The following is a 112,682-nucleotide window of genomic DNA, read 5'->3' on the forward strand; positions in this document are numbered from 1 at the left end:
CCTTGCACCTGCGGCAGGCGCGCAGGTCGTCGCCCCTGCGGCCGGCCGAGTGGCCTTTGCCGGCGACTACCGAGGCTTTGGACGGATCGTCATCATCGACCATGAGGGCGGCTGGACCTCGCTCATCACCAACCTCGGGCGGCTGGACGTCGCCGTTGCGGCCAAAGTGCTGCAGGGATCCCCGCTAGGCCTTGCGGGGCCCGGCCGGCCGACAGTGACGATCGAACTGCGCAAGGATGGTGCGCCGGTCAATCCGCTCGCCCTGATCGAGCGCTGATTGCCCTTTCTGCATGGCGCCGGCCCATCTGGCGTTAATCGTCGTGGCTCTATAGAAGCAGGCCAAGGCTCTGCACTCTTTGCCGAAAGACGATCATGGCGTTCAAGTTTGTTCCCTTGCTGCGTGCCGCTGCGCTTGTCAGCGCCGTCGCGCTTATTCCGGCGACCACTGCCGGGCTTGCCGCTGTCGACGCGCGCTCCGGGCCTGAGTTCAGCAAGCTCATGGCGGTCTACGAGCGGATCAAGACGAGTTACGTCGAGCCTGTTGATGATGACAAGCTGATCAAGGGCGCGATCAATGGGATGCTGGCGGCACTCGATCCGCACAGTTCCTACCTTGATGCGCGCGATTTCGAGAACCTGCGCACCCAGACCGATGGTTCCTACGGAGGCCTTGGGCTATCGGTCACCATGGATGACGGAGCGGTCAAGGTGATCGCGCCCACCAAGGGCAGCCCGGCCGATGCCGCTGGCGTCAAGGCGGGCGATTTTATCACCCACATCAATGGGAAGCTGATCTACGGCGGTACGCTCGACGAAGCGGTCGACCAGATGCGGGGGCCTCCGGGTACCTCCATCAGCCTGACCTTGTTCCGCACTGGTCGGGACGAGCCGATCGAGGTCAAGATCACGCGCCAGATCATCGAACTGAAGCCGGTCGACTTCAAGGTCGAGGGCAATGTCGGCGTGATCTCGGTCTCAAGCTTCAGTGCCAATGTCGGCGGCGAAGTGCTCGATGCGTTCAAGCAGATCAAGGCCAAGACCAACGGACGGGTGACCGGGCTGGTGCTCGACCTGCGCGGCAATCCGGGTGGCCTGCTCGATCAGGCGGTCGCGCTTTCCGACCTGTTCCTTGATCGCGGCGTGATCGTTTCCCAGCGTGGCCGCTATGCGCGCGACAATGAGACCTACAATGCCGAATCAATGACCCCGGGCGATATTGCCAAGGGCATTCCGATGGTCGTGCTGATCAACGAAGGCTCTGCCTCTGCGTCTGAAATCGTCGCTGGTGCCTTGCAGGATCAGCACCGCGCCGTCCTCATGGGTCAGCGCAGTTTCGGCAAGGGCAGCGTGCAAACGTTGATGCCGCTTACGCGTGATACCGCACTGAAGCTGACCACGGCGCGATACTACACGCCGTCTGGCCGCTCGGTACAGGAAGGCGGCATCGACCCCGATATCGCAGTGCCGCAGATCTCCGACCCCGATCTGCGCAAGCGCGCGCTCCGCTTCTACCGCGAGAGCGATCTGCGGGGGCATTTGATCAACGAAATCAAGGATGACAAGGACCTCGAGCGCGACAAGGTTCAGGATCCGCGCTTCAAGATGACGCCCGAAGAACTAAAGGCCAAGGGCATAGACGACTTCCAGCTCTACTATGCGCTGCAGACGCTGGGGCGGACTGCCCCGCAGACGCTGGCTGCGCGCAAGCGGTGATCCTGTGGTGACGTCTGCCAAAAGCGCTGCTCAGCGCGCTTATCTGCTCGCACTGGCGGTGCCCACTGCGCTGATCGCGGCTGTATATGTTGCGCAATACGGGTTCGGCCTCGCGCCATGCGAAATGTGCTGGTGGCAGCGCTATCCTCATTTTGCCGCGATCGCCTTCGCGCTGGGCGGGCTTGCCAGCCGGGGAACGCGCCTCGGCAGAGCGCTGGTTGTGCTGGCCGCCCTGGCGATCGGGATCAGCGGGGCGCTCGGCGCCTTTCACGCGGGTGTGGAGTACGGCTGGTGGCAGGGGCCGACAGCGTGCTCGTCGACCAGCCTCGGCAACGATCCACTCGCGTCCATCATGAATGCTCCGCTGATCCGGTGCGATACACCTGCATGGACCATGTTCGGTATCAGCCTTGCGGGCTTCAATTTCCTGATTTCGGGCGCCAGCGCCGTGCTGATCCTCGTGCTTATCGGCCGCCGCAGCAAGGGACTTTCACGATGACTGAAACGCGCGAAGTGATGCTGCGGGTCAACCAGGCCGGTGAATTCGGCGCGATCCGCATCTACGCCGGGCAACTGGCGGTGATGGGAGACCGCACGCCGATCTCGGGTGAGATCGCGGCGATGGCGCAGCAGGAAGCCCTGCACCGCGAACGCTTCGATGCCCTGCTGGTCAAGCGCGGCGTGCGCCCCACAGCGTTGCAACCGCTCTGGTCCGCTGCCGGCTTTGCGCTTGGCGCAGCCACCGCGCTGATTGGCCCCGAAGCCGCGATGGCCTGCACCGCCGCGATCGAAACCGAGATCGACCGTCATTACACCGAGCAGCTTGAACAACTTGGTGAAGATGATCCGGAGCTTTCCGGGATGATCCGCGAGTTTCGTGATGACGAGCGCGAGCATCGCGATACGGCGCTGGCATCCGGCGCAGAGCGGGCGCCGGCCTATCCGCTGCTGTTCAATGCAATCCGCATGGGTTGCCGCGTGGCCATCGCCGTCTCGAAACGTATCTGACCGCGCAAGGCTTGATCCACCGCAAGGCACGGACTTCAGCTATCGTTCACGCGGTAGAGGCCCTATATCGACCGGCATGACCCCCCAAGCTGGAGCTTACCCGCGATGAAGCGCCGTTCTGCCGCCGCCCTTGCCCCCGCCTTGGCTCTCGTCGCGCTTCTTGGAGCGCCGTTGCCTGCTGCCGCGCAGGCGCAGGACAATCCGACCGAGAAGATCAACCAGCTGATCGTCTATGGCGACGATCCTTGCCCGGCTTCGTCCGATGGCTCGATCACGGTCTGTGCCCGCAAGGATGAATCCGAGCGGTTCCGCATTCCCAAGCCGCTGCGCGATAATCCCAATGATTCGGTCAATCAGGGCTGGACCCAGCGCGTGAAGGCCTACGAAACCGTGGGTGCCTTCGGCACCAATTCCTGTTCACCGGTCGGCGCAGGCGGTGCCACGGGCTGCATGTCGCAGCTCATCAACAGCGCCTACGCCGAAAAGAAGCAGAGCAGCGATGTTCAGTTCGGCAAGCTCATCGAAGAGGAGCGCGCAAAGCGGCTCAAAACGATCGATGCCGACACTGCGGCAGAGCAAGCCCGCGTTGAAGTGCTCGAGAAGGAGTACGAGGCAAAGCTAAAGCGCGAGCGCGACGGTGAGACGAAGCCAGCCGCACCGGCGGCGCCTTCGCCTGCCACGCCATTGACAACTCCGCCCCAGCCCTGATGATCTACGGGCGTCCGTCAGCCCAGCGCGATATCCGGTGCATCTTCCTGCTTCATGCCGACGGTGTGATAACCCGAATCGACATGATGCACTTCGCCCGTCACGCCTGACGAGAGGTCGGACAGCAAGTACAGGCCGGCTCCGCCAACATCGTCGATCGTGACATTGCGCCGCAGCGGCGAATTGAGCTCGTTCCACTTCAGAATATAGCGGAAATCGCCGATTCCGCTTGCCGCGAGCGTCTTGATCGGACCGGCAGACAGCGCGTTGACGCGGATGCCCTGCGGGCCGCAGTCGTTGGCGAGGTAGCGCACGCTGGCCTCAAGCGCGGCCTTGGCGACACCCATCACATTGTAGTGCGGAACAACCTTTTCGGCGCCGTAGTAGGTCAGCGTCAGGATGGAGCCTCCACCGCTTACCACGCCGTTCCCGTCTTCTACTTGCGGCATCATCGCCGCCGCGCGCCGGGTCACGGCGACCATGCTGTAGACCGAGATGTTCATGGTCATCAGGAAGTTGTCGAGCGAGGTGTCCATGAACTTGCCCCGCAACTCGGTCTTGTCCGAAAAGCCGATCGCGTGGACGAGGAAGTCGATCGTGGGCCAGCGTGCGGCCAGCGTGTCGAACGCAGTATCAAGCGCGGCCATGTCGGAAACATCGCATTCGATCAGGAGATCGCTGCCAAGGCTTGCGGCCAGCGGACGTACCCGCTTTTCCAGCGCTTCCCCCTGATAGGAGAAAGCGAGCTCGGCGCCTTGCTCGTGCAGCTTGCGGGCAATCCCCCATGCGAGCGACTTGTCATTGGCGAGGCCCATGATCAGGCCACGCTTTCCTTCCATAAGTCCTGTCATGCGACCCCTTGCTTCACTCATCCTGTTGCGTCTGGACGGTCGCACCTGCTTTCGCGGCGCGAGCCCGGTTGTCGGACTGCCCAACAAGGTCCTGCTCTTCCGGCGCTTCGGCCAGAGCAGCGTTGAGTTCGGCTCCTATGACCATCCCTAGGCCAATCAGCCAAAAAAAGAAAAGCGTGATCATCACCCCGGCAAGGCTGCCGTAGGTCAGATCGTAGACGAACATGTGCCGCAGCAGCTTGGGCAAGATCGTGGTGACGGCCAGCCACCAGAGCGTGACGAAAAGCGCACCCGGCCACTTTGGATAGATCCGGGCGCTGTAGGCCCCCGGAGTCAACGAGATGAAGAGCAGCCAAAGCGAACCGAACAGCACCAGCGCAGGGATCACGCGGTAGAGCGCCAGCGTGTCGATCAGGTCTGTCGCCCTGGGCAGAAAGGTCGTCACCGTCTCCATCACAGTGCCGATCAGCACCTGCGCGGCAATCGAAACGAGAATTAGCACCACCGACGCGATGATCAGCCCGGTCGACATCAGCCGGTAGCGCCAGAACGCATGAACCAGTCCGGTACCGTAGGCTCGTCGCAGGATTTCCCGGATCGTCTCGACAAGACTGCCAACCGTCCACAAGCCGATAAGGCCGCCAATCCACAGCAAGCCGCCAGTCCGCGCCTCGATCACGGCATGGGCGACGGGCGAGAGCACGTTTGCAACCACTGGCGGCATGGCCATCAGCACGGTGTTCACCGCCGCCGTCCGGTCGTTTGCTTCGCCCACCAGCGAGAACATCGCAGCGCCGGTGATGAAGAACGGAAACAGCGCGATAAGCACCATGTAGGCGAAGTTGCCCGCATGGATCGTGCCGTCGTAGATCACCCCTGCCCACATCCTGCGGAGGACTTCGAGCGCGCGGACACGAAGCGAGCGGGGGCTGCTCCTGCCCGCGAGGTCCGGACGCTGCGCCAGCGCCGCACGGCGCCGCGCTTCGGGCGAGAGGTCTGCTACCGGCTGGCTTGTCGCGGCTGTGCCGGGGGGCGGCGGCACAGCGGCGTCGCCATCCATGGCGCTAAACCGCAAACCTGGCGCGCAAGTCGCGGCTGTCGTGCCATCCCTCCAGGCGGGCCTTGAGGTCGGGATCGTCGGCCGGGATGTCGATCAGCAGCGTTACCAACTGGTCCCCGCGCTCGCCGTTCTTGCGCGTGAAGCCGCGGCCCTTGAGCCGGAGCGTCTTGCCGCTGGTGCTGCCCGGCGCGACGGTCATCATCACCGGTCCTTCAACCGTCGGGATCCTCACCTTCGCGCCTTCGATCGCCTCAGCGAGACTGATCGGCACTTCGAGCAGGATATTGTCGCCATCTCGCTCGAAATGGGGGCTGGGCTGGATCTCGATCGTTACGATGGCATCGCCGAACCCGCCGGGCCCCTGTTCGCCCTTGCCGCCGAGGCGGACCTGCTGCCCATCGATCAGGCCGGGTGGCAGCTTGAGGTCGATGGTCTTGCCATCCGCCAGCGTGACTCGCTGCGGTTCGCGGCGCGCTGCGTCATTGAAAGGAACCTTGAGCGTGTAGGTGACGTTCGCGCCGCGCGGGGCCGGGCGGCGCCGCGCGCCTGCGCCGGGGCCAGCCCCCATCCCGCCGCGCCCACCGAACAGGCCTTCGAAGATGTCGCCAAGATCGATGCCCTCGCTGCTGCTGCTGCCGCCGCCAAACCCTTCAAAGCCATCATGGCGATAGCCGCGCTGTGCCCCGGCAAAGCCGCCGCCCGCGCTGCCACCGAAGCCGAAGGGACCGGCCGGATTTCCGTCCGCATCGATCTCCCCCCGATCGAACCGGGCACGTTTGTCCTTGTCGGAAAGCAGGTCGTACGCCTGAGTCACTTCTGCGAAGCGCTCCGCAGCGTTCGGCTTTCCTGCATTGCGATCGGGGTGCAGTTCCTTCGCCAGCGTGCGATACGCGGACTTGATGTCCTTCTCGCTCGCTGTGCGCGGCACGCCAAGAATGGAATAAGGATCAGCCATACCCTCTAGCTAGGGTCACGGCTGCCTACCCGCAAGGCTCGCTTTGCACTAAGGCTCGGCTAAGCTAGGGCGAACGCATCTGAATGACCGTTATCTGGAATGGACAGGACCCAAGCCGTGCCCACCGATATGAACGACGATGCCATTCCCGGGTCTGATCCCTTCGCGATTTTCGAGGCGTGGTTTACCGAAGCGAAGGCGAGCGAGCCCAACGATCCGAATGCCATGGCGCTGGCGACGGCAACGCCGGGCGCGGCCCCTTCGGTGCGCATGGTTCTGCTCAAGGGCCACGGATCTGACGGCTTTGTCTTCTACACCAATTTCGAAAGCCGCAAGGGCGGGGAACTGGCAGCCAATCCCCAGGTCGCGCTCCTTTTCCACTGGAAGAGTCTGCGCCGGCAGGTGCGGATCGAAGGGACGATCAAGGAAGTCACGCCGGCCGAAGCGGACGCCTACTTCGCCAGCCGCCATCCCGAATCGCGGCTTGGCTCGGCGGCGTCCGATCAGTCCCGTCCATTGCCTTCGCGCGAAGTTTACATGGCGCGGGTTGAAGCATTGCGGGCCGAGTATCCTGATGGATCGGTGCCGCGCCCGGCGCATTGGTCCGGCTACCGCGTGACGCCCCATGCGATCGAATTCTGGCAAGACCGTGCCTTCCGCCTCCACGAACGCCGCCGTTTCACCCGTCTCGACGGGAACCAGTGGGCCAGTTCGCTGCTTTATCCGTGAGAGACAGCACGATTTCAGGATGGACATGACCCGCAGCCCCGATCACGGCGAGCTCAATCGCCGTGCTGCTTATGCCAGTATCGCTGTTGCGGCTATGCTGCTGGCGTTGAAGGGCTATGCGGCGGTCACCACTGGCTCCACGGCCATGCTCGGCAGCCTTGCCGATACCGGGCTCGATCTGGTCGCCAGCCTGGCGACGCTGCTCGGTGTCTGGATTGGCGCGCAGCCTGCCGACGCAAACCACCGGTTCGGTCATGGCAAAGCCGAGGCTCTAACGGCCATGTTCCAAGTTGTGCTGATCTCGCTTTCGGCACTTGGCCTTGCATGGCGTGCCGTCGAAGAGTTTCTCGGCGGCGGACGCCCCGCCGATGCGGAAGCCGGCATGCTGGTTTCCCTCGTTGCGATTGCGGCTACGTTCTTCCTGCTTGGCTATCAGCGCCGCGTGATCCGGGCGACGGGCAGCCTCGCCATTGCGACGGACAATCTCCATTATTCATCGGATCTGGTGCTGAACATCGCGGTGATTGCCGCACTGGCACTCGATCACTGGCTGGGCCTTGCCGGTGCGGATGCCGTGTTTGCGTTCGGCATTGCGCTGTGGCTGGGCTGGGGCGCATGGGGGGCATCGCAGGCCGCGATCGAGCAGCTGATGGATCACGAATGGCCGCTCGAAAAGCGCGAGCGGTTTCTTGCGGTCGTTGCCCAGCATCCGGAGCTCAAGGGCTTGCACGATCTTCGCACACGCACCAGCGGCAACCGCGATTTCGTGCAGTTTCACGTCTGGGTCGATGGACGCATGACCGTGACCGAAGCGCACCGGGTCATGGACGAGATCGAGGCAAAACTGCTCGAAGCATTCCCGGGTGTCGAGATCCTGATCCATCCCGATCCCGATGGCCATGTCGATGAGGCAGCGCTCGGTGCGCAGGATTTGCTTGCGTCGCCGCCCGATGGAACCAGCCCGGCGCTGCTGGCCCAGGGCGCGCCTGCCCGGCGCTGAAGGGGCCTACCGGCTTCGCGGAAACAGCGCGACAAGCGCTCCTAGCCGTGCGGTTACCGGATCGAGCTGGTCTTCCTGTGTCTTCCCGAGCCGGACGACGACGAGCTGGCGTGACGGCGAGACCAGCACAAACTGGCCAAGGTGACCAAGACAGGCGAACAGGTCGCGCGGGCCGCGTTCCGGGAACAGGGCAGGTTTGCCCGTCGTAGGCGTGCGGTTGAGCCAGATCTGCGCGCCGTACTGCGCTTCGCGCGGAGACGGGGTGACCATGAAATCGATCCATTGGCGGGGGACAAGCTGGGCACCCGCCACGGCGCCGCGATTGCGCAGGAATTCGCCGAAGCGCGCCCAATCGCGCGCCGTGCCGTGAATCAGGCTGCCGCCAATCAGGGTGCCTGATGCGTCGAACTCCGGCACCATCGAGCGCATGCCGACCGGGTCGAACAAGCGCGTCCTCAGGTACTCCGCAACCGCACGGCGGCGGCTTTCGGGGTCAGGCGCCGGCGAGAGCACGCGCGCGGCGAGATCGGCGAGAATGACGCTTGTCGCAGTCGAGTAGACCCACTTGCGGCCCGGCTCATATTGCAGCGGCTGGTCCTCTGCATAGCGCGCCATCGCATCGCGCCCATCGAGGAACAGCATGCGCACTTCATCGGATTTCCACGGCGGGGCAACGGCTTCGGCATGGCGCAGGCCGGAGCGCATCTGGAGCAGCTGGCGCAGCGTGATCTCGCCGCGCGGATCTCCCGGGCGCTGCCAGGCGGGAATGGGTGCCGGCTCGTCCAGCCGCAACCGGCCATCTGAAACCAGCATTCCGATCATGACGCCGGTGATCGACTTCGCCATCGACCAGCTCACGAAACGGGTGTTTTCGTGATAGCCCGGCGCATAGCGCTCGGCGATGACGCGCCCGCCTTGCATCACGATCACGGAGCGTGTTTCGGCCGCGTCAGACTCGCTGAACAGCGCATCTACCCGGCGCGCCAGTTCTTCGCGCGGTACGCCGGGATTGGCCGAGACCGCCTTGAGCGCTTCCGCAGAAACCGGGGGCGGCGCAGGGGGTGTAGCAGGGCTGCAACCGAACAGGGCTGGCACAAGCGCAAGCGGGGCGATAAAGGCAAGGGTGCGTCGGGCCATAAGGTGGCCAGCTTTTCTCCAGATCGACCCCGCATGGCAATGGCCAAACCAGCTGCTTCCCCCAAACCGGTCTCTTCCTCTACGCAGCCGCGCCGGCGGCGCTTGCGCTGGGCCTTGCTTGCGCTTGCTCTCCTTGGTGGCGGGGGAGCCTTCGTGTGGCCAAAGCTGCATGGCTATGCGGTCACGGGCGCGGCCTATGGCGCGCGCGTTGCGTGTTCCTGCCGCTTTGTCGGGGGCAGACCGCTCGGCGATTGCCGCAAGGATTTCGAACCGGGGATGGACCTCATCACCTTGACCGAGGATACCGCCGCACGCAGCGTAACTGCGCGGTTTCCGCTGATCGCACGGCAGACCGCAACCTATCGGGAAGGCTGGGGCTGCGTCATGGAGCCTTGGGGGAACTGACAGGGCGCTACGCGCTTTCGGCCCAGGGCGAGGTTTCATCGATCCAGCCACCGCCGATTACGCGGTCGCCGTCATAGAGCACGGCCGCTTGGCCCGGCGCCACACCGAATTCGGGCTGCTGGAAGCGGATAAGGCAAGTGGCGCCTTCACCCAGCTCGCCCTCGATTGAAACCGGCACCGGCTTTGCGAGCGAGCGCACCTTGGCGGTGAGCGAAGCGGCTGCGGGCGGCATCGCGCCGATGCGGTTGGTTTCACCCAGCCGCGCCGAGCCGACGGCCAGCATGGCCTTGGGCCCCACCATCACCCGCCGCGCCGGTGCGTCCAACGCCGTCACATAGAGCGGTTCGCTCTGTCCGCCGATCTCGAGACCGCGCCGCTGGCCTACTGTATAGTGGATGACGCCGCGATGCGTGCCCAGCACGGCCCCGGTCGCGGCGTGAACAATCTCGCCCGGCGCGGAACCTTGCGGCCGCATCTTCGTGACGATCGCCGCGTAGTCGCCATCCGGCACGAAGCAGATATCCTGGCTGTCGGGCTTGCTCGCGACACCAAGGCCGAGAGCGGCGGCCATCGCGCGAACCTCTGACTTTGGCAGACCGCCAAGAGGGAAGCGGAGGAACGCCAGCTGTTCCTCGGTGGTGCCATAGAGGAAGTAGGACTGATCGCGTGCAGGATCGATGGCGCGATGCAATTCCGGCCCTTGTGCGCCCGCGATGCGCCGCACGTAGTGCCCCGTGGCGAGGCAGTCCGCTCCAAGGTCGCGCGCCATGGTGAGAAGGTCAGTGAACTTGGGCCCCATGTTGCAGCGAATGCAGGGGATCGGCGTTCGCCCACTGAGGTAGTCGTCGGCAAATCGCTCGACCACATCCTCGCGAAAGCGCGACTCATGGTCAAACACGTAGTGCGCTATGCCGAGCCGGTCGGCGACGGCGCGGGCGTCGCGGATATCATCGCCTGCGCAGCAGGCGCCTTTGCGACCGGTCGCAGCGCCATAGTCATAGAGTTGCAGCGTCACGCCGATCACTTCGGCGCCGCTTGCAGCCGCCAGCCCGGCGACCACCGAACTATCGACACCACCCGACATGGCAACAACGATTCGCCGCGGCCCATTTCCTTGCGGAAGTGAAAAAAGTTCTGCGGCCTCGCTCTCGCTCAGCGGAAGCGTGGCCGCCGCAGGAGACTCGCATTCGGTCTCTACAGAGGTTCCGTTTGTGCCCAACTTGCTTTGCATTCCGGCCCCATAGGCCCTTTCGGAGGCGAGCGGCAGGTCAAAAAAGCCCCTTGGCGGGGGCGACGCACTCATCGCAAAACCTAACTCTTGGTGAAGGGGCGGTTTACCCTCCTTTATTGGACGGTGGGCTAGAGACCCGCTCATGGAGATGAGATTTTCCGATTCATGGCAACAGCCACCGGGCGATTCGGGCCTCGGGTTGCGCCCGCTCGGTTGGAGCGAGCTCTGCGCGCGGCTCGTGGCGGCGCACGATACGCGCGGCGTGCTTCCCGGGGCCGGGTCAGGATTGGTGATCTCCCGCAGCTCAGGTTCGGACAGCGGCGCATCCGGACCCCACGGCGGAAAGGGTTTCAGTTTCCATGAATCGGCTGCGGTGTTGCTCCGGAGCGTTGAAATGGAAACTGAAGGGCCTGTTAACCCCGCCTCTTCAGCGAATGGAAATGACGTGAACGGCAAAGAAGGGTCAGCTCCCGAAGTCGCCCCGCAACGTCGACCAGACGAGAATTGACATGATTGAGAATCAGAAAATCAAGCCGTCGCAAGTTATTGGCCCCCTTGGCGAGCCGCTGACGCTGGACAGCCTTCCGCCGCCATCGACCACGCGTTGGGTTGTTCGCCGCAAGGCCGAGGTCGTCGCAGCCGTTAATGGTGGTCTCCTCACGATCGATGAGGTGTGCGAGCGCTACAGCCTCACGCTCGAGGAATTCGCATCCTGGCAACGTGCGGTTGATCGCTCGGGCATGCAGGGCCTGCGCGTGACGCGCATCCAGCACTACCGCGATCTTTACGAGCGCCAACTCAAGTTCTGATTCGCTGGCATCGGTCAGACAAGCGCTCTGATGCATGCAATGGCCGTCCCGATCATCGGGGCGGCCATTTGCCGTGGGCTTGTTGCTTTGGGCTGATTGACTGGGATTGCCCTCAAGGGTTGGGTTCAAAGCACGATTGCGGTTGCATCATCACCACTCTCGAAACATTTGTTCATGCGCTTCGTCGAGCCGCAATTGTCACTCGTCGGATGCAGCGCTAAGACTACGTCCGCGTGCGGCACAGCGTCGCGACCCGCGCTTGCGGGAAGTGATATAGTCATATAACACACTTCCGTCAGGATGGGGATCGGCCCCTATCCTCGGCTGTTCGGCGCCCGACCGGGACTAAGGCACGTGAACGACATGAATTATGAAACGAAAATCAGATCCGGGCTGCAGCCCGCCATTGATCCAACAGCGGGCGATGGTGATTTCGGTTCGACGGGCGGTGGACAGCGCCGCCTTGTGATCGTTGCGGTCCTGATCGCAGTTGCGCTCGGCTTCGGCTGGTATTTCATGCATAAGTCGCCGGCACCGACAGACGCGGCATCGGCCCGCAATGCCCAGGCTCAGTCGGTCAGCGTCATTACCCCGGGCCGCACCAGCGTGACAGGATCGATCACGGCCAGTGGCACCATCGCCGCACGGCGCGAGATGCCGGTCGGGATTGCCGGTGAAGGTGGACGCGTCATCAGCGTGCTGGTCGATGCGGGCGACTGGGTGCGTGCCGGGCAGGTTCTCGCCGTGGTCGATCGCTCCGTGCAGGCGCAGCAGATCGCCGGACAGGCAGCAAATATCGAAGTGCAGCGTGCCAACGCACGGATCGCGCAAGCCAATCTTGACCGTGCGCTCAAGCTGGTCGAGCGCGGTTTCATCTCCAAGGCCGATGTTGATCGGCTCACCGCGACCCGCGATGCGGCGGTTGCGCAGGTCAGCGTCGCATCAGCCGAACTCGGCCAGCTTCGCGCGAGCAGCGCACGCCTGAATATTGTGGCGCCGGCGGCGGGCCTCGTGCTTACCCGCGGCGTCGAGCCGGGCCAGATCGTCAGCCCCGGCAGCGGTGTTCTGTTCCGGGTTGCCAAGGATGGCCAATTCGAGATGCAGGCGCGGCTCGCTGAAAACGATCTCGCTCGGCTTGCTGTGGGCCAGTCGGCCGAAGTGACCCCCGTTGGTACCGATAAACCGTATGTCGGCCAGATCTGGCAGCTTTCACCGACGATCGATGCGCAGACGCGAGAGGGGATCGCGCGCATTGCACTGGCATATGATCGGGCCTTGCGCCCTGGCGGGTTCGCAAGCGCGCAGATTCGCAGTGGTTCGGTCACGGCGCCGATGCTTCCGGAATCGGCCATTCTCTCAGACCAGCAAGGTTCGTTCGTCTACGTGGTGGATAAGGGCAACAAGGTCCTGCGCCGCAGTGTGAAAACCGGTGACGTGACCGCGCAAGGCATTGTTGTGACCGACGGTCTTGCGGGCGACGAGCGGATCGTGCTGCGTGCGGGCGGCTTCCTCAACCCCGGGGATGTCGTTCGCCCCGTCACCGCAAACGCTACCGCTCCCGCTGCCCGGCCCGGCTCGTAAGCAGGGACGGCCACCATGAACTTCCGCAACATCTCCGCCTGGTCCATCCGCAACCCGGTGGTGCCGATCGTCCTGTTCCTCGGCCTCACTCTGGCCGGGATCATGGCCTTCATGAGCATGAAGGTGCAGGACCAGCCGGACATCGAGTTTCCGCTAGTCATTGTCACCATCTCCCAGCCGGGTGCAGCGCCGACCGAGATCGAGAACCAGATCACCCAGCGGATCGAATCCGCGGTGCGGACGATCGCGGGGGTGGACACGCTGAGCTCGACGGCCACCGAAGGCTCCAGCCAGACGATGGTCCAGTTCGCCATCGGCACGGACATCAATGCTGCGGTGAACGAGGTCAAGAACGCGGTCGATCAGGTGCGCGGCGATCTGCCCGAGGGCATCCTCGAACCACAGGTGGTCAAGGCGCAGACCTCATCCGACGCGATCGCGTACTTCGCCGTTTCTGCCGACGACATGACCATCGAACAGCTTTCGTGGTTCATCGACGATACGGTGCGCAAGCGGCTGCTTTCGGTGCCCGGCATGGCCGAGGTCGAGCGCAACGGCGGGGTGAACCGCGAAATCGCGGTAACCCTCGATCCGATGCGCATGAAGGCCCAAGGCGTCACCGCCACGCAGATCAATGCGGCGCTGCGTCAGGTCAATCTGAATGCTGCGGGTGGGCGTGCGGAAGTTGCCGGCTCGCGCCAGGCCGTGCGCGTGCTCGGCAATGCGGCGAGCGCTTTCGAACTCTCCCGCACCCAAGTCGGCATTTCGAACGGCCGCACCGTTCGCCTCTCCGACGTAGCCGACGTGCGCGACAGCTTCAGCGAGATCACCTCGATCGCCAAGAGCAACGGCAAGCCGGTGGTGACCTTCAGCATCGCCCGCGCGCGCGGCGAATCCGATGTCAGCGTGTTCGACGACACGGTCAAGGAGCTGGGCAAGATCGAGAAAGAGCAGGGCGGCCGCGTCCACTTCATCCAGCTGTTCTCGAGCGTGGGCTACACCAAGGATCAGTACAAGTCGTCGACGTCGGCGATGGTCGAAGGTGCCGTTCTCGCGGTGATCGTGGTGTTCTTCTTCCTGCGCGATTGGCGCGCAACGATCGTTTCGGCGATCGCCATTCCGCTCTCGTCGATCCCCACGTTCTGGCTGATGAGCCTGATCGGCTTCACGCTCAACACGATGTCGCTGCTTGCCCTCGGTCTTGTTGCGGGCGTTCTCGTGGACGATGCGATCGTGGAGATCGAGAATATCGTCCGACACATGCGGATGGGCAAATCCGCCTATCAGGCGTCAATCGACGCGGCGGACGAGATCGGCCTCGCGGTGGTGGCGACGACTTTCTCGATCGTGGCGGTGTTCCTGCCGGTTGCGCTGATGCCCGGCGTCTCGGGCCAGTTCTTCAAGAACTTCGGCCTCACCGTAGTTATCGCGGTGCTGTTCTCGCTGCTGGTCGCCCGAATGATCACTCCGATGATCGCGGCCTATTTCCTCAAGGCCCACGGTCAGGCGGAACATGGCAACGGGCCGTGGATGCAGCGCTATATGCGCGTGCTCGAATGGTCGCTCGATACCCGCGGCGTAGCCGTCTATCGCGAGCGCTTTCCGCGGCGCTGGTTCCGCGCGCGGCTGCGCGATCACCGCTTGTGGATGATGGGCGTTGCAGTGGGCGCCTTGGCCTTCACAGTGGTGCTGTTCATGGCCATTCCATCGCAGTTTTTCCCGGAGACCGACGGCGATTTCAGCCGCATCACGATCGAGATGGTGCCGGGAACCACGATCGAGCAGACCGAGCGCAAGGTCGACGAAGTGCTGTCGCTCGTGAAGGACGAACCCGAGATCGATGTTGCGTTGGAGCGCATCAACGAAGGCAGTGGCCGCGTGTTCCTGGAACTGAAGCGTGATCGCAAGCGGTCCAGCATTGAGTTCGAGCGCGCTCTCACGCCGCGGCTTCAGAAGGTCGCCGATGCGCGCGTCAGCTTCATGAACCAGAACGGCGGCGGTCCCGGCGGCGGTTCGGGGCGCGCTATCAGCGTCATGTTGTCCGGATCCGATCCCGATCTCCTGCAGAAGACCGCACAAACACTTGTCGAACAGATGAGCCAGCTCAAGGCAGTTGTGGCTCCGCGCATCAGCGCCGATTTGCGCCGCCCGGAAATCGTGATCACGCCGCACCTCGATTTGGCCGCTTCGCTTGGGGTGACGACCCAGCAACTGAGCCAGGTCATCCGCATAGCGACACAGGGTGAGATCGACCAGAACAGCGCGAAGTTTTCACTTTCGGATCGCCAGGTGCCGATCCGGGTAAAGCTGCCGGTCGCGTCGCGTCGCGATCTTTCCACGCTGGAAAATCTCCCGGTGCCGACCATCTCCGGCGGATCGGTCCCGCTTTCGCGCGTGGCGACGATCGGCTTCGGCTCAGGCCCGACCAGCATCCAGCGCTATAACCAGAACCGCCGCGTGTTCGTCGGTGCGGATTTGCCGCCGGGCGTTGTCAAGGGCACAGCGGATGCCGCGATCAAGGCGCTGCCGATCATGCGGAATCTGCCCCAGGGTGTCTCGAATGCTCCTGCCGGTGAAGATCGCTGGCAGGAGGAAATGCTCTATAACTTCATGGTCGCACTGGCGGCAGGCGTGCTGCTGGTCTTCTCCGTGCTGGTGCTGCTCTATCGCCGCTTCATCTCGCCACTCGTCAACATGGGCTCGCTGTTCCTCGCGCCGCTGGGCGGACTACTGCTGCTGCTGGCGACGGGTCAGGCGCTTTCGCTGCCTGTGTTTATCGGTGTCCTCATGCTGTTCGGGATTGTTGCGAAGAACTCGATCCTGCTCATCGACTTCGCGATCGAGGAAATGGCCAAGGGTACTCCCAAGCTCGACGCGATCATCGAAGCCGGGCACAAGCGCGCCCAGCCGATCGTGATGACCACCGTGGCGATGATTGCGGGCATGGTGCCTACGGCTGTTTCGCTTGGCGGCGACGCTGGCTGGCGTGCACCGATGGGCATTGTCGTGATCGGCGGCCTTGCGCTTTCGACGCTGCTTACGCTGCTGCTTGTTCCGGCAGGGTTCAGCCTTGCTGACGGCCTCGAGAAGCGGGTCGGTCCGTGGATCGGACGCAGGGTGCTCTCATACGATCCGCGAGAGGCAGCGCATGACCAGCACCGGCACGCGGCAGGCGAGGCCTTCCCGGCGGAGTGATCGCGACGCCAGGGGGACCTTCCGCCAGCTCTGCGCCAGAATCATCGGCTCACATGCGTCCGATGGCTGATCCTGTGCGCCGCATGCGGCTTTTCGCGACCGCGCTGCTTCTGCTGATGGCCGCGCTGTTCCTCGCGGCAAGGCAGCTAGAGGCACACTATGCCGGCTGGGGTTTCCTGCGCGCCTTTGCCGAGGCGGCCATGGTCGGCGGCCTCGCGGACTGGTTCGCGGTCACCGCTCTGTTCCGCCATCCGCTTGGCCTGCCCATTCCGCACACCGCGATCATACCGGAGAACAAGGATCGCATTGCCGATTCGATGGCGGCCTTTCTCCGGGCAAACTTCCTCACCCCGCCGGTTGTCGCGCGCCGGCTGCGTAGCCTGAATGCGGCCAGCGCTGCCGGCCAGTATCTCGCCAACCCGCGCCCCGGCGAAGGCCGGCTTGGGGCGGGTGCTGCAAGCCTCATTGCCGATGTGCTGGAATCGCTCGATCAGGAAAAGCTTGGCGGGATGGCCAAGGCCGCGCTGCGCAACCGGATCGAGCGGCTCGCGCTTTCGCCGCTGCTGGGCAACCTGCTTTCCGCCATGATCGCGGAAGGCCGCCACATGCCCTTGATCGAAGCCCTGATCCGTCGGTCAGCCGAAGCTCTGGAAGCCAACGAGGATCTCGTGCGCCGCATGATCCACGACAAGGCGAATACGGTGATGCGCTGGACGGGTCTCGACGAGCGTCTGGCAAACGGCATTCTCGACGGTCTCTACAAGCTTCTCGCCGAAACCGTGGTTATCGAGGATCATCCGCTGCGGTTGAAAATCGAGGAGAGCCTGCATGCGCTGGCAGACGCTCTTGTGAACGATCCTGCCATGCACGCGCGGGTGGAAGCGATGAAACGGGATGTCCTCACCAACCCGGCGTTCGCGGCATGGCTCGATGGTCTGTGGGAGCGCGGGCGAGCTCAGCTGCTGCGCGCAGTCCGCTCTGGCGGCAGCGGGGCGCCGGACGGGGGTGACCGCATCGGTGCCTCGCTGGCCGAGCTGGGCCGCGCCTTGCAGCATGACACGCGCCTGCAGATCCTCGTCAACCGCTTTGCGCGTCGAACCTTGGTCGGTGTCGCCACGCGCTATGGCGGGGAGATTGTCCGGCTGGTTTCCGAAACCGTGCGCCGCTGGGATGCACGAACCGTGACGGCTCGCATCGAGGGTGCTGTCGGCCGGGACCTCCAGTTTATTCGCATCAACGGCACGCTGGTCGGCGGACTTGTCGGGGTGGCGATCCACGCAGTAGATGTAGCACTATGACTGGACCAGAACTCTCGACCGCCCGCCTCGACTTGTGGCGACCTGCGCCGCGCGATCACGCCGCCATGATCGATCTGCTGGCTGACGACGAGGTCCGCCGCCATCTCGGCAGCAGGCCGACCGGCGCTGTCGAGGAGTTCAATCGGCTTTGCCGCAACGCGGGTTCGTGGGCGCTTTACGGCCATGGCATTTTCACTTGCCGCGCGCGCGGATCGGACGAGGTGCTGGGCATCTGCGGCGTGTTCCATTCTTGGCGCGGGTTCGCACACGGCCTCGATGATACGCCGGAGATCGGTTGGATCTTCGCCCGCAAGACATGGGGGCAAGGGGTGGCGAGCGAGGCTGCGCGCGCCTCGCTCGGCTGGTTCGATGCGGCATTCCCGCACCGCAGGGTTGCCTGCATGATCAACGACACCAACCTGCCATCCCTGGCCGTGGCCGACAAACTTGGCTTCGTCCGCTATAATGCGCACGAAGATGAAGGCGGCACGTTGATCCTGCTGGAGCGACTGCCCTAACCGACGAAGGCGCGCTCGATCACGTACTCGCCGGGATGCGAATTCGCACCCTCGGTAAACCCGAAGCCTTCGAGCATGGCGGCGACTTCCTTGATCATCGTCATCGAACCGCAGAGCATGACCCGGTCGTGCACGGGGTCGAAGTTCTTGGGCTCGCCCAGCGAACCCTGAAACAGAGTGCCATCGAGCATCAGGCCTTCGATGCGCTTGTTGGTATGGAAGGGCTCGCGCGTGACGGTGGGGATGTAGGTCAGCCGTTCCGCCGCCATCTCACCCACCAGCGGATCATCGGCCAGCCGGGCTTCCAGTGTCTCGCGATAGGCGAGATCGGATACACCGCGCACCGAGTGGACCACCGCGATCTGCTCGAACCGGTCGTAGATATCGGGATCGCGGATCAGCGACATCCATGGCGCGAGGCCGGTGCCGGTGCCCAGCAGGAACAGACGGCGGCCCGGGAGCAGCGCATCAGCCACCAGCGTGCCGGTCGGCTTGCGGCCGAGATAGATGTGATCGCCCTCCTTGATCTTCTGCAGGCGCGACGTGAGCGGACCGTCCGGCACCTTGATCGAAAGGAATTCCAGCACCTCGTCATAGGCGGGCGAGGCCATCGAATAAGCGCGCAGCAGCGGGCGGCCGTTGTCGCCCATCAGCCCGATCATCACGAACTCGCCAGACCGAAAGCGGAAGCTCGGCGGACGGGTGATCGTGAAGGAAAACAGGAAGTCATTCCAGTGGCGGACCGAAACGACTGTCTCGACCGAAAGGCTGGGGGTGGGCTCAAGGGGAAACTGGTCGGGCAAGAGGCGGCCCTCCATGGCTTGCAGCGGCGCTGCCGGATGGGTGACAATCAGTCCTTACAGATAGACTGTCAAATTGATTTCACACTTGCCGGATGGGGCCGTGTGAGGCGGCTGGGAATGTCAGTGGCCCGCCGGATCGGGCATGAAGGCCGGAGGCGCGGCCTCGCTGGCGAAACGCCAGGCGGAGAGATAGGCCAGCTTCACGATCTTCGTCATCTTCACGTAGTTGATCCGGTCGGCGGTGTCGGTGGTGTGGTGGTAATCGGGATGAAAGCCGGTGTTGAACCACATCGCCGGTACATCCTTCAGAACGAAGGGAAACTGGTCGCTGCGGAAAAACACGTTGAGCGCGTTCTCGTGATCGAACCGGTCATCGAGATCAAGCCCGACGCTGCGATTGGCGGACTGCACGGTGCGGTTGAAATCGGGACTGTAGGTGGCGCCGATCAGGTTCAGCCGGTTGGTCGTGTCCTTGGGGATCTCGATCAACCCGGTGGTCTGGTCGCTCGGCTCCTCGTTGCGGCCGATCATATCGAAGTTGATCATCGCCCGGGTGGTGGCCAGCGGGCGCAGCGGGTGCATCGCCATGTAGTAGCTGCCGAGCAGACCGCGCTCCTCCGCCGCGAAAACAGCAAAGAGAATCGAGCGCTTCGGCTTCACCGGATTGGCCATGAAGGCCCGCGCCAGCGCCACCACGCCGACGGTGCCAGAGCCGTTGTCGTCTGCACCGTGCCAGATCTCCTGGCCCCCATTGCCAGTGGTGCTGCCATCATGATCGTGGTGGGCGCTGATGATCACGGTTTCGGGCGCAAGCGTGGGGTCCGAGCCCGGCAGCAGGCCGACCACGTTGGCCGAAACGCCGCGGCTGCGCGCGGTGTTTTCGAGATGGAGCGCGACGGTGGTATCGGCAAGCGGGCGCGACTGCGGGGTGAGGCCGCCATCAATCGCCGCCTGCAGCGCCGGCGGGGTCATCCCGGCCTTGGCCAGCAAGGCTGCTCCGACCGCATCGGAAACGGTGAGCACGGGAATGCGCAGCTCGTCATCCGGCAGCGCCTGGCCGGGCAGCGGGGGGACGCGCTTTGCGCTGCCGCCGATGCGGTTGACACGCTCGAGATTGGAGGGGTGCTTGCGGTTTGGTTCGGCCACGACAAGCAGGGCCAGCGCGCCGTGGGCTTGCGCGTTCAGGGCCTTGACGCGGTTGGTTGCGTGGCGGGTGTTGCCGGTGCCGTTGAAGCGCGAGGCCGGATCGTTTTCCTGCGGTTCGTGCTCGAACACGAGGACGACCTTTCCGCGTACGTCGAGGCCCTTGTAATCGTCGTAGCCGACGCCGGGCGCGCTGATGCCATAGCCGGCGAAGGCGAGCGGGGCGGCAATATCGATATCATCGCGAAAGCCGCCGAGCATATCGGGTGCTTTCCAGCTTTGTTCGGTGGTGCCGAGGCGCAGGGTGAGGGAATTGGCGGCGGGGTTGGGACGGTACTCGACCAGAGGCACGTTCTGGTACCAGCTCGGCGCGCCCTTCGCATCGGCCGCGGCGGGCTGGAGGCCGGCCTTGGCGAATTCGGCGGCGATCCACTGGACCGCGGCGTCATCGCCGGGCTGGAGCGACATACGGCCGAGCAGCGCATCGGAGGCGATGAACGTGAGATCGGCGCGCAGGTCCGCCTCGCGGATCTGTTCGTAGCCCGGGGCCTGGGCGGCTGGCACGGGAGCGAGCTTCGCCCCTTCGGCGTGGGCTGCGCTGGACCACGCCAGTATTCCAAGGGCTGCGCCCCACGCTGCCTTGACCATCGCCATTCCCCCTGCCCAACTGATCCGAGGGCCTAGGGGCCGCCCAGCCAACTTGTCCATTGGTACTTGGGGGAGTCCCGCCGAATCCAGGTCAGGTTGACACAGTTGACACAGTCCAGAGCGAAAACTCCGGCCACCGGTTTCGCGAAGGAAAACAGGCAGGCGATCGGCGGAGGAGGGCGTGGCGGACATGCCCCGAGTCCTACCCCGCCGGGCTGCCTGTAGGACAGGATGAAATCGCGGCCTGATCAATTGCCCGCGTCGATCAGCGCCTGAATCTTCTGGTAGAACGCTTCGCGGGCATCGCCTTCCGGGCCCTTGGTGGCGCGGGTCCAGTCAGCATTGCTGGCGATCACCAGCCGGCGCTTGGGATCGATGAAGATGCCCTGCCCGAAGATGCCCTGCGCGGCGACCGAGCCATCATCGTAGGTCCACCACTGGTAGCCATAGCCCTTGCCCGGCTCGCCGATGTCCTTCTGCTTGTGGATCGCCGCCGAAAACCAGTCCGGTGGCACGATCTGCTGGCCCGCAGCGTTGCCATTCGCGAGGACGAACAGGCCCATGCGCGCAAAATCACGCGTTGCGGCTTGCAGGCAGCAGCCGGCGATCTCATGCCCGGTCTTGCCGAGCAGCCAGGTGGCCTTGGCTTCCATGCCGACGGGCTTCCAGATCTTCTCTTCAAGATACTGCGAGAGCGGCTTCTTCGTGGCAGAGGACACGAGCACGCCGATCAGGTTGGTCTCGCCGGTGTTGTAGTGCCACACCGTGCCCGGCGGATGCGCGCGGGGGAGCTTGCGCATGTAGCTCACCGTCGCGTCCATGCCCTTCTCGGGCTCGGCATTGTTGAACAGGGCGACGTCGGCCTTGGGGTCCTCGTAGTCCTCGTTCCAGCGCACGCCCGAACTCATGGTGAGGAGCTGCGCCACGCTCACATCGTCATAGGCCGAGCCCTTGAGGTCCGGGATGTATTGGCTGACCTTGTCATCGAGGCTCTTGATATAGCCGTCCTTGATCGCCGCGCCGACCAGCGTGGAGGTAAAGGATTTCGCCACCGAGAAGCTGGTCCATCGGCCCTTGGCATCGAACCCCAACCCGTAGCGTTCCAGCCGGACCTTGCCGTCCTGCACGATCACCAGCCCGGCAGCACGCTGGCTGGCCATGTAGTCGTCGATCCCCGGCACAGTGAGCGGCTTGCCGGCTTGCAGCGGCAAAGGGTGATCCGAGGCGGCGATTTCGTGTGCTTCGGCGAGCACGGGCAATCGGTCCATGGCGCGGAAGGCGGCATCGCGCTGCGGGACCGTCCACATCAGCACATCGCGGTTGGTCGGCATGGCCGCGAGCAGGCCGCGCGTTTCGGCATCAAGGCTGCCATACCAGCCGAGGCCGCCGAGCACGGCAAGTGCTGCCAATCCCAGAGCGATTGTCCTCTTGCGCATGCCGTTCCCCCTCTTGTCCCATGATTTGAGAGGGAAACTAGCGAACCGGGGGCGGCTGTCCAGTGGAGGGCCGCCATCGCCGGTCGCTTTGCGCAGTCGCCGTCAGTCAGCGATCCAGTTGCCGTGGAAACCCGGCGGGATGCGGCAGGGGATATGGACGGTGGCGACCGGCTCGCCAGCGATGTCCTGCGCATCGAGGATGACGAGATCCGTCGTCCCGCTCGCGCCATCGATCACATAGCCCATCAGCCAGCCGTGGCCTTCGGGGGCATCGGCGCTCTGCGGCACGAACACGAATTCTCCCGGCACCTTGGCCGGTCCGAAGTCGCGAACCGTGCGCTCGCCCGTGTGCAGATCGAACGCGAAGATCGGGGCATGGCCGATGAAGTTTGCCGGATCATCGGTGGCGAGACCCATGGACCACGCATAGCGATAGGGCTGGCCAAAGAAGCGTTCGTCCGGGCGCGGGAATTCCTGCGGCGTGGCGTCGATCGTCTTGCGGCTGACCGCGCGGGCGGCGGGATCGATGACCCAACGCTCAAGGCCGAGCGGCTTGCCGACGGGCCCGTCCACCCCGCCGCTGCCCGCAGGCTCGAACATCGTCTCATAGGCGCAGAGATCGACCACGACCGTGCCATCTTCGGCATCGAAGCTGTTGCTGACATGGAAGACGTAGAGCGGATCGACCTCACACCAGATGATCTCGTCCGCGCCGCCTTCGCGCGGGAGAAGGCCGACGCGCGCCTTGTGATCGGGATTCCACCTGTAGGGGAACGTCGCGCCGCCGATGACCGCGCTCATCGAGAAGGTCACCGGCAGATCGAAGATCAGTACGTAGCGCGCGGTCAGGCTGGATTCGTGGATCGACGGGCCGTGTTCGACAGGGATGGTCACTTCGCGCGTTACCGAGCCTTCGGGCGATACCCGGACATACCAGACCTTGTCGTGCGTGGTGCCGTTGTAAGTGATGGCGTGGAGTTCGCCGGTCTGCGGATCCTCGTGCGGGTGGGCGGTGAAGGGCACGCGCAAGGTGCCTTCCAGATCGGTGTAGGCCACGCTTTCGAGATCGTGCGAAAGTTCGACCGGGAAGCTGCCCGCCTCGACCAGCGCCCAGGTCTTGCCGCCGTGGCCGATCACGTTGGTGTTGACCGTATCGAAGTCTGCCGAAAGACGCGGCCCGGGTGCTGCGGACGGACCGCCCTGCGCCTCAAGCTTGCGCGAGCGGATGTAGCGGTTCCGATACCACTCGGCCTTTCCGCCCTTGAGGTAGACGCCGTGGACCATGCCATCGCCGACGAACCAGTGATGCCCGCGCGGATCGGGCTTGAACGGGTTGGGGCCGATGCGGACATAGCGGCCGGACAGGTCCGCCGGGATCGTGCCAGTGACGGTGAGATCGGTGATCGTCCGCTCCTCGCTCACCGGGGTGTGAAGGCCCGAAAGGAACGCGTGCTGGCGGTCTCTGCGCTGGCGCTTGCGATTGATGCCAGCGACCGTTTCCACGCCCTTGGTCACGACAGTGCGAATGGTGGTCTCGACGATGCTTGCCACAGCACAGAACTCCCCGTAGATGTTTATGCTGTAAACATAGAGGCAATGCTAACAGTGTCAACATCAATTGCGGAGCAGCGCGCCTATCACCATGGCGATTTGCGGGCAGCCTTGGTGTCGGCTGGCCTGCAGGCCCTGGAAAGCACGGATATTTCAGAGATTTCGCTGCGTGGGTTGGCCCGCGAAGTGGGTGTTTCCGCGACGGCGGTCTATCGGCATTTCCCCGACAAGCGGGCGCTGCTCACGGCCATGGCCATGGAAGGGCTGGCCAGGCTTGGCCAATTGCAGCAGCGCGCAGCGGAAGATGCGGGGGATCAGGCCTTCTCCGCAACTGGCCGTGCCTATGTGCGATTCGCGCTGGCGAACCCGGGGCTGTTCCGCCTTGTCTTCACGCATTGCGACATGCGCAGCGATGGCTTGCCAGAGGGCAATCTTGCGGCGGACATGCTGCTGGGGAGCGCGGCGAAGGTTACCGGTGGTGACAAGGCAGCCGCCCGCCGCTTTGCCCTGCAGGCCTGGGCGCTGGTCCATGGCCTTGCGATGCTGATGCTGGACGGCCAGCTCCCCGCCGATGAAGGCTTGATCGATCAGGTGATCGACGGTCCTTCGATGTGGCCGCAACGTTTGTGACAAGCGCATTCTGGCGGCACAGAAAAAGGGCCGGAAGGTTTCCCCTCCGGCCCCGATTCTTGTCGGCTTGAACGGCGCAGGACTTAGAAGTCCATGCCGCCCATACCGCCCATGCCGCCACCCATCGGGGGCATCGCGGGCTTGTCTTCCGGACGCTCGATGATCGCGGCTTCGGTCGTGATCAGCAGACCGGCAACCGAGGCGGCGTCCTGAAGCGCGGTGCGCACGACCTTGGTGGGGTCGATCACGCCGGCGGCCTTCAGGTTTTCGTAGGTGTCGGTGGCAGCGTTGAAGCCCTGGGTCTCATCGCCTTCGCGCAGCAGGTTGCCCGAAACGACCGCACCATCGTGGCCGGCGTTCGTGGCGATCTGCCGGATCGGCGCGAGGATCGCTCGGCGGACGATGTCGATGCCCTTGGTCTGGTCATCGTTGGCGCCCTTGAGGCCGACGAGGGCCTTGGTTGCGTAGAGCAGAGCCGTACCGCCGCCGGGGACGATGCCTTCTTCGACCGCAGCGCGGGTCGCGTGGAGGGCGTCGTCGACGCGGTCCTTGCGCTCCTTGACTTCGACTTCCGATGCGCCGCCGACCTTGATCACGGCCACACCGCCGGCCAGCTTGGCCAGACGTTCCTGCAGCTTCTCGCGGTCGTAATCGCTGGTGGTGACTTCGATCTGCGCGCGGATCTGCTCGACGCGGGCCTTGATCTCGTCAGCCGAACCTGCACCATCGACGATCGTGGTGTTGTCCTTGTCGATCGTGACCTTCTTGGCCTGGCCGAGCATCGCGAGCGTGACGCTCTCGAGCTTGATGCCGAGGTCTTCGGAGATCATCTCGCCGGCGGTCAGCGTGGCGATATCGCCCAGCATGGCCTTGCGGCGATCACCGAAGCCCGGAGCCTTGACGGCTGCGACCTTAAGGCCGCCGCGCAGCTTGTTGACCACGAGGGTCGCGAGCGCTTCGCCTTCGATGTCCTCGGCGATGATGAGGAGCGGACGACCGGTCTGCACCACGGCCTCGAGAACCGGAAGCATCGCCTGGAGCGACGAGAGCTTCTTCTCGTGGATAAGGATGTAGGGGCTGTCGAGCTCGACCGTCATCTTGTCGGGGTTGGTGATGAAGTAGGGCGAGAGGTAGCCGCGGTCGAACTGCATGCCTTCGACGACATCGAGTTCGAATTCGAGGCCCTTGGCCTCTTCCACGGTGATCACGCCTTCCTTGCCGACCTTGTCCATCGCCTCGGCGATCTTCTGGCCGACTTCGACGTCGCCATTGGCCGAGATGATGCCGACCTGCGCGATTTCGGCGGTGCCGGCGACCGGGGTCGAGCGGGCCTTGAGGTCATCGACAACCTTGCTGACGGCGAGATCGATGCCGCGCTTCAGGTCCATCGGGTTCATGCCGGCGGCGACCGAGGTCATGCCTTCGCGCACGATCGCCTGGGCCAGCACGGTGGCGGTGGTGGTGCCGTCACCGGCGAGGTCGTTGGTCTTCGAGGCGACTTCGCGCAGCATCTGCGCGCCCATGTTCTCGAACTTGTCCTTGAGCTCGATTTCCTTGGCGACGGTGACGCCGTCCTTGGTGATGCGGGGCGCGCCGAAGCTCTTGTCGATCACGACGTTGCGGCCCTTGGGGCCCAGCGTGACCTTGACGGCATCTGCGAGGATGTCGACGCCGCGCAGAATGCGCTCACGAGCGTCGCGGCCGAACTTTACGTCCTTGGCAGCCATGATGTTTTCCTTTGAATGAAAAGAGTTGGTTCAGGAAATCCGGGTGATCAGCCGATCACGCCAAGGATGTCCGATTCCTTCATGATCAGCAGGTCTTCGCCGCCGACCTTGACTTCGGTGCCCGACCACTTGCCGAACAGCACGCGGTCACCGACCTTGACGTCGAGCGGGGTGATCGTGCCGTTTTCGGCGCGGGCGCCCGAACCGATCGCCACGACTTCGCCCTCGGCGGGCTTTTCCTTGGCGCTATCGGGAATGATGATGCCGCCGGCGGTCTTTTCCTCGGCTTCGACACGGCGCACGAGCACGCGGTCGTGCAGCGGACGGAAGGTCATGGGTATCTCCCTTGTTCCATGATACAGAAATGGCACTTGGCACTCTCAGGTGGAGAGTGCCAGCACGGCGCATATGGGTGGGGGGCGCAGGGAGGTCAACCTCCTGCGCCCAAGTTTTTTAGGCCCAAGTTCTTTAGGCGGGGAGGAGTCCCAGCTTCTCACGCCGGTTCCAGCGCCAGAGCAGCAGTGCGGCCACGACGATAAGGCCGACGGCGAGCCCGATCCACACGCCGAGGCCCTGCAGCGGAGTCATCAGGCCGAGCCACAGCGCGGTGCCAATGCCCGGAATCCAGTAGCCGAACAGCGCGATGCCCATCGGCACGCGGGTATCCTGCAGCCCACGCAGGAGAGCAGCACCGACCGCTTGCGCACCGTCGAAGATCTGGAAGGCGGCCGCAACGACCATGTACTGCGTGGCAAGCTGGACCAGCCGCGCGTTGGCGGGGTCTGCCGGGTCGATATAGGCGGCGAGGATGAGGTTCGGGAAGACCAGCATCAACGTGGCCATCAGCGCCATGAAGCCGATGCCGAGAACCATGGCAACCTGCCCGGACCGCGTGATCGCCGCCTTGTCCCGCCCGCCATAGGCAAGGCCGACGCGGATCGTGGCAGCCTGGGCAATGCCGAAGGGCACCTGGAAGGTGAAGGCAGCGAACTGCAACGCAACGGTGTGCGCGGCCAGTTCGACCTCGCCGATGCGGCCCATGAGAAAGGCCGCGCCGTTGAACATGCCCGCCTCGGCGATGATCGTGGCGGTGATCGGCAGGCCGATCCGCATCACGTCGGCAAAGCGCGTCCAGTCCGGCCGCCACCAGCGCCCGCCGAAGCGATAGCGGCGCAGGCGCCGGTCGCTGCGGATGACGATGGCATAGGCGGCCAGCATGAACATGCTGGTGACGATGCTCGACAGGGCGGACCCGGTGAGCCCGAGCGCCGGCGCACCGAAATGGCCGAAGACGAACGTGTAGTTGCCAAGCGCGTTGACCGCGACGGCGAGGCCGTTGATCGCCGTGCCGATGAGCGGGCGGCCGAGCGTCGAGACCACGGTGCGCAGCAGCGAAGCGAACACGGCGGGAACACAGGCCCACATCAGCACGTTGAGGAACGGAACCGCGAGTGCGATCACATCCTCGCTCTGACCGGTGATGCGCATCAGCGGACCGCCGAGGAGGCACACGCCCATCGCGCCGACGCCCGCGATGACGCCCGCCCAGCCGGCCATGCGCACGGTGCGGCGCACTTCGCGCACGGCGTGGCGGCGCGCGCCGATTTCGGCAGCGATCAGCGGCGAAGCGGCGCCGACAAGGCCGGTGAGGCTCCAGATGAGGAGGCCGAACAGCGAGACCGAGAGCGCGGAAGCCGCCAGCGCCGCGGGGCCGAGCCGCGCGACGAAGATCACGTCGACCGCCCACACCGCCATCTGCAGCAGATTCGCGCCCACGAGCGGCGCGGCAAGGCGCAGCGTCGCGCGCCATTCATCGCTCCAGCGGGTGGGTGCGGCTTCAAACATGGAGCGGGGCATAGGGACGGCGCGGCGGCTTGGAAAGGGCGCGCGGGGGCACATGCGGGCACTGCAAGCAAAAAGGGCAGGCCTTGCGGCCCGCCCTTTCCGTACCGCGGGCGCTTCAAGACACCCGCGAAAGCCGTGAAGCTTACTTGATCTCGACGGTGCCGCCGGCAGCTTCGATCTTGGCCTTGATGTCCTCGGCCTCGGCCTTATTGACACCTTCCTTGATCGCCTTCGGAGCGGCTTCGACGAGGGCCTTGGCTTCGGTCAGGCCGAGCGCGGTGATGGCGCGCACTTCCTTGATGACCTGGATCTTCTTGCCGCCGTCGCCGGTCAGGATGACGTCGAATTCGGTCTTCTCTTCGACCGCGGCAGCGGCTTCGCCGCCACCAGCGGGCGCAGCAACGGCAACGGCAGCAGCGGCGCTGACGCCCCATGCTTCTTCGAGAGCCTTGGCGAGGTCAGCGGCTTCGAGAACGGTGAGCTTCGAAAGTTCTGCAACGAGATTGGCGATATCGGCCATGATGATAACTCCTCAATGTGGTTTGCCCAAATGCAAATGATCTTGGGCGAATGATCTGAAAAACAGGTCTGAGATTGCTTGTCGCTTACGCGGCATCCTTCTCGGCGTAGGCAGCAAAGACGCGGGCCAGCTTGGCCGCCGGAGCGGTCGTGAGCTGGGCGATCTTGGTCGCCGGAGCCTGAATGAGGCCGATGAGCTTGGCGCGCATCTCGTCGAGCGAGGGCATCGTGGCGAGTGCCTTGATCCCATCGGCGTCGAGAACGACCGTGCCCATTGCACCGCCAACGATTTCGAGCTTGTCGTTGGTCTTGGCGAAATCGACGACGACCTTGGCGGCCGCCACCGGATCCGCCGAAGCGGCGATGCCGGTAGGACCGGTGAAGAGGTCACTCATGCCCTCGTACGCGGTGCCCTTGGCGGCAATCTTGGCCAGACTGTTCTTCGCAACCTTGAACGAAGCGCCCGCCTCGCGGACCTTGATGCGCAGGGCGGTGGACTGGGCCACCGACAAGCCGAGGTTGCGGGTGACGACCACCACGCCTGCCTCGTTGAACACCTCGGTCAGGAAGGCGACCGATTCGGCTTTCTGCGAACGATCCATGCCATACTCCTTCACATGTGGCCGAAGGGGGCACGCCCCCGACGACCGGCTACATTTGTCCATGGCACACTTGGCACCACGGGCGAGTCCGCTGAGGGGGGAAGGAGCGCGCGGAAAACCGCACGAATGGCTGGCGTTCCGCATGAGAGCGGACCAACAGGCCGTGGGCGCTTGCGGCGCCCTGAAACTCTTTTCCCCGTCTAGGCTGGAGATTAAGCAGGAAGCCTGCACCAGCTGTCTCGGACGGATGACCTTCAGGGCCGGGGCCCGTCTGGTCGATGGGCGCATTGGCGCAAGTGCGGCGAAGAGTCAAGCAATGCGGGGCTCGGGGCGGTACGGAGGGGCGGCGCCGGTTGACAAACTACCGGGCTGCGCCTAACTCGCGGCGCTTGCCCACTGTTTCGAGCAAGGCGGTCCCATACGCGGGGGACGGCCCAGGAAGGAAGCGGTTCGGGTTTCGTCTGACGCGATGATGCCATTTGCCACCGGGAATCCAGCTGGAATCCATGGGTGGTGCTTGGCGTTTCGCCTTTCAGGCACCACACGCCGCGTGTGGTTTTTGCCGGATTTCCAGCCTTCCGGGCTGCGGCCGGCACGAGTGACAAACAAGAGGCTGAACCTTTCATGGCTACCAAGGCATCCCCCTCGGCCAAGCCGGCACGCGCCGGTTTCAAGAAGCGTATCCGCAAGATCTTCGGCGACATCCACGAAGTGGTGCAGATGCCGAACCTGATCGAGGTTCAGCGCGAAAGCTACGAGCAGTTCCTGCGCTCCGATCCGGCCACGGGCTATGTCTCGGGTCTGGAAAAGACGCTGCGCTCGGTCTTCCCGATCCAGGACTTCGCCGGCACCGCCAGCCTCGATATCAAGGAGCGCGACGGCTATGTGCTCGAGGCGCCGAAGTACGACGTAAACGAATGCCGCCAGCGCGGGATCACCTACGCTGCGCCGATGAAGGTGACGCTCAAGCTCGCGACCTTCGAGGTCGATAGCGAGACCGAGACCAAGAGCCTCATCGATATCAAGGAGCAGGACGTCTACATGGGCGATATCCCGCTCATGACCGATAACGGCACCTTCATCATCAACGGGACCGAGCGCGTCATCGTCAGCCAGATGCACCGGTCGCCGGGCGTGCTGTTCGACCATGACCGCGGCAAGACGCACTCCTCGGGCAAGTACCTGTTTGCCGCGCGCGTCATTCCCTATCGCGGTTCGTGGCTCGATTTCGAATTCGACGCCAAGGACATCGTCAACGTCCGCATCGACCGCAAGCGCAAGCTGCCGGTGACAGCGCTGCTCTATGCGCTCGGGCTCAACGGCGAGCAGATCCTCGACTTCTTCTACTCCAAGGTCGTGTGGGCGCGTGCCGAGGGCGGCTGGAAGGTGCCCTTCGTGCTCGACCAGTGGCGCGGCACGAAGCCGGCATTCGATATCGTCGATGCCGCCTCGGGTGAAGTCGTGTTCCCCGCCGGCACCAAGATCAGCCCGCGTGCGGCCAACAAGGCGGCCAAGGACGGCTTGCAGAACCTGCTGATTCCGACCGAGGAAATCTTCGGCCGCTATGCCGCCAAGGACATGATCGACGAGAGCACCGGCCGCATCTGGATCGAGGCGGGCGATGAAGTCTCGCCCGAAAACCTCGAAGTGCTCGACAAGGCCGGCGTCGACGTACTCGAACTGCTCGACATCGACCACGTGAACACGGGTCCGTGGATCCGCAACACGATGAAGGCCGACAAGGCCGAGGACCGCGATCAGGCGCTTTCGGACATCTACCGCGTGATGCGCCCCGGCGAGCCGCCGACGCGCGAGACCGCAGAAGCGCTGTTCGACGGCCTGTTCTTCGATCCGGATCGCTACGACCTTTCGGCCGTGGGCCGCGTCAAGCTCAACATGCGTCTCAGCCTCGATTGCCCGGACACCGTCACCACGCTGCGCACCGACGATATCCTGGCGGTGGTCAAGGAACTGGTGAACCTCAAGGACGGCAAGGGCGAGGTTGACGATATCGACAACCTCGGCAACCGCCGCGTCCGTTCGGTGGGCGAGCTGCTGGAAAACCAGTACCGCGTCGGCCTGCTGCGCATGGAACGCGCGGTGAAGGAGCGCATGAGCTCGGTCGACGTATCGACCGTGATGCCGAACGACCTCATCAACGCGAAGCCCGCCGTGGCTGCGGTGCGCGAGTTCTTCGGTTCCTCGCAGCTCTCGCAGTTCATGGACCAGACCAACCCGCTTTCGGAAGTCACCCACAAGCGCCGCGTTTCGGCGCTCGGGCCGGGTGGTCTGACCCGCGAGCGCGCCGGCTTTGAAGTGCGCGACGTTCACCCGACGCACTATGGCCGCATCTGCCCGATCGAAACGCCGGAAGGCCCGAACATCGGTCTGATCAACTCGCTCTCCACCTTCGCCCGCGTCAACAAGTACGGCTTCATCGAGACGCCGTACCGCAAGGTCGTGGACCAGAAGGTCACCGGCGACGTGGTCTATCTCTCGGCGATGGAAGAGCAGAAGCACACCGTGGCGCAGGCCTCGGCCGGGCTGAACCCGGACGGTTCGTTCGCGGAAGAGCTCGTCTCAGCGCGGCAGAACGGCGAATTCGTGATGAGCCCGCGCGAGAACGTGACGCTCATGGACGTCAGCCCCAAGCAGCTGGTGTCGGTCGCGGCTTCGCTCATTCCGTTCCTCGAAAACGACGACGCCAACCGCGCGCTGATGGGCTCGAACATGCAGCGCCAGGCGGTGCCGCTGGTCAAGGCCGACGCACCGTTCGTGGGCACCGGCATGGAAGAGACCGTGGCGCGCGATTCGGGCGCCGCGATTTCGGCGCTGCGTTCGGGTGTGGTCGATCAGGTCGACGCGACCCGTATCGTGATCCGCGCTTCGGGCGATATCGAACCCGGCCAGTCGGGCGTCGACATCTACCGCCTGCAGAAGTTCGAACGCTCGAACCAGTCGACCTGCATCAACCAGCGTCCGCTGGTGAAGGTGGGTGATCTGATCGAGAAGGGCATGATCATCGCCGACGGTCCCTCGACCGAATTCGGTGAGCTGGCGCTCGGCCGGAACGTGCTCGTCGCGTTCATGCCGTGGAATGGCTACAACTACGAAGACTCGATCCTGATCAGCGAACGCATCGTGAAGGAAGACGTCTTCACCTCGATCCACATCGAGGAGTTCGAAGTCATGGCCCGCGACACCAAGCTCGGGCCCGAAGACATCACCCGCGACATCCCGAACGTCGGTGAGGAAGCCCTGCGCAACCTCGATGAGGCGGGCATCGTCTACATCGGCGCCGAAGTGCACCCCGGTGACATTCTCGTCGGCAAGATCACGCCCAAGGGCGAGAGCCCGATGACGCCGGAAGAGAAGCTGCTCCGCGCGATCTTCGGCGAAAAGGCCAGCGACGTGCGCGACACTTCGCTGCGTCTGCCACCGGGCGTTTCGGGCACGATCGTCGATGTGCGCGTGTTCAACCGTCACGGCATCGAGATCGATGACCGTACCCGCGCGATCCAGAACGAGGAAATCGAACGCCTCGCCAAGGACCGCGAGGACGAGCGCGCGATCCTCAACCGGGCGACCTTCAACCGCCTCAGGGAAATGCTGGTCGGCCAGGTTTCGGCCGCAGCGCCCAAGGGTGTGAAGAAGGGCGAAGAGATCACCGAGCAGGTGCTCGCCGATGTCGAGCGCCACGAGTGGTGGAAGTTCGCCCTCGCCGACGATGCGCGCCAGCAGCAGCTGGAAGCGGTCAAGGCGCAGTACGACACCGCCGTCCGCGCGATCCAGGAGAAGTTCGAGGATCGCAAGGAGAAGCTCGAGCGCGGTGACGAACTGGCGCCGGGCGTGCTCAAGATGGTCAAGGTCTTCGTCGCGGTGAAGCGCAAGCTGCAGCCGGGCGACAAGATGGCCGGCCGTCACGGCAACAAGGGTATCATCAGCCGCATCCTGCCGCAGGAAGACATGCCGTTCCTCGAGGACGGTACGCCGGTCGATTTCGTGCTCAACCCGCTGGGCGTGCCGTCGCGCATGAACGTCGGGCAGATCTTCGAAACGCACCTTGGCTGGGCTGCGCGCGGCCTTGGCAAGCGGATCGGTGCGGCGCTCGACGCGTGGCGCGAAGCCAACCCGAACCCCGAAGCCGGCGCTCCGCCGGAAGCGGTGCGCGAACTGCTGACGGAGATCTACGGCGACAACTACAGCGCCGAGATTGCCGCACGCAGCGACGAGCAGATCGTCGATCTTGCCCAGTCGGTTCGCCAGGGCGTGCCGATGGGTTCGCCGGTCTTCGACGGTGCGGTCGAGAAGGACGTGACCGACATGCTGCGTCTCGCCGGGCTCGATGAATCGGGCCAGGTGACGCTCTATGACGGCCGCACCGGCGAGGCGTTCGACCGCAAGGTCACGGTGGGCATGAAGTACGTGCTCAAGCTCCACCACCTTGTCGACGACAAGATCCACGCGCGTTCGATCGGGCCCTACAGCCTCGTCACCCAGCAGCCGCTGGGCGGCAAGGCCCAGTTCGGCGGCCAGCGCTTCGGCGAAATGGAGGTCTGGGCGCTGCAGGCCTATGGCGCGGCCTACACGCTGCAGGAAATGCTCACGGTGAAGTCCGACGACGTGGTCGGCCGCACCAAGGTCTACGAAGCGATCGTCAAGGGTGACGACACCTTCGAGGCCGGCATTCCCGAGAGCTTCAACGTGCTCGTCAAGGAAATGCGCAGCCTGGGTCTCAACGTCGAACTTTCGTCGGTGGATGTCGACGAAGACGGCGTGGCGATCGCGGCGGAGTAAGCAGTCAGGGCCGGTGTGGCACATGCCCGCCGGCCAACCGACTGATCGCGCTTAGAGTTTCCCTCCAAGTGAGGAATGAAGAATGAACGACCTTACCAAGTTCACCAACCAGATCGCCAAGCCCGAGACTTTCGACCAGATCCAGATCGGTCTGGCGAGCCCCGAGCGCATCCGCAGCTGGTCCTTCGGCGAGATCAAGAAGCCGGAAACGATCAACTACCGTACGTTCAAGCCCGAGCGTGACGGCCTGTTCTGCGCGCGCATCTTCGGTCCGGTGAAGGACTACGAGTGCCTGTGCGGCAAGTACAAGCGCATGAAGTACAAGGGCGTCGTCTGCGAAAAGTGCGGCGTCGAAGTCACCGTCACCAAGGTGCGCCGCGAGCGCATGGGCCACATCGAGCTGGCCGCGCCGGTCGCGCACATCTGGTTCCTGAAGTCGCTGCCCTCGCGCATCGGCCTGCTGCTCGACATGCAGCTCAAGCAGCTTGAGCGCATTCTTTACTTCGAGAGCTATGTCGTGATCGAGCCGGGCATCACCGCGCTCGAGCGCTACCAGTTGCTCACCGAAGACGAACTGCTCGACGCGCAGGACGAATATGGCGAAGACGCATTCTCCGCCGGGATCGGCGCCGAGGCGGTCAAGCAGATGCTCATGGACCTCGACCTCGAGCAGGAACGCAAGGACCTGCTGGAGGAGCTCGCCACCACCAAGAGCGAGCTGAAGCCCAAGAAGATCATCAAGCGGCTCAAGGTCGTCGAATCGTTCATCGATTCGGGCAACCGTCCGGAGTGGATGATCCTCGACGTGATCCCGGTCATTCCGCCCGAACTGCGCCCGCTGGTGCCGCTCGATGGTGGCCGCTTCGCGACCTCGGATCTCAACGATCTCTATCGCCGCGTCATCAACCGCAACAACCGCCTGAAGCGCCTGATCGAACTGCGCGCGCCGGACATCATCGTGCGCAACGAAAAGCGCATGCTGCAGGAAGCGGTTGACGCACTGTTCGACAACGGTCGCCGCGGCCGCATCATCACTGGCGCCAACAAGCGTCCGCTGAAGTCGCTGTCCGACATGCTCAAGGGCAAGCAGGGCCGCTTCCGCCAGAACCTGCTGGGCAAGCGCGTCGACTATTCGGGCCGCTCGGTGATCGTGACCGGTCCCGAGCTCAAGCTGCACCAGTGCGGCCTGCCCAAGAAGATGGCGCTCGAACTGTTCAAGCCGTTCATCTACGCCCGCCTTGATGCCAAGGGTCTCTCGATGACCCTGAAGCAGGCCAAGAAGTGGGTCGAGAAGGAGCGCAAGGAAGTCTGGGACATCCTGGATGAAGTGATCCGCGAGCACCCGGTGATGCTGAACCGCGCGCCGACGCTCCACCGTCTCGGCATTCAGGCGTTCGAGCCCGTGCTGATCGAAGGTAAGGCGATCCAGCTGCACCCGCTGGTCTGCTCGGCATTCAACGCCGACTTCGATGGTGACCAGATGGCCGTCCACGTCCCGCTTTCGCTGGAAGCCCAGCTTGAAGCGCGCGTGCTGATGATGTCGACCAACAACATCCTCTCGCCCGCCAACGGCAAGCCGATCATCGTGCCTTCGCAGGACATGGTGCTGGGCCTCTATTATCTGTCGATGGACCGTCAGGGCGAGCCGGGCGAAGGCATGATGATGGCCGATATGGCCGAAGTGCATCAGGCGCTGTTCGCCGGTGCCGTCACCATGCACACCAAGATCGTGGCGCGCGTCCCGCAGACCGACGAGAACGGCAAGCAGTACCTCAAGCGTTACAACACGACGCCGGGCCGCATGCTCATCGGCGAATGCCTGCCCAAGAGCAGCACGGTTCCCTTCGAGCTGGTCAACCGCCTGCTCACCAAGAAGGAAATCGCCGACGTCATCGATCAGGTCTATCGTCACACCGGCCAGAAGGACACGGTGCTGTTCGCCGACGCGATCATGGCGCTGGGCTTCCGCAACGCGTTCAAGGCGGGCATCTCGTTCGGCAAGGACGACATGATCATCCCCGACAGCAAGGACGCGCTGGTGGGTGAGACCAAGGAACTGGTCGCCGACTACGAGCAGCAGTACCAGGACGGCCTGATCACCCAGCAGGAAAAGTACAACAAGGTGATCGACGCCTGGAGCCGTTGCGGCGATCAGGTGGCCGCGGCCATGATGGAAGAGATCAAGGCCACTCCGCTGGATGATCAGGGCCGTGAGGCGCAGGTCAACTCGATCTACATGATGAGCCACTCCGGCGCGCGTGGTTCGCCGACGCAGATGAAGCAGCTCGCCGGTATGCGCGGCCTGATGGCCAAGCCTTCGGGCGAGATCATCGAGACGCCGATCATCTCGAACTTCAAGGAAGGCCTGACCGTCCTTGAGTACTTCAACTCGACCCACGGCGCTCGCAAGGGCCTCGCGGACACCGCGCTGAAGACCGCCAACTCGGGTTACCTCACGCGCCGTCTGGTCGACGTTTCGCAGGACTGCGTCGTCACCATCGACGATTGCGGCACCGAGCGGGCGCTCGAGATGCGCGCGATCGTTCAGGGTGGTGCGACGATCGCATCGCTTGGCGAACGTATCCTGGGCCGCACGCTGGCCGAGGACATGATCGAGGCGAAGACCGGCGAAGTGCTGATGCCCAAGGGCACGCTGCTGGATGAGGCTGCGATCGCGAAGATCGAGGCTGCGGGCTCGCAGTCCGCGCGCATCCGTTCGCCGCTGATCTGCGCGGCGCAGGTCGGTGTTTGCGGCACCTGCTACGGCCGCGACCTTGCGCGCGGTACGCCGGTGAACATCGGTGAAGCCGTTGGCGTCATCGCGGCGCAGTCGATCGGCGAGCCGGGCACGCAGCTCACCATGCGTACGTTCCACATCGGTGGTGCGGCGCAGGTGAACGAGCAGTCGAACCTCGAATCGCTGTGCGATGGTACCGTGGTCTACCGCGACATCCCGACCATCACCGACTCGCGTGGTCGCCGCCTCAGCCTTGCCCGCAACGGCGAGATTGTGGTGCTCGACAACGAGGGCCGCGAGCGCGCCATGCACCGCGTGCCTTATGGTACGCACCTGATCCACGAGAACGGGGCTACGGTGAAGCTGGGTGAACGCCTGGCTGAATGGGATCCGTTCACCCTGCCGGTGATTACCGACAAGCCGGGTGTGGTGCGCTATCAGGACCTGATCGACGGCCGCACGCTGACCGAACTGGTCGACGAAGCAACCGGCATTGCCCAGCGCGTCGTGACCGAGAACCGCGCCGGCGGGCGGGCCAAGAAGGAAGACCTCCGTCCGCGCCTGACCCTGCTTGACGAGAATTCGGGTGAAACCGCGCGCTATCTGATGGCGCCGGGTACCACGCTTTCGGTCGAGGATGGCCAGACGGTTCAGGCGGGTGACGTGCTGGCGCGTGCCAGCCGCGAAGCTGCCAAGACCCGCGACATCACCGGCGGTCTGCCGCGCGTGGCCGAGCTGTTCGAAGCGCGCATCCCGAAGGACAACGCGATCATCGCGAAGATCTCGGGCCGCATCGAATTCGTTCGCGACTACAAGGCCAAGCGCAAGATCGCGATCATCCCCGAGGAAGGCGATCCGGTCGAGTACCTGATCCCCAAGTCGAAGGTGATCGACGTTCAGGAAGGCGACTGGGTCAAGAAGGGCGACAACCTCATCAGCGGTTCGCCCAACCCGCACGACATTCTGGAAGTCATGGGCGTCGAAGCTCTGGCCGAATACCTCGTGGCGGAAATCCAGGAAGTCTATCGTCTGCAGGGCGTTAAGATCAACGACAAGCACATCGAGGTGATCGTCCGCCAGATGCTGCAGAAGGTCGAGATCACCGATGGTGGCGACACCACGCTGCTGGCAGGCGAGCAGATCGACCTTGAGGAAATGAACGAATACAACGTCAAGCTCGCGCCGGGCATGCGCCCGGCCGAAGGCAAGCCGGTGCTGCTGGGCATCACCAAGGCTTCGCTGCAGACGCGTTCGTTCATCTCGGCGGCTTCGTTCCAGGAAACCACCCGCGTGCTCACGCAGGCGGCGGTCGAGGGCAAGCGGGACTCGCTGATCGGCCTCAAGGAGAACGTGATCGTGGGCCGCCTGATCCCGGCGGGCACGGGCGCGGGCATGAACCGCCTGCGCGTTGCGGCCACCAGCCGCGATGCCGCGCTGCGCGCTTCGTATCGCAAGCTCCAGGAATCGCTCATCGCCCCCAATTCGGCGGCCGAAGAGCATGCCGCCGAGCTGGCCCAGGGCCCCGAAGCGGCGATCGGCAACGATCCGCTGGCAGCGGTCGAGGGTGAGACCCACGGTCTCGACGCCGATGCGGGTGACTACCTGATCAAGGATGGCGAGGCCTGATCGGCTGACCTGACCTGACTGACCAAGTTGAAAACCCCGTCGGCCCCGGCCGGCGGGGTTTTTGATTTGTTGTCCGAGGCCTACGTATTCAAATCGGTCCGGAATGGGGGTAGTCGCAAGGGCTTGGCCAGTAGGAACCGCGTGACGGACGCCCACTCCGGCGATCTGCTACAGGAGTCCTCTGGCATGCTCAGCGGCATCAAGCTCAGCGACAAGGCACGCCGCGGCGCGCGGCTTCTCATCGGCCTGCTCCTCGCGCTCATCGCGCTCGCCTCGGCCGTGGTCTACGCCATCCGCGCCGATGGCCCGATGACCCAGGGCAGCGCGCTGCAGGCGGAAATTCTTGCGGACGTGCTGCCGCCCCCGGCCTTCGTGGTCGAGCCCTATCTCAATGCTGCGCTGATCGTGCACGATCCCGACCGGGCGGGTCCCTATCTCGGCGAGCTCAAGGACGAGCACGCCGAGTTCGAAGCACGCAAGACTTACTGGAAAACTGCGCCAGTCCCGGAGCAACTGCGCCAACCGCTCGATGACACGATCGCGGCTGCCGAGAGGTTCTGGCAGATCATGGACAGCAAGTTCCTGCCCGCCGTGAAGAGCGGCAATCGCGCTGCGATGGCCGAGGCGTTTTCGATGGACATCGCGCCGATCTATCGCCTGCAGCGCGAGCAGGTGCGCAGCATCGTGGCGCTCAGCCGGACCTACAGCGCCGAGACTGCCCGCACCAATGCCGGGCTAATCGGCCTCGCCCTGTCCGGGCTGGCCGCACTGGCGCTGGCGATGCTGGGGCTGATCCTGTGGAGCGCACGCGCCGCGCAAAAGCTGGTGGTCTTGCCGCTCGTCGAGACGGCGACAACGATGCAGCGCATGGCGGACGGCGATACGAGCATCGTCATCGCAGGCATCGAGCGGGCAGACGAAATCGGCATGGTCGCCCGCGCCATGCACGTATTCCGCGAGGCCGAGGAAGGCCGCCGCCTGGCCTCCACCGAGCAGGCGGCAGTTGTCACCACACTTTCAAACGGGCTGGCCCGGCTCGCGGCCAAGGATCTGGAGCACCAGTTGGACGAGCCGTTCCCCCCTGCCTACGAATTGCTGCGCGAAAACTACAATGCGGCGGTGTCCTCATTGGCGGAAGCGCTGCGGATCGTGCGGGTCGGCACGGCCAGCGTGAAGGGCAGCATTTCCGAGATCGGCGCGGCCTCGCAAGATCTGGCGCAGCGCAACGAAGCCCAAGCCGCGCGCATCGCCGAGACAGCGCGGGCGATGGACGCGGTGACCGGCATCGTCCACGAAACCGCGAATGGGGCGCAGGCTGTCAGCCAGACGATTACCCAGGCCGACCGCGAGGCAGGCGAGGGTGGCGACGTCGTGCGCCGCGCGATCGAAGCCATGGCTGCGATCGAGCATTCCGCGCAGGAAATCGGCCAGATCATCAGCGTGATCGACGGGATCGCGTTTCAGACCAACCTGCTCGCGCTCAATGCGGGGGTCGAGGCCGCACGTGCCGGGGAGGCGGGCAAGGGTTTTGCCGTCGTCGCCACCGAAGTGCGCGCGCTGGCTCAGCGCAGTGCCGATGCGGCGCAGAGCATCAAGGCGCTGATCACCGCCAGCGGTGAGCAGGTCGGCGCGGGTGTCGAGCTGGTGCGCGAAAGCGGGACCCGGCTCGAGGCGATCATGCGGCGAATCGGCGAGATCAGGTCGCTGACCGGCAACATCGCCGGATCGGCGACGCGTCAGGCAGCCAACCTCAGCCAGATCAATGCAGCGATGGGCGAAATGGACCGGATGACCCAGCAGAACGCGGCAATGGTCGAGCAATCCACAGCGGCGACACGCAGTCTTGCTGCCGAAGCCGTCCGCCTCAACGAACTGGTTGCCACCTTCCGCACGCGCGATGTGGCGCGCCGGCCGGCGGCGCTTGCCGCGCCCGATGCGATACGGCGCAAGTCCGCTGTCGAGAATCGGCCTGCTCCGCAGCCGCTCGCACTGGCGAGCTGACCGGATCAGGCCCCGCTCAAGCGTTTTCGCAGGCCATCCGTTCAAGCGCGGCAAAGCTCTCAAGCACGCCCGGATCCGCGAACGGTGCGACTTGCGCGAGGATGACGCCGGCGAGATCGCGATCGGTATCGATCCAGTAGTAGCAGTTGAAGATGCCGGCCCAGTGCAGGCTGCCCGGCGAACGGCCAGCGGGGCCGGTCTCGGTGTTGACGAGGAATCCGCCCAGGGTCCAGCCGCCGCGCTGGCCGGGAAGCGGGTCGAACGCGCTGGCAAAACTCGGCATCGCGGTGGTCATCTCGCCCGCCGAGAGATGCGCGGGGAGAGCATCCTCGCGCGCGATTCGGGCCATTTGCGGAGAGAGCACGCGAACCCCGTCGAGCTCGCCGCCGCGCAGGATCATGCGCAGGAAGCGGGCGTAGTCACCGGCGGTCGAGGACAGGCCGCCGCCGCCGTTGTGATACTCGCCGCCGCCGAGCACCATGCCCTGCGTCTTGAAGCCGCCTTCGGATTCGCGCACATGGACTTGCGCCTCGTTGGCATCCCAGGCGCCGCGGAAGCGGGTCTGGGTCATGCCCAGCGGCCCGGTGATCTCTTTCTCGAACCATTCGCCGAGCGTCATGCCGGTCACCGCTTCGACGGCAAGGCCTGCCCAGTCGATCCCGACGCCGTACTGCCAGTTCGTGCCCGGATCGAACATCAGCGGCAGGTCGAGGCTGGCGCGCTTGCCTGCTGCCATCTTGCCGGTGGCCATGGCATGGCGCAGCAGGTCGGCGTTCATGAAGGTATAGCCGCAGCCGGAGGTGTGGAGCAGCAAGTGGCGCAGCGTTACGGGTGACGCGGCCGGGCGCAGGAGCGGCTTGCCGTCCGCATCGAAGCCGTCCAGCACTTGCGGCTCGGCAAGTTCGGGGAGGGTCGGCCCGACCGGCGCGTCGAGATCGAGCTTGCCGCGTTCGACCAGCTGCAGCACCGCGACGCTGGTAAGCGCCTTGGTCATCGAGGCGATCTGGAACAGGGTGTCCTCGCGCATCGGCACGCCGTTTACCGCATCCGCCTGCCCGAAGGCGCGGGCATAGCGGGTGTCCTTGCTGTCGGTGATCAGGGCCACCGCGCCCGGCAGGTTTGCAGCCGCTACCGCGGCCTCGAATTCAGCGATGCCCTTCATGTCCGGTCCTCTCGTGTTGTGCTGCCCTTCTGCGGGGCAATCAGCGCGGCTTGCGGTGCTCGCCCTTGACCCAGCGGACCGTGCCCGAGCTGGCGCGCATCACGACGCTTTCGGTCGTCATCACCCCGCTCTTGTTGATCTTGACGCCCGCGAGCAGCGAACCATCGGTCACGCCGGTGGCGGCGAAGATGCAGTCGCCCTTGGCGAGTTCCTTGAGATCATAGACCTTGTTGAGGTCCGTGATGCCCCATTTGCGCGCGCGGGACTTCTCGTCCTCGTTGCGGAACAGCAGGCGGCCCTTGAACTGCCCACCGACGCACCGCAGCGCGGCTGCCGCAAGCACGCCCTCGGGCGCGCCGCCGGTGCCCATGTAGAGATCGATGCCGGTGTCCTCGTTGGTCACCGCGATCACGCCCGCCACGTCACCATCCGGGATCAGGCTGATGCCGCAACCCAGCGCCCGCAATTCGGCGATGAGTTCGGCATGGCGCGGCCGGTCGAGCACGCAGACGATGATGTCGCTGGGTTCGACGCCCTTGGCCTTGGCGACGGCGCACACGTTCTCGCCCGCCGTGCGATTGAGATCGATGATGCCGTCGGGATAGCCGGGACCGACCGCGAGCTTTTCCATGTAGACGTCGGGCGCGTTGAGCAGACCGCCCTCTTCGGCGACGGCGAGCACGGCAAGTGCGTTCGGGCCGGCCTTGGCGGTGATCGTGGTGCCTTCAAGCGGATCGAGCGCAATGTCGATCTTCGGGCCCTTGCCGGGCGCGGCACCGACCTTTTCGCCGATGTAGAGCATCGGCGCTTCGTCGCGCTCACCCTCACCGATCACCACGGTGCCGTCCATGTAGAGTTCGTTGAACGCGGCGCGCATGGCTTCCACCGCAGCGGCATCGGCGGCCTTCTCGTCGCCCCGGCCGATCAGCCGCGAGGCCCCGATGGCGGCCGCCTCGGTAACGCGGACCATCTCGAGGACGAGGACGCGGTCAAGTACCTGCGAGGCGGCTGGTGCGGGTCGGATGTCGGTCACGTTGACTCCTGAGGCTCGTTGGCGGAAGCTGCCCTGCCCTAGACGGGAGGATGCAGGGTTGTCGAGGCGCGGAATACTATACAGACGCGCGTTTCGCGCATTCCTATGCGTAAACCTGTCGTTCCTTGCAATGGGGATGGCCCGTGCGCAATCGGCGCCGGCGGCAGACGCGGCACAAACACCTGCCGCAAGTGCCGCTGCGCCAGCGGAATCGGGGGATACTGACAGCAATGCGCAGATCGCCCAGCGCTTGCTCACGGCGGGCCAGCCCAAGAAATGCGAGAAAGCTGGTCCGGACGGCGCGATCGTCGTCTGCGGCGGCCGTGAGGCGAACGAGAAGGAGCGCTTGCCGCTGCGGGATCAGCTCGATTCGGCGCGCTCCACCAACGACGGCCTGCCGCGCGCGCCCAATGTCAGCGGTCTGCGCGATTGCAGCAGGGGCTGTATCGGCTTCGGTTCGGCACCGACGCCGATGTACTTTTTCGACATCACCAAGCTGCCCGAAGCGCCGCCCGATTCGGATGCCGACAGAATCGCGCGCGGGGAGATTCGGGCGCCTTAGGGCAGATTCGGGGTCGCCCGATCATTCAAGGCTCCGGCCATGGCGGGTCAATCCTCGAGGATATGCATCACCAGTGGCGGTGCGCCGAGGCTGGGGGAACCTTCGAGCAGGCGCAGCGCCTCGGCAATCGCGCTTTCGGGGCCTTCGTGCGTGACCATGGCGACGAGCACCTGATCGGCGCTGCCCACGCCCGCGCGGCCTTTCTGGATCAGGCTTTCGATCGAAACCCCGGCATCGCGCATCGCGGCGGTGATCTCGGCCAGCACGCCTGGGCGATCGGCCACGGTGAAGCGGAGGTAGGCCTTCCCGGTGCGGTGGCCGCTATCGGCCGGGGCGGCCATTTCGAGCTCTGCCGCCGGGATCGAGAACGGCGCGCCGATATCGCCGCGCGCGATGTCGATGAGATCGGCCACCACGGCGCTCGCGGTCGGCCCGTCGCCCGCGCCTGCGCCCTGGAACAGCAGGCGGCCGACGAAATTGCCTTCCGCCACGACCGCATTGGTCGCGCCATCAACATGGGCGAGCGGGTGGTCGCGGTGGACCAGCATCGGATGGACCCGCTGGAACAGCCTGCGCTGGCCAGCCTCGTCGACGGCGGTTTCGGCCATGCCGATCAGTCGGATATAGTAGCCCAGTGCATCGGCCTGCGCGATATCGGCGGCGAGCACGCGGCGAATGCCGGTGGCAGCAACCGGCTTGAAATCCACCGCCGTGCCGAAGGCGATGCTGGAGAGAATCGCCAGCTTGTGCGCCGCATCGATGCCGTCGATATCGAACGTGGGGTCGCTTTCGGCATAGCCCTTGGCCTGCGCTTCGGCCAGAACATCGGCGAAATCGCGGCCGGTGTCCTCCATGGTCGAGAGGATGTAATTGCAGGTGCCGTTGAGGATCCCGTAGATGCGGTCGATGTAGTTGGCCGCAGCGCCTTCCTTGAGCGCCTTGATCACCGGGATGCCGCCTGCCACCGCCGCTTCGAACTTGAAGGCGACTTTCGCGGCCTCGGCCTTGGTCGCGAGTTCGAGCCCGTGATGCGCGACCATCGCCTTGTTGGCGGTCACCAGCGCCTTGCCCGCTTCGAATGTGGTGCGGGCCAAGGCGAGCGCCGGACCATCGGCGCCGCCGACGAGCTCGACGACGACGTCGACATCGGGCCGCTCGCCGAGGATCACCATGTCGTCTTCCCACGCGTAAGACGAGAGATCGACGCCGCGGTTCTTGCCGCGGTTGCGCGCGCTGATTGCGCTGATCGTGATCGGCCGGCCCGCACGGCGCGCAATGAGGCCGGCATTGGCCTCAAGCAAGCGGATGACGCCGCCGCCAACGGTGCCAAGACCGGCCAGCGCGATGCGCAAAGGTTCGCTCATGATGATCCCCGTAAAATCTTATGGTGCGCCTTAGGGTAGCTGATCCGCCCTCGCAACCGCCGGTGGTGAGTGTGGATCAGGGTGCCGCGCGCTTGCGAGTGCAGGGGCCGAGATCGGCCAGCACCTGGGCATAGTCTTCCGCAGCGGTTCGCCGGTCGGCCAGCGTGGCGGAGATATTCGCGCGTTCAGGCAGTCGGCCGGGCAGCCCGCAGGCGAGCCGATACCACGCAAGCGTCGCAGGAAGCGGTGCGTGCGCCGCCGAATCGACGATTTCCGTGAAGCTCACGCCCCATGCCGTCGGCTGGCCGGGGCGCCGGAGCACCGAGATCGAGACCGGTGCGCCGGTTGCGGTACCGAGGAAAAGCTGGGTTTCTCCCTCGCCCGCGAGGTTGCCGGCGACATGCAGCGCCTCGCGCACTGCGGTGATCGCGGGCGGAGCATCAGGCCGCGTGGTCTCGGTCAGAATCGCGCGCAAGGTGGCCTCGCGCGCGGGGGTGAGCACCAGCATGGCATCGGGTGCGACAAGCTGGAGCTCGCCCGGTCGGTCGGGCACAGGGCGGGCCAATACCAGCACTTGAGCCTTGCTCAGTCTGGGCGGCTTGCCGCGCGCATCAATTGGGACATCGGCAAGAAATCGGATCGATTCGCCCAGGTTTTCGCCGATCAGCAGCGCCTGCGTGCGGGCCTCCACATAGAGACGGACGCGCCCTGCGGGCAGGCCTGGCGATTCCTCGGGCTTGAGCCGCACGGCCTTGCGCACTTCGGCACGCGCCACGACCTGTGCGGACAGGGCGAGATCGACAAGATCGGCGTATGTCAGGTCCGGATCGGCCTCCAGCCCCGGCGCCATGGAGACAGACAAAGCTGTTTCCTGTCCGTGGCTTGCCGCAGCGTCGCCAAGGCCGAGCGCGGCGGCGGCGAGCAACCGGGCCCACATGGGGAGGGAAGCGTGTTTCCGGCGGGAGCATCTGGTGCGGGGCATACGTGGATCCTTAGAATCGCTGGCGCCGAAAGGCGATGGCGGCGGTGCCAAGACGCGTTTCAGGCAGCGAAACCGTGAATTGAAGGTTAACCGATAAAGCATTTGCGCGCCTTTGGCTTCGGCGTTAAAGCTCGCCGTTGTCGGGGATTTCAACAATGAAAGCCCGCAAAAGCCGCCGCCGGGTTCCTTGCACCCGATGTCGGCGGTCCGGTTTGCCGGCAGGGTGGAATGAAATCGCTGGATTGGCCAATCGCGCTGGATGGGTGATTCCATGCGCGATTCCGTGAACGTAGGCATCCACCGGATGTCAGTCGTTTGCGGAGTATCAGGAGTTTTGGAGCTGAATGGCATACGCTGACCAACAGATGAGCGGTAACAAGATCACCGCGCTCATCATCGTTGCGATCCTTCACGTCGGCTTGGGCTACGCTCTGGTAACGGGGCTGGCTTACGAGGCGTACAAGAAGGTCAAAGAGGTGACCTCGGCGGTCAACATCGAGGAAGAAAAGCCGCCGGAGACGCCGCCACCGCCGCCGCCGCCGAAGGATCAGCCGCCGCCGCCCATTGTGGCGCCGCCGCCGCCGATCACCTTCAACGCGCCTGCGCCGCAGATCGAAACCGTGACTCAGGCGCCGCCTCCGGCTCCGGTGTTCACGACGGCTGCGCCGCCGCCGCCGCCACCGCCGCCGCCCCCCAAGTTCCAGCCGAAAGGTCCGGCTCCGAAGGGCAGCCCTGGCAACTGGGCCACGTCGAACGACTATCCTTCGCGCGCCCTGCGTGAAGAGCGCGAAGGCGTTACCGGGTTCCGCGTGTCCGTTGGTACCGACGGTAAGGTCACGTCCTGCGAAATCACCAAGTCGAGCGGCAGCCCCGATCTCGATCAGGCGACGTGCGACAACGTCCGCCGCCGCGCCCGCTTTGCGCCGGCGACCGACGGTGAAGGCAATCCCACATCCGGTTCGTACACAAACTCGATCCGGTGGGTGATCCCGAAGGACTGATCTGATTGGCGCGGCCCTTCCCCCGGGGAGGGCCGCGACGCCCGAGCTTATCTTTTTGACCCTTTGTACGAAATTTTGAAGAGGAAGACCCGAATGCTCATCCACACGCTCGCCGCAGCTGCCGCTACTGCCGCGCCCCAGAACAAGTTTGGTATCGCGGAAGTTCTGTTCCCCGGCGGCAAGCCCGCCTGGATCCCGCTCTCGACCTTCACCATTCTGGTGTTCATGTCGGTCGGTTCGTTCTTCATCCTCTTCACCAAGTGGGCCGAGCAGTCCAAGGTGCTCAAGCAGCATCAGTCGCTTGCGGGCTTCTGGCGCGCGGCCGGCCTGCGTGATGGCGCTTCGAAGCTCGAGAAGAACTCGGCCTGGCGCCAGATCGTCGACGACGGCCTTTCGGCTGAAGACGCGGCCGGCAAGATGGACGAATCCGAGAGCCACGACTGGATGCACAGCTCGCTGGCCCGCTCGGAAGCTTCGATCAACGCAAAGCTCGCTGGCGGTCTGCCGTTCCTCGCGACCGTCGGTGCAACCTCGCCGTTCATCGGTCTGTTCGGTACCGTGGTCGGCATCTACGGCGCGCTCATCAACATCGGCATCGCCGGTTCGGCCTCGATCGACAAGGTCGCGGGTCCGGTCGGTGAAGCGCTGATCATGACCGCGCTCGGTCTGCTCGTCGCGGTTCCCGCAGTGCTCGCCTACAACTACCTGCAGGCCCGCAACAAGCGCATCGCCGAACTGCTGACCGGCTTCAGCACCGACGTGCTCGCCAACCTCGCCTCGAAGGGCGTGGTCAAGCCTGCCGTCCCGGCTGCTCCGGCTGCCAAGCCCGCCGCTCCGGCTGCGGCACCGGCCAAGAAGTAAGGCCCGAATACGCGGAGGCGAAGATGGGATCGGTGGGCCATTCTCTAGCGAGTTGGCCTGCCACCCCTCCTCGGGAACAACGCGGGTTCCAGCCGGGGCTGCGATGGCTCCAAAAAGCCAGCAAAGACCCGGTTCACCGTGGAAAGATCGGATAGGAACTAACCAATGGCAATATCTGCAGGCGGCGCGGGCGGCGATGAACGCCCAATGTCGGACATCAACACCACGCCGCTCGTGGACGTGATGCTCGTGCTGCTGATCATCTTCCTCATCGCGGTTCCGGTCGCGATCCAGACCGTCGAGAAGCTCAAGGTTCCGGTGCTGCCGTCCGAAGAGACGCAGGACAAGGTCGAGAACCTGCTCGTGACGGTCGTTTCGACCGACGCTGGCGGACGCAGCCCCGGCCAGGGCGGCTATGAAGGCTCCTCGCGGACCGGCACTTGCCGCGTCTACATCAACAACGTCACCCCGGTGGATAACAACGAACTCTACAAGATGGCGTTCGACCGGCTTGATGCGATCGTGAAGCGGGCCGGCGGCGCGCAGAACATGGAGCCTGACAAGATCCCCGAAGTGCACATCCGCGGCGACGTCAATGTGCCCTGGAAGTGCGTTGCCGGCACGATCTACAACGTGCAGATCGCGGGCTATCCCAAGGTCGGCTTCATCTCCACCCCGGTTGATCCGAACGGCTGACGCTAGTCAGCACTGGCGCGACGACACCCGGGCACACGATACCAGACAGGAGTACCTCCCATGGCAATGAGCGGCGGCAAAGACGATGGCTCGCCGATGATGGAAATGAACACGACGCCGCTGATCGACGTCATGCTCGTGCTCCTCATCATGTTCATCATCACCATCCCCGTGGCCACCCACTCGGTCAACATCGACCTTCCGCAGGCGCAGCCGCCGACGACGAATCCGCCGATCAAGACGGATAAGAACAAGCTGGTGCTGACGACGCAGAATGCGATCCTGTGGAACGGCACGCCGATCACCGAGGGCAACCTTGTCTCGCTGCTTCAGGCGACCAAGGCGATGAACCCCGAGCCGGAACTCCAGTTCCAGCCCGAGGAATATGCCTCGTATGAAATCGCGAACCGCATGCTCAAGATCATCACCCAGGTGAAGGTCAGCAAGTTCGGCTTCGTGGGCAACGAGAACTTCGCGACGTTCAGCAAGTAACGACGCGGGCTCTCAGCCACAGATGATCAAGGGGCGGAGCAATCCGCCCCTTTTTCGTGGTCAAGCGCCGTTTCAATCAGGTTTGCGCAGAGATCGCAGCGTCTGCAAAGAGAACGGTTTCGCGCAGAGGCGCTGAGGCGCTGAGGGAAGTCAGTACGAGCGGGTGGCCAGCGGCGCAGGCATATCTGGATCACCAGATGATCTGCCAGCATCAACGCATCATGGCACAAAATCCCGGTGATCACTGCGCGAGGCCGCGCACTATCCGTCTCCGCGTCTCCGCGCGAAACCAGTCTTTCACTCTGGCCGCATCGCCGCCGAGGCAAGACTTTCGGCCTCGAGCAGCAGTTCCTCGTCGGCCATACCTGCCGGCACGGACTCGCGCCCGATCATCACCATCAGCGGCACGGCGAGCGGCGTAACGCGGTCAAGCTCGACGTGAACCAGTTCGGCCGCTGCGCGGTCGAGCAGGGCGCCCAACCGGCCTACATCCGTCATCCGTGCGCGGGCATCGGCCCAGGCAGCTTCGAGCAGGAGGTGTTCGGGTTCGTGCTTGCGCAGCACATCGTAGATCAGGTCGGTCGAGAAAGTGACTTGCCGCCCGCTCTTGCGCGCGCCCGGCTGCTGGCGCTCGACGAGGCCGGAGATCACCGCAACCTCGCGGAAGGCGCGGCGCAGAAGGTACGAGTTCTGCACCCATTCGACGAACTCATCGGTGAGGATATCGGGCGAGAGGAGCCGCGCCGGGTCTTTTACAGGGCGCAGGCCCCAGACGCCGAGCGCATAGTCGTTGGCGACAAACCCCATTGGCGAAAGGCCCGCATCTTCCATGCGCCGGGTGATCAGCATGCCAAGCGATTGGTTCGCATTCCAGCCCTCGAAGGTATAGTAGACGGTATAGGCCCGCCCACCATGCGGGAAGCTTTCGACCAGCAGCTCACCCGGCGCAGGCAGGCGGCTCCGCCAGTCCTGCACTTCCAGCCATTCGCGCACATCGTCGGGGAAGCGCGCCCAGCCTGTGCGGTCGGCCAGCATGGCTTGCACGCGGGTGGAAAGATGGGTCGTTAGCGGCATGCGCGCGCCGTTGTAGCTGGGGATCTGCCCGGCGGACTTGGCCCCGCGCACGATCAGTTCAAGGTCGCGGACGCCCTCGACCTCAAGGTCCAGCCCGGCAAAACGGAAGGTATCGCCGGGCTTCAGACCCGCGCCGAAGGTTTCCTCGACCTTGCCGAGCGAGCGACCGTTGCGGAAGCGCACTTCGAGCATTTCGGAATCGACGATGATGCCCGCATTCAGGCGGTGCCGCGCTGCCTGCTGCGGATGGGTCAGCCGCCATGTGCCGTCCTTCAGGCGGACAATCCGCTGAAATCTGTCGTAGGCGCGCAGCGCGTAGCCGCCCGTGGCAACGAACTGAAGCACGCGCTGCCAGATCGCCTCGTCGACCCAAACATAGGCCATCGATGAGCGGACTTCGGCGAGCAGCTCCGCCTCGCCAAACGGCCCTGCACAGGCCGCCGCCATGACATGCTGGGCGAGCACATCGAGCCCGCCGGGCCGGAAATCCTCGCCGTCTCGCTGGCCTTCATTGACCGCATCGCGCGCGGCCATGGCCTCAAGGAACTCGAAGCGGTTGCCTGGCACGAGCATGGCGCGGCTGGGCTGATCGAGCCGGTGGTTCGCGCGGCCGATCCGTTGGAGCAGGCGCGAAGAGCCCTTGGGCGCGCCCATTTGTACCACCAAGTCGATATCGCCCCAGTCAACGCCGAGATCGAGGCTGGCGGTGCAAACGAGCGCGCGCAGCTCGCCGCGCGCCATCGCGCCTTCAACCTTGCGCCGCGCTTCCTTGGACAGCGAGCCGTGGTGGATGCCGATGGGGAGCTTGTCCTCGTTGGCATCCCACAGCAGCTGGAAGATGTATTCGGCGAGGAACCGCGTGTTGGTGAAGACCAGCGTGGTGCGGTTGTGGCGGATCGCCTCGTAGAGCTGCGGGAGGGCCCAGGCGGCCGCGTGCCCGCCCCACGGCACGCGCTGGCCATCGTCGGGCAGGAGGATATCGACTTCAGCCGGCGCTCCGGCCTCGCCTTCGACGAGCGTGGTGCTATCCAGATCGCCCCACGGCGCGAGCCACGCGCGGAAGCTTTCCGGATCGGCCAGCGTGGCGGAGAGCGCGGCGCGGCGCAGCCCCGGCGCCAGCGCCTGCAGCCGGGTGAGCGCGAGGGCGAGCAGGTCGCCGCGTTTGGAGGTCGCGAAGGCGTGGACCTCATCGATCACCACACGCTGCACTGTGCTGAACAGCTGCGCGCTTTCAGGATAGCTGAGCAAGAGCGAAAGCGATTCGGGCGTGGTCAGCAGCACATGCGGCGGCCGCGCGCGTTGGCGGGCCTTGCGATTGGATGGCGTATCGCCGCTGCGCGTCTCGACCGTGATCGGCAACCCCATTTCGGTGATCGGCGTCAGCAGGTTGCGCTGCACGTCGTGCGCGAGAGCCTTGAGCGGCGAGACGTAGAGCGTGTGCAGCCCCTCGGGCGGCGAGGCCGCGCCAAGGCGCGAAGGGGTGAAGGCGGCGAGGGTCGGCAGGAAGCCGGCAAGCGTCTTGCCCGCGCCCGTATCGGCGACCAGCAAGGCATGCTGCCCGGCATCGTCGGCGATGAGCATTTCTGCCTGATGCCGCCGCACGCGCCAGCCGCGCCCGGTGAACCAGGCTTCGATCTCGGGAGGGATGGCGCCGCCTGTCACCTGGCGGATACTAGCGCCTTATCCCTGAAGCAGCCAATTGCGCGTCGAGGGCAGCGAGCAACGCGGCGAGGCCCGCGTCGCTCTCGCTCTCCGCCCGCGCGGTGAGCATCGCCTCGGTGTTGGACGCCCGCAGCAGCCACCAGCCCCGAGGCGTCGTCACGCGCACGCCGTCGATGGAGATCATCTCCGCCCCTTGCGCCGCGAGCCGGGCGCGGACTTCGTCGATCACCGCGAACTTGCGCGTCTCGTCCACCGGGAACCGGAGCTCCGGCGTGTTGACCAGCGCGGGCATGGCATCGCGCAACTCGGTCACCGTGCGACCGAGGCGGATGGTCGCCGCGATCAGGCGCACCGCTGCGTAGATCGCATCGTCGAATCCGTAGTAATCATCCGCAAGGAACACGTGCCCGGTCATTTCGCCGCCGAGCAGTGCGCCAGTCTCCTTCATTTTGGACTTGATGTGGCTATGGCCCGTTTTCCACATCAACGGCTCGCCGCCGAGCGCGCGGACCCGGTCGAACAGCGCCCCGCTTGCCTTTATATCGGCGATAACTGTCGCGCCTGCCTGCCTTTTCAGCACATCTTCGGCAAACACCATGAGGAGCTGATCGCCCGCCAGTGCGCGGCCCCGGCTGTCCACAACCCCCAATCGATCCCCGTCGCCATCGAAGGCCAATCCGAAGTCGAGCCGTCCCCGCGCGACGGCGTGCGTGAGATCGGCAAGATTGGCCTCAACGGAAGGATCGGGATGATGGCCAGGAAACAATCCATCGACATGCGTGTGCAGCAGGACATGACGGCCGGGCAAGCGAGCGACGAGACGCTCGACAACCGGTCCGGCAGCGCCGTTGCCGGTGTCCCAGGCTATGGCCAGGCTCTCGGGGAAGAGGTGTTTCCCGGCGTCTGGCGCGATACCCTCCAGCCCGGCGAGCAACCGCTCGACATAGGCATCCATGATGTTGACGGACTCGGCCGTCCCGTCGCCCTGCGCCCAATCCCCTTGGGCGGCGAGGCGGCCGAGATCGAGTATATCTGGACCGAAGAACGGACCCCCGCGAAATACCACCTTGAAGCCATTCTGATCGGGGGGATTGTGGCTGCCAGTTATTTGAATGCCATCCTGCACCTCTGGAAGTGAGGCAGTTGCGTAGTAGAGCATCGGTGTCGGGCCGAGACCGATGCGGCGGACATCGACGCCGCTGGCACAGAGCCCTGCCACAAGCGCCTCTTCCAGCATCGGTGAACTGAGGCGGCCATCGTACCCGACAGCCACGGTCCGCCGACCATCCCGTAGCACGCGGGTGCCGAAGCTGCGGCCAAGGGCATGGGCGTCATCGGCGCCAAGCGTTTTGCCGATCGTGCCGCGCATGTCGTATTCGCGCAGGATGCTTGGGTGGAACTGGTGGCTCATGCCCGCCGGCCCCGCGCGGAACCAGCCTGACCTGAGCACATTTCGTTCACCCCGAACATGGCGACGTGGGCCGGCGCGATGGCCGAACCTTCAATCCCGTGCATCCGGGCCGCGCGCGGAAATGCGGGCGAGCAGCAGGTCACGCGCGGCATTGGCTTCGTGCACCCCATCGGTGGTGCCGCCGCGATCGGGGTGGACCTTCATCAGCAGGCGGCGGTGCGCATCGATGATCTCGTCGTAGCCGGCATCGGCGCGAAGGCCGAGCAGGTTGCGCGCGCGCTTCTCGGCCACTTCCTTCGCAGTGGGGCCCCACAGTTCCCACGGCCACCGCCCCGCCAGCATCTTCACAGCAAGGCAGGCGAGCGCCGCGAGGAGCAGGAACTTCACTGCACCACTTCCATCGCAAGCTGGCCGCGTTCGGGCAACTTGAGCGCAAGGCCGGCGACCAGCGTGCGCAGTTCCTGCCGCGCAACCAGGTGGCTGGTGCCAAGCTCGCCGAGATGGCCTTTGTCGAGCAGGGTAAGGCCGCTCGGGAAGAGTTCGCGGTAGATCACGCGTTCGGACAGACCACTGGCGATGCGGAAGCCGACGCGCTTGGAAAGCTCGATGAGGGCCTGATCGATGCGCTTCTGGTTGCGCGCCTCGGTATAGCCGGTGCGGTTGCGCACCACGACCCAATCCATTTCCTTTCTGGCCATTTCCTTGCGGGCTTCCTTGATCGTCGCCATCGCGCGCTTCTTGCGGGCTTCCCAGATCAGTTCGGCATAGAACGAGAGGCGGCGGACCTTGAAGGTCTCCGCGTCGACCTGCCCGATGAGGTCGAAATCGACAAAGCTGTCGTTGAGCGGGGTAACGAGGGTATCGGCCTGAGTCGCGACATGGCGGGCGAGCGGATCGTCGCGGCCGGGGGTGTCGAACACGAGGAAATCGTGGCTTTCGCCTAGCCGAGCAGCAAGCGCGTCAAGCTCTTCGGTGCTGGTGCCGTCATAGACTTCGAAAGTCGAGCTTGGCAGCGTGATGCCGCGGCGGCGCATGGTTTCGGCGCGGTTTTCGAAGTAGCGGTGCATCGTGCGCTGGCGGGAATCGAGATCGATCGCGGCGACTCGCGCGCCCTGATAGGCCAGCGCGATCGCAACATGGACCGCCGTGGTCGACTTGCCGGTGCCGCCCTTTTCGTTGGCGAAGACGATTCGGTAGGGGGCGGCGAGCAAGCGATCATCCTTTCTGTGAGGTGCGGCCCCCCTTGCCGCCGGGCAGGGCTCAGGGCTAGAGGGCCTTTCCCTTTTCGGGGACTGTTCGCCCCCTTCCGGGGGATTACTGGAGAGCCGTGGCGCGTGCAAATCCTGACTGCTCTGGAACCGCTGCGCACTGCGCTTTCCGCGCTGAAATCGGGGGACAATTCCGCCGAGGCCGGAGACCATCCCAAACTGGCACTCGTGCCCACGATGGGCGCACTGCACGAAGGCCACCTCACTCTGGTGCGCGAAGCGAAGCGGCTTGCCGAGCATGTCGTCGTCTCGATCTTCGTCAATCCGCGGCAGTTTGGGCCGAACGAGGATCTTGCGACCTATCCGCGCCAGCTCGAGGCCGATGCGGCGCTGCTCGAGGCGGAAGGTGTGGACGTGCTGTGGGCGCCGACGGTCGAGGTGATCTATCCGGCCGGCTATGCGACGACCGTGCAGGTCAGCGGGCTCGATGCAGTGCTCTGCGGCGCGGCGCGGCCGGGGCATTTTGACGGTGTGGCAACGGTTGTCAGCAAGCTGTTCAACCAGGTGCAGCCGGATGTCGCGCTGTTCGGCGAGAAGGACTGGCAACAGCTCGCGATCATTCGCCGCATGGCGCGCGATCTCGATCTGACACACCCGCATGCGGACAACATCCTTGGCGTGCAGACGGTGCGCGAGGCGGACGGGCTCGCGATGAGCAGCCGCAACAAGTACCTGACGGCGCAAGAGCGCGCAGCCGCACCGGCGATGAACCGCGCGATGCGCGAGACTGCGGCGAAGATCATGGCCGGAGAGCCGGTGGCGGACGCGCTTGCCGTGCTGAAGGCTGCCGTGCTGGCGGCGGGCTTTCGCAGCATCGATTATGCCGATCTGCGCGATGCCGTGACGCTGGAAGACGTGGCCAAGTGGGATGGCCACCCGGCGCGTCTGCTGGTGGCGGCACATCTCGGCAAGGCGCGTCTGATCGATAATGTGGCGGTGATGACCGGCCAGACCTGCTAGGCATGTCAGCATGACCAGCACACCCAGACTATCCGGTATCGTCGACGTCGACGGGCATCCCTACGAATGGGAGCTGCGCAGCGAGCCACAGTGGAGCGAGAATTACGGCTGGAAAGGCATGACCATCGGCCTGCTGCGCAAACACACGCAGCGCGAGGCCCTGCTCGAGTTTCCCACGCCGAAGCGCTTGATGAAAGGCCTGCAGCGCGGGAGGCTGCAGATCAGCGACGCGATCGTGACGCGGGGCATCCGGGCTGCGCTCGAAGCCGGGTGGGAGCCTGAGTCTCGCGGCAAGCCGATGGTGTTCGTGGTTGATGCGGACGGCAACTAGGGTGAGCGGCGCGCCAAAGGCATGGGATGGCGCGCAGGTCCGCAAGTGGCTGGCAAGCCGCCTCGAAGCTGCGCGGCTCGATCAGGTGGTCGCGGACAAGCAGGGCTATTCCGCGCAGGACGACTACGACAAGGCCGCAGCGGAAGAATGGGTCTGCGCGGCCTTGCGGATCGCGGCAAGCAAGGATGATCAGGCCGCACTCGCCGACCGCCTCAAGGACCTGCTCGGCCAGGAGGACTATCCGGTCTCGGGGATCTACGATGACCGGCGCTTCGAGCGGTATGTCCGGGCCAACCTCAGGAAGCTCGCCCGGATGACCAAGACGGGCGAGGGGTTCGAGAACACGCTCCGCTTTCAGTGAGCGCATTGCCTTGGCCGCAGGACGACGTATGGAAGCCGGGATGCAAAACCGGCAAGATCACTTCGCATACTGTGTCCAGCTGTTTGGCGGCACGACCGCGTTTGCGCGCCGCCTGAGAATCGACGAGCGCGCGATCAGGCGGTTCATCAATGGCGAGCGGCCGATCACCGACGGCCTGCTGGCGGACACCGCGAAGGCCTTGCGTGAGCTGAGCACGGAGGCGACCGCCGCCGCCGACCAGATTGCCGCTGGGCTCTAGCTTCCCGAAATCTCGGCCGCGCCGCCTTTCATCTGCGCATAGGCCAGCTCCCGCGCCTCGGGCGCCAGCGACAAGAGATACCGGCTGGCCTCCTTGTAGGTCAGGAAGGGTCGGCCATCGGCGCTGATCGGCACAGTCCGGCCGTTGAATATCCGGCGCAGAAAGCGCCGCTCCGCTCTGCCCAGCGCTTGGTCAGCTTCTTCGGTGATGGCACTATCCTGTTCGTCAAGCCGGTGGCGCTTCAGGGCTTTCCGGTTCCGCTCCGCGCGACTTCGTAGAGGAAATCGGCGAACAGGGTGGCCTGCTGGTCGAAGCCGAGCTCCTTGGGGTTGGTGCTGTCGATCAGGAACCACTCATCGGGGGCATGCGCACCGCCGCCCCGGCCTGCGCCGAACGATCCCGCCGGCAGGTGCAGCGGCGGGCCGGTGAAGATCACGCCCGGCCAGCTACCGGCGGACCGCGCCGACATGGTCTGCGGAATCCTCGCCGCTGCCAGCGTGGCCTGTTCGGCCTTGATCAGAGCGCTGTTCTCGTCGGTCTGGGTGGGACCATAGCCGCCGCTCACGTTGACTTCGATATCGCCGAAGCCGCGCTTGGCGAGATGGGCCTTGAGCTTGGCGACAGCCTCGTCCTTGGTCATGTCCGGCACCAGCCGCAGGTCGATCTTGGCCTCGGCTCGGCCGGGCAGGACCGTCTTGCCGCCCGGCCCCATGTAGCCGCTGACCAGCCCCTGGATGTTCACCGTGGGCTGCGAGGCGAGGCGGTAGGACGCGGTGAGATAATCCTCCCCCGCGTACCACTGCTTGATGCCGAGGCTCTTCTTCTCGTCAGCTTCGTTGCCGGCGGCGATATCGGCGGCGATCAGCTGCTTCTGGCGTTCGGTCAGCGGCTTCACGTTCTCGAACCAGCCGTCGATGGCAGGCGTGTGGCCGTCGTCGGCGACGAGCGTGTTCAGCGCCTTGATCAGGTGCCATGCGGGGCTATCGACATTGGCCATCAGGCTGGAGTGAATGTCCTTCGTGGGCCCCTTGCCCCACTTTTCGCCGCTGGAGATCAGCTGCAGTTCGACCGCGCCTTTCGCGCCGAGCAGCAAGGTCACCTGCCCGTCGACCGACTGGCCGGCATCGGGAATGATCACGCCCACCGCCTTGGACAGCGCAGGCAGCACTTCGGGATGGGTGACGACCTGCGAGAAGTGCGGCGAGGCGATTTCCTCCTCGCCCTCGGCCACCAGCACGAGGTTTACCGGCAGCTTCACGCCGGAAGCCTTGAACGCGCGCAGGGCAGTGAGGAACGCGGTTTCGGGCCCCTTCTGATTGACTGCGCCGCGCCCGACGATGACCTTGCCCTCGCCGGGGCGATCGACCAACCGGCCATCGAGCGGCGGAGAAGACCATTCCTTCGGGTCGAAATGCTTCACGTCGTACATGAAGTAGATCGCCAGCGTCGTCTTCGCGCCTGCGTCGAGCGTGGCGAAGACACCGGGGACGCCATCGGTGGGAATGACCTTTGCCATCTGGAACCCGGCATCGAGCGCGAGCTGGCGCATGTATTCGGCGCCTTCCTTGTGATTGAGGCCCATGTTGGCGATCGTCGGCAGCTTGATCCATGCGCGCAGACGCTCGACCGCAGCATCATGATCGGCGCGGATCGCTGCGGCGACTTTGGCCCGGTCGGCCTTGTCGGATGCCGCCGCGGGTTGGCTTGTTGCGGCGGCCAGCGCGGCCAATCCCGCGAACGCGAATTTGAGATGCTTTGCCATATCGCCCCATTCCCCAAAACGACTTCGGCGGCGAGTGTGAAACGAGAATTCTGCAATGTCCAGCAGGCCGAAACCCGGTTGCACGCGCCGCGGGAAAGGACCATGGCGGACCGATCCTGTCATGGCCATCTCGTTGATTTCGTTCCCCGAGTCGGGCCGACCCTGGAATCGAGGAGCGCGTGTGTGCTTGACGGTTTGATGGCCTGGGCCCGCCCGCGGATCATCCGCAGCCGCCAGCGCCTTCGCCAGAGCGAGGCCGCCTTCATCCTGCTTGCCGCCGGGGCCGGGGCCGGTGCGGGGCTGCTCACCCGTGTGCAGCAGAAGCTCGCCCATGGGCTGCAGGAAGTGCTCTATGGCGTGACCTTCAATCGCCTCAGCGCGCTGGGGCAGATCCACCATGCCTGGCGGCTGCTGGCGCTGCCGCTGGGCGGGCTGGCGCTGGTGCTGTTCACGCTCGCGCTGGGCAAACGTGTGCGCACGCCAGTCGATGTCGTGGAGGCCAACGCGCTCCACGGCGGACGCATCGCACCGGCGGACAATCTTGTGATTGCAGTGCAGACGATCCTCTCCAACGGCGCGGGCGCATCAGTGGGCCTGGAAGCGGCCTTCACGCAGATGGGCGGCGGGCTTGCCTCTATGCTCGGCCAGTGGCTCAAGCTGCGGCGCAACGATCTGCGCACGCTGGTCGGAGCGGGGGCGGGGGCAGGCATCGGTGCGGCCTTTGGCGCACCGCTGGCGGGCGCGTTCTATGCCTTCGAGATCGTGATCGGCAGCTATACGCCGGCGGCGATTGCGCCGGTCATCGCGGCGGCGCTGTCGGGGGTCTATACCGCCAAGGCGCTGGGCGGCGAGCCGTGGCTCATGGCGCTGAGCGATGACAAGGTGATCACGCTCAGCGACTATCTCCTCTACGCCGGGCTGGGCCTTGCCTGTGCGCTGCTCGGCATCGTGATCATGCGGCTGGTGACGCTGGCCGAATCGTATGTTCAGGGCTGGGCATGGCTCGGCCGGTGGAAGCCGGTCCTGGGCGGTATACTGCTGATCCCGCTGGCCTTGGCCTCGCCGCAGACCCTCTCGGCGGGCCATGGCGCGCTGCATCTCAATCTCGTGCTGCAGCCGGCGGTGCAGGTGCTGCTGATCATCATGGGCCTGAAGATTGCCGCCTCGATTGTCTCCTTGAGTTTCGGATTCCGGGGCGGCCTGTTCTTTGCCTCGCTGTTCATCGGCTCGCTGGCGGGGCAGATCTTCGCAGGCGCGGTCAATGCCGCTGGTGTCGGGCTTGCGGTGAGCCCCAACGATGCCGCCCTTGTCGGCATGGCCGCGCTCAGCGTGTCGATCGTGGGCGGGCCGATGACGCTGGCGCTGTTGATGCTGGATACGACGCATGATTTCGCGCTGATGGGGCTGGTGCTGACAGCGGCGCTGCTTTCGAGCGCGCTGACCCGTGAACTGTTCGGCTATTCCTTTTCCACCTGGCGGCTGCACGTGCGTGGCTCCGCCATCCGTGGCCCGCGCGATATCGGCTGGGCCGCGAGCCTCACCGCCGCGCGGATGATGCGGCGCGACTGGGTGCAGGTGCCCGAGAACTGCCCGGTCGATGTGTTTCGCGCGCGGGTTCCGCTTGGTTCGGCGAGCAAGGCGCTGCTGGTTGACGGCGAAGGGCGCTATCGCGGCATTGTTCCGACCGCCGCCGCCTATGCCCCGGACCTTGCGCCCGATACGCCGATCGCGGCGCTGGCCGGGATGGCCGACGTCTCGCTGCGCCCCGGCGACGATGCCTACACGATCATTGCCTTGTTCGACCGGCTGAGCGCGGATGAACTGGCCGTCGTCGACGAGAAGGGGGTCGTCGTGGGCGTGGTCACCGAACGCCATGCGCGGCGGCGCACTCTCGACGAACTGGAGAAATCGCAGCGGCAGCTCTTCGGGGAAGCATAGGGCTTCAGAACAGGCTGCCCTGTGGGGGCATCGGCGCTTCCTCCGCGATTTCGCGCATCAGCGCATCCTCCAGCGGCGCCTGCATGGCCGCAGCGCCCGCGCCGTCCGTGCTGAGCCAGCGGTCGAAATCCTCGCCCGGGCGCAGGAGGACGGGCATGGCCTTGGGGTGGATGCGGCCGACCGTTTCGTTGGGGGCGCAGGTGAGGAAGGCGAAGCGCGGGCCTTCCTCGGCAGGGCGCCAGAGGCCGGCAAAAGCGAAGAGCTGATCACCCCCCATTGAGTCGGCGCGCAGATCGAACCAGTGCTTCCGCTTGCGGCCGCTCACCGGATCGGGGACGGCGGACCATTCGGAGAAGGCGGTAACGGGGACGAGGCAGCGCCGCGCAGGATCGGCAATGGCACTGCGCCACATCGGGGAGGCGAGATTGCGCACGTTGGTGATCGGGCGCTTTACCTCGCCAAACGGGGGCCAGCCCCAGCGCATCACCGCGAGGCTCCTCCCGGTGCCTTGCGCGATGACCACGGGCGCTTCCTGATCCGGGTAGATCTCGGTGAGCGCCGGGAGGTTGCGCCCGGCGACATCGGCCCGGAATAGCTGCGCAATGGCTTGCGCGTTGCTGGTCATGCGATAGAGATTGCACATCAGAGAGAATGATAGCGGGAGAGTACGTAATGGCCACCCAGATCCGCCCGAACATCAATTGCAGCGATGCCGAATGGCATGCGCGGCAGGAACTGGCGGCCTGCTACCGCATCTTCGATCTGATGGGCTGGTCCGAATCGGTCTACAACCACATCTCGCTGCGCGTGCCGGATGAAGAGGGCGCCTTCCTCATCAATCCGTTCGGGCTGCTCTATTCCGAAGTCTGCGCGAGCAACCTCGTGAAGATCGACATCGACGGCAACAAGCTCGATGACAATCCGCATCCGGTGAACCTCGCCGGGTTTACCCAGCACGGCTATTTCCACCGCCACCTCGATTGGGCCCATGCCATCTGCCATGTCCACACCACGGCATCGATGGCGGTGTGCAGCCTCGAGGAAGGGCTGATGCCGATCAACTTCTACGCCTGCAATTTCATGGGGCGGCTCGCCTATCATGATTTCGAGGGCATCACCGTCCGCGCCGAAGAGGGCGAGCGACTGCTGGCGAACCTTGCCGACAAGAACATCCTCATGCTGCGCAACCACGGCCCGGTGGTGATGGCCAAGAACCTGCAGGGCATGTTCGTGCAGATGTGGGCGCTGCAGCGCGCTTGCGAGATCCAGATGGCGACACTTTCGATGGGCCGGCCGCCGGTGATGATCTCGCAGGACGTGATCAACGTCCACCAGCGCGATCTCAACATGGCGAACCCTCCGGGCGGTGGCCCCGGCGTGGGCGATTTCAACGCCTGGACGCGGCGGATCGACCAGATCGACCGCTCCTGGCGGGATTGAGCGGCACTCAGAGCCATTTCGCGAGACCCGCTCATGCTGAGCTTGTCGAAGCATCATGCACGACTGTTGTGCCAGCACCCTTCGACAAGCTCAGGGTGAGCGGTGTAGTGGGGGCGGGTTGAGCAAGCAGTAGCGAGCCCACTCCCATGGCTATCCTCACCGTCAACAACCAGCCGATCGAGATCAAGCTGGAGAGCGACACGCCGCTGCTCTGGGCGCTGCGTGATGCTGCCAATCTGACCGGCACGAAGTATGGCTGCGGCACCGGCGAATGCGGCGCGTGCATGGTCATTGTCGACGGTCAGGCCATGCCGAGCTGTACGCTTGTCCTCGGCGAGGCGGAGGGGCGCACAGTGACCACGATCGAAGGCCTCTCGCCCGATCGCAACCATCCGGTGCAGCAGGCCTTTGTCGCCGAACAGGCGATCCAATGCGGCTTTTGCACGCCCGGCCTCGTGATGGCGGCAGCCGCGCTGCTGGCGCACAATACCGATCCGACCGAGGCGGATATCAAGGCTGCGATCACCAATATCTGTCGCTGCGGCGTCTATCCTCGCCTTGTCCGCACGATCCAGCGCGCCGGGCGGATCGCACGGGGCGTGGAGCCCGGCGTGCCGCTGCCGGTGCCAGCCACCGCGACGACGCCGGGTTTGTAGGCGGGGATGACTTGTACCCCGTGAAGCAGTGCCACCACAAAATCCCTCGTCATTCCCGCGAAGGCGGGAATCCAGTGCCGTACACGTGGCGCTGGCCGCTCTGGATTCCCGCCTTCGCGGGAATGACGAGCAGAGGTGTGTGGGGGTTACGAGGCGAATGGCCCCCCTTGCCCGCTGGAGACAAGAGGACGCCAGCCGAGGTCGTCAGAACCCCATCCGCACCGAGAGCCGCGCGCTGCGGGGCTGGGCGGTGGAGATGTTGTTGTCGGTGTGCGCGGTCGGGAAATACTGCTCGTTCAGCAGGTTGTTGACGTTGAGCTGGACCGAGACCGACTTGGTGAGGTTGTAGAACACCGCCGTATCGACGCGGGTCCAGGCTGGCAGGGTCACCGTGTTGCTGATGGTGGTGTAGGCCGAGGACTGGTGCGTTACGCCGAGGCCGAGGCCGAGCTTGTCGGTCACGTCGTAGCGGGTCCACAGCGAAATCTGGCTTTCAGGCAGAAGCGCGAGCGCGCGGCCAGCGGGGGCGGCGGTCGTCGAAGAGCGCACCTTGCCGTCCTGCAGGGCATAGCCGAGGCTGACCTGCCACTGGGGCAAGATCTTGCCGGTGGCGGACAGCTCGATCCCGCGCGTGCGGGTCTTGCCCGAAAGCTGGGGCAGGCCGGTGACGGGATCGTTGAAGCGTGAGTTCTCGCGGTCAAGCCGGTAGGCGGCGGCGGTGAGCGCGAGGGCGGGGGTCACGTCCCACTTGGCGCCCACTTCGAGGTTGCGGAATTCCTCGGGCGCGAGTGTGGCCTGCACCGCATCGAGCGCGCTGAACTGGTCGCCGGACTGGGGCAGGAAGCTCTTGGTGTAGCTGCCGTAGAGCGAGACGTTGGCGCGGGGCTTCACGATCACGCCGGCACGGGGAGACCACTTGTGATCGGTGCGCCCGGCGCTGGTGCTGTTCAGCAGATTGTCCGCGCGGATCTTGAAGCTGTCATACCGTACGCCAGCGACGATCTGGAGGAAGGGCGCCAGCTCGATCTGATCCTGCACATAGGCTGAGACCGTGGTGACCTTGGCGTGGGTCGAGCGGCTGGGCGCGCCGAAAGTGATGGCGGGAATATCCAGCCGATCGGCGAGTGCGACCGTGGCCGAGGCCTTGTTGCCGGGGAAGATGCCTTCGGAACGGGCGGCGTCGGTGGCTTGGTCGCCGCCTTCGATCCCGGCGATCACAGTGTGGCCGATGGGGCCCGTCTTGCCCTGCCAGGTGAGGTTTGCCTGCCCGATCCAGCTCTCGCGCAGGACCGTGCTGTTATAGGCGCTGAGCGAAACCGTGTTGGTGGCGGGATTGACTGCGGCGCCAGCGAAGATGTTGGCGTAGTACTTGTCGGTGTGGCTGTACTGGCCAGCCACGGTGAGCGTCAGGCTGTCTGCCAGCTGCTGGGTGAGGCGCGCTTCGACGACATGGGCCTGCACCGCCGCGATGTTCGTGTCTTCGCGGCCGAAGAAGGTATCGCGGTAGCCTTCGAGCGGTTTGCCGGCGAGCGAGGGGACGCCGCGATCGGCGGTGCGGCGATCATCGTCGTAGTTGTAGGAAAGGTCGATCCGGGTATCGGCGGAGGGTGCGAAGGCCAGCGTGGGGTTCACGCCGACGAAGCGGCCGTGGAAATCCTGCCGGTGGTTGTCGAACTCCTCGTAAGTGCCGTTCAGCCGCGCGCCGATGGCCTGCGAAAGCGGGGTATTGAGATCGGCGGCGAGCGCGAAATCGCCGAAGGTGCCGACGGCGGCGCTGGCGCCAAGGCTCTGGCCTGAAAGCGAAGGCGCCTTGCGCACGCGGTTGATCACGCCGCCGCCGCCGCCGCGCCCGAAGAGCAGCGCATTGGCGCCGCGCAGCACCTCGACATGGTCGATGTTGTAGAGCGAACGGTAATACTGCGTGTCGTCGCGCAGGCCATTGAGGAAGAAGTCGGCGGTGGTGTTCTGGCCGCGCAGCACGATCTGGTCACGGTTGCCTTCGCCCTGCGCGAGAACGACGCCGGGGACGTAGCGGAGCGCATCGGTGAGCTGGGTGACGCCCTGATCGTCGAGCTGTTCGCGGCTCAGCACGGTGACGGACTGCGGCACATCCAGCAGCGGCGTGGGCGCCTTGACGCTGGCGGCGGTATCGCTGCGGTAGCTTTCGATATGGCCGGTGACCACGATGGGGCGGCGGTCTGCGCCATCGCCGGCATCGGCACCCGCATCACCCGCATCCGCTGCCATCCCCGCCGGTTCGGCCTGCACGGCGAACGGCAAGAGGGTGCTGGAGGTGAGGAGCAGGGCGACGAGCGCTTTCACAGGCAATTCCTTCTTGAGAGGCATTCTCAAGAGCTGCTCTATTGCGAGTCATTCGCACTTGCAAGGATGATATTGCGAATCCTTCGCGAATTATGCGCGCAGCAGGCGACAAAGGGCTGGCCACAAGGCAGGCCGTCTTTCAGCGATCCAGAAGGTGTGAAGTTTTGCCGCGCGTCAGAGCAGCGGGAAGGCGCGACCGGCGAGGATCAGGGCGAACGCCGAGCCGAGCACGATGGCCGAGCGCAGCACTTCCGCCAGAGAGGCGGCAGGTGCAGCAGCAGCGAGGGCGATAGCGCGGGCCATATCATGCGTATGCGCCCTGATTGCCTAACAAACCGTTAAAGCGTGCGCGATCAGGCCAGCCATTCCAGCAGCGAGGCGAGGCATTCGCGCGCCAGCAGCTTGCTGCGCTCGGGGCTCCAGCCCTGCGCCGGATCGGGCAGATCGTCGTTGTCCTTGAACGGCATCTCGAGCGTCATCGCGACGGCGCCGAAACGCTCGGCAATCTGGTTGGTGGCCATCGAGAGATTGGCCCTGCCGGGACGCGCCACCGGATAGCCGCGCTTGGTCTGGAAATCAGGCGTGCGGCGTTCGAGGATTGCGCGGTAGCGGCGATAGGCCTCACCCTGCGCTTCGGTCCAGCCGGGGATGCCTTCGAAGCCGGCGAAGAACACCGCCGGGATCGCCTCATCACCGTGTACGTCCATCGCGAAGTGGACGCCGGTCTCGTCCATGGCACCACGGATCGCGACGACTTCAGGTGAGCGGTCGGCGCTGGGTTCGTGCCATTCGCGGTTGAGATTCACGCCTGCAGCGTTGGTGCGCAAGTGGCCGCGCCGCGATCCATCGGGATTGCAATTGGGCACGACGTGGAAGCGGCAGAGCTGGCGCAGCTTGCGCGCGTGCGGATCGGCCGGATCGGTGAGCATCTCGAGCGCGCCTTCCATCCACCATTCGGCCATCGATTCGCCGGGGTGCTGGCGCGCGATCAGCCAGATCTGCTTGTCGCTTTCGCCGCCAGTCCCTCCAAGCGAGAGGCAATCGATCGGCTGGCCATCGAGGCTGGTGCCGAGCACGCGGTGGGTCACGCCATCACAAGCAGCCACCTCGGCGACGAGATCGTGGTGCCGCTCCATCGAATAGGGCGCGAAATAGGCGAAGGAGCAGGTCGCCGCCTCGGGCGTGTAGCGGATCGTCATGGTGCCGCCATCGAGGGCCGCGTCATAGCGGGTGTCGGCGCGGTACCAGGTGTCACGGTCTTCCGAAACGCAGGCGCTGTAGCCGACCCAGCCATCGGGATAGGCGGCGGAGGCGAGGCCGGTGATCTTCAGTTCGAGCGCGCGCCCCGCACAGCCGCTGACGCGGAAATGGAACCACTGGAAGAATTCGGAACTGGCATCGCGCCGGATGGCGAGCCGGGCGCTGGCGCCGTCTATGCCGAGAACTTCGATGTTGCCGCTGTCAAAGCCTGCGTCGATGCTGATCTGTTGGGAAGTCATTTGACCGTGATAGTCGCCCCCGACGTTCCGGGAAAGCCCGAGAAAAGGGCATGGGCGAGACGCGGTGCGGCGAGATCGACGGCGGCCTCCTTGGCCTTCTCGCGCTCGACATTTTCCGCGCGGCCTTCCCACAGCGAAAGCCCGGTGGTGCGGCTGCGGATGGTGACGACGAGCCGGGTGTAGACCCGCGCCTTGGGCCCCCCGCCGAGATTGAAGCCGAGGCCGAGCCCGACGCCGCTGTTCCAGCCGCCGGTCGAGCCGCCGACGCCGACCGAGACCGGGCCGCGCTGGCGTTCGGTGCGCTGCACTTCACGTTCGACACGCACTTCCGCGACCGCATCGGCGGCGCCCGGGGTGGCGGTGCCGAAGCGCAGCGCGGCAAGTTCGGCTTCCACGGCCTGGAGCCAGACGCGGGTTTCAAGGCTGCTCGCGTCCATGCCGGGCGCCGCAATGACAGACACTGCGCCCCGGCCCAGCGTGGTCACGCTTTCGGGGGTGTGGAAGCGCGTGACTTCGACAGGGGCGGCGAGCGCGGGAGTCGCAAGGAGCGCTAGCGCAGCGAGAAGGATGCGGGCCTTCACGGCGTCACCGCCGCGAGGGGCTGGACGACCTGACCTTCGGGGAACTTCTTGAGCAGCGCGGTGGCGAGGCGAGCGGCCATCTGGCTGTTGTTGATGCCGCCGTCTTCTTCCCGCGCTTCGCCTTCGGCGTGGCCCTCCCACAGGACGCGGCCAGAGGCCTTGTCGCGGATGCGCAGATCGAGCCGGGTAGCGACGATCGCCTTGGCCGGCTTGGTAAGATCGACCGCGAGCGCAAGGCCGAAGCCGCTGCCGCGATTGCTGACGGTGGTGCTCATTGCGCCGCTGACTTTCTTGTGCGGTGCCTCCTCCGGCACGGCCACGCTGTGGCTGACACCGATTTCAGCGATCTGGCCGGGATCGATGGCCGTGGCCGTATCATAGCCGCGTCGGGCGAGCTCGTCGATGACCGCAGCTTCGTAGACCGGGAGCTTGCCATCCTCGTTATCACCGGCGTCGGTGGCCATGCGGCTGACAACGATGCGGCCCTTGCCGAGCAGCGCTTCGGCATCGGCGCTGCGGTAGGCCGTCACGTCGATCTTCTTCGAAGGCTGCGCGCTCTGGCGGGCGGAAGGATAGCGTGGATCGGGGTCCTGCCAGCCGCCGCCACCGCCCCAGCGCCCTTCGCCGGGCATGCCCTGCGCGAGCGCAGGGGCCGCGCTGCAGACGAAGAGCGCGGCGAGGAGGGGCGTGGTGAACTTCATGCAAAGCCTTTCGGGACGGACGAGCGGCGAAACTAGGTCCTGAGGGCTGTCAACCACATGAACGGTTCCTTTGTCGATTCCAACGCAAACGGAGCCTGCTAGTGCATTGCAGCATTAACTTAGGGAGTGATTCGCATGGGCAAGGTCCCCGTTCTCGTCACCGGCGGCGCCGGTTATATCGGCAGCCACGCGGTGCTGGCGCTGAAGGATGCGGGCTGGCCGGTCGCGGTGATCGACAATCTGACCACGGGCTTCCGCTTTGCGATCCCCGATGGTGTGCCGCTTTATGAAGGCGATATCGAGGACGGCGCACTGCTTGCGCGGATCTTTGCCGAGCAGAAGATCGGCGCGGTGATGCATTTCGCCGGATCGATCATCGTACCCGAATCAGTCGAGAATCCGCTCAAGTACTATCACAACAACACGGCCAAGAGCCGGGCGCTGATCGCAGCAGCGGTGGGCGCGGGGGTCTCGCACTTCATCTTCTCCTCGACTGCGGCGACCTACGGCATTCCCGAGGTTTCGCCGGTGACAGAGGACAGCCCCAAGGCGCCGATCAATCCCTACGGCATGTCGAAGCTGATGACCGAGACGATGCTGGCGGATACCGCGCGGGCGCATCCGCTGAACTATTGCGCGCTGCGCTACTTCAATGTGGCGGGGGCGGACCCGGAAGCGCGCACCGGGCAATCGACCGCAGGGGCGACCCACCTGATCAAGGTGGCGGTGGAAGCCGCGCTCGGCAAGCGCAGCCATGTCGGCGTGTTCGGCACCGATTTCGACACGCCCGACGGCACGGGCGTGCGCGACTATATCCATGTCTCCGATCTGGCCGCCGCGCATGTGCTGGCGCTGGAGGCGCTGATCGCAGAGCCCCGGCGTTCGCTGACGATGAACTGCGGCTATGGGCAGGGTTTTTCGGTGCTCGAAGTGCTCGATGCGGTGGACCGGGTGACCAACAACAAGATCGAGCGCAAGCTGGAAGGCCGCCGCGCGGGCGATCCCGATTCGCTGATTTCGGACAACCGGCGGATCAAGGCGACGCTGCCGTGGGTGCCCCGCTATGCCGATCTCGATGTGATTGTAAGCCATGCGCTGGCGTGGGAACGGAAACTGACCGAGATCCGCGCGGAAGGTTGACTTTCCTTTTTCTCCCGCATAACCGCCGCGTTCCAATTTCGGCCCGGTCGGCTCGGGCATAAGGATTCGCCATGAAGATTCGCAACAGCCTGAAGTCGCTCAAGGATCGTCACCGGGACAACCGCGTGATCCGTCGCCGCGGCCGCACCTACGTCATCAACAAGACCCAGAAGCGTTTCAAGGCGCGTCAGGGCTGATTCGCGCGCCCTCGCTGCGGCGAGGGTTCTGCGTGATCGCACGGTCTCGAACCGGCAGAGGGCCTCCGCATTCGCGGGGGCGCTTTTGTTTGTGCGGAAGGAAATGCGTCTCGTGAGCGCTGACGTCGATGCTGTTGTCTGGGATATCGGCCATGTGCTGGTGCAGTGGTCGATCCGCTATCTCTACGAGAAGCTGATCGATGATCCGGCTGAACTCGATTGGTTCCTCGAGCATGTCGTCACCGTGCCGTGGCATTTCCGGCACGATGCGGGCGAGCCGCTGGCGGACCTGATCGCGGAGAAGGTCGCGGCGTACCCCGAGCACCGCGCGCTGATCGAGGCTTATGCCCCGCGCTGGCTCGATACGATCCCGGGGCCGATCGACGGTACGCCTGCGCTGGTCGAGGCGCTGGCGGCGAAGGGCGTGCCGCAGTTTTCGATCACCAATTTCGGCGCGGATACCTGGGCAATGTTCCGCCCCACGTTCCCGCTGCTCGATCACATGGGCGATGTGGTGGTGAGCGGCGTCGAACGCCTGATGAAGCCCGATCCGGCGATCTTCGATCTGGCAGCGCGGCGCTTTGGCCATGCGCCCGAGCGGATGCTGTTCATCGATGACAATGCGGCGAACATCGCCAGTGCTGCGGCGCTGGGCTGGAGGGTGCATCACTTCACGCGCGGGGCCGAGGCGTTGGATGCGGACCTGCGCGGGCTGGGCTTGATTTAAGCCTGGATCGCAAGGCGCTCTTTGTTGCTCTGGATTCCCGCATTCGCGGGAATGACGAAGGGAAAAAGGGCTTTGTCCTCTTTCCGCCATTTCAGCCATCCAACTCTCGTCATTCCCGCGAAGGCGGGAATCCAGGGCGGCAGGGCACAGACGCTCTGGATGGCTTGGCCGTCAGGCTATTTGAGGGTGACGAGGCAATTTGCCTACATCTCTCGTCTCAGCGCAGCCCGATGAGAGAGATCTGCCGGCCGTAGCCCGCCTCGCCGGCATGGGTAGAGCGGCGGAACGAGTAGAACCGCTGGGCCTGTGAATAGGTGTCCTCACCCAGCATGCCGACAGTGCCGACGCCGAAGGCCGCCAGGCGCGCGGCGACATAGCCTTCGAGATCGAACCAGCTGTGCTCTGCTCGGCCGGCCTTGAAGAATCGGGCGTTGGCTTCGTCTTCGGCGGTGAAGCGCGCTTCGAAGGCGGCGTCCACCTCGTAGCTTTTCTGGGCGATGCAGGGGCCGACCACGGCGGCGATGCGCGCACGGTCTGCGCCGAGGGCTTCCATCGCCTCTACCGTGCGGTCGGTCACCCCGCCGATGGCACCCTTCCACCCGGCATGGGCGGCGCCGATAACCCTCGCTTGCGGATCGTGGAACAGCACCGGCGCGCAATCGGCGGTGAGCACGCCGAGCAGCAGGCCAGTTTCGGCGGTGACCAGCGCATCGGCCTTGGGGCGGTCTGCATCGTCCCACGGTGCGGTGACCGTGACCACATCGGGCGAATGGATCTGATAGCAAGTGAGAAGCCGCGCGCCCGGCAGCACCGCATCGCCCGCGCGGCGGCGGTTTTCGGCGGTATGGGCGGGATCGTCCTCGCTGTAGCTGACATTGAGACCGGCGTGGATGCCCTCGCTCACTCCTCCGCGCCGGCCCAGGAAGCCATGCGCGGCCCCGGCGAGCGCCGGGTGCGTCAACGACTCCACAGCTTCGCTCATCCTTCGAGGCTCTTGCTCACCTGTTCGCGCACATCGCGCGAAAGGCCGGGGGCGGCGGCGATGCGTTCCAATTCGGCGCGCATCAAGGCGGCGCGTGCCGGTTCGATGCGGCGCCAGCGGCCAAGCGGAGGGACGAAGCGCGCGGCGACATTGCCGTTGATCGGATCGAGCTTGAGGATCAGGTCCGCGATCATCCGGTAGCCCGCGCCGCTGGCGGCGTGGAACGCCTGCGGATTGGCGGCGAAGGCAATGTAGAGTGCGCGGACGCGGTTGGGGTTGGTCAGCGTGAAGTCTGGATGCTCGGCCAGCGCGGTGACATGCGCGAGCGTATCGGGATGGAGCGCGCCGGCCTGGATCGAGAACCACTTGTCGATCACCAGCGCATTGCCGGCAAAGCGCGCGTGGAAATCGGCGAGTGCGGCCTGGCGGGCGGCGTTGCATTCGGCGGCACTGATCCCGGCGAGGACCATCAATGCGCCCTGCCGGTCGGTCATGTTGTCCGCAGCGTCGTATTGCGCCTTGGCGCGGAGCGCGGCTTCGACCGGATCACTCGCGGCAAGGTAGACGATGGCCTGCGTCTTCAATTTGCGCGCGCCGCGTGCGGCCGCTTCGAGGCTATAGGGCACCGCGGTGCAGCGATCATGGAGCGCGTGCCACTGCGCGGCAAGCTCGCTGCCGAGCCAGCGCTTCAAGGCCTCGCGCTCGGCGTGGATGCGCGAAGGGTCGGCCTGTTCAAGCTGTTCGGCGATATAGCCTTCGCCGGGGAGGATCAGGAGCTCACCGCGCATCAGGTCGTCGAGCGAGGTATCGGCCAGCACGGCGGCATAGACATCGCGGATCGCGGCAAGGCCTTCGGCGCGCGTGGCCTCGGTCAATTCACCCGAGACAGCCGCGACGAGGTGGCGGACCATCAGTTGCTGCATCGCCTCATACCGGGCGAAGGGATCATCGTCGTGCGCCGCAAGGAACACGAGATCGCCGGTCGGCATCGGCATGTCGATGGCGACTGGGGCGGAGAAGCCGCGGTTGATCGAGAGGACCGGTGGCTGCGCGAAGCCGGGGAAGGTGAAGGTCTGCTCGGCCTCGGTGAGGATGAGCAGCTGCTCGCCGCCGTGCTGGCCAGAAGCGCGATCAAACAGTGCGGTGCGCAGCGGGATCACCATCGGCTGCTTGTCCGGCTGGCCGGGGGTTGCGGGCACGGTCTGGCTGAGGGTGAGCGTGGCGGTATCGCCCGCGTGGGTCAGCGTGGCGGTGATGCGCGGGGTGCCCGCCTGTTCGTACCAGCGGCGGAACTGCTTGAGGTCGAGCCCCGCACCGTCCTCGATCGCGCGGACGAAATCCTCGCAGGTTGCCGCTTCGCCGTCATGCCGGTCGAAGTAGAGATCGGTGCCGGCGCGGAAGCGTTCGGCGCCGGCCATCACCGTCATCATGCGGATGACTTCGGCACCCTTGTTGTAGACCGTCGCGGTGTAGAAGTTGCTGATTTCCTGATAGGCATCGGGGCGGATCGGGTGCGCCAGCGGGCCGGAGTCCTCGGGGAACTGAGCGGCGCGCAGCACGCGCACATCCTCGATCCGCTTGACCGGGGCCGAACCCATGTCGGCGCTGAACTGCTGGTCGCGCAGCACGGTGAAGCCTTCCTTGAGGCTCAGCTGAAACCAGTCGCGGCAGGTGACGCGGTTGCCCGACCAGTTGTGGAAATACTCGTGCGCGACGACGCCTTCGATCGCGTCATAGTCGCCGTCGGTCGCGGTTTCGGGATCGGCGAGGATGTAGCGCGTGTTGAAGACGTTGAGGCCCTTGTTCTCCATCGCGCCCGCGTTGAAATCGGCGACGGCGACGATGTTGAACAAGTCGAGATCGTACTCGCGGCCATAGACGTCCTCGTCCCAGCGCATCGAATCGATCAGCGCCTTCATCGCGTGGCCGGTGCGCGTCTCGTCTCCGGCGCGGACGTAGATGGCGAGATCGACCTTGCGGCCCGAGCGGGTGGTGAACGTATCGCGCGAGGCGACGAGATCGCCTGCGACGAGCGCGAAGAGGTAGGACGGCTTGGGCCAGGGATCGTGCCATTCGGCCCAATGCGTGCCGTCGGCGTTTTCGCCGCTGGCGACGGGGTTGCCGTTGGAGAGCAGCACGGGGAAGGCCGCCTTGTCGCCCGCCATGCGCACGGTGTAGCGGCTGAGCACGTCGGGCCGGTCGGGGAAGAAAGTGATGCGGCGGAAGCCTTCAGCCTCGCACTGGGTGCAAAGCATGCCGTTCGACGCATAGAGGCCGGAGAGCTGTGTGTTGGCAGCGGGATCGATCTCGGTCTCGATGGTGACCGTGTGGCGGTCGCCGGGGAGGTCGATCACGAGGTTGCCGCCGTCCATGCGCCAATCGTTGTGCGCGGCGCCGTCAACCAGCACGCTCTTGGCGGCAATGCCATCCCCATCGAGGCGCAGGGGGGCGTGCGCCGCGCCGCCCCGTTCAACCACCAGATCAGCGCGCACCTTCGTGGCGGTGAGCGAGAGCGCGAAATCCAGCGCGATTTCCGGGACCAGCCATTCCGGCGGACGGTAGTTGGTGCGTTGAATGACGGGGGCGGGGACGGCGGGGGTGCTGGAAAGATCGTTCATGGCCCCAATGTAGGGAGCCTGCGCGCACGGGGAAGCGCAAAAATGGCGGGCCGGAAAATCTTCGTGGCAAGAGCGCTTGACGAGGCCGCGACCGGGCCGCACCCATGGCGCGGCCGGAATGGGCAAGGGGACGGGGTCGCATACCATGCCGCTGACAAGATTGACTGCATGCGTTTTTCTGGGGCTTCTGGCGGCTGTGCCCGGCCTGGCCCACGCTGCCGCCGTGTTCGATGTCGACCACGCAACGCAGTTGTGGCTGGCGACGCTGAGCGGCCCGGCGCAGGCGCGGTCCGACGCCTATTTCGAGGGGGGCGAGTGGCTGGCGCTGTGGGGCACGCTGATCTCGCTCGGCATCTACTGGTTCCTGCTGCGCATCCGGCTGCTGCCCAAGGTGCGGACCGCAATGCACCGGCGCGGCTGGCGCCCGTGGCTGGGGCTGCTGGCCTGCGGACTGGTGTTCATCGCGGTGGATACCCTGCTGAGCCTGCCGTGGACTTTCTACACCGGCTATCTGCGCGAGCGGCAATATGGTCTGATGAACCAGTCTGTGGGGGCATGGCTGGGCGATCAGGCGATCGGCCTCGTACTTGGCGCACTGCTGGGGAGCGTGCTGCTGCTGGTGATCTATGCGGTGATCCGCAAGTATCCGAAGCACTGGTGGCTGATCGGCACCGGGGTGATCGGCGTGGCGATCACGTTCCTCGTGCTCATCACGCCGGTGTTCATCGTGCCGCTGTTCAACACCCAGTCCGAACTGCCGGACGGGCCGGTGCGGGCGCGGGTGGTGGCGATGGCGAAGGCCTATAACGTGCCTTCGGAGCACATCTATCTCGTCGATGCCTCGCGCCAGTCCGACCGGATTTCGGCGAACGTTTCGGGCATCGGGCCGACGATCCGCATCTCGCTCAACGACAACCTGCTGAAGAAGACCAGCGTGGCCGAAACCGCGGCGGTGATGGGGCATGAACTGGGCCACTATGTGCTGGGGCACGTGTGGCGGACGATTGTGGTGCTGACCCTGCTGATGGGCCTGCTGTTGTGGCTGGCATCGCGCATCGCGCCGGCGCTGATCCGCCATGGCGGGCAGCGCTGGGATGTGCGCGGGCTGGCCGATCCCGCGTCGCTGCCGGTGCTGGCGGGCGTGCTGAGCGTGCTTTCGCTGCTGGCGACGCCGGTGACCAACACGCTGATCCGGGTCGACGAGAGCGAGGCCGATGCTTTCGGATTGGATGCCGCGCGCGAGCCTGATGGCTTTGCTGCGGCGGCGATGAAGCTTTCGGCCTATCGCAAGATCGCGCCGGGCGCGCTGGAGGAAATGCTGTTCTTCGACCACCCATCGGGCAAGACGCGGGTGCGCATGGCGATGCAGTGGAAGAAGGACCACGTGCCCAATGCGACCGAAGTCGTGCCGCCCCCGCTGCCCCCACTCAAACTGCCGGATCCGAAACCGTGAACCTGTTCATCTTCGGCATGGGCTATACCTCCAAGGTGATCGCGGCGCGGCTGCGCACGGCGGGCTGGGACGTTGTCGGCACCGGGCGCGAGGGGACCATGGGGTTCCATGACCGCGAGGGAGTGCTGGGCGCGCTGGCAGCGGCAAGCCATGTGCTGTCCTCCGTCCCGCCTTCGCGCGCGGGCGGCGATCCGGTGCTGGAAGCGTATGGTGAGGCGTTGGCGGCGGCGAAGCCCAAGTGGATCGGGTATCTCTCTTCGACCGGGGTTTACGGCGATGTCGGTGGGGCGTGGGTGGATGAGACGGCGGAAGTCGGCACCGGGCGGCGCTCGGCGCGGACGGCGGCGGATCTGGCGTGGCAGGAGCTTGGTGCGCAAGTGCGGGTGTTCCGCCTGCCGGGCATTTATGGCCCCGGGCGCAGTGCGCTGGACCGGGTGCGCGAGGGCCATGCCAAGCGGATCGCGCTGGAGGGGCAGGTGTTCAGCCGCGTCCATGTCGAGGACATTGCCTCAGGCGTGATCGCGGGGATGGGCGGGCCGGCGGGGGTCTACAACCTCGGTGATGACGAGCCCTCGAGCCAGAACGCGGTGATCGAGGAAGCGGCGCGGCTGCTGGGGGTGAACCCGCCGCCGTTGCAGACGCTCGAAGAGGCCGCGCTCTCGCCCATGGCGCTGGCGTTCTATGCCGAGAACCGGCGGGTGGCGAATGGCAAGGCGAAGCGCGTGCTGGGTTGGCGGCTGGCTTATCCGACTTACCGCGAGGGGTTGCGCGCCCTGAGCGCCACGACCAGCCCGATCATCGCGAGCGACGCGCCTGCTCCGGCGAGCAGCGACCAGCGGTAGCCTTCGACGGCGGTCGAGATCAGCATCGCCACGACAGGGACCAGCACGCCGTTGTAGGCGGCGCGGCCGGGGCCGAGCGCGCGCAGCAGGCCGTTGTACATCGGGAAGGTGACGACGGTGCCGACAATCGCGAGATAGGCGGCGCCGCCGGCGTAGGACCACGTCCAATCAAAGCGCGGCGGGCCGGAGAGGATCCATGCGATCGTGGCATCCACGATAGCGCCGATCATCATCGCCCAGGCAAGCAGGGTCGGAACCGGCTGGCCGCGCGCCGCAGGGCTCGCCTGCACGACATTGCCGACCGACGCGAACGTGAGCGCGACGAGGACCATGAAGCCGCCGACAAGGACCTGCGCGCCCATTGCGCTGTTCTGCGCCAGGGCGATGCGATATTCGTGCAGCATGAGCAGCCCGATGCCGACCAGCGCGATGGCCGTGCCGATCATGAAGCCGCGCGTGATGCGCTGGCCAAGGAAGACGCGCGAAAGGATCGTGTTGGGCACCAGCAGCAGCGCGAAGAGCACCGCGACGAGGCCCGAGGTGATATATTGCTCGGACCGGTAGACGAACTGGAAGTTGAGGCTGAACACGCTGCAGCCCATGACGGCGGCGACCATCAGCCCGCGCTTGTCCGGCACCAGCGGCAGGCGCTTGAACGCGGCGAACACGAACATGCCGATGGCCGCGCCGGTGAAGCGCCAGGTGACCGACCAGCTCGGCGGCACATTGCCCAGCTGATACTTGATGGCGATCCATGTCGAACCCCAGATCAGCGCGGTGATCAGGAAGGGGGCAAGGATGCGCGGTTCGAGGAAGCGGGCCTCGCCGCCTGTCTGGTGATCAACGCTCATAGCGCGGCTATGGCGCGGGCGAGCGCCTCCACTTCCCGCGGCGGGCTGCTCCACGCGGTGACGAGGCGGGCTGCACCGGAGGTGCCTGCGGGGGCGTTCCAGTCATAGAAATCGAAGCCCTGCGCGCGCAGCGCTGCCTGCTCGGCGGGGGCGAGGATCACGAAGACCTCGTTGGCCTCCACCGGATGAATCAGCCGGTCGCCGCAGGCTGCAGCGATTTCCTGCGCGGCGGCATTCGCGGCACGCGCGTTTTCGAGCCAGAGATCGCCCTCGATCATGGCGAGGACCTGCGCGGCAAGGTAGCGGCCCTTCGATTGCAGGTGCCCGGCGCGCTTGCGGCGATAGCGGACGACATCGACGAGATCGGGCGCGAAGAAGACAATCGCCTCCGCGCTCATCCCGCCGTTCTTGACGCAGCCGAAGGTGAGCGCGTCGACCCCGGCGCTGACGGTGACGTCCGCCGGGTTGCAGCCAAGGTAGGCGATGGCATTGGCGAAACGCGCGCCGTCCATGTGGAGGCCCAGCCCGCGTTCCTTTGCCAGCGCGCCGATCGCGGCGACTTCCTGCGCGGTATAGACACGGCCGCATTCGGTGGCCTGCGTGATCGAGATCGCGTGCGGCTGGACCTGGTGGACGCCGGGGCGGATCGCATCCAGCACGGCGCGGGCCGTCTCGGGGGTGATCTTGGCACCCTCGCCCTCCGCCAGCAGCAGCTTGGCGCCGTGGAGGAAGAAGCCGGGCGCGCCGCCTTCGTCCATCTCGATATGCGCTTCGCGGTGGCAGACGACGCCGCCATGCGGCGGGACCATGGCCGAAAGCGCAAGGCAATTACCGGCGGTGCCCGTCGCCACCCAGATCGCGGCGCAGGGCACGCCGAATAGACCGGAGAACGCCGCATCGAGCCGGGCTGAGAGCGCATCGCCATCATAGGCGGTATCCGCGAGATCGGCGGCCTGCATCGCGGCCCAGATGCGGGGGTGGACAGGGGCGGCGTTGTCGGAGAAGAACTTCATGGGCGCACCCCTTAACCGGCATGGTGCGCGGGGGGAAGTGAGCTTCCCTTTGGAGACGACAAGCGATGGATGACCCGGCAATTTCGCTCATCGATGAAGGCGCCCACGGCGAATATCAGGCGCGCGTCGCCGATAGCATCGCGATCGGACGGCTGACCTGGGTGCGACGCGGCACTGTGCTGACGACCGAGCACACGCTGGTGCCGACCGAGATCGGCGGGCGGGGGATCGCCGGCAAGCTGGTCGAGGCGCTGATCGCCGATGCGCGGGCGCAGGGCTGGAAGATCGTGCCCGAGTGCAGCTATGTCGCCGCCGCGTTCAAGCGCCATCCGGAATGGGCGGACCTGCTGGCCTGAGGCGCTTCAATGCGTTGGGGGGTGTCGATGAGCCGTTTGCTGGCCTTGTTCGCGGTCGCCGCGCTTTTGCCGGGGGCTGCCAACCCGGATTTCAGGATCGTTCCGGCGCAGGACGTCCACTGGATCGCGCTGCCGGGCACGCCCGGAGTGGAGAGCGCGCTGATTGCGGGCAATCCCTCGCAGCCAGGGACGTATGTGATCCGGGTGAAGTTTCCGCCGCATGTGATGGACCGGCCGCACAGCCATAGCCGGGACCGGCATGTGACGGTGCTGGAGGGGCACTGGTTTGCGGGAACAGGGCCCGATTTCGATCCGGCCAGGGCCTTGCGGCTGGGGCCGGGAAGCTACATGTTCCACCCGGCGGGCGGCGTGCATTGGGATGGTTCGAACAGCGACGAGACCGTGATCGTGCAGATCATCGGTGAGGGCCCGCTGACGAGCGCGGATGTCGATCCCTCGAAAGGATCATGGGTGGTGCTGGACAAGCACTGAAGCGCCATCGCCGCGCCAGCGGCAAGTAAGGGGAAATGGTGCTGCTGGGGAGGATTGAACTCCCGACCTCAGCCTTACCAAGGATGCGCTCTACCACTGAGCTACAGCAGCACACCATTTCCGCATGCCTTACGCCGGGCAACGCCGGGGCGGGCAGGCGGGCGCTTTGGCGGCGGGGCTTGCGTTTGTCAAGGACAGGCTTGCAGGCTTTGCGCCCGCGCGGCAGAGACGGCCGCGATGACTGACAAGACCACCGCATCCGAAGACAAACCCGCGCCGACCCGCGAGGAGCGGCTGGCGCAGCGGCTGCGCGAGAACCTGCGCCGCCGGAAAGCGCAGGCGCGGGCCATGGGGGACGCTGAGGGCGGAACCGCAGGGGGTGAGGAGCCTTCGCAGGCGTAGCGCGCGCTGCTGCTCCCCCTTCGACAAGCTCTGGATGAGGTGAAGGGACTGGGGCCATTCCAAAGCGCCCCTTTCCAAAAGCGCGGGCGGGCGCTAGGTCCGCGCCCTTGTTTCATCCGCAGCTTGCGAAGGACGACGATGCCCCGCCTGATCCTGATCCGCCACGGCCAGTCGCAGTGGAACCTCGAAAACCGCTTCACCGGCTGGTGGGATGTGGACGTGACCGAGAAGGGCGCGGCCGAGGCTTTTGCTGCGGGCGAACTGCTGAAAGCCAAGGGCATCCTGCCGACCACCGCGTTCACCTCGCTCCAGAAGCGCGCGATCAAGACGCTTCATCTGGCGCTGGAAGCGGCCGGGCGCATCTGGATCCCCGAGGACAAGGACTGGCGGCTCAACGAACGGCACTATGGCGGACTTACCGGGCTCGACAAGGCCGAGACGGCGGCGAAGCACGGCGACGAGCAGGTCAAGATCTGGCGCCGCAGCTTCGATATTCCGCCGCCGCCGCTGGAAGCAGGCAGCGAATTCGACCTCGCCAGCGACCCGCGCTATGCCGGGATCGACGTGCCGAACACCGAGAGCCTCAAGGACACCATCGCGCGCGTGCTGCCGTGCTGGGACGAGAAGATCGCCCCGGCGCTGCGCAGCGGTGAGACGGTGCTGGTTTCCGCGCACGGCAATTCGCTGCGCGCGCTGGTGAAGCACCTTTCGGGCATTTCGGACGCCGATATCACCGGGCTCGAGATTCCAACCGGGCAGCCGATTGTCTATGAACTGGACGACAATCTTGCCGAGATCGAGCGGTACTACCTTTCGGAGCGCTGACGCGCGCCGGACGAGAGGGGATGCGTGGGGATGACTGAGAGCGCGACAAAGGTCGCTATCGTGATGGGCAGCCAGTCTGATTGGGAGACCATGCAGAACGGCGCGGCCGTGCTGGAAAAGCTGGGTGTGGCGCATGAATGCCGGATCGTTTCGGCGCATCGCACGCCGGACCGGCTCGTGGCCTTCGCCAAGGGTGCGGCGGCGACAGGCATCCAGGTGATCATCGCGGGCGCAGGCGGCGCAGCGCATCTGCCGGGCATGATCGCCTCGATGACGCATCTGCCAGTGCTGGGCGTGCCGGTGCAGTCCAAGGCCTTAAAGGGCATGGATAGCCTGCTCTCCATCGTGCAGATGCCGGGCGGCATTCCCGTCGGCACACTGGCTATCGGCGCGGCGGGAGCCACCAATGCGGCGCTGCTCGCGGCCTCGATCCTCTCGCTGTCCGATCCCGCGCTTTCGGAGCGGCTGGTGGCGTGGCGCACGGCGCAGACCGATTCGGTCGCCGAGTTTCCGGTGTGAGCGCATGATCGCGCCCGGCGAGACCATTGGCATCCTCGGCGGCGGCCAGCTCGGCCGGATGATCGCGCTTGCGGCGGCGAACCTTGGCTATCGCTGCCATGTCTATGCGCCCGAGGCGGATTCGATCGCGGCGGATGTCTGCGCGGGGTTCACTTGTGCGGGCTGGTATGATGCCGAGGCACTCGCCGCTTTCGCCAAGGCCTGCGCGGTGGTGACCTACGAGTTCGAGAACGTGCCGGTCGCGCCGCTTGCCGCGCTGGGTGACGGGGCGCTGCATCCGGGGACGCGCTCGCTGGAAGTGGCGCAGGACCGCGCGGCGGAGAAGAGCTTCGTCGAAGCGCTGGGCGGACGGCCTGCGCCCTGGGCCAAGGTCGATAGCGCCGCCGATCTGGCGGCGGCGATTGCGCGGATCGGCACGCCGGGCATCCTCAAGACCCGGCGCGACGGCTATGATGGCAAGGGCCAGTGGCGGATCATGACGCCGGAGGACGCCGCCGGGCTGGACCTGCCGCAGGTTCCTCTCGTCTATGAAGGCTTCGTGCGGTTCGACGCCGAGTTTTCGGTGATCCTCGCGCGCGGGGCGGATGGCGACGTGCGCTTCTGGGATTCGGCGCAGAACGCGCACAAGGCGGGCATCCTGAGCCAGTCGGTGGTGCCGGCAGGCGATGCGGTGCAAGCGCAAGTGGATGCTGCAAGGGCGCTGGCGAAGCAGGTCGCGGATGCGCTCGGCCATGTCGGCGTGCTGACGCTGGAGTTCTTCGCCACGGCAGACGGCCCGGTGTTCAACGAAATGGCTCCCCGCGTCCACAATTCCGGGCACTGGACCATCGAGGGCGCGCTCACCTCGCAGTTCGAGAACCACGTGCGCGCGATCTGCGGACTGCCGCTGGGTTCGACCGAGCTTTGTGCGGCGGGCGTGGTGATGGACAACCTGATCGGCGACGAAGCGCATGACTGGCCGGCGATCCTTTCCGATCCCGCGAACCACCTGCACCTTTATGGCAAGGCGGCAGTGCGGCCCGGGCGCAAGATGGGCCATGTCACGCGGCTGGTGCTCTGAATGGCGCAGACCGTCATGCTGATTGTCGCACGCGCCGATGATGGCACGATCGGCGACAAGGGTGCCCTTCCGTGGCGCTTGCCCGCAGACCTCAAGCGCTTCAAGGCGCTGACCATGGGCAAGCCGATGATCATGGGCCGCAAGACCTTTGCCTCGCTGCCGGGGCTGCTGCCGGGGCGGCGGCATATCGTGCTCACGCGCGATAAGGGCTGGTCTGCGGCGGGTGCAGAGGTGGTCCACGATGTGGCAGGCGCGCTGGCCCTGGCGGGTGACGTCGAGGTGGCGGTGATCGGCGGGGCGGATGTGCTCGCGCAGTTCGAAGGCCACGCACAGCGCTATGAGCTGACCGAAGTGCATGGGGATTACGCAGGGGATACGCGGCTGGCCTATCCGGCGGCCCCGTGGCGTGAGGCGGCACGGGGGAGCTTTCCGGCCGAGGGCGCTTATCCCGCTTATGATTTCGTGACGTTTGCGCGGGGGGCAGCCTGATGCGCCTCTACGCCAGCGAGCCCATGCCCGAAGCGCTCCGCGGCGGCGTCATCGCGCTGGGAAATTTCGACGGGTTTCATCTCGGCCATCAGGCCGTGGCCGGCGAGGCCGTGCGCTGGGCGCGCGAGCAAGGACGCCCCGCGATCATTGCGACGTTCGATCCGCACCCGGTGCGCCACTTCAAGCCCGATGCGCCCCCGTTCCGCCTGACCACGCTCGATCAACGCGAGGCGCTGTTCACCGAGGCCGGGGCGGACGCGATGCTGGTGTTTGCCTTCGATGGCGCGCTGGCGGCGACCACGGCGGACTCTTTCGTGCGCGATTTGCTCAGCGAACGGCTCGGCGCGGCGGCGGTGGTGACGGGCGAGGATTTCACCTTCGGCCGGGCACGCGGCGGCAATATCAATGTGCTGCGCGAAGTGGGCGCCGAAGTGGGGTTGCAGACGCGCGCGGTCGGCCCGGTGCTGCTCGACGGCGAGGTCGTCTCCTCGAGCCGCATCCGCGAGGCGCTGGTGGCGGGCGATCCGCAGGAGGCCGCGCGGCTGCTCACGCGGCCTTTTGCGATTCGCGGCCCGGTGCAGCACGGCGACAAGGTGGGCCGGACGATCAATTTTCCGACCGCCAATCTCGACATCGGCAGCTATCTGCGGCCGCGCTATGGCATCTATGCAGTGACGGGGCATTTGCCGGACGGTCGCGTGCTCAAGGGCGCGGCGAATATCGGCATCCGGCCTACGTTCGATCCGCCCAAGGAACTGCTCGAGCCGCATTTCTTTGATTTTTCAGGCGATCTCTATGGGCAGGAGATCGAAGTGGCGTTCCACCACTTCCTGCGCGGTGAGGCGAAGTTCGACAGCCTCGATGCGCTGGTGGCGCAGATGGGGCGCGATTGCGATGAAGCGCGGCGGCTGCTGGGTCAGGCCGGCGGGTAGGCGATCATCACGCTGAGGACGTAGCCGCCCCAGAACGCGGTCGGCACGATCAGCCACGGCGCGCGGCGCTCACGGACGCGCAGGACCAGCATGACAGCGACCGCGACGATCAGGGTGACAACCGTGCCCCAGAACGCCGCCGCATTGCGCTGTAGGCCGCTGGTATAGAACGGATAGGCGATGCACAGCGCGGCGAGCGCGAAGGGCGTCCACGAACGCCAGCCGGAATCGCCGCTGCCGCGCACGTAGACCCAGCGCGATGCGCCCATGAGGCCGAGCAGGACCGTCCAGATCAGGCCGACTATCGCGCCGGGCGGGATCATCGGCATTTGCCGCCCGCTTGGCCGCGCCCAGCCGATGGCGAAGAGGAAGCCGTTGATCGCGATGGTGGCGAGGATCAGGACGGCGACATTCATGGCCAGTGAGCCGCGCCCTTCGGCTTTCAGGAATGCGGTGCTGAAATTGGGGGCGGGCATGGCGGGTTCCTTCAGGGCGTGAAGCCGGAGTGCACCACCTTTGACCGTTCGTGTCGAGCGAAGTCGAGACACCACACGCAGCGCTTGGTGTCTCGACTTCGCTCGACACGAACGGAGGGACAGGTCCCGTGTCCGCGCGAACCAAATTGCGCTTGGCGGGCGCTAAGGCTAAGGCCCGCCGATCATGACCGAAGCTCCAGACTACCGCTCGACCGTCTTCCTGCCGAAGACCGATTTCCCGATGAAGGCCGGCCTCCCCCAGAAGGAGCCGGGCATTCTGGCGCGCTGGCAGGACGAGGGGCTCTATCAGCAGTTGCGTGAAGCGCGCGCGGGCGCAGAGAAGTTCATTCTTCATGACGGCCCGCCCTATGCCAATGGCGACATGCATATCGGCCATGCGCTGAACCATATCCTCAAGGACATGGTCTGCCGCACGCAGAGCCTGCTCGGCAAGGATGCGCCCTACGTGCCCGGCTGGGATTGCCATGGCCTGCCCATCGAGTGGAAGGTCGAGGAAGAGTACCGCAAGAAGAAGAAGAACAAGGACGAGGTTCCCCCGGTCGAGTTCCGCGCCGAATGCCGCGCCTATGCCCAGAAGTGGGTGGACGTGCAGCGCGAGCAGCTCAAGCGGCTTGGCATCAATGGCGATTGGGACCACCCCTATCTGACGATGGACCCGGAAGCGGAAGGCACCATCGTCGGCGAACTCCTCAAGTTTGCCGAGAGCGGCCAGCTCTATCGCGGCGCCAAGCCGGTGATGTGGAGCCCTGTCGAGAAGACCGCGCTGGCCGAGGCGGAGGTGGAGTACGAGGACATCGTCTCGACCCAGATCGACGTGGCGTTCGAGATTGTTGAGTCGCCGATTGCCGAACTGGTCGGCGCGCATGCGGTGATCTGGACGACGACGCCGTGGACGATTCCGGTGAACCAGGCGATCGCGTATGGGCCGGACGTTGATTACGTGCTGGTTGAGTTTTTCGCTGGCCACGCCGCACAATCAGACCCCGAACTGTGGAATCCAGAGTTCCACTTTTTGGGAAACAACCCCGGATCTGCGCGTTTCCTGATTGCCGACAGCCTTAAGGAGTCGGTTGGCGCTCGCGTACAGCAGCTTTTGCAACAAAGGTATCCCGACGCTGGGATCTCTGTTCAGGTACTGCTGGTCTCCCATGAGCGATATACCGGTCGTGAACTCGCCGGAACCATCTGTCGCCACCCGATGCACGCGCTCGGCGGGTTCTTCGCCAAGCCGCGTCCCATGCTCCCCGGCGATTTCGTCACGACCGACAGCGGCACCGGCCTTGTCCATATGGCGCCGGACCATGGCGAGGACGACTTTGCGCTGTGCAAGGCGCACGGGATCGAGCCGGTGTTTGCGGTCGAGGGTGACGGCAAGTACCGCGCGGACTGGGGCTGGCTTGGCGGACAAGGCTCTGTCATCAATCCCAAGTTCAATGCGCCGGATGGGCCGATCTGCGAGGCGCTGCGCGAGGCGGGCGGGCTTGTCGCGGCCTCGGCCGACTACAAGCATTCCTACCCGCATTCGTGGCGTTCGAAGGCCAAGGTGATCTATCGCTGCACGCCGCAGTGGTTCGTGCCGATGGACAAGCCGGTCGACATGCCGCACGCCGAAAGCCGGGCGGAAAACCGCTGGGACAACGAGGGCGGCGCGCTGGAGCATCCGAACGCCACGCTGCGCCAGATCGCCGTGCAGGCCATCGCCGAAACGCGCTGGGTGCCCGAAAAGGGCCGCAACCGCATCGGCGCGATGGTCGAGGGGCGGCCGGACTGGGTGCTTTCGCGCCAGCGCGCGTGGGGCGTGCCGATCACGCTGTTTGTGGACCGCAAGACGGGCCAGTACCTCGCCGATCCCGCCGTCAACGCGCGGATCGTGGCGGCGGTGCGCGCGGGCGGCGTCGATGCGTGGAGCGAGGAGCGCGCCCAGGAGTACCTTGGCGCGGACTACAAGCTGGAAGACTACGAGCGCGTCACCGACATTCTCGACGTGTGGTTCGATAGCGGCAGCACCCATGCCTTCGTGCTCGAATCGGGCAAGTGGCCCGATCTGCTGCGCCCCGAAGGCTACACCGGCCCCCATGCCGATCTCTATCTCGAAGGCTCTGACCAGCATCGCGGCTGGTTCCAGTCCTCGCTGCTGGAAGCCTGCGCCACGCGCGGCCATGCGCCCTACAAGGCGGTGCTGACCCACGGCTTCACGATGGATTCCAAGGGCATGAAGATGTCCAAGTCCTTGGGCAACACGATCTCGCCCATCGATCTGATGAAGGAATATGGCGCGGATATCCTGCGGCTCTGGGCGCTTTCGGTCGATTTCACCGAGGACCACCGGATCGGGAAGGAAATCCTGCAGGGCGTGGCGGACCAGTACCGCAAGCTGCGCAACACGTTCCGCTATCTGCTGGGCGCGCTCGAAGGGTTCGACTGGGAAGCGGAAGGCGTCGAGGCGGCAGATATGCCGGAGGAGCTCGAGCGCTATATGCTGCACCGGCTGAGCGAGCTTGATGCCACGCTGCGGCAGGCCATCGATGACTTCGACTTCAACACCTACACCCGCGTGCTGATTGATTTCTGCAACGAGGATTTGTCCGCGTTCTACTTCGATATCCGCAAGGACAGCCTCTATTGCGACGCGCCTGCGGACCCCAAGCGGCGCGCCTATCGCTCGGTGCTCGACGTGCTGTTCCACGCGCTGGTGCGCTATGCCGCGCCGGTGCTGGTGTTCACCACGGAAGAGGTGTGGACGACGCGGTTCCCGGATCGGGGCAGCGTGCATCTCGGCGCGCTTCGTGAGCTGCCGGTGGAGTGGCGCGACGAGGCGCTGGCCGAGCGATGGGCTGGCTTGCGTGCCAATCGGATGTTGATCAACGAGTTGATCGAACCGGAACGTCGGGAGAAGCGGCTAGGATCTAGCCTCGAAGCCGCAGTGACGGTTACGTTCGATGCGGGCGCCATCAACTTGGCTGAGCTATTCATTGTCGCTTCAGTCGAAAGGGGCGAAGAGACTGAGGTGAAACGAACCACCCAGCACAAGTGCGGCCGCTGCTGGCGGCACCTGCCCGAAGTGACCGAAGACGGCGCGCTCTGCGCCCGGTGCGACGACGTGGTGGCGGGGGCGCCGGCGTGAGGAGCCCTGCGCTCTCGCGCGCGGCGGGCTTTGGCCTGGCGCTTGGCGTGTTCGCGCTGGACCGCGGGATCAAGGCCACGCTGGCAGGGCCGTTCGATCTGCAGGGGGTTGGCCTCATCAAGCTGCTGCCGTTCTTCGATTTGCGTTGGACCGAGAACTACGGCGTTTCCTACGGCATGTTCACGGCGGATTCGAGCGAGACCAAGCTCGTGCTGCTGGCGATGACCGGTCTGATTGCCTGCGGTGTCGCGGTTTGGATGCTGCGCGAGAAGGTGCTGGGCGAGATCGCCGCGCTCGCGCTGGTGCTGGGCGGCGCGCTTGGCAATATCTACGACCGGTCCACGCGCGGCTATGTGATCGACTATGCCGATCTCCACATCGGCCAGTGGCGCCCGTTCCTGATCTTCAACCTCGCCGATGCCGCGATCACCTGCGGCGTGCTGATACTGCTTGCCCGGTCGCTGCTTTCGCGCGAAAAGCCCGCCGAAGCGGCGGATGCTGACAATGATACCGCCACGGAGACTGTTTGATGCGTAAGTCCCTCACCATCCTGATGCTTGCCGGTGGCGCAACGCTGCTTGGCGCGTGCTCGCAGGGGGGCTCGCTGTTCAACCGCATCCGGCCTGACGAATTCGCGGTGAGCCGGCAGGCGCCGCTGGTGGTGCCGCCCGATTTCGCGTTGATGCCGCCCAACCCCGGCGCGCCGCGCCCGCAGGATGTCGATAGCTCGAAGCAGGCGCTCGATGCCCTGTTCGGCGGCACGGCCCCGCGCAGCGCGGTGGAAACCGATGCGCTGGGCAAGGCGGGCGCGTCGGCCGTGGGCATCCGCAACGTGGTCGGCGATCCGAAGACCAAGACCGTGGCCAAGGGCGCCGCAGTGCGCGATATTCTGGCCGCGCCGGAAGGCGACGGGCGCGAGGCGCGGGCGCAGATTCCGGGCTGAGCCTTCAGGTCCTCCCTGTTTTCGCGAAGCGCAAACGGGGAGGTGGCAGCGCAAAGCGCTGACGGAGGGGTTTTTGCTCTTCCGCCTCTACCCCTCCGACCTGCCTGCGGCGGGCCACCCCGTTTGCCCCTTCGACAAGCTCAGGGGAAAATGGAGAGGACCTCCAGCTCAGCCGTCCAGCACAGGCGCGGTGTGGGCGGGTTTGACCTTGCTGGCCAGCAGCTTGTCGATCTTGCGGCCGTCCATATCGACCACTTCGAAGCGCCAGCCTTGGTCGTGGAAGTGCTCGCCTTCGCTCGGCAGGCGCTTGAGCACCGAGAGCGCGAAGCCGGCGGCGGTGGCGAAATCGCGGTCTTCTGGGAGTTCGATGGAAAGCCGGTCTGCCAGCGCATCGGCGGGGAGCGCGCCCGAGAGCAGCAGCGAGCCATCCTCGCGTTCCACGATCATCGGCCCGTCGCCTTCGTCGCCATGCGCGACGAAATTGCCGACAATTGCATCGAGCAGGTCCGCCGGGGTGATGATCCCTTCGAGATGGCCGTACTCGTCGTGGACGAGCGCGATGGCGACTTCGGCGTGCTGGATCACCCGCAGCGCGTCCATCGTATCGAGTTGATCGGGCACGATGGCGGGCTTCTTCATCAGCCGCGCGAGCATGACCTTGCGGCCGCGCAGGAGCACGGAGAGCACATCGCGGACCTTGACCACGCCGACCACGTTGTCGACCGAGCCATCTGCGACGAGGAGCAGCGAATGCGGGCTATCGGCGATGGCGGCGCGCAATTCGGTTTCGGGTGCACGGCGCTCGATCCAGTGCAACTCGGTGCGCGGGGTCATCACTTCGCGCACGGGGCGATCGGCGAGGCGCATGATGCCGGTCATCAGCGCGCGCTCGTCCTCCTCGATCACGCCAGAGCGGGTCGCTTCGGCGAATATCATGTGGAGTTCCTCGGCCGTCACGTCCTGCTCGGCGGTGCGGTTCACGCCGAAAAGGCGCAGCAGCAGCGAGGAGGAACTGTCGAGCGTCCACACGAAGGGGGCCGTGGCGCGGGCCATCAACCGCATCGGCGCGGCGGCGACGATGGCGATAGGCTCGGCCGCGCGCAGGGCCAACTGCTTGGGCACCAGTTCGCCAACAACGAGGCTGAGGTAGGTGGTGATCGCAATGACCAGCACGAAGCCGACGATGGGCGCCCATTCACCGGGCAGGCCGAGCGCGGCGAGGCGTTCGCCGGTCGGCCCGCCGAGGCTTGCGCCCGAGTAGGCACCCGCGATGATGCCGATCAAAGTGATCCCGATCTGGGCGGTGGAGAGGAGCTTGCCGGGATCGGCTGCGAGTTCGAGCGCGAGTTTCGCGCCCTTGCTGCCGGCTTCGGCTGCGACCTTCAGCCGGGCGGGGCGCGCCGAGACAATCGCCAGTTCCGTCATGGAAAACAGGGCGTTGAGGAGAACCAGCCCAAGGATGATGAAGGCGTCGGGCCAAGGATAAGGGGTCACAGCCAAGGGCTAGCAGATTTGTAGCCGCGCGCGAAGGCCCGACTATTCGGCTCGCGTTCAGGATGGTAGGGCGAATAAGCACGCTGGAACCGCAAGAGGCGGCAGTCGTTCAATTACAGGGACACTCTCGGGAGAGTCCGTTCACAGGGGAAGTACCATGAAAATCCGGCGCGTTCTTGTATCCAGCCTTTGCGCTGTTTCGCTCGTCAGCCTCTCGGCCTGCGTGACCGATCCCAACACCGGCCAGCAGAAGGTTTCTCGCACTGCGATCGGTGCAGGCGGCGGTGCGCTGGCGGGTCTGCTGCTGGGCGGCCTCATTGGCGGCGGCACCGGCCGCATCATCGGCGCGGGCATCGGCGGCGTGGCGGGCGCGGCGGTGGGCTACACCTATGACAAGCAGATCAAGCAGCTGCGCGAGCAGACCGCCGGCACCGGCGTGGACGTCAGCCCGGTCGATGGCGGCAAGGCGATCCTCGTCAACCTGCCCAACGGCGTGACGTTCGATACCGACAGCACGGTGATCAAGCCCGGCTTCCGCGACACGCTCGACAAGGTGGCGCAGAGCCTGGTGCAGTATCCGGATTCGCTGATCGACGTGACCGGCCACACCGATTCGACCGGCTCGGACGCCTACAACCAGCGCCTTTCGGAAAACCGCGCCAGAGCGGTGGCGGACTATCTCACCTCGCGCGGGGTTTCGGCACCGCGCATCCGCAGCCAGGGCCTTGGCGAGAGCCAGCCGATTGCCTCGAACGCCACCGAGGAAGGCCGCTCGGCCAACCGCCGCGTGGAAATCAAGATCGTGCCGGTGACGCAGGACGATGTCGCCCGCGCGCGCCAGGGGCAGTAACTGGTGAAATAGCCTTTCCCAGCCGGGTTGACGTCGTGTCGGCCCGGCTGGCATCGCTCCTTGCGAAAAGGAGCGCTGCCATGACCTTTACCCGCCGCACGATTGGTGCCCACGAGACCAACCCCATCGGCCTTGGCTGCATGTCGCTGAGCTGGGCCTATGGCACTCCGCCGAGCGACGAGAACGGCATTAGCCTCCTCGCCCGCGCGCTTGATCTGGGCTACGACCACCTCGATACCGCGCGGATCTATGGCGACGGCCAAAACGAGACGCTGATCGGCGAAGCCCTGTCCGGCCAGCGCAACCGCTTCTTCCTCGCCAGCAAGACCGGGATCATCGTCGACGGCAAGGCGCGGCGGATCGATTGCAAGCCCGAGACGATCCGGGGCGCGCTCGAAACCTCGCTGCGGCTGCTGAAGACCGACCACATCGACCTCTATTACCTCCACCGCCGTGATTTCACCGTACCGATCGAGGAATCGGTCGGCGCGCTGGGCGATCTGGTGCGCGAAGGCAAGATCGGCGGCATCGGCCTTTCGGAAATGTCGGCCGATACGGTGCGCCGCGCCCATGCCGAGCATCCGATCGCCGCGCTGCAGACCGAATACTCGCCGATGACGCGCAATCCCGAAATCGCGGTGCTGGAGACCTGTCGCGAGCTGGGCATCACCTTTGTGGCGTTCTCGCCTGTCTGCCGCGGGCTGCTGGTGGATGAACGGCCCGATCCCGCCGCGATGCCCAAGGGTGATATTCGGCCGAACATGCCGCGCTTTCAGGGCGAGAACTGGGCGATCAACCTCACGCTTGCGGAAGCTTTCGCCGCGCTGGCTGCGCGCGAGGGCGTGACGGCGGCGCAGCTGGCGCTGGGCTGGGTGCTGGCGCGTGGGCCACATGTCGTGGCGATTCCGGGCACCTCGCGGCAGGATCACCTCGCCGAAAACATCGCGCGGTGGGACTGGGAGCCTTCGGCGGCACTGGTTGCCGAGGTCGATGCGCTGATCAATCACCAGACCGTGGCTGGCCACCGCTATGGTCCGGTGATGCAGGCGACGATCGATACGGAAGAGTTCGAGGCGGCTTGAACACCGCCCCGGAAGCGCGAGGGTGATCGCCCTCGCGCTTTCCCTGGTTCTTCAGTCTTCCAATTGCCGCAGCAAGGTCCGCACATCGCCGTCCATATCGGCGTCGCGTGTGCGCAGTTCCTCGATCAGGCGCACGGCGTGGATCACGGTCGAGTGATCGCGCCCGCCGAACTTGCGGCCGATTTCCGGATATGAGCGCGGCGTCAGCACCTTGGCGAGGTACATCGCGACCTGCCGCGGGCGCACGACTGCGCGGGCACGGCGCTTGCTGGCCATTTCGGTGCGGTCGACGCGGTAGAACTGGCAGACCATCCGCTGGATCTCATCGATGGTGATCCGGCGGCGGTTGGCCGAGAGGATATCGGTGAGCTGTTCCTCGGCTAGCTGGAGCGAGACCGGTTGACCGGTAAGCTGCGCATAGGCGATCAGCTTGTTGAGCCCGCCGACGAGTTCGCGCACGTTGCGATTGATCGTGCGGGCGAGAAACTCGATCACGTCAGCCGGCACCTGCGTGCTGGTGAAGCGCGCGAGCCGGTGTTCGAGGATCTTGCGGCGCAGGTCGATGTCTGCCGGCTGGATATCCGCGACGAGGCCCATCGAGAGGCGCGAGAGGAGGCGCTGCTCGACCCCGTCCAAGGCCTGCGGCGCGCGGTCGGCAGCGACGACGAGGCGCTTGCCCGCACTCATTAGTGCGTCGATCGTGTGGAGGAATTCCTCCTGCGTGGAGGCCTTGCCGATGATGAACTGGATGTCGTCGACCAGCAGCAGGTCGAACCCGCGCAAGCGGGCCTTGAACTCCAGCATCTCGTTCGAGCGCATGGCCTGCACGAACTCGATCATGAAGCGCTCGGCCGAGCAATAGAAGATGCGCGCGCCCGGACGGGCTGCGGCATAAGCGTGCCCGATGGCGTGGAGCAGGTGTGTCTTGCCCTGGCCAGTCGCGCCCTTGAGGTAGAGCGGCGAGAACTGCGGGGTTTCGAGCGCTGCCATGCGCTGCGCGGCGTTGACGGCCAGAACGTTGGCCGAGCCCGAAACGAATTCGGCGAAAGTCAGCGAGGGATCCAGCCCCGTCACGGCGGCATCGGCGTTGAGCGGCATGGCCGGCTGGCGCTGCACCGGCGTGATCGGCCCAGTATCGTTGGCGGGCATGCCGCCCATGCGCAGTTCCGGCATCGCACGGCGGCGCGGGTGAACGGTGATGCGCACCTGGCGCACTTCCGAACGCGCGATCTTCCATGCCAGCGAAAGCCGGTCGGCAAAGCGGTCGGCCACCCAGTTCGCGGAAAACTCGGTCGGCAGGAACAGGTCGAGCGTCCCGGTTTCCTTGCAGAACGTGCCGACCTGAATCGGCTTGATCCACTGGCTGTGGAGTTGCGGGCCGAGGTCCTTCTTCAGGCCCTGGCTGATATCGGCCCAATCTGCCGCAAGATCGAGCGCTTCCTGGTCCTCGATCATCGCGTTGTCCCGTCCTTTTCTGCTTGGTGCGGCGTCAGCCGCTTGGGCTGCGGTGCCCCGTCCACCGCCGCCTGCAAATTCATCCATCTTCACGCGCCGCTACCCTCACCCAGATCGCCTGCTTCAGCACCCCTTGCCGCAGGCATAGTTCTACCCCGTACCGGGAAAGCACCCCTGCTCCCGGTTATGAAACTTGCGAATGTCGTGACCCCGAATTGGCTACCAAACCTGCTGAGGCAGAGTCCGCGTCGCATCGGGAAGAACTGTCTATTGGCCTTGGGCAGAGATTCGCAAGCGCCGAGCCGCAAAAAAACTGAAATAAAGAATCTTGACTAGGCAAACATGGCGGAAATCAATCAAATAATTGATTTTATTGCATTTTTTTCACAACAGCCTGCGAATCGGCAGAAAACTGCGACTTGTGCGTGACAAGGCCAATGCCGGCCATGACAGCATACGCTGTAACAGGGGCGAAACAAAACGCGGCCGGTGTCACAGACACCAGCCGCGTTCCGTTTTCGTACGTAGTGCTAGCCTGTGAAGGCCCGCACGAGGCGAATCAGAGCGAAGCGACTCGCTTCGACAGGCGCGACATCTTGCGTGCCACGGTGTTCTTGTGGAGCACACCGCGCGCCACGCCGCGTGCCAGTTCCGGCTGGGCAGCGTGAAGAGCTTCGGCCGCAGCAGTCTTGTCACCACCGGCGATCGCGGCCTCGACCTTCTTCACGAAGGTGCGGATGCGCGAGAGACGGTTGCCGTTGATCTCGGCACGGTTGGCGTTGCGACGAATGCGCTTACGGGCTTGCGGCGTATTGGCCATGTCTGTCCTGTTTCAAGAGCTCTGGCAGCCCGTTTGGCACGAGCCGCATACAATCCGGTTCACCCCGGCAAAGCGACGAGCCTTCCGGGAAAGCGCGGCCCATAACTGCGGCATGGCGAATCGTCAACCGTTTGCGCGGGGCGGACGGTCAGGCAAGTCGCGCAAACTTCACGCGCAGGCCATCCCGGGGCTTCGGGATCGGCCAGGGCTGCCATGCCGGCTCATAGCCCGGCTCCGCTTCCACCCGGTACCGCGTGAGGATGTGGTGGACGAGAAGCTTGGTCTGCATCGTCGCGAAGTGGAGGCCGAGGCACATATGCGCGCCGCCGCCATAGGGGATCCAAGCATACTTGTGCCGTGCGGCGACTGCGGCCGGCGTGAAGCGCATCGGATCAAACCGTTCCGGCTCCGGCCAGTGCGCCGGATCGGCGTGGACCGCAGCGGCGCTCACGCCGACATTGGTGCCGGCGGGAATGCGATATCCGCCGAAGGTGAAATCGCGCATCGCCCGGCGCGGTGTCGAAGGGACCGGCGGCATGATCCGCAGGGCTTCCTTCATCGCCATTTCGGTCAGCTCCATCTTGCCGAGCGAATCGAAGGCAAGTGGCACGCCGTCTCCGCCCGCCGCCGCACGCGCCTCGGCGCGCAACTTCTCCTGCCATTCGGGATTTTTCGCGAGGTGCCAGATCAGCGTGGTGAACGAGCTTGTGATGGTGTCGTGCGCCGCCATCATCAGGAAGATCATGTGATCGACCACAACGTCCTCTGGCAGCAGGTCGGCAGACGGATCATCATCACGCCGCGCCATGGCAAACTGGCTGAACATGTCCTGCCCGGGCATTGCGCGCCGCTCGCGTACGAGGCGGGTGAAGTACTCCACCATGAGCTTGCGCCCGGAATAACCCTTGCCCATCGCCGTGAACGGCAGCGGCCGGCGCACTGGCGCCACCGAGGCCTGCACCATGTCGACGAAAGCCTTGTTGAGCATGTCCGCTTCCGGCCCCAGCGGCAGGCCAAGGAAGCTGGTCGCCGCCGTTTCCAGCGTCAGCGCCTTGATCGCGGGATAGAACTTGCGCTCCCCTTCGCCCCAGGCTTCCACCCCGCGCGCGATATCGGCATTGAGCGCGGCGCAATAGTGGCGCATCGGCTCCGGCTTGAAGGCGATCGATAGCGCGCGGCGATCAGCCCGGTGCGCGGCGAAATCCAGCAGCATCAGCCCGCGCGGGAACAGCAGGTTGAGCACCGGGCCCCAGCCCTGTTCGGACGAGAAGATCTTGTCCCGGTCGAACAGCACGAGCTCGTTGGCCTCGGGCCCGATCAGCGTGACCTGCCGCCGCCCGAAGCTGCGCGTGCGGTAGACGTCGCCATACTTCGCGCGCATGCGGTTGCCGTAGCCGATCGGATCGGCCAGCAGCTGGAACGTGGTGCCCAGCATCGGCCAGCCATCCTCACCCGGAATCGAATCGAGCTCGCGCTCGTCCTTCAGCCGGACCCAGTGGGGATTGCCGCGCTCGCTCTGCACGTCCTGCGGACGGATCGGTTGCGGATGGTTAGCTGCGAGACTGGCCATGCCTTGCTCCTGATTGCGCCCTTAACCGATCGGTTAATGACACGCCTGTAAGCAAAGTCAATTTCCGCAAGCTCAAATCCAGCCAGCAAGTTCCCTGCGCACCAGCGCCTCGAGCATGTCCATGCCGGCCTCGGTGGTGTTGAGGCAGGTGAGCGCGGCGAAATGCGTGCCGCCCGCCGCTTCGAAATCCTCGCGCCCGCGTATGCCGAGTTCCTCGATCGTCTCGAGGCAATCGGACGAGAAGCCCGGCGCGGCGACGGCCATGCGGCGAATGCCGTTGCTGGCCTGCACCTTGATCACGTCGTCCGTCGCAGGTTCCAGCCATTTGGCGCGGCCGAAGCGCGATTGGAAGCTGGTCGCGACCATCAGGCCGGGGTGCGAACTGGCAAAAGTCTCACTCAGGAGGCGCGCGGTTTTCTGGCAGTGGCAATGATAGGGATCGCCGAGCCGCAAGGTGCGCTCGGGCATGCCGTGGAAGCTCAGGACGAGCAGCTCGGGCTCGAAATCGAGCGCGGCGATCTGGGCGGAAAGGTCCGTGTGCAGGGCCGTGATCGCCAGCGGATCGTCAAAATAGGGCGGAAGGGTGCGCAGGGCGGGCAGGCGGCGGCGATCCTTGATCCAGTTCGCCACGGCATCGAGCGCACTTGCCGTCGTCGCGCCCGAATACTGCGGATAGAGCGGCGCGACGAGAATGCGCTCGCAGCCATCGGCCAGCAGCTTGTCGAGCTCCACCGCCATCGCAGGCTTCTGGTAGCGCATGGCGTAGCGCACGATGGCCGCGTCTCCGAGCCGCGCCTGCAGCCCGCGCGCCTGCGCCGCGGTGTGGTAGGCAAGCGGAGAGCCGTCTTCGGTCCACACCTGGCTATAGGCATGGGCCGACTTCCTCGGCCGCGTGCGCAGGACGAGCCCGCGCAGGATCGGCTGCCAGAAAATCTGCGGGATTTCCACCACGCGGCGGTCCGAAAGGAACTCGGCGAGATAGCGCCGCACCGCACCTTCGTCGGGCGCGTCGGGCGTGCCGAGGTTGACCAGGAGCACCCCGATCTTGCCGGTGATAACCCGGGGATGGTCGGCAGGTTTATCCATTGGGCTGATCAAAGGCCTTCAGAAAGCAGGGGCAGGCGGCGAAAGCGCAGTCCTGTGGCAGAAAACAGCGCGTTGGCAATGGCCGGTGCGACTGCGGTTGTCGCAAGCTCGCCCGGGTCGAACGGTTGCTCGTCCGACTCGGCAAACGCAATATCAACCTTCGGGCAATCGGCAAGCAGCGGCAGGCCCAATTGCGAAAGTCGGCCCGCTGTCGGCAGGCCCGCCGCATAGGCCGTGCTGCCACCGATCGCCTGCGCCAGCGCAAACAGCATCCCCCCCTCGACCTGTTGGCGCGCGATATCGACGTTCACGATCCGCCCGATATCGAGCCAGGCACTGAGCTGGTCGACCCGGATCGCGCCTTCTTCCTGCCGTGCGGTGGCGACCACGGCGATGAACCCGCTGCGCAGGCCTTCGGGCGCGGCGAGGTCCATGCGGTGGCACGCAATCCCTTGCCCCGAAGCATCCGCCCCGCCGCCCCACATTGCCATCCGCGCGGCACCGACGAGGCAGGCGGCAAGGCGCGGCTGCCCGGTGAGCATGCCGATGCGGTAGGACAGCGGCTCGGCCCCACCGAAATGCGCGCATTCATCGATGAAGCTCTCGGTGAAGAACGCGCTGTAGCCATGGGCATTGCCGCGATAGCGCGCGGTCGGCAGCGGGAGCGAGACCGGCACGTGATCCACCGCGCGCTCCGGGATCGCATAGAGCGGCATCGCGCCTTCGCAGGCCAGCGGATCGGCGCGGCCTCTGGCGGCGGCCTGCGCGCCGGGGGTGTCCGCCCCGTCCAGCAGCCGCGCGCCTGCCTCGATCGCGGTGGCGGGCAACGCCATGCGCGTACGCCAGCCGAGCAGCTGCCGCTTGTCCGGCCCGATCGAAGCAGACAGCAGCGCGGAGACCGGTGTGCGCGGATAACCGGCGAGCGCTTCCTCCCACCGCGACCATACGAGCTGGACCGGGCGCCCCAGCGCCTTGGCAATCTCCACCGCCTCGACCGCGATGCGCGCATCGAGCCGGGCATCGAAACTGCCGCCGGCGTGCATCGGATAGACCACGACATTGCGGCGGGGCACACCTGCCGCCCGCGCTGCCTGACGCCGCACCAGTTCGGGCGCCTGCGTGGCGAGCCAGAGTTCGAGCTTCTCGCCGGCCAACCGCGCGGTGGCGGTGGCGGTTTCTAGCGGGGCGTGCGGCGCGGGCTCTATGTCATAGCGCGCGGTGAGGCTGGGCTTGGCAAGCAAGGCATCGGGATCGCCTTCCGCCTCGAGCCGGGTCGCCGCTCCCTTGCGCAAGGCGCTATCGATGCGGGCATCGAGCGCAGAGGAATCGGCAATCCGCCCGGCGGCATGAAAGCGCGGCTCCATCGCCAGCACTGCCTTGTGCGCGGCATGCCAGGTCTTCGCCGCCGCCGCGACCCAGCGCTTCGACTGGACTACGCCGACGACGCCGGGGATGCCTTCGGCCGCCTTGCGATCGAAGCTGGAAAGCACCGTGTCGCCCTGCGGTCCATGCGCGATCGCCGCGTGAACCATGCCCGGCACGCGCACGTCACCGGCAAAGACGAAGCTGCCATCGGCCTTGGCGGGCAAGTCGAGCCGGGGGTAGCGCGGGCGTGCGCCATCGGGGAACTGGCCGGGCCGCTCCTTCGGCGGCTCCGCGCGCAGGGCTGGCGGATCGGGCGGATCATAAGCCACCGCATCCGCAACAAGCGCGGCGAAGGCCAGTTTCTGATCGTTGGGCCGCTGCTTGCCGTTGACGACGAAATGCCCCGCCGTATCGAGCGTCTCCCACCGGGCGTTCCACTTGGCCGCCGCCGCCTGCATCAGCATGGCACGCAGCCCCGCTGCCGCGGCGCGCAAGCGCGCTTCGAACGCTGCCAGCGCGGTGCCCTCGGCGGTGATCATCAGCGGCTCGCGCTCGGCGTGGTTGCGCGCCAGCCAGTCGTCGGGCGTATCCGCCAGCGCGGGGAGCATGCGTGGCTGCCACAGCGGCGCCCAGCGTGCGGCCAGCACCGCATCGCCGTAGACCGGGCTCGGCGGTGCGGGCTCCACGCCCACCCGCTTCCAGTCCGCGCCGAGTTCGACCGCGACGATCTGCGCCATCAAGGTGGAAATGCCTTGCCCCATTTCGCAGACCGGCACGGCCACGCTCACCGCGCCATCGGCGGCAAGGCGGATGAAGCTGTCGAACACATGCTCGCCCGGCCCCGCCACAAGGGCGCTGGCATAGCGGCGCGGCGAGAGCGCGAAGGCCACGAGCAGCGCACCTGCGCCGCCCGCGCCGATCAGCAGCCCGCGCCTGGTGAGTCTCATGCCCTGAGCCTCATGCCTTGAGCCTCATCCCTTCTGCGCGTCCAGCCAGGCGAGCACGCGCTGCGCGATCCCGGCAAAGATCGCCGCTTCGGGGCTATCGCCCGCCGCCATCGGCTCGCCCGCATCGCTCGATTGGCGGATCGCGAGGTTCAGCGGCACACGGCCAAGGAAGGGCAGGCCCATGGTTTTCGCCGCTGCTTCGGCGCCGCCCGAACCGAACGGATCGCTCGTCTCGCCGCAGTGCGGGCAGACGTAACCAGCCATGTTCTCGACCATGCCGATCAGCGGCACGTCGCCCTGCTCGAACAGGCGGATCGCGCGCGCGGCGTCCATCAGCGCAAGGTCCTGCGGGGTGGAGACGATCACCGCGCCCGCAGGCTTGTGCTTCTGCAGCATGGTAAGCTGCACGTCGCCAGTGCCCGGCGGCAGGTCGACGACGAGAATCTCCGCATCGCCCCAGTGCGCATCGATCAGCTGGCCCAGCGCATTGCCCGCCATCGGCCCGCGCCACGCGATGGCCTGGCCCGGCTGGACGAGATGCCCCATCGAGAGCATCGGCACGCCCCACGGGCTCGGCACCGGGTGAATCTTCTGGTTCTCGGCCTCGGGCTTGCGGCCTTCGGTGGCCAGCAGGCGCGGCTGCGAGGGACCATAGATATCAGCGTCCACGAGGCCGACCTTGCGCCCCATCTTGGCCATGGCCACGGCGAGGTTGGCCGAAAGCGTCGACTTGCCCACGCCGCCCTTGCCTGAACCGACGGCGATGATGCGCCGGGCGATGCGTTCGGCGGTCATCCCCACGCGCACGTCGGCGGCCCCGGCGGCGCGCGCCGCCTCGCGCACTTTGGCTTCCAGCGCATCGCGGCCCGCGCGGTCGAGCCCGCTTACTTCAAGGATGATCGAGGCGGTTTCGCCTTCCGTCCGCGCGGTCTGCAGCCGCGCGCCGGCGGCCATGCGGACCGCCTGCTCCAGTGCCGTCTGATCAAGGCTCAATGCCAACATCCCATGTCTAGAGGGCGTATGCCCTAACGGACGCCCCCTAGCAGAGGAATTTTGGCAGGGAGATACTGTTTTTAACCGCAGAGCGTACCTATAGTCCTCCTTATGATTTCTTTCGGTGGACGTATGTCGAAGATCGGCCTGGCAATGGCCGGCAAGAAGAGCCCATGGGGCGCGGGCGATGCGGGGAGCGGGGAGCCTTCGGGCGAAGCTGTCGGCGATGGCGGCGAAAGCGGCGATTCCGCTCCGGAAAGCCCGCCGTCTCCCCCGCGCGGCAGCGGTCCGCGCAATCCTTGGCTGCCGCCGTCCTCGGGCGATGGACGCCGCGGGCAGACGCTCGAGGATCTGTTCAAGCGCCGCAGCGGCGGTGGCGGCGGCGGTGGCGGCCCGGGCTTCCGCCTGCCCCTGCGCCCCGGCGGCGGCTCGTGGGTGCCGGTTGCGATCGGCCTTGTCCTGCTCGTCTGGCTCGGTGCCACGATGGTTCACCGCGTTTCCCCGCAGGAAAAGGGTATCGTCACCACTTTCGGTGCCTACAGTCACACCATCGATTCCGGTGTCTCGTTCACGCTGCCCTGGCCTATTCAGGCCGTCACGGTCGAGGATGTCACCTCGATCCGCCGCGATTCGATCCCTGAAGGCGATAGCGAGCGGCTGATGCTGACGGGCGACCAGAACCTCGTCGACCTCACCTACCTCGTTCGCTGGAACATCAAGGACCTCAAGCTCTACACCTTCCAGCTCGCCGAACCCGATGCCACGGTGAAGGAAGTGGCGGAGGCGGCGATGCGCCAGTCGATTGCCGAGGTATCGCTCAACGATGCGATGGGTTCCGGCCGCGCATCGATCGAATCCAACGTGCGCGAACGCATGCAGCACATTCTCGATGCCTATCGTTCGGGCGTGAAGATCCAGGGTGTGGAAATCAAGAAGACCGACCCGCCGGCCAAGGTTGTCGACGCCTTCAAGGAAGTGCTCGCCGCCCAGCAGGATGCGCAGAGCGACATGAACCGCGCTGAAGCGCGGGCCCAGCAGCTCATCCAGGGCGCGCAGGGCGAGGCGACCGCGTTCGACAAGGTCTATGCGCAGTACAAGCTGGCCCCCGAAGTGACGCGGCGGCGCATGTATTACGAGACGATGGAGCGCGTGCTCAGCCAGACCGACAAGGTCATTCTCGAATCCTCCGGAGTCATGTCCTACCTCCCGCTGCCGGGGATCAAGCAGACCCCGCCTGCCGACAACACGGAGCGCCGCTGAGATGGAACAGACCCTGATCCGCCTGTGGCAGGAACAGAAGGCAGTGCTGATTGCGCTCGCCGTCGGCATCGTCGTGCTGCTCAGCTGCGTCACCGTGGTGGGCGAGCAGGAGCAGGCGGTGATCGTCCGGCTGGGCGAGCCAAACCGCGTGGTCAACCGCTTCCGCCCCCAGGTCGATTTCGGCCAGACGGGCGCGGGCATCGTGCTGCGCATTCCCTTCATCGAACAGGTGGTGCGGATCGACAAGCGCGTGCTTGATGTCGATCTCGAACGCCAGCAGGTGACCTCGGCCGATCAGCGCCGGCTTGAAGTCGATGCCTATGCGCGCTTCCGCGTGATCGATCCGGTGAAGATGTACGAGACCGCCGGCACGGTCGACAAGGTGGCCGAACAGCTCCAGCCGATCCTGAACTCGGTGCTGCGCCAGGAACTCGGCAAGCGCACCTTCGGCTCCTTGCTCACCGCTGATCGCGGGCAGGCCATGGTCAATATCCGCAAGGGTCTGGACAAGGAGGCGCGCGAATATGGCGCGCAAGTGATCGATGTGCGGATCAAGCGGGCGGACCTGCCCGATGGTGCCCCGCTCGAAAGCGCCTTCACCCGGATGAGCACCGCGCGCCAGCAGGAAGCCGCCACGATCCGCGCGGGTGGGCGCAAGAATGCCCAGATCATCGAAGCCACGGCGGCGGCAGAGGCGGCGAAGATCTATGCCGACAGCTTCGGCAAGGACCCGGAGTTCTACGATTTCTACCGGGCGATGCGCAGCTACGACTACACCTTCGCGCAGAAGGGCAGCAGCACCTCTATCGTGCTTTCGCCTGACAACGCCTATCTGCGCCAGTTCAAGGGCGGCAAGTAACCGCACCCGTTTCTGGCCGAACATGTTATTCAATCCCGGTTCAGGCGCTCGGATGTGAAAGCGGCATGCGCGGAATCGGAACCGGGGACCAGGTGCGCGGGCTCCCGCCCACCCCCGCTGAGATGAAGAGGAATTGCCACGTGCGATACGCTTACGGAGTGACTACGGCGCTGCTCCTCGCTGGCAGCGCGCTGACCCTGACGACGGGTTTCCCGGCCGGAGCCCAGGTTGCGCAGAACGATTCGGCCCAGATGCAGTCGGTCGTCCCGCGTGGCGGTGCCCCGGCCAGCTTTGCCGATCTCACCCAGCAGCTCCAGCCGGCGGTGGTCAACATCTCCACCCGCCAGCGCGTGAAGGTGCAGAACAACAACCCCTTTGCCGGCACCCCGTTCAGCGATCTGTTCGGCGGGGGACAGGGCGGTGGCGGCGGCCAGCCGCAGACGCGTGAGGCGCAGTCGCTCGGCTCGGGCTTCCTCGTTTCGGCTGACGGCTACGTCGTCACCAACAATCACGTGATCACCGCCGAAGGGCAGGGCGAGATCGAATCGATCACCGTCACCATGACCGACGGAACGGACTATCCGGCCAAGCTCGTCGGCCGCGATGCCGCATCCGATCTGGCCGTGCTCAAGATCACCGGCCCCAAGCCCTTCCCGTTCGTGAAGTTTGGCGATTCGCGCCACGCCCGCGTGGGGGACTGGATCATCGCGATCGGTAACCCGTTCGGCCTTGGCGGCACGGTCACCAGCGGCATCATCTCGGCGGTCTATCGCAATACCGGTTCGGGTTCGGCCTATGACCGCTACCTGCAGACCGACGCCTCGATCAACCGGGGCAACTCTGGCGGGCCGATGTTCGACATGGCCGGCAACGTCATCGGCATCAACAATGCGATCTTCTCGCCCACCGGCGGCAGTGTCGGCATCGGCTTCGCCATTCCGGCCGAAATCGCGGCCCCGATCGTCGAGAAGCTGCGCAATGGCCAGGCCATCGAGCGCGGCTATCTGGGCGTGCGCATCCAGCAGCTGTCGGACGACCTCGCGGCCAGCCTTGGCCTTGCCAAGAATCGCGGCGAATTCATCCAGTCGGTCGAACCCGGACAGGGCGCGGCCAAGGCCGGCATGCAGCCCGGCGACGTGGTCGTGCGCGTTGATAGCAAGGACGTGACGCCGGACCAGACCCTGTCGTTCATCGTCGCCAACACCGCGCCCGGCAAGCGCATCCCGATCGACCTCATCCGCAACGGCCAGCGCCTGACGGTGCAGGCCATCGTCGGCAAGCGGCCGAGCGAGGAAGAGCTCGCCCAGCAGACCTTCGATCCCGATGCGCAGCAGGGCGATGATAGCGGCTTCGGCGGCGGCACCGCCAAGCCGAGCAAGCCCGCAGGACCGGTCGTGCAGCAGGCGCTCGGCATCGCGGCGATCCCGATCACGCCGCAGATCGCCCGCCAGCTTGGCGCGAGCGAGGACACCAAGGGCGTGGTCATCACGGCAGTCGACGATTCGGCGGACGCGGCGGCCAAGGGCCTGCAGCGCGGCGACATCGTGCTTTCGGCCAATTACAAGCCGGTGGCCACGGCTGCCGATCTCGAAGCCGTGGTACGCCAGGCCAAGACCGAGAACCGCGAGGCCGTGCTGCTGCGCATCCAGCGCCGCGGCCAGCCCGCGATCTACCTGCCGATCCGCATCCGCTGACAGGCAACCTGCGCACAGAAAAGGGGCTGGTGGACAGGCGTCCACCAGCCCCTTTTCGTATCCGCGTTCAGCCGGTGGGCCACTGCGACATGATCGTCGCCGCGTCGAAATAGTCGCGCCAGTAGGTGATCTTGCCCTCGTGGACTTCGTAGACGCCGGTCACCGGCAGCTCGACCCATTTGTCTGCAAGGCGGTGCCGGTCGAGCCGCTCCAGCATGACGACCGGGCCGGCGGCGAGCTCGCGCAGGATCACGAACGCGTTCTCCAGCGTCGGCGCGAAGAATGGCTCCAGCACCGCGCGCATACCGGCAGGCCCGGTCACCGTGCCGATGGGCGGCGGGTTGGTGTATTCGCAAGTCTCGGCCACGTACTGGAGCGCCGTATCGTAATCGAGCGGCTCCATCGCCTTCATGAAGGCCTTGATTGTCTCGAGTGGGGTCATGGGTCCTCTCCTTGTCCTAGGCCGTAAACTCATAAACCGCGCCATCGAGGTTTAGGGCAGAATGGCTCAGTGCAAGGAGGGAAGGCGCAGGGATATGTCGATATCTCAAGCCTTACCGACGCAGCAATGGGCCATTCTGGCTAAACCCCTTCGGGGCGACCAAATGGCTTCCATCTCGAACCAACGCGCCCTTGGAAAGGCAACCAGCCTTCCCGGCGGGTGCTTTGGCCCGATATGTTCGCCATTTGGTCGCCTCGATGGCGCGGTTTATGAGTTTACGGCCTGGAAGGGACCATGAACCGGCCAGGGAAGGCTGCCAATTACTCGGGAGGTTATTGCAGGAGGTATTCGCCCTGCGCGGGCGGCAGCGGCAGGTGGCGGAATAGCGCCTCGGTCTCGGCGTCGGCGGGAAACAGCGTCTCGATCCGCAGTTCGTCGGTCGTCACATCCTGCGCCGTGCCGAAGGTGGCGATCACCGCGAACAAAGCGATCCGCTGATCGCCCACCGCCAGCTTGAACGGCACCACGGGCAGCAGCGCGCTGTCCATCGCGGACCACAGCACCTCGGGCTCCTGAAACGGCGCAAGCTCATCGAGCACGGCCAGCATGTCGGCGCCGCCCAGCGCATGCGCCTCGCGCGTCGCGCGCTGCCACAGCAGGGGGCCGACTGCGGCCCAGTTCGTCACCAGTGAACGGATGCCCAGCGGGTGGAAGAACAGGCGCATGAGATTGCGCTCGCCCCCAGTTTCGGCGCCCGCCACACGCTCCCAGATATCGGCGCCAAGCAGCGCGGTGAGCGCATCGAATGGCCGATTGGTGACCAGCACGTTCCATGCTCGGTCGAGCGCCAGCGCCGGGTAAGGCTCGTGCGCGCCGAGCATCATGCGTACCGCGCCCATGACCTGCGCCATCTGCGGATCATCCAGCGTGCGCGCGGCGTAGAGCGGCGCGAAGCCCGCCGCCGTGAGCCACAGGTTGCGTGTCCGCAGCGGAACGTCGAGCGCCTCGCTCAGTTGCAGGATCATCGCCCGGCTGGGATTAGACCGTGCGGATTCAAGGAAGCTGATATGGCGCTGCGAAACGCCCGAAGTCAGCGCGAGGTCCAGCTGCGACCAGCGCCGTTTCTGCCGCCATTCTCGCAGCAGGCGCGCGAATCCATCAACACACATATCCATGCGCGCGAGTGTCGCAGCACGGCGGGGCCGCTTCAATAACCCCGGAGGTAATTGATTTGCCGCTGGCACCTCTGCCACCAGACCGCCAGACACGAGGAGATCACTTGCATGAGCCCTTTCTGGCAAGCCTGGTTCCAGTTCTGGCTGGTTTCGATGGTACTGTTCGCGCTGCTTGTGGCGGGCGGCGCGCTGCCCGCAACGGATGCGCCGCTGCGCATGGGGCTGGCGCTGATCAGCATGGGGCCGCCGACCGACCTTACCCCCGCCGGCCGGTTCATGATCGGGGTCCTCGGCGGCGTGTTCCTGGGCTGGATGGTGATGCTCTGGCTGGTCATCCGGCAGGCCATCACGATGGGGCCCGCCGGGCAGCCGCTGTGGCAGGCCGCCACGATCGGCATTCTGGCGTGGTATGCGCTCGACAGCACGCTTTCGGTTCTGACCGGCTTCGGCCTCAATGTCGTGCCCAACACCTTGGCGCTGGCCATGTTCCTGATCGGCATCGCGGGGAGCAAGGCGTTCGCCCGCGATGCGAGAGGGTGATCAGTTCGGCTTGGGGGTGGCGACCGGCTTCGGCCGGGGACGCGGCGCCGGATCAGCCTGCTTGCCGGTGGCGCGGCTGAGGAAATCGTCTCCGGCAGCCGGCGGGCCTTCGGGCACCGGAACGCCCTGCTCACCGCCCGGCAAGACGCCATCGGCCGCCGGCGGCTTGGGCTGGGCTCCCGGCTCGATGATGTTGCCATCGGGATCGGCATAGAAATAGCCATCCGGATTGGCCTGCATCACTTCGTCATCGGGCTCCAGCTGCCACTGCGGCATCTTGAGATCGGTATCGAACTTTTCGGGCGGGCGCTTGGCGGTGGCGATCTTCATGTAGGCGGCAAAGGCGCGCGCGGGCGCGGTGCCGCCCTGGAGCCCGGGCACCGGATGCGCATCGTCGCGGCCCATCCACACGCCGGTGGTGATCCCGCTCGAGAAGCCGAGGAACCAGCCGTCCTTGTTCGAGCTCGTCGTGCCGGTCTTGCCCGCGACCGGGCGCCCGATCTGCGCGGCGCGGCCGGTGCCGATGCTCACGGCAGACTGCAGCAGGTCGGTGATCCCCGCCGCCACGAAGTTGGGCACCAGTTGCTGCGCCGGATCAGGCCGATGGCTGTAGAGCACTTCACCTTCGGTCGAGGTGATCTTGCGAATGCCGTAAGGCGTCACTGCCGTGCCCTTGGCCTGCACTGCGGCGAAGGCACGCACCATGTCGATCACGCGCACGTCGGACGAGCCCAGCACCATCGAGGGCAGCGTGTTGATCGGCGTGGTGATGCCGAAGCGGCGCGCCATGTTGGCTACCGCGCCGAAGCCGACTTCGTTGCCGAGCTGCGCCGCCACAGTGTTCTTGGAATAGGCAAAGGCGCTGCGCACGTCGATTTCGCCGGCATAGGTTCCGCCCGAATTGCGCGGGCTCCAGCCGTCGATCGTCACCGGCTCATCCTTGACCTTGGCATCGGGGGTGTACCCGGCTTCCAGCGCGGCGAGGTAGACGAACAGCTTCCATGCCGAACCCGGCTGGCGCACAGCGTTGACCGCGCGGTTGTAATTCGAGGTCACATAGTCGGTGCCGCCGACCATCGCCAGCACCGCGCCGTCACGGTCAAGGCTGACAAGCGCCCCCTGTGCGCCCTTGGGCACATTGGCCTGGATCGAATCGGTGGCGGCATGCTGCGCGGCAGGATCGAGCGTGGTCCACACCTCGATCGGCTGGTCGTTGTCGGGCAGCAGCAGATCGAGCTGCGGCAGCACCCAGTCGGTGAAGTAGCGCGCCGAATTCTGGCCCTGCTCCTCGGCAAGCTTCACTGCCTTGAGATCGACCGCGGCCGCTTCTGCCGGAGTGATCTTGCCGGCTTCCTGCATCGTTTGCACGACGACCTTGGCGCGGCCGACGGCTGCTGCGGCATCGGCGGTGGGCGAATAGTGCGAGGGCGCCTTGACGAGGCCGGCGATGATCGCCGCTTCGGCGAGGCTCAGCTGCTCGCCCGAGTGGCCGAAGAACTTGCGCGCGGCGGAATCGACGCCATAGGCGCCGCCGCCGAAGTAGACCTTGTTGAGGTAGAGCTCGAGCACCTGGTCCTTGGTGAACTTCTGCTCGATCGCCATGGCCAGCAGCGCCTCGCGGATCTTGCGATCGAAGGTGCGGCTGTTGTTGAGGAAGATGTTGCGCGCCAGCTGCTGCGTGATCGTCGAGCCACCCTGCCGCCAGTGCCCGCTCTGGATGCGCACCACGACCGAGCGGACGATGCCGATGGGATCGACGCCCCAGTGGTCGCGGAAGCGGCGGTCCTCGACCGAGATCATCGCGTCCTTCAGCGTCTGCGGAATGCGCTCATAGGGCACCCAGCGCCCGTAGCTCGGCCCGAGCGTGACGATCTCGGACCCGTCACTCGCGCGGACCACGATGGTCTGCCCGGTCTGGGTCGATTTCATCCGCTCGTAGCTCGGCAGCGAACGCTCGGTGACGAAGACCGCTACCGCCAGAGCCATCGCGCCCAGCAGGGTCAGTGCCGTGCCCCAGATGAGCATGCGGCGCAGCCAGCGGCGGAGGAACGAAGGCTCCTGCGGGTCGCGCTGCCGCCGTGAGGACGAGCGCTCCGGTTCGGAGCGGCCCAGCTTCGAACGGTTGGGGGAATCCCGTCTGGCCATCAGCTTTGCGTCAGCTCCCTCATGCAGCCCTGCCCCTTGTTGCGGCGGGCATGCGTCCTCGCGGCGCGTGATGCATAGGCGATTCGGAACACAGGGTTAACCCGGGAGGTGCGATTGCACCGGGGACAATCCGTATGCGGTCCTTTTCAATCTTCGGGCGTGAATTCGAGCGAGGCGCTGTTCATGCAGTAGCGCAGACCGGTCGGCCCGGGGCCATCGGGGAAGACATGGCCGAGATGCCCATCGCAGCGCGCACAGCGCACTTCGGTGCGGATCATGCCGTGGCTCACGTCGCGGTGCTCGTCGACCGCCTCGGGATCGACCGGCGCGGTGAAGCTCGGCCAGCCCGAGCCGCTGTCATACTTGGTGCCGGATTCAAACAGCGGCGCACCGCAGCCGGCGCAGTGATATTGGCCGGTGAGCTTGTTCTTCTCGTATTTGCCGGTGAAGGCCCGCTCGGTGCCGCCCTGGCGCAGGACCTGGTACTGCTCGGGCGAAAGCCGCGCGCGCCACTCGGCGTCGGTCAGGTTCATCTTGTCGGGCATGGATCGGATCGTCCTGTCTCGGGGAGGAAAACGGGGTTTGAGGCGAATATGGGAACCGCCTGCGCAGTCGGCAAGCGGGCCATCAAGGCATGTGCCCTGCACCGGGCACGATCAGTGCAGATGTTCGACCAGCAGCACGGTCCCGTCCGCCCCGGTCACCCGCATCCGTGTGCCGGGCTGCGCATCGGGTCCGCGCGCCAGCCATTCGGTATCCCCGTGGCGCACGCGACCGCTGCCGCCCTCGATCACATGGGTGACAACCACGCTCTGGCCGATGATCTGCCCGCCCCGGTCGTTGAGCATAGGATCGGCGCTCGCCACCGGATGGCGCAGCACCCAGCGCCGCCCTGCCGCCAGCGCCAGCGCGCAGAGGACAGCGAACAGGATGATCTCGGCCTCGATCCCCACCGGCATCACCGCAGCGACCAAGCCGGTCAGGAGCGCTGCAGTTGCCAGCCAGATCAGGAAATAGCCCGGCGCCACGATCTCGGCGATGGCCAGCGCCACGCCCAGCGCCATCCAGCCCCAGTGAAGGCCGAAAAGGTCGGTCAGCGCGGCCACGGTTTCAGCCCTGGGCCGGCGGCGGAGGCGGCGCGACGCGCGGCACGCGCGGTCCGGCTGGCGGTTGCGGCGGCGATCCCGGCTTGCCCACCGCATCGCTGATCAGATCGCCGATCCCGCCCAGCGCGCCGACAAGCTGCGTCGCCTCGATCGGGAAAAGGATTGTCTTGGCATTGGGCGAAGTGGCGAATTCCTTCACCGCCTCGACGTATTTCTGCGCGACGAAGTAGTTGAGTGCCTGCGTGCCGGACGAAGCGATCGCGTCCGAAACCACCGCAGTCGCCCGCGCCTCAGCCTCGGCAGAGCGCTCGCGCGCTTCGGCATCGCGGAAAGCGGCTTCCTTGCGCCCCTCCGCTTCGAGGATCTGCGCCTGCTTCTGCCCCTCGGCCTTGAGGATTTCCGATGCGCGCGATCCTTCCGCCTCGAGGATCTGCGCGCGCTTCTCGCGCTCGGCCTTCATCTGGCGGGCCATCGCGTTGGAAATGTCGGCCGGCGGGCGGATGTCCTTGATCTCGACCCGCGTGATCTTGAGACCCCAGGGCGAGGTCGCATGATCCACCACGTTGAGCAGCCGCGCGTTGATCTCGTCGCGCTTCGAGAGGGTCTCGTCGAGGTCCATCGAGCCCATCACCGTGCGCAGGTTCGTCGTCGTCAGTTGCATGATCGCGACATAGAGGTTGGAAACCTCGTAAGCCGCCTTGCCGGCATCGAGCACCTGGAAGAACACGATCGCATCGACGCCGACCATCGCGTTGTCGCGCGTGATAATTTCCTGGCCCGGAATGTCGAGCACCTGCTCCATCATGTTCACCTTGTGCCCGACCCGGTCGATGAACGGCACGATGAAATGCAAGCCTGGCTGGGCGGCAAGCGAATAGCGGCCCAGCCGCTCGATCGTGTAGACATGGCCCTGCCGGACCACCCGGATCCCCATGGCCAGATAGACCACCGCAAGCCCCACGATCAGGATCAGCACCGCTTCCACGCTATGTCCCCCAAGCTTGTCTGCGCTGCGCAACCTATCGCAAACGCAGCACTTTAGTAGTGCGATTTCGCATCCGGCGCACCGAGATCGTAGCAATGTGCGATGTCGTAGTTGTCCACACCGCCTGGCCGGTCGGCGGCCTCCCGTCGGATCGCATCGCGCGCGGCCTCGATGGCCGCATCGGCGCTGTCGCCGCTTTTGCCGCCAGCAATGAAGCCATTGCGCGCGCGCGCGATCAGCACTTGCGCCAGGGTCTGGAGATCGCGTGCCGCCGCACTATCCGGCCCTTTGGCGCGCTCTTCTTCCCACGCCAGCGTGAGGATTGCGGCGCATTGCGCAAGGTCCGGCGTCTGCAGGGGCGGCACTGCGGCATCGAGCCGGGCAAGGCAGGGCCTCACCTCCGCCGCCAGCTCGCGATCCGGATCGGCGGCGGCGCGGCGCTGCATTCCGGTCACTTCGGCCACCAGCAGATCGCGCACGGCGGCCTGTGTCATCCCGCCCTGCTCCACCGCTCGCGCCCCGACATCGGCAAAGAAGCGCTTGCCGCGCACTGCCATCGGCGGCAGCGCGAGGGCCGCCGCACTCCCGCGCGCCTGTTCGGAGGCGGCAATTGCGAAAGCTGCAGCGCAATGCAGGTCGGCCCGCAGCGCCGTGTCAGGCGCAGCCGCTGCGGTGGGCGGTGCAGCCGCCAGCGGCGCGGTGACGAGCGCGAGGATCAGCGCGGCGGCGGAAAGGAAGCGCAGCATCAACCGCAACATAGGGACAGGCCTGCCAGCCGTCAGCCACTAATCAGCCGGACACAAAAAAACGGCTACGGACAGTCCAGGGAGACTGTGCCGCAGCCGTGTAAGGGGCGCGCTTCAGGGTGTGGATAGAAGGCGCGCTGAAGAGACGGGTAATGGGTCGGTTCAGGCCTTGGGCGTGTTGCAGCGGGCCATGTCTTCCGTGGCCAGCTCGCCCTTGGGCGTGGCAAAGCGGTTGATGGTGCCGACCTTTGCGGCAAGCTTGGTGCAGACGACCACGGGGCGCGCGGTGTCCTGACCTGCCGAGCAGGTGTTACCAGCGCAGTTCCACAGCACATCGCCCAGCATGAGCTTGGCAGGCTTGGCGACCGGCGCGGCGAGCGTCACCGAGTAATAGGCATTGCTGTCGGCAGCGCGGGCCGGGGTCGCTGTCACCGCGAAGCTGGCGGCGGTGCCGACGAGCGCGAGAAAGGCCGGAAGCAGCTGGCGGACTGCGCTGTTGCGGATGGCGTTCATGTTACTTCCCCTTGGTCTGTCAGAGTCTGGTTGAACCCCCGTGATCGACAGGGGCCTGCTCGGAAACTGCGGGGGTGGTGGTCCGGACCGCCTTTTGCCCAGTTCTGGCAAGGCTGATCCGGACCGCCGGGTGGAGAGGATGCGATTTCCGTTGCGAATCGATACCTACTTCAATAGGTTTCGAGTTGCAACTAGAAACTTACATTGCCCTGCAGAATGAGGTATGTCACAAAGCGTCATGGGAAAACTTCGCGAATCCCTCGCCGATCTCGCCGTCTGTGGCCTCCCCTGTGCTCTGGAGGCGATGGGCGAACGATGGTCCTTCATGATCCTGAGGGCCGCCTTCAACGGGGTGTGCCACTTCGAGGAGTTCCTCGATGCGCTCGGGATCGCCCGCAACATTCTCTCCAACCGGCTCTCCCGGTTGGTCGAAGCGGGCATCCTCAAGCGCGAGCATTGCGCGGATGACCGGCGCCGCATCGAATACCGGCTGACGCCCAAGGGCATGGATTTGCTCCCCGCCATGCTGGCGCTGCGCCAGTGGGGCGAAAAGTGGGAAATGAACGTGCCCGCCAATCCCGTGCTGTGCGATGCGCGCGACGGGATGCCGATCCTGCCCATTACCATCCGCGCGCATGATGACCGTGTGCTGGGAGGCGCCGATCTGCTGTGGCGCGAATGGTCGGAAATCGAAGCGGCCCGGATAGAGGCTGACTTGCGCCTGCGCGCCGCAACCTGATCCTAAAAAGCGGGCCGCCGCCAGAACCGGTCCCGGGGGCAGGATCCTTGGTCTGGCAGCGACCCGTAACGTCGGCAGCGGCTGGGACTGGATGCCGGCTGCATCACACGTTTTGCAGAAACGATGTCGTTCAGCGTGCAGCGACCTTCACGGTGCTGAAGCGTGCGCCGCGATCGGCCATGGCGCGCTGCGCGGACTGGATCGCATTGCGATAGCAGCGGCGCGATTCCATCGCTTCGGCGAGCGGGTGCGGACCAGCGTTGTTCTCGCAGACGGCCGAGGCAGCGCGGCGCAGGCGGGCGTCGAACTTCGATTGGCCTGCCGCGGTCGAGAGATCGAGATCGGCGTATTTCACCATCCGGTGCTGCACGAGCACCTCGGGATTGGCGGAAGTCTGCGCGGGCGACTGGGCCAGAGCGGGCTGAGCCAGAGCGGGCTGGGCGGCAAGCACCAGGCCAGCAAGGCCAGTTGCGATCAAAGCGTTCTTGAACATGGCAGTTTCCTTAGCTTGGGTTGCAATGGTCGCCTTGCCGCTGCGGGCGGTTTGGCGGGGAGCGGTGGTTGGGCTGGCCGGTCCGTGTCTGGGAGCCTCGCCACCGCCGCATGACTATTCTGCTAGGTGATTCGGGTGAGCGGCGCGCGGCACGGTCGACCGAGCCTTCCATCATGCCGACAAACCGTCAGCGCGCCCGACCAACCGCCGATATCGCTCCACGAGCGACAACATGCGCTGCTCCGCCGCGTGACAGGACGGTGCAGGCCCCCTATCCTGCGCTCCGAATGGCGATTCTGATTATCTTCCTGCTCGGCGTCGGCAATTTCGCATTGCACCGGGCGATCATGGACAGCGGCCATCCCCTGCTTGACCAGTTGCCCTGGTTTTACCACGCGGTCAGCAGCCGCCTGTCGCTCGTCGTGGAGTTCCTGATGCTGCTGGGCGGGCTGCTGCTGGCCTCGGAGGGACATGCGTGGGGCGCGTTGGCCTACCTTGCCTACAGCCTGCTCAATGCCATTTCGGCGTGGCTGATCCTCTCCGGCAAGGTTTAGGCGGACATGATCCGGTTGTTCCACATAAGCGACGTACATTTCGGGCTGGAGGATACGGCCGCCCTCGCCTGGGTGGCGGATTGCGTGGCGCGCGAGCGGCCCGATGCGGTCGCGATCACCGGCGATCTGACCATGCGCGCACGCCACCGCGAATTCGCCGCCGCGGCGGAATGGATTCGCGCCCTGGGCGTTCCCGTCACGGTCGAAGTGGGCAACCACGACCTGCCCTATTTCAACCTCGCCGAGCGCTTCCTCGATCCCTATCGCCGCTTTCGCGCGCTGCAGGGCGCAGTGAACCACGGCATCTCGCTACCCGGTGTCGCCATCATTCCGCTCAAGACGACCGCGCGCGCGCAGCTGCGGCTCAACTGGTCCAAGGGCCGGGTCGCCAGACGCAGCCTCGAAGCCTGCCTCGGCGCCATCGATGCCCTGCCTTCCGGCACCCGTGCGATTGTCGCCTGCCATCACCCGCTGGTCGAGACGGGAACGCGCGGCAAGGCCCTCACCCGGGGCGGCACCAGCGCGCTTTCGGCCCTGGCGCAGCGCGGCGTGCTCGCGGTGATCTCCGGCCACGTTCACGATGCTTTCGATATCCTGCACCCCACCGCGTACGGCCCTGTGCGCATGATCGGTGCTGGCACCCTCTCGCAGCGCCTGCGCGCAACGCCAGCCGGCTTCAACGAGCTGATTGTTGATGAAAGTGGTCTCACCGTGCGGGCACGCCATGATCAGCCGGTGGCGCATACGGATTTGGGCTTATAATTAAAGTTATAGTCTAATACATTCAGTTTGGCCGTGCTGAAACCGAGTCTCTTCACCTCGGTGGAGGCATAATTTTACCGGACTCTCTGCCTTTAGACTGAAATTGCCTGTTTTTCCGGCACAGAACGGCGCCGCCGAATTAACATGTCGAATAGCCGCAACAGCAACCTTGTAACGCTTATCATGAGTTCAAGCTGAGGAGCTGGCGGCCGGAGTGCTGCGCACTGATTCAGTAACCCCGCAAAACCACATCGACCAACCCGTCACTATGGACATATATGGAATCCTATAGTTCGATAGGGCTGTGGCCAGCGCCCCACACTGGCCTTCCGATCACCACGCACATGCAGTTGGAGGCATCGTTGCCCAGTCTTGCCTCCCTCTCCGATGATCGACCTTTCATGCAGCTCGCCTCTTGCCAAATCCGCTACCTGACAATGAACGACCTGCATCGCGAAGTCCGCGATCTGTGGTTGCAGAGCGCGTTCGAGACGTTCGAGCAGCACACCTTCGTCGATCTCGACACCCGCTTTCTCTCGATCGCCGAGCAGGACTATGAAACGCTGATCATCGGCGGCAACGATCCGGTGCGCGCGGCGCGGTTCCTACGGATCAATCGCCCGATCCTTGCGCGCAAGGTCAAGATCGCGCTGATGCACGGCAGTCTTGCGGGCAAGCGCGCGAAGGCGCTCAACGCCGGCTTTGACGATGTGTTCGACAGCGCCAGGATGAGCCCGGAAGAAGCCACGGCGCGTTGTGCCGCGATTCTTGCGCGTTATCGTGCAGCAGCGCACCAGGCGCGCGCCGAGCAGGAACTGGCGAGTTCGCTGGAGCGCATCGCGCACCTCCACCTCCTCGGCAAACGCGAACGCCAGTTGCTCACGCTCCTCGTCAATCGGCTGGG

General features: G+C 65.5%; 106 protein-coding genes and 1 tRNA gene (2 of these 107 cut by a window edge). 55 read left to right on the forward strand and 52 right to left on the reverse strand.

What is annotated here, in order from left to right:
• From ACO06X_RS12215 to ACO06X_RS12235, 5 genes are all read left to right on the forward strand, one after another.
• Window positions 1-277, forward strand: partial view of a murein hydrolase activator EnvC family protein gene (locus tag ACO06X_RS12215; protein WP_421836538.1) — the end only. 932 nt of this gene lie to the left of the window's left edge; 277 of the gene's 1,209 nt are visible here — the last part of the coding sequence; its start codon lies beyond the left edge, outside the window; its stop codon occupies window positions 275-277.
• Window positions 278-372: 95 nt separating this feature from the next.
• Window positions 373-1,713 (forward strand): S41 family peptidase, encoded by a 1,341-nt coding sequence (locus ACO06X_RS12220; protein ID WP_421836539.1) that lies wholly within the window; start codon window positions 373-375, stop codon window positions 1,711-1,713.
• Between the two features lie 7 nt (window positions 1,714-1,720).
• Window positions 1,721-2,212, forward strand: coding sequence for a disulfide bond formation protein B (locus ACO06X_RS12225; protein WP_421836540.1), 492 nt, complete (start codon window positions 1,721-1,723; stop codon window positions 2,210-2,212).
• A complete protein-coding gene (locus ACO06X_RS12230) occupies window positions 2,209-2,721 on the forward strand; it encodes a demethoxyubiquinone hydroxylase family protein (protein WP_421836541.1) in 513 nt (170 codons plus the stop codon). Before ACO06X_RS12225 ends, ACO06X_RS12230 begins: the two co-directional genes overlap by 4 nt.
• A 105-nt stretch (window positions 2,722-2,826) precedes the next feature.
• Window positions 2,827-3,429, forward strand: coding sequence for a hypothetical protein (locus tag ACO06X_RS12235; protein ID WP_421836542.1), 603 nt, complete (start codon window positions 2,827-2,829; stop codon window positions 3,427-3,429).
• 17 nt (window positions 3,430-3,446) lie between these two features.
• On the opposite strand, the gene fabI is transcribed toward ACO06X_RS12235, so the two are convergent.
• From fabI to ACO06X_RS12250, 3 genes are read right to left on the reverse strand one after another with little or no spacing between them, the layout of a single operon-like run.
• Window positions 3,447-4,280: an enoyl-ACP reductase FabI gene (gene fabI / locus ACO06X_RS12240; protein ID WP_421836543.1), complete on the reverse strand. Its 834-nt coding sequence runs from the start codon at window positions 4,278-4,280 to the stop codon at window positions 3,447-3,449.
• A 13-nt stretch (window positions 4,281-4,293) separates the two neighbouring features.
• Window positions 4,294-5,340, reverse strand: a complete 1,047-nt coding sequence (locus tag ACO06X_RS12245; protein WP_421836544.1) for a YihY/virulence factor BrkB family protein — start codon at window positions 5,338-5,340, stop codon at window positions 4,294-4,296.
• Window positions 5,341-5,344: 4 nt separating this feature from the next.
• The gene (locus ACO06X_RS12250; RefSeq protein WP_421836545.1) at window positions 5,345-6,295 is read right to left on the reverse strand and encodes a DnaJ C-terminal domain-containing protein; all 951 of its coding nucleotides are present in this window, start codon (window positions 6,293-6,295) and stop codon (window positions 5,345-5,347) included.
• Window positions 6,296-6,424: 129 nt separating this feature from the next.
• Between ACO06X_RS12250 and pdxH the strand changes: the two genes are divergently transcribed.
• The gene (pdxH, locus tag ACO06X_RS12255) at window positions 6,425-7,024 is read left to right on the forward strand and encodes a pyridoxamine 5'-phosphate oxidase (RefSeq protein WP_421839899.1); all 600 of its coding nucleotides are present in this window, start codon (window positions 6,425-6,427) and stop codon (window positions 7,022-7,024) included.
• Between the two features lie 19 nt (window positions 7,025-7,043).
• Window positions 7,044-8,024, forward strand: coding sequence for a cation diffusion facilitator family transporter (locus tag ACO06X_RS12260; RefSeq protein WP_421836546.1), 981 nt, complete (start codon window positions 7,044-7,046; stop codon window positions 8,022-8,024).
• 6 nt (window positions 8,025-8,030) lie between these two features.
• Here the strand turns inward: ACO06X_RS12260 and ACO06X_RS12265 are convergent, their stop codons facing one another.
• Window positions 8,031-9,161, reverse strand: coding sequence for a serine hydrolase domain-containing protein (locus tag ACO06X_RS12265; protein WP_421836547.1), 1,131 nt, complete (start codon window positions 9,159-9,161; stop codon window positions 8,031-8,033).
• A gap of 153 nt (window positions 9,162-9,314) precedes the next feature.
• Here ACO06X_RS12265 and ACO06X_RS12270 point away from each other — a divergent pair, with 153 nt between their 5' ends.
• Window positions 9,315-9,566: a hypothetical protein gene (locus ACO06X_RS12270; RefSeq protein ID WP_421836548.1), complete on the forward strand. Its 252-nt coding sequence runs from the start codon at window positions 9,315-9,317 to the stop codon at window positions 9,564-9,566.
• A 7-nt stretch (window positions 9,567-9,573) separates the two neighbouring features.
• On the opposite strand, the gene mnmA is transcribed toward ACO06X_RS12270, so the two are convergent.
• Window positions 9,574-10,797, reverse strand: a complete 1,224-nt coding sequence (gene mnmA, locus ACO06X_RS12275; protein WP_421836549.1) for a tRNA 2-thiouridine(34) synthase MnmA — start codon at window positions 10,795-10,797, stop codon at window positions 9,574-9,576.
• A gap of 509 nt (window positions 10,798-11,306) precedes the next feature.
• Here mnmA and ACO06X_RS12280 point away from each other — a divergent pair.
• From ACO06X_RS12280 to ACO06X_RS12300, 5 genes are all read left to right on the forward strand, one after another.
• Window positions 11,307-11,606 carry a DUF1153 domain-containing protein gene (locus tag ACO06X_RS12280; RefSeq protein ID WP_147159651.1) on the forward strand — a complete coding sequence of 100 codons (300 nt, stop codon included), beginning with the start codon at window positions 11,307-11,309 and terminating at the stop codon, window positions 11,604-11,606.
• 363 nt (window positions 11,607-11,969) lie between these two features.
• Window positions 11,970-13,187 carry an efflux RND transporter periplasmic adaptor subunit gene (locus tag ACO06X_RS12285; protein WP_421839900.1) on the forward strand — a complete coding sequence of 406 codons (1,218 nt, stop codon included), beginning with the start codon at window positions 11,970-11,972 and terminating at the stop codon, window positions 13,185-13,187.
• Window positions 13,188-13,202: 15 nt separating this feature from the next.
• Window positions 13,203-16,382, forward strand: a complete 3,180-nt coding sequence (locus ACO06X_RS12290) for an efflux RND transporter permease subunit (RefSeq protein WP_421836550.1) — start codon at window positions 13,203-13,205, stop codon at window positions 16,380-16,382.
• Window positions 16,383-16,465: 83 nt separating this feature from the next.
• The gene (locus tag ACO06X_RS12295; protein WP_421839901.1) at window positions 16,466-17,680 is read left to right on the forward strand and encodes a DUF445 domain-containing protein; all 1,215 of its coding nucleotides are present in this window, start codon (window positions 16,466-16,468) and stop codon (window positions 17,678-17,680) included.
• Window positions 17,677-18,198, forward strand: a complete 522-nt coding sequence (locus tag ACO06X_RS12300) for a GNAT family N-acetyltransferase (protein WP_421836551.1) — start codon at window positions 17,677-17,679, stop codon at window positions 18,196-18,198. The genes ACO06X_RS12295 and ACO06X_RS12300 overlap by 4 nt, the downstream gene beginning before the upstream one ends.
• Here ACO06X_RS12300 and ACO06X_RS12305 read toward each other — a convergent pair.
• The 4 genes from ACO06X_RS12305 to ACO06X_RS12320 form a co-directional block, all read right to left on the reverse strand.
• Window positions 18,195-19,016 (reverse strand): ferredoxin--NADP reductase, encoded by an 822-nt coding sequence (locus ACO06X_RS12305; RefSeq protein ID WP_298173560.1) that lies wholly within the window; start codon window positions 19,014-19,016, stop codon window positions 18,195-18,197. The two genes, ACO06X_RS12300 and ACO06X_RS12305, sit on opposite strands and share 4 nt — an antisense overlap.
• 105 nt (window positions 19,017-19,121) lie before the next feature.
• Window positions 19,122-20,792, reverse strand: a complete 1,671-nt coding sequence (locus ACO06X_RS12310; protein WP_421836552.1) for a M20/M25/M40 family metallo-hydrolase — start codon at window positions 20,790-20,792, stop codon at window positions 19,122-19,124.
• A gap of 248 nt (window positions 20,793-21,040) precedes the next feature.
• Window positions 21,041-22,228, reverse strand: coding sequence for a serine hydrolase domain-containing protein (locus ACO06X_RS12315; RefSeq protein ID WP_421836553.1), 1,188 nt, complete (start codon window positions 22,226-22,228; stop codon window positions 21,041-21,043).
• Between the two features lie 102 nt (window positions 22,229-22,330).
• Window positions 22,331-23,779 (reverse strand): carotenoid oxygenase family protein, encoded by a 1,449-nt coding sequence (locus tag ACO06X_RS12320; RefSeq protein ID WP_421836554.1) that lies wholly within the window; start codon window positions 23,777-23,779, stop codon window positions 22,331-22,333.
• A gap of 45 nt (window positions 23,780-23,824) precedes the next feature.
• Between ACO06X_RS12320 and ACO06X_RS12325 the strand changes: the two genes are divergently transcribed.
• Window positions 23,825-24,409, forward strand: coding sequence for a TetR/AcrR family transcriptional regulator (locus tag ACO06X_RS12325; protein ID WP_421836555.1), 585 nt, complete (start codon window positions 23,825-23,827; stop codon window positions 24,407-24,409).
• Between the two features lie 83 nt (window positions 24,410-24,492).
• Here ACO06X_RS12325 and groL read toward each other — a convergent pair whose 3' ends face one another.
• The 5 genes from groL to rplJ all read right to left on the reverse strand — a co-directional run bounded on the left by groL (window position 24,493) and on the right by rplJ (window position 29,102).
• Complete coding sequence (groL, locus tag ACO06X_RS12330) at window positions 24,493-26,136, reverse strand: chaperonin GroEL (protein ID WP_421836556.1); 1,644 nt, start codon at window positions 26,134-26,136, stop codon at window positions 24,493-24,495.
• A 47-nt stretch (window positions 26,137-26,183) separates the two neighbouring features.
• Complete coding sequence (groES, locus tag ACO06X_RS12335) at window positions 26,184-26,471, reverse strand: co-chaperone GroES (protein WP_298172885.1); 288 nt, start codon at window positions 26,469-26,471, stop codon at window positions 26,184-26,186.
• Between the two features lie 133 nt (window positions 26,472-26,604).
• Complete coding sequence (locus ACO06X_RS12340; protein ID WP_421836557.1) at window positions 26,605-27,981, reverse strand: MATE family efflux transporter; 1,377 nt, start codon at window positions 27,979-27,981, stop codon at window positions 26,605-26,607.
• A gap of 142 nt (window positions 27,982-28,123) precedes the next feature.
• Window positions 28,124-28,501: a 50S ribosomal protein L7/L12 gene (gene rplL, locus ACO06X_RS12345; protein WP_421836558.1), complete on the reverse strand. Its 378-nt coding sequence runs from the start codon at window positions 28,499-28,501 to the stop codon at window positions 28,124-28,126.
• A gap of 85 nt (window positions 28,502-28,586) precedes the next feature.
• A complete protein-coding gene (rplJ, locus tag ACO06X_RS12350; RefSeq protein ID WP_421836559.1) occupies window positions 28,587-29,102 on the reverse strand; it encodes a 50S ribosomal protein L10 in 516 nt (171 codons plus the stop codon).
• A gap of 624 nt (window positions 29,103-29,726) precedes the next feature.
• Here rplJ and rpoB point away from each other — a divergent pair.
• The 3 genes from rpoB to ACO06X_RS12365 all read left to right on the forward strand — a co-directional run bounded on the left by rpoB (window position 29,727) and on the right by ACO06X_RS12365 (window position 40,263).
• The gene (gene rpoB / locus ACO06X_RS12355; RefSeq protein WP_421836560.1) at window positions 29,727-33,899 is read left to right on the forward strand and encodes a DNA-directed RNA polymerase subunit beta; all 4,173 of its coding nucleotides are present in this window, start codon (window positions 29,727-29,729) and stop codon (window positions 33,897-33,899) included.
• Between the two features lie 82 nt (window positions 33,900-33,981).
• Complete coding sequence (gene rpoC, locus ACO06X_RS12360) at window positions 33,982-38,262, forward strand: DNA-directed RNA polymerase subunit beta' (protein ID WP_421836561.1); 4,281 nt, start codon at window positions 33,982-33,984, stop codon at window positions 38,260-38,262.
• 186 nt (window positions 38,263-38,448) lie between these two features.
• The gene (locus tag ACO06X_RS12365; RefSeq protein ID WP_421836562.1) at window positions 38,449-40,263 is read left to right on the forward strand and encodes a methyl-accepting chemotaxis protein; all 1,815 of its coding nucleotides are present in this window, start codon (window positions 38,449-38,451) and stop codon (window positions 40,261-40,263) included.
• Window positions 40,264-40,279: 16 nt separating this feature from the next.
• Here the strand turns inward: ACO06X_RS12365 and ACO06X_RS12370 are convergent, their stop codons facing one another.
• Entirely contained in the window at window positions 40,280-41,425 is a 1,146-nt protein-coding gene (locus ACO06X_RS12370) for a serine hydrolase domain-containing protein (protein WP_421836563.1), read from the reverse strand.
• A gap of 40 nt (window positions 41,426-41,465) precedes the next feature.
• A complete protein-coding gene (gene glpX / locus ACO06X_RS12375; protein WP_421836564.1) occupies window positions 41,466-42,458 on the reverse strand; it encodes a class II fructose-bisphosphatase in 993 nt (330 codons plus the stop codon).
• A 136-nt stretch (window positions 42,459-42,594) separates the two neighbouring features.
• Here glpX and ACO06X_RS12380 point away from each other — a divergent pair, with 136 nt between their 5' ends.
• Window positions 42,595-43,020, forward strand: coding sequence for a hypothetical protein (locus ACO06X_RS12380; RefSeq protein ID WP_421836565.1), 426 nt, complete (start codon window positions 42,595-42,597; stop codon window positions 43,018-43,020).
• Between the two features lie 47 nt (window positions 43,021-43,067).
• On the opposite strand, the gene ACO06X_RS12385 is transcribed toward ACO06X_RS12380, so the two are convergent.
• Complete coding sequence (locus tag ACO06X_RS12385) at window positions 43,068-44,384, reverse strand: homoserine dehydrogenase (protein WP_421836566.1); 1,317 nt, start codon at window positions 44,382-44,384, stop codon at window positions 43,068-43,070.
• A 76-nt stretch (window positions 44,385-44,460) separates the two neighbouring features.
• Window positions 44,461-45,321: a hypothetical protein gene (locus ACO06X_RS12390; RefSeq protein ID WP_421836567.1), complete on the reverse strand. Its 861-nt coding sequence runs from the start codon at window positions 45,319-45,321 to the stop codon at window positions 44,461-44,463.
• A 389-nt stretch (window positions 45,322-45,710) separates the two neighbouring features.
• Between ACO06X_RS12390 and ACO06X_RS12395 the strand changes: the two genes are divergently transcribed.
• The 4 genes from ACO06X_RS12395 (at window position 45,711) to ACO06X_RS12410 (ending at window position 48,416) form a co-directional block, all read left to right on the forward strand.
• Window positions 45,711-46,367 carry an energy transducer TonB gene (locus ACO06X_RS12395; RefSeq protein WP_421836568.1) on the forward strand — a complete coding sequence of 219 codons (657 nt, stop codon included), beginning with the start codon at window positions 45,711-45,713 and terminating at the stop codon, window positions 46,365-46,367.
• Window positions 46,368-46,460: 93 nt separating this feature from the next.
• Window positions 46,461-47,228, forward strand: coding sequence for a MotA/TolQ/ExbB proton channel family protein (locus tag ACO06X_RS12400; protein ID WP_421836569.1), 768 nt, complete (start codon window positions 46,461-46,463; stop codon window positions 47,226-47,228).
• A gap of 165 nt (window positions 47,229-47,393) precedes the next feature.
• Window positions 47,394-47,924: an ExbD/TolR family protein gene (locus tag ACO06X_RS12405; protein WP_298168106.1), complete on the forward strand. Its 531-nt coding sequence runs from the start codon at window positions 47,394-47,396 to the stop codon at window positions 47,922-47,924.
• A 60-nt stretch (window positions 47,925-47,984) separates the two neighbouring features.
• Entirely contained in the window at window positions 47,985-48,416 is a 432-nt protein-coding gene (locus ACO06X_RS12410; RefSeq protein WP_421836570.1) for an ExbD/TolR family protein, read from the forward strand.
• Window positions 48,417-48,713: 297 nt separating this feature from the next.
• Here the strand turns inward: ACO06X_RS12410 and ACO06X_RS12415 are convergent, their stop codons facing one another.
• The 4 genes from ACO06X_RS12415 to ACO06X_RS12430 form a co-directional block, all read right to left on the reverse strand.
• Window positions 48,714-51,152 (reverse strand): ligase-associated DNA damage response DEXH box helicase, encoded by a 2,439-nt coding sequence (locus tag ACO06X_RS12415; protein ID WP_421836571.1) that lies wholly within the window; start codon window positions 51,150-51,152, stop codon window positions 48,714-48,716.
• A 10-nt stretch (window positions 51,153-51,162) separates the two neighbouring features.
• The gene (gene pgmG / locus ACO06X_RS12420; protein WP_421836572.1) at window positions 51,163-52,563 is read right to left on the reverse strand and encodes a phosphoglucomutase/phosphomannomutase PgmG; all 1,401 of its coding nucleotides are present in this window, start codon (window positions 52,561-52,563) and stop codon (window positions 51,163-51,165) included.
• A gap of 90 nt (window positions 52,564-52,653) precedes the next feature.
• Window positions 52,654-52,950: a molecular chaperone DnaJ gene (locus tag ACO06X_RS12425; protein WP_421836573.1), complete on the reverse strand. Its 297-nt coding sequence runs from the start codon at window positions 52,948-52,950 to the stop codon at window positions 52,654-52,656.
• A complete protein-coding gene (locus ACO06X_RS12430) occupies window positions 52,947-53,774 on the reverse strand; it encodes a division plane positioning ATPase MipZ (RefSeq protein WP_421836574.1) in 828 nt (275 codons plus the stop codon). The genes ACO06X_RS12425 and ACO06X_RS12430 overlap by 4 nt, the downstream gene beginning before the upstream one ends.
• Window positions 53,775-53,897: 123 nt before the next feature.
• On the opposite strand from ACO06X_RS12430, the gene panC reads away from it, so the two are divergent.
• Genes panC through ACO06X_RS12450 form a run of 4 tightly spaced genes read left to right on the forward strand, consistent with a single transcriptional unit; the run spans window position 53,898 to window position 55,742 of the window.
• Window positions 53,898-54,791, forward strand: coding sequence for a pantoate--beta-alanine ligase (panC, locus tag ACO06X_RS12435; protein ID WP_421836575.1), 894 nt, complete (start codon window positions 53,898-53,900; stop codon window positions 54,789-54,791).
• 10 nt (window positions 54,792-54,801) lie between these two features.
• Window positions 54,802-55,122 (forward strand): hypothetical protein, encoded by a 321-nt coding sequence (locus ACO06X_RS12440; protein WP_421836576.1) that lies wholly within the window; start codon window positions 54,802-54,804, stop codon window positions 55,120-55,122.
• Window positions 55,106-55,483 carry a hypothetical protein gene (locus ACO06X_RS12445; RefSeq protein ID WP_421836577.1) on the forward strand — a complete coding sequence of 126 codons (378 nt, stop codon included), beginning with the start codon at window positions 55,106-55,108 and terminating at the stop codon, window positions 55,481-55,483. Before ACO06X_RS12440 ends, ACO06X_RS12445 begins: the two co-directional genes overlap by 17 nt.
• Before the next feature lie 40 nt (window positions 55,484-55,523).
• Window positions 55,524-55,742, forward strand: a complete 219-nt coding sequence (locus ACO06X_RS12450) for a hypothetical protein (protein ID WP_421836578.1) — start codon at window positions 55,524-55,526, stop codon at window positions 55,740-55,742.
• Here ACO06X_RS12450 and ACO06X_RS12455 read toward each other — a convergent pair.
• Together ACO06X_RS12455 and ACO06X_RS12460 are read right to left on the reverse strand one after the other, a co-directional pair.
• The gene (locus ACO06X_RS12455) at window positions 55,739-55,876 is read right to left on the reverse strand and encodes a hypothetical protein (RefSeq protein ID WP_421836579.1); all 138 of its coding nucleotides are present in this window, start codon (window positions 55,874-55,876) and stop codon (window positions 55,739-55,741) included. The genes ACO06X_RS12450 and ACO06X_RS12455 overlap by 4 nt on opposite strands.
• Window positions 55,877-55,983: 107 nt before the next feature.
• Entirely contained in the window at window positions 55,984-57,504 is a 1,521-nt protein-coding gene (locus ACO06X_RS12460; protein WP_421836580.1) for a M20/M25/M40 family metallo-hydrolase, read from the reverse strand.
• A 198-nt stretch (window positions 57,505-57,702) separates the two neighbouring features.
• Between ACO06X_RS12460 and ACO06X_RS12465 the strand changes: the two genes are divergently transcribed.
• Complete coding sequence (locus ACO06X_RS12465) at window positions 57,703-59,442, forward strand: chloride channel protein (protein WP_421839902.1); 1,740 nt, start codon at window positions 57,703-57,705, stop codon at window positions 59,440-59,442.
• Between the two features lie 4 nt (window positions 59,443-59,446).
• Here the strand turns inward: ACO06X_RS12465 and ACO06X_RS12470 are convergent, their stop codons facing one another.
• Window positions 59,447-60,085 carry an SOS response-associated peptidase gene (locus ACO06X_RS12470; protein WP_421836581.1) on the reverse strand — a complete coding sequence of 213 codons (639 nt, stop codon included), beginning with the start codon at window positions 60,083-60,085 and terminating at the stop codon, window positions 59,447-59,449.
• A 29-nt stretch (window positions 60,086-60,114) separates the two neighbouring features.
• On the opposite strand from ACO06X_RS12470, the gene ACO06X_RS12475 reads away from it, so the two are divergent.
• Entirely contained in the window at window positions 60,115-60,882 is a 768-nt protein-coding gene (locus ACO06X_RS12475) for a class II aldolase/adducin family protein (protein WP_421836582.1), read from the forward strand.
• A 146-nt stretch (window positions 60,883-61,028) separates the two neighbouring features.
• Window positions 61,029-61,538 (forward strand): (2Fe-2S)-binding protein, encoded by a 510-nt coding sequence (locus ACO06X_RS12480; RefSeq protein ID WP_421836583.1) that lies wholly within the window; start codon window positions 61,029-61,031, stop codon window positions 61,536-61,538.
• Between the two features lie 204 nt (window positions 61,539-61,742).
• Here the strand turns inward: ACO06X_RS12480 and ACO06X_RS12485 are convergent, their stop codons facing one another.
• The 5 genes from ACO06X_RS12485 to ACO06X_RS12505 form a co-directional block, all read right to left on the reverse strand.
• Window positions 61,743-63,860, reverse strand: a complete 2,118-nt coding sequence (locus ACO06X_RS12485) for a TonB-dependent receptor (protein WP_421836584.1) — start codon at window positions 63,858-63,860, stop codon at window positions 61,743-61,745.
• Window positions 63,861-64,034: 174 nt separating this feature from the next.
• The gene (locus tag ACO06X_RS12490) at window positions 64,035-64,163 is read right to left on the reverse strand and encodes a hypothetical protein (RefSeq protein ID WP_421836585.1); all 129 of its coding nucleotides are present in this window, start codon (window positions 64,161-64,163) and stop codon (window positions 64,035-64,037) included.
• A gap of 50 nt (window positions 64,164-64,213) precedes the next feature.
• Complete coding sequence (locus ACO06X_RS12495; protein ID WP_421836586.1) at window positions 64,214-65,359, reverse strand: M14 family metallopeptidase; 1,146 nt, start codon at window positions 65,357-65,359, stop codon at window positions 64,214-64,216.
• A complete protein-coding gene (locus tag ACO06X_RS12500; RefSeq protein WP_421836587.1) occupies window positions 65,356-65,940 on the reverse strand; it encodes a DUF4136 domain-containing protein in 585 nt (194 codons plus the stop codon). Before ACO06X_RS12500 ends, ACO06X_RS12495 begins: the two co-directional genes overlap by 4 nt.
• Window positions 65,937-66,698, reverse strand: a complete 762-nt coding sequence (locus ACO06X_RS12505; RefSeq protein WP_421836588.1) for a DUF4136 domain-containing protein — start codon at window positions 66,696-66,698, stop codon at window positions 65,937-65,939. Before ACO06X_RS12505 ends, ACO06X_RS12500 begins: the two co-directional genes overlap by 4 nt.
• Before the next feature lie 78 nt (window positions 66,699-66,776).
• Here ACO06X_RS12505 and galE point away from each other — a divergent pair, with 78 nt between their 5' ends.
• The 3 genes from galE to ACO06X_RS12520 all read left to right on the forward strand — a co-directional run bounded on the left by galE (window position 66,777) and on the right by ACO06X_RS12520 (window position 68,705).
• Entirely contained in the window at window positions 66,777-67,781 is a 1,005-nt protein-coding gene (galE, locus tag ACO06X_RS12510) for a UDP-glucose 4-epimerase GalE (RefSeq protein WP_421836589.1), read from the forward strand.
• Window positions 67,782-67,852: 71 nt separating this feature from the next.
• Window positions 67,853-67,978, forward strand: coding sequence for a type B 50S ribosomal protein L36 (gene ykgO / locus ACO06X_RS12515; RefSeq protein WP_054122357.1), 126 nt, complete (start codon window positions 67,853-67,855; stop codon window positions 67,976-67,978).
• 103 nt (window positions 67,979-68,081) lie between these two features.
• Entirely contained in the window at window positions 68,082-68,705 is a 624-nt protein-coding gene (locus ACO06X_RS12520; RefSeq protein ID WP_421836590.1) for an HAD-IA family hydrolase, read from the forward strand.
• Window positions 68,706-68,922: 217 nt separating this feature from the next.
• Here the strand turns inward: ACO06X_RS12520 and pgeF are convergent, their stop codons facing one another.
• Both pgeF and pepN read right to left on the reverse strand, forming a co-directional pair.
• A complete protein-coding gene (gene pgeF / locus ACO06X_RS12525) occupies window positions 68,923-69,687 on the reverse strand; it encodes a peptidoglycan editing factor PgeF (RefSeq protein WP_421836591.1) in 765 nt (254 codons plus the stop codon).
• Window positions 69,684-72,305, reverse strand: a complete 2,622-nt coding sequence (gene pepN / locus ACO06X_RS12530; RefSeq protein ID WP_421836592.1) for an aminopeptidase N — start codon at window positions 72,303-72,305, stop codon at window positions 69,684-69,686. The genes pgeF and pepN overlap by 4 nt, the downstream gene beginning before the upstream one ends.
• Window positions 72,306-72,501: 196 nt before the next feature.
• On the opposite strand from pepN, the gene ACO06X_RS12535 reads away from it, so the two are divergent.
• Entirely contained in the window at window positions 72,502-73,758 is a 1,257-nt protein-coding gene (locus ACO06X_RS12535) for a M48 family metallopeptidase (RefSeq protein WP_421836593.1), read from the forward strand.
• 17 nt (window positions 73,759-73,775) lie between these two features.
• Window positions 73,776-74,600, forward strand: a complete 825-nt coding sequence (locus ACO06X_RS12540) for an SDR family NAD(P)-dependent oxidoreductase (RefSeq protein ID WP_421839903.1) — start codon at window positions 73,776-73,778, stop codon at window positions 74,598-74,600.
• Here the strand turns inward: ACO06X_RS12540 and ACO06X_RS12545 are convergent.
• Complete coding sequence (locus tag ACO06X_RS12545; protein WP_421836594.1) at window positions 74,510-75,451, reverse strand: DMT family transporter; 942 nt, start codon at window positions 75,449-75,451, stop codon at window positions 74,510-74,512. The genes ACO06X_RS12540 and ACO06X_RS12545 overlap by 91 nt on opposite strands.
• A complete protein-coding gene (locus ACO06X_RS12550; RefSeq protein WP_421836595.1) occupies window positions 75,448-76,464 on the reverse strand; it encodes a threonine aldolase family protein in 1,017 nt (338 codons plus the stop codon). The genes ACO06X_RS12545 and ACO06X_RS12550 overlap by 4 nt, the downstream gene beginning before the upstream one ends.
• Window positions 76,465-76,529: 65 nt before the next feature.
• Between ACO06X_RS12550 and ACO06X_RS12555 the strand changes: the two genes are divergently transcribed.
• Both ACO06X_RS12555 and ACO06X_RS12560 read left to right on the forward strand, forming a co-directional pair.
• Entirely contained in the window at window positions 76,530-76,820 is a 291-nt protein-coding gene (locus ACO06X_RS12555) for a GNAT family N-acetyltransferase (RefSeq protein WP_421836596.1), read from the forward strand.
• Window positions 76,821-76,847: 27 nt separating this feature from the next.
• Window positions 76,848-77,312 (forward strand): cupin domain-containing protein, encoded by a 465-nt coding sequence (locus tag ACO06X_RS12560; protein ID WP_421836597.1) that lies wholly within the window; start codon window positions 76,848-76,850, stop codon window positions 77,310-77,312.
• A gap of 36 nt (window positions 77,313-77,348) precedes the next feature.
• On the opposite strand, the gene ACO06X_RS12565 is transcribed toward ACO06X_RS12560, so the two are convergent.
• A tRNA-Thr gene (locus ACO06X_RS12565) sits at window positions 77,349-77,423 on the reverse strand.
• Between the two features lie 126 nt (window positions 77,424-77,549).
• Here ACO06X_RS12565 and ACO06X_RS12570 point away from each other — a divergent pair.
• The 6 genes from ACO06X_RS12570 (at window position 77,550) to ACO06X_RS12595 (ending at window position 81,539) form a co-directional block, all read left to right on the forward strand.
• A complete protein-coding gene (locus tag ACO06X_RS12570) occupies window positions 77,550-77,714 on the forward strand; it encodes a hypothetical protein (RefSeq protein WP_421836598.1) in 165 nt (54 codons plus the stop codon).
• 138 nt (window positions 77,715-77,852) lie between these two features.
• Entirely contained in the window at window positions 77,853-78,539 is a 687-nt protein-coding gene (gene gpmA, locus ACO06X_RS12575; RefSeq protein WP_421836599.1) for a 2,3-diphosphoglycerate-dependent phosphoglycerate mutase, read from the forward strand.
• 30 nt (window positions 78,540-78,569) lie between these two features.
• On the forward strand, window positions 78,570-79,058 hold the full coding sequence (gene purE / locus ACO06X_RS12580; protein ID WP_421836600.1) for a 5-(carboxyamino)imidazole ribonucleotide mutase: 489 nt from the start codon (window positions 78,570-78,572) through the stop codon (window positions 79,056-79,058).
• 4 nt (window positions 79,059-79,062) lie between these two features.
• Window positions 79,063-80,118, forward strand: coding sequence for a 5-(carboxyamino)imidazole ribonucleotide synthase (locus ACO06X_RS12585; protein ID WP_421836601.1), 1,056 nt, complete (start codon window positions 79,063-79,065; stop codon window positions 80,116-80,118).
• Window positions 80,119-80,607 (forward strand): dihydrofolate reductase, encoded by a 489-nt coding sequence (locus tag ACO06X_RS12590; protein WP_421836602.1) that lies wholly within the window; start codon window positions 80,119-80,121, stop codon window positions 80,605-80,607.
• Window positions 80,607-81,539, forward strand: coding sequence for a bifunctional riboflavin kinase/FAD synthetase (locus ACO06X_RS12595; RefSeq protein WP_421836603.1), 933 nt, complete (start codon window positions 80,607-80,609; stop codon window positions 81,537-81,539). The genes ACO06X_RS12590 and ACO06X_RS12595 overlap by 1 nt, the downstream gene beginning before the upstream one ends.
• On the opposite strand, the gene ACO06X_RS12600 is transcribed toward ACO06X_RS12595, so the two are convergent.
• Window positions 81,524-82,015, reverse strand: coding sequence for a tryptophan-rich sensory protein (locus tag ACO06X_RS12600; RefSeq protein ID WP_421836604.1), 492 nt, complete (start codon window positions 82,013-82,015; stop codon window positions 81,524-81,526). The genes ACO06X_RS12595 and ACO06X_RS12600 overlap by 16 nt on opposite strands.
• 184 nt (window positions 82,016-82,199) lie before the next feature.
• Here ACO06X_RS12600 and ileS point away from each other — a divergent pair, with 184 nt between their 5' ends.
• From ileS to ACO06X_RS12615, 3 genes are read left to right on the forward strand one after another with little or no spacing between them, the layout of a single operon-like run.
• Window positions 82,200-85,160: an isoleucine--tRNA ligase gene (gene ileS / locus ACO06X_RS12605; RefSeq protein WP_421836605.1), complete on the forward strand. Its 2,961-nt coding sequence runs from the start codon at window positions 82,200-82,202 to the stop codon at window positions 85,158-85,160.
• Window positions 85,157-85,690, forward strand: coding sequence for a signal peptidase II (gene lspA, locus ACO06X_RS12610; protein ID WP_421836606.1), 534 nt, complete (start codon window positions 85,157-85,159; stop codon window positions 85,688-85,690). Before ileS ends, lspA begins: the two co-directional genes overlap by 4 nt.
• Complete coding sequence (locus ACO06X_RS12615; RefSeq protein ID WP_298170900.1) at window positions 85,690-86,103, forward strand: DUF3035 domain-containing protein; 414 nt, start codon at window positions 85,690-85,692, stop codon at window positions 86,101-86,103. The genes lspA and ACO06X_RS12615 overlap by 1 nt, the downstream gene beginning before the upstream one ends.
• A gap of 168 nt (window positions 86,104-86,271) precedes the next feature.
• Here ACO06X_RS12615 and ACO06X_RS12620 read toward each other — a convergent pair whose 3' ends face one another.
• On the reverse strand, window positions 86,272-87,597 hold the full coding sequence (locus ACO06X_RS12620; RefSeq protein WP_421836607.1) for a hemolysin family protein: 1,326 nt from the start codon (window positions 87,595-87,597) through the stop codon (window positions 86,272-86,274).
• A gap of 157 nt (window positions 87,598-87,754) precedes the next feature.
• On the opposite strand from ACO06X_RS12620, the gene ACO06X_RS12625 reads away from it, so the two are divergent.
• Window positions 87,755-88,447, forward strand: coding sequence for an OmpA family protein (locus tag ACO06X_RS12625; protein WP_421836608.1), 693 nt, complete (start codon window positions 87,755-87,757; stop codon window positions 88,445-88,447).
• An 80-nt stretch (window positions 88,448-88,527) separates the two neighbouring features.
• Entirely contained in the window at window positions 88,528-89,529 is a 1,002-nt protein-coding gene (locus tag ACO06X_RS12630; protein ID WP_421836609.1) for an aldo/keto reductase, read from the forward strand.
• Window positions 89,530-89,580: 51 nt separating this feature from the next.
• Here ACO06X_RS12630 and dnaA read toward each other — a convergent pair whose 3' ends face one another.
• The 6 genes from dnaA to ACO06X_RS12660 all read right to left on the reverse strand — a co-directional run bounded on the left by dnaA (window position 89,581) and on the right by ACO06X_RS12660 (window position 97,726).
• On the reverse strand, window positions 89,581-90,984 hold the full coding sequence (dnaA, locus tag ACO06X_RS12635; RefSeq protein WP_421836610.1) for a chromosomal replication initiator protein DnaA: 1,404 nt from the start codon (window positions 90,982-90,984) through the stop codon (window positions 89,581-89,583).
• A 559-nt stretch (window positions 90,985-91,543) separates the two neighbouring features.
• Window positions 91,544-91,804 (reverse strand): 30S ribosomal protein S20, encoded by a 261-nt coding sequence (gene rpsT / locus ACO06X_RS12640; protein WP_147159619.1) that lies wholly within the window; start codon window positions 91,802-91,804, stop codon window positions 91,544-91,546.
• A gap of 148 nt (window positions 91,805-91,952) precedes the next feature.
• On the reverse strand, window positions 91,953-93,374 hold the full coding sequence (locus ACO06X_RS12645) for a cytochrome P450 (RefSeq protein ID WP_421836611.1): 1,422 nt from the start codon (window positions 93,372-93,374) through the stop codon (window positions 91,953-91,955).
• A 72-nt stretch (window positions 93,375-93,446) separates the two neighbouring features.
• Complete coding sequence (gene hemH, locus ACO06X_RS12650; RefSeq protein ID WP_421836612.1) at window positions 93,447-94,460, reverse strand: ferrochelatase; 1,014 nt, start codon at window positions 94,458-94,460, stop codon at window positions 93,447-93,449.
• Between the two features lie 8 nt (window positions 94,461-94,468).
• Window positions 94,469-96,772, reverse strand: a complete 2,304-nt coding sequence (locus ACO06X_RS12655; protein ID WP_421836613.1) for a molybdopterin cofactor-binding domain-containing protein — start codon at window positions 96,770-96,772, stop codon at window positions 94,469-94,471.
• A gap of 24 nt (window positions 96,773-96,796) precedes the next feature.
• Window positions 96,797-97,726: an Mrp/NBP35 family ATP-binding protein gene (locus tag ACO06X_RS12660; RefSeq protein ID WP_421839904.1), complete on the reverse strand. Its 930-nt coding sequence runs from the start codon at window positions 97,724-97,726 to the stop codon at window positions 96,797-96,799.
• A 171-nt stretch (window positions 97,727-97,897) separates the two neighbouring features.
• On the opposite strand from ACO06X_RS12660, the gene hflK reads away from it, so the two are divergent.
• The 3 genes from hflK (at window position 97,898) to ACO06X_RS12675 (ending at window position 101,578) form a co-directional block, all read left to right on the forward strand.
• Window positions 97,898-99,025: a protease modulator HflK gene (hflK, locus tag ACO06X_RS12665; protein WP_421836614.1), complete on the forward strand. Its 1,128-nt coding sequence runs from the start codon at window positions 97,898-97,900 to the stop codon at window positions 99,023-99,025.
• A gap of 1 nt (window position 99,026) precedes the next feature.
• Window positions 99,027-99,884 carry a protease modulator HflC gene (hflC, locus tag ACO06X_RS12670; protein WP_421836615.1) on the forward strand — a complete coding sequence of 286 codons (858 nt, stop codon included), beginning with the start codon at window positions 99,027-99,029 and terminating at the stop codon, window positions 99,882-99,884.
• Window positions 99,885-100,006: 122 nt separating this feature from the next.
• Window positions 100,007-101,578: a Do family serine endopeptidase gene (locus tag ACO06X_RS12675; protein WP_421839905.1), complete on the forward strand. Its 1,572-nt coding sequence runs from the start codon at window positions 100,007-100,009 to the stop codon at window positions 101,576-101,578.
• Window positions 101,579-101,645: 67 nt separating this feature from the next.
• Here ACO06X_RS12675 and ACO06X_RS12680 read toward each other — a convergent pair whose 3' ends face one another.
• Together ACO06X_RS12680 and ACO06X_RS12685 are read right to left on the reverse strand one after the other, a co-directional pair.
• The gene (locus tag ACO06X_RS12680; protein WP_298170870.1) at window positions 101,646-102,020 is read right to left on the reverse strand and encodes a limonene-1,2-epoxide hydrolase family protein; all 375 of its coding nucleotides are present in this window, start codon (window positions 102,018-102,020) and stop codon (window positions 101,646-101,648) included.
• A gap of 332 nt (window positions 102,021-102,352) precedes the next feature.
• Complete coding sequence (locus ACO06X_RS12685) at window positions 102,353-103,195, reverse strand: helix-turn-helix domain-containing protein (RefSeq protein ID WP_421836616.1); 843 nt, start codon at window positions 103,193-103,195, stop codon at window positions 102,353-102,355.
• Window positions 103,196-103,303: 108 nt separating this feature from the next.
• Between ACO06X_RS12685 and ACO06X_RS12690 the strand changes: the two genes are divergently transcribed.
• Complete coding sequence (locus ACO06X_RS12690) at window positions 103,304-103,735, forward strand: hypothetical protein (RefSeq protein WP_421836618.1); 432 nt, start codon at window positions 103,304-103,306, stop codon at window positions 103,733-103,735.
• Here ACO06X_RS12690 and ACO06X_RS12695 read toward each other — a convergent pair whose 3' ends face one another.
• The 6 genes from ACO06X_RS12695 to ACO06X_RS12720 form a co-directional block, all read right to left on the reverse strand.
• Window positions 103,736-105,880, reverse strand: a complete 2,145-nt coding sequence (locus ACO06X_RS12695) for a PBP1A family penicillin-binding protein (RefSeq protein WP_421836619.1) — start codon at window positions 105,878-105,880, stop codon at window positions 103,736-103,738. It lies immediately after the preceding gene.
• A gap of 146 nt (window positions 105,881-106,026) precedes the next feature.
• On the reverse strand, window positions 106,027-106,425 hold the full coding sequence (gene msrB, locus ACO06X_RS12700; RefSeq protein ID WP_298170860.1) for a peptide-methionine (R)-S-oxide reductase MsrB: 399 nt from the start codon (window positions 106,423-106,425) through the stop codon (window positions 106,027-106,029).
• Between the two features lie 111 nt (window positions 106,426-106,536).
• Window positions 106,537-106,986 carry an NfeD family protein gene (locus ACO06X_RS12705; protein WP_421836620.1) on the reverse strand — a complete coding sequence of 150 codons (450 nt, stop codon included), beginning with the start codon at window positions 106,984-106,986 and terminating at the stop codon, window positions 106,537-106,539.
• Between the two features lie 4 nt (window positions 106,987-106,990).
• Window positions 106,991-107,920, reverse strand: coding sequence for an SPFH domain-containing protein (locus ACO06X_RS12710; RefSeq protein ID WP_421839906.1), 930 nt, complete (start codon window positions 107,918-107,920; stop codon window positions 106,991-106,993).
• Between the two features lie 104 nt (window positions 107,921-108,024).
• Complete coding sequence (locus ACO06X_RS12715; protein WP_421836621.1) at window positions 108,025-108,717, reverse strand: hypothetical protein; 693 nt, start codon at window positions 108,715-108,717, stop codon at window positions 108,025-108,027.
• A 162-nt stretch (window positions 108,718-108,879) separates the two neighbouring features.
• On the reverse strand, window positions 108,880-109,230 hold the full coding sequence (locus ACO06X_RS12720; RefSeq protein WP_421836622.1) for a CC_3452 family protein: 351 nt from the start codon (window positions 109,228-109,230) through the stop codon (window positions 108,880-108,882).
• 238 nt (window positions 109,231-109,468) lie between these two features.
• Here ACO06X_RS12720 and ACO06X_RS12725 point away from each other — a divergent pair, with 238 nt between their 5' ends.
• The gene (locus ACO06X_RS12725) at window positions 109,469-109,969 is read left to right on the forward strand and encodes a winged helix-turn-helix transcriptional regulator (protein ID WP_421836623.1); all 501 of its coding nucleotides are present in this window, start codon (window positions 109,469-109,471) and stop codon (window positions 109,967-109,969) included.
• A gap of 130 nt (window positions 109,970-110,099) precedes the next feature.
• On the opposite strand, the gene ACO06X_RS12730 is transcribed toward ACO06X_RS12725, so the two are convergent.
• Window positions 110,100-110,462, reverse strand: coding sequence for a UrcA family protein (locus ACO06X_RS12730; RefSeq protein WP_421836624.1), 363 nt, complete (start codon window positions 110,460-110,462; stop codon window positions 110,100-110,102).
• A 287-nt stretch (window positions 110,463-110,749) separates the two neighbouring features.
• Here ACO06X_RS12730 and ACO06X_RS12735 point away from each other — a divergent pair, with 287 nt between their 5' ends.
• From ACO06X_RS12735 to ACO06X_RS12745, 3 genes are all read left to right on the forward strand, one after another.
• The gene (locus ACO06X_RS12735) at window positions 110,750-111,016 is read left to right on the forward strand and encodes a hypothetical protein (protein ID WP_421836625.1); all 267 of its coding nucleotides are present in this window, start codon (window positions 110,750-110,752) and stop codon (window positions 111,014-111,016) included.
• Window positions 111,017-111,022: 6 nt separating this feature from the next.
• Window positions 111,023-111,778 (forward strand): metallophosphoesterase family protein, encoded by a 756-nt coding sequence (locus ACO06X_RS12740; protein ID WP_421836626.1) that lies wholly within the window; start codon window positions 111,023-111,025, stop codon window positions 111,776-111,778.
• 437 nt (window positions 111,779-112,215) lie between these two features.
• Window positions 112,216-112,682 carry the 5' portion of a winged helix-turn-helix domain-containing protein gene (locus tag ACO06X_RS12745; protein ID WP_421836627.1) on the forward strand. It continues 166 nt past the right edge of the window, so the window shows 467 of its 633 coding nt (coding positions 1-467); its start codon is at window positions 112,216-112,218; the stop codon falls past the right edge of the window.

Origin of the sequence: Novosphingobium sp. (assembly GCF_965229225.1) — a bacterium.
Classification (GTDB): domain Bacteria; phylum Pseudomonadota; class Alphaproteobacteria; order Sphingomonadales; family Sphingomonadaceae; genus Novosphingobium.

Coding starts and splice junctions, on each gene's coding strand:
- ACO06X_RS12220 (WP_421836539.1), top strand. CDS start 373: ATGGCGTTCAAGTTTGTTCCCTTGCTGCGTGCCGCTGCGCTTGTCAGC.
- ACO06X_RS12230 (WP_421836541.1), top strand. CDS start 2,209: ATGACTGAAACGCGCGAAGTGATGCTGCGGGTCAACCAGGCCGGTGAA.
- ACO06X_RS12235 (WP_421836542.1), top strand. CDS start 2,827: ATGAAGCGCCGTTCTGCCGCCGCCCTTGCCCCCGCCTTGGCTCTCGTC.
- fabI (WP_421836543.1), bottom strand. CDS start 4,280: ATGACAGGACTTATGGAAGGAAAGCGTGGCCTGATCATGGGCCTCGCC.
- ACO06X_RS12245 (WP_421836544.1), bottom strand. CDS start 5,340: ATGGATGGCGACGCCGCTGTGCCGCCGCCCCCCGGCACAGCCGCGACA.
- ACO06X_RS12250 (WP_421836545.1), bottom strand. CDS start 6,295: ATGGCTGATCCTTATTCCATTCTTGGCGTGCCGCGCACAGCGAGCGAG.
- pdxH (WP_421839899.1), top strand. CDS start 6,425: ATGAACGACGATGCCATTCCCGGGTCTGATCCCTTCGCGATTTTCGAG.
- ACO06X_RS12260 (WP_421836546.1), top strand. CDS start 7,044: ATGGACATGACCCGCAGCCCCGATCACGGCGAGCTCAATCGCCGTGCT.
- ACO06X_RS12265 (WP_421836547.1), bottom strand. CDS start 9,161: ATGGCCCGACGCACCCTTGCCTTTATCGCCCCGCTTGCGCTTGTGCCA.
- mnmA (WP_421836549.1), bottom strand. CDS start 10,797: ATGCAAAGCAAGTTGGGCACAAACGGAACCTCTGTAGAGACCGAATGC.
- ACO06X_RS12280 (WP_147159651.1), top strand. CDS start 11,307: ATGATTGAGAATCAGAAAATCAAGCCGTCGCAAGTTATTGGCCCCCTT.
- ACO06X_RS12285 (WP_421839900.1), top strand. CDS start 11,970: ATGAATTATGAAACGAAAATCAGATCCGGGCTGCAGCCCGCCATTGAT.
- ACO06X_RS12290 (WP_421836550.1), top strand. CDS start 13,203: ATGAACTTCCGCAACATCTCCGCCTGGTCCATCCGCAACCCGGTGGTG.
- ACO06X_RS12295 (WP_421839901.1), top strand. CDS start 16,466: ATGCGGCTTTTCGCGACCGCGCTGCTTCTGCTGATGGCCGCGCTGTTC.
- ACO06X_RS12300 (WP_421836551.1), top strand. CDS start 17,677: ATGACTGGACCAGAACTCTCGACCGCCCGCCTCGACTTGTGGCGACCT.
- ACO06X_RS12305 (WP_298173560.1), bottom strand. CDS start 19,016: ATGGAGGGCCGCCTCTTGCCCGACCAGTTTCCCCTTGAGCCCACCCCC.
- ACO06X_RS12310 (WP_421836552.1), bottom strand. CDS start 20,792: ATGGTCAAGGCAGCGTGGGGCGCAGCCCTTGGAATACTGGCGTGGTCC.
- ACO06X_RS12315 (WP_421836553.1), bottom strand. CDS start 22,228: ATGCGCAAGAGGACAATCGCTCTGGGATTGGCAGCACTTGCCGTGCTC.
- ACO06X_RS12325 (WP_421836555.1), top strand. CDS start 23,825: ATGCTAACAGTGTCAACATCAATTGCGGAGCAGCGCGCCTATCACCAT.
- groL (WP_421836556.1), bottom strand. CDS start 26,136: ATGGCTGCCAAGGACGTAAAGTTCGGCCGCGACGCTCGTGAGCGCATT.
- groES (WP_298172885.1), bottom strand. CDS start 26,471: ATGACCTTCCGTCCGCTGCACGACCGCGTGCTCGTGCGCCGTGTCGAA.
- ACO06X_RS12340 (WP_421836557.1), bottom strand. CDS start 27,981: ATGTTTGAAGCCGCACCCACCCGCTGGAGCGATGAATGGCGCGCGACG.
- rplL (WP_421836558.1), bottom strand. CDS start 28,501: ATGGCCGATATCGCCAATCTCGTTGCAGAACTTTCGAAGCTCACCGTT.
- rplJ (WP_421836559.1), bottom strand. CDS start 29,102: ATGGATCGTTCGCAGAAAGCCGAATCGGTCGCCTTCCTGACCGAGGTG.
- rpoB (WP_421836560.1), top strand. CDS start 29,727: ATGGCTACCAAGGCATCCCCCTCGGCCAAGCCGGCACGCGCCGGTTTC.
- rpoC (WP_421836561.1), top strand. CDS start 33,982: ATGAACGACCTTACCAAGTTCACCAACCAGATCGCCAAGCCCGAGACT.
- ACO06X_RS12365 (WP_421836562.1), top strand. CDS start 38,449: ATGCTCAGCGGCATCAAGCTCAGCGACAAGGCACGCCGCGGCGCGCGG.
- ACO06X_RS12370 (WP_421836563.1), bottom strand. CDS start 41,425: ATGAAGGGCATCGCTGAATTCGAGGCCGCGGTAGCGGCTGCAAACCTG.
- ACO06X_RS12380 (WP_421836565.1), top strand. CDS start 42,595: ATGGCCCGTGCGCAATCGGCGCCGGCGGCAGACGCGGCACAAACACCT.
- ACO06X_RS12385 (WP_421836566.1), bottom strand. CDS start 44,384: ATGAGCGAACCTTTGCGCATCGCGCTGGCCGGTCTTGGCACCGTTGGC.
- ACO06X_RS12390 (WP_421836567.1), bottom strand. CDS start 45,321: ATGTGGGCCCGGTTGCTCGCCGCCGCCGCGCTCGGCCTTGGCGACGCT.
- ACO06X_RS12395 (WP_421836568.1), top strand. CDS start 45,711: ATGGCATACGCTGACCAACAGATGAGCGGTAACAAGATCACCGCGCTC.
- ACO06X_RS12400 (WP_421836569.1), top strand. CDS start 46,461: ATGCTCATCCACACGCTCGCCGCAGCTGCCGCTACTGCCGCGCCCCAG.
- ACO06X_RS12405 (WP_298168106.1), top strand. CDS start 47,394: ATGGCAATATCTGCAGGCGGCGCGGGCGGCGATGAACGCCCAATGTCG.
- ACO06X_RS12410 (WP_421836570.1), top strand. CDS start 47,985: ATGGCAATGAGCGGCGGCAAAGACGATGGCTCGCCGATGATGGAAATG.
- pgmG (WP_421836572.1), bottom strand. CDS start 52,563: ATGAGCCACCAGTTCCACCCAAGCATCCTGCGCGAATACGACATGCGC.
- ACO06X_RS12440 (WP_421836576.1), top strand. CDS start 54,802: ATGACCAGCACACCCAGACTATCCGGTATCGTCGACGTCGACGGGCAT.
- ACO06X_RS12445 (WP_421836577.1), top strand. CDS start 55,106: ATGCGGACGGCAACTAGGGTGAGCGGCGCGCCAAAGGCATGGGATGGC.
- ACO06X_RS12450 (WP_421836578.1), top strand. CDS start 55,524: ATGCAAAACCGGCAAGATCACTTCGCATACTGTGTCCAGCTGTTTGGC.
- ACO06X_RS12460 (WP_421836580.1), bottom strand. CDS start 57,504: ATGGCAAAGCATCTCAAATTCGCGTTCGCGGGATTGGCCGCGCTGGCC.
- ACO06X_RS12465 (WP_421839902.1), top strand. CDS start 57,703: ATGGCCTGGGCCCGCCCGCGGATCATCCGCAGCCGCCAGCGCCTTCGC.
- ACO06X_RS12470 (WP_421836581.1), bottom strand. CDS start 60,085: ATGTGCAATCTCTATCGCATGACCAGCAACGCGCAAGCCATTGCGCAG.
- ACO06X_RS12475 (WP_421836582.1), top strand. CDS start 60,115: ATGGCCACCCAGATCCGCCCGAACATCAATTGCAGCGATGCCGAATGG.
- ACO06X_RS12480 (WP_421836583.1), top strand. CDS start 61,029: ATGGCTATCCTCACCGTCAACAACCAGCCGATCGAGATCAAGCTGGAG.
- ACO06X_RS12490 (WP_421836585.1), bottom strand. CDS start 64,163: ATGGCCCGCGCTATCGCCCTCGCTGCTGCTGCACCTGCCGCCTCTCTG.
- ACO06X_RS12495 (WP_421836586.1), bottom strand. CDS start 65,359: ATGACTTCCCAACAGATCAGCATCGACGCAGGCTTTGACAGCGGCAAC.
- galE (WP_421836589.1), top strand. CDS start 66,777: ATGGGCAAGGTCCCCGTTCTCGTCACCGGCGGCGCCGGTTATATCGGC.
- ykgO (WP_054122357.1), top strand. CDS start 67,853: ATGAAGATTCGCAACAGCCTGAAGTCGCTCAAGGATCGTCACCGGGAC.
- ACO06X_RS12520 (WP_421836590.1), top strand. CDS start 68,082: ATGCGTCTCGTGAGCGCTGACGTCGATGCTGTTGTCTGGGATATCGGC.
- pgeF (WP_421836591.1), bottom strand. CDS start 69,687: ATGAGCGAAGCTGTGGAGTCGTTGACGCACCCGGCGCTCGCCGGGGCC.
- pepN (WP_421836592.1), bottom strand. CDS start 72,305: ATGAACGATCTTTCCAGCACCCCCGCCGTCCCCGCCCCCGTCATTCAA.
- ACO06X_RS12540 (WP_421839903.1), top strand. CDS start 73,776: ATGGGCTATACCTCCAAGGTGATCGCGGCGCGGCTGCGCACGGCGGGC.
- ACO06X_RS12545 (WP_421836594.1), bottom strand. CDS start 75,451: ATGAGCGTTGATCACCAGACAGGCGGCGAGGCCCGCTTCCTCGAACCG.
- ACO06X_RS12550 (WP_421836595.1), bottom strand. CDS start 76,464: ATGAAGTTCTTCTCCGACAACGCCGCCCCTGTCCACCCCCGCATCTGG.
- ACO06X_RS12555 (WP_421836596.1), top strand. CDS start 76,530: ATGGATGACCCGGCAATTTCGCTCATCGATGAAGGCGCCCACGGCGAA.
- ACO06X_RS12560 (WP_421836597.1), top strand. CDS start 76,848: ATGAGCCGTTTGCTGGCCTTGTTCGCGGTCGCCGCGCTTTTGCCGGGG.
- ACO06X_RS12570 (WP_421836598.1), top strand. CDS start 77,550: ATGACTGACAAGACCACCGCATCCGAAGACAAACCCGCGCCGACCCGC.
- gpmA (WP_421836599.1), top strand. CDS start 77,853: ATGCCCCGCCTGATCCTGATCCGCCACGGCCAGTCGCAGTGGAACCTC.
- purE (WP_421836600.1), top strand. CDS start 78,570: ATGACTGAGAGCGCGACAAAGGTCGCTATCGTGATGGGCAGCCAGTCT.
- ACO06X_RS12585 (WP_421836601.1), top strand. CDS start 79,063: ATGATCGCGCCCGGCGAGACCATTGGCATCCTCGGCGGCGGCCAGCTC.
- ACO06X_RS12590 (WP_421836602.1), top strand. CDS start 80,119: ATGGCGCAGACCGTCATGCTGATTGTCGCACGCGCCGATGATGGCACG.
- ACO06X_RS12595 (WP_421836603.1), top strand. CDS start 80,607: ATGCGCCTCTACGCCAGCGAGCCCATGCCCGAAGCGCTCCGCGGCGGC.
- ACO06X_RS12600 (WP_421836604.1), bottom strand. CDS start 82,015: ATGCCCGCCCCCAATTTCAGCACCGCATTCCTGAAAGCCGAAGGGCGC.
- ileS (WP_421836605.1), top strand. CDS start 82,200: ATGACCGAAGCTCCAGACTACCGCTCGACCGTCTTCCTGCCGAAGACC.
- ACO06X_RS12615 (WP_298170900.1), top strand. CDS start 85,690: ATGCGTAAGTCCCTCACCATCCTGATGCTTGCCGGTGGCGCAACGCTG.
- ACO06X_RS12625 (WP_421836608.1), top strand. CDS start 87,755: ATGAAAATCCGGCGCGTTCTTGTATCCAGCCTTTGCGCTGTTTCGCTC.
- ACO06X_RS12630 (WP_421836609.1), top strand. CDS start 88,528: ATGACCTTTACCCGCCGCACGATTGGTGCCCACGAGACCAACCCCATC.
- dnaA (WP_421836610.1), bottom strand. CDS start 90,984: ATGATCGAGGACCAGGAAGCGCTCGATCTTGCGGCAGATTGGGCCGAT.
- rpsT (WP_147159619.1), bottom strand. CDS start 91,804: ATGGCCAATACGCCGCAAGCCCGTAAGCGCATTCGTCGCAACGCCAAC.
- ACO06X_RS12645 (WP_421836611.1), bottom strand. CDS start 93,374: ATGGCCAGTCTCGCAGCTAACCATCCGCAACCGATCCGTCCGCAGGAC.
- hemH (WP_421836612.1), bottom strand. CDS start 94,460: ATGGATAAACCTGCCGACCATCCCCGGGTTATCACCGGCAAGATCGGG.
- ACO06X_RS12655 (WP_421836613.1), bottom strand. CDS start 96,772: ATGAGACTCACCAGGCGCGGGCTGCTGATCGGCGCGGGCGGCGCAGGT.
- ACO06X_RS12660 (WP_421839904.1), bottom strand. CDS start 97,726: ATGGCCGCCGGCGCGCGGCTGCAGACCGCGCGGACGGAAGGCGAAACC.
- hflK (WP_421836614.1), top strand. CDS start 97,898: ATGTCGAAGATCGGCCTGGCAATGGCCGGCAAGAAGAGCCCATGGGGC.
- hflC (WP_421836615.1), top strand. CDS start 99,027: ATGGAACAGACCCTGATCCGCCTGTGGCAGGAACAGAAGGCAGTGCTG.
- ACO06X_RS12675 (WP_421839905.1), top strand. CDS start 100,007: ATGAAGAGGAATTGCCACGTGCGATACGCTTACGGAGTGACTACGGCG.
- ACO06X_RS12680 (WP_298170870.1), bottom strand. CDS start 102,020: ATGACCCCACTCGAGACAATCAAGGCCTTCATGAAGGCGATGGAGCCG.
- ACO06X_RS12685 (WP_421836616.1), bottom strand. CDS start 103,195: ATGGATATGTGTGTTGATGGATTCGCGCGCCTGCTGCGAGAATGGCGG.
- ACO06X_RS12690 (WP_421836618.1), top strand. CDS start 103,304: ATGAGCCCTTTCTGGCAAGCCTGGTTCCAGTTCTGGCTGGTTTCGATG.
- ACO06X_RS12695 (WP_421836619.1), bottom strand. CDS start 105,880: ATGGCCAGACGGGATTCCCCCAACCGTTCGAAGCTGGGCCGCTCCGAA.
- msrB (WP_298170860.1), bottom strand. CDS start 106,425: ATGCCCGACAAGATGAACCTGACCGACGCCGAGTGGCGCGCGCGGCTT.
- ACO06X_RS12710 (WP_421839906.1), bottom strand. CDS start 107,920: ATGGGGATCCGGGTGGTCCGGCAGGGCCATGTCTACACGATCGAGCGG.
- ACO06X_RS12715 (WP_421836621.1), bottom strand. CDS start 108,717: ATGCTGCGCTTCCTTTCCGCCGCCGCGCTGATCCTCGCGCTCGTCACC.
- ACO06X_RS12720 (WP_421836622.1), bottom strand. CDS start 109,230: ATGAACGCCATCCGCAACAGCGCAGTCCGCCAGCTGCTTCCGGCCTTT.
- ACO06X_RS12725 (WP_421836623.1), top strand. CDS start 109,469: ATGGGAAAACTTCGCGAATCCCTCGCCGATCTCGCCGTCTGTGGCCTC.
- ACO06X_RS12730 (WP_421836624.1), bottom strand. CDS start 110,462: ATGTTCAAGAACGCTTTGATCGCAACTGGCCTTGCTGGCCTGGTGCTT.
- ACO06X_RS12735 (WP_421836625.1), top strand. CDS start 110,750: ATGGCGATTCTGATTATCTTCCTGCTCGGCGTCGGCAATTTCGCATTG.
- ACO06X_RS12740 (WP_421836626.1), top strand. CDS start 111,023: ATGATCCGGTTGTTCCACATAAGCGACGTACATTTCGGGCTGGAGGAT.